The 82353-nt window shown below is 61.6% G+C and carries 94 protein-coding genes, 3 tRNA genes and 1 rRNA gene; 40 read left to right on the top strand and 58 right to left on the bottom strand.

Going from position 1 to position 82353, the window contains the following annotated elements; all coding sequences use genetic code 11:
• Positions 1-568: 568 nt before the first annotated feature.
• A complete protein-coding gene (gene tyrS / locus BMZ23_RS13115; RefSeq protein ID WP_093478275.1) occupies positions 569-1768 on the bottom strand; it encodes a tyrosine--tRNA ligase in 1200 nt (399 codons plus the stop codon).
• 250 nt (positions 1769-2018) lie between these two features.
• Between tyrS and BMZ23_RS13110 the strand changes: the two genes are divergently transcribed.
• Together BMZ23_RS13110 and BMZ23_RS13105 are read left to right on the top strand one after the other, a co-directional pair.
• Entirely contained in the window at positions 2019-3464 is a 1446-nt protein-coding gene (locus BMZ23_RS13110) for a peptidoglycan DD-metalloendopeptidase family protein (RefSeq protein ID WP_093478273.1), read from the top strand.
• Positions 3464-4576 (top strand): anhydro-N-acetylmuramic acid kinase, encoded by a 1113-nt coding sequence (locus BMZ23_RS13105; protein ID WP_093478270.1) that lies wholly within the window; start codon positions 3464-3466, stop codon positions 4574-4576. Before BMZ23_RS13110 ends, BMZ23_RS13105 begins: the two co-directional genes overlap by 1 nt.
• A gap of 6 nt (positions 4577-4582) precedes the next feature.
• On the opposite strand, the gene erpA is transcribed toward BMZ23_RS13105, so the two are convergent.
• The 3 genes from erpA to argC form a co-directional block, all read right to left on the bottom strand.
• On the bottom strand, positions 4583-4936 hold the full coding sequence (gene erpA / locus BMZ23_RS13100; protein ID WP_093478267.1) for an iron-sulfur cluster insertion protein ErpA: 354 nt from the start codon (positions 4934-4936) through the stop codon (positions 4583-4585).
• A gap of 85 nt (positions 4937-5021) precedes the next feature.
• The gene (locus BMZ23_RS13095) at positions 5022-5765 is read right to left on the bottom strand and encodes a DUF6776 family protein (RefSeq protein WP_093478264.1); all 744 of its coding nucleotides are present in this window, start codon (positions 5763-5765) and stop codon (positions 5022-5024) included.
• On the bottom strand, positions 5765-6799 hold the full coding sequence (argC, locus tag BMZ23_RS13090; RefSeq protein ID WP_093478261.1) for an N-acetyl-gamma-glutamyl-phosphate reductase: 1035 nt from the start codon (positions 6797-6799) through the stop codon (positions 5765-5767). The genes BMZ23_RS13095 and argC overlap by 1 nt, the downstream gene beginning before the upstream one ends.
• Before the next feature lie 134 nt (positions 6800-6933).
• Between argC and hemJ the strand changes: the two genes are divergently transcribed.
• A complete protein-coding gene (gene hemJ, locus BMZ23_RS13085; RefSeq protein WP_093478258.1) occupies positions 6934-7356 on the top strand; it encodes a protoporphyrinogen oxidase HemJ in 423 nt (140 codons plus the stop codon).
• 164 nt (positions 7357-7520) lie between these two features.
• Here the strand turns inward: hemJ and BMZ23_RS13080 are convergent, their stop codons facing one another.
• Entirely contained in the window at positions 7521-9002 is a 1482-nt protein-coding gene (locus tag BMZ23_RS13080; RefSeq protein ID WP_093478255.1) for an AAA family ATPase, read from the bottom strand.
• 81 nt (positions 9003-9083) lie between these two features.
• On the opposite strand from BMZ23_RS13080, the gene BMZ23_RS13075 reads away from it, so the two are divergent.
• Together BMZ23_RS13075 and coq7 are read left to right on the top strand one after the other, a co-directional pair.
• A complete protein-coding gene (locus BMZ23_RS13075) occupies positions 9084-9422 on the top strand; it encodes a histidine triad nucleotide-binding protein (RefSeq protein WP_093478252.1) in 339 nt (112 codons plus the stop codon).
• Between the two features lie 13 nt (positions 9423-9435).
• Positions 9436-10080, top strand: a complete 645-nt coding sequence (coq7, locus tag BMZ23_RS13070) for a 2-polyprenyl-3-methyl-6-methoxy-1,4-benzoquinone monooxygenase (protein ID WP_093478249.1) — start codon at positions 9436-9438, stop codon at positions 10078-10080.
• A 34-nt stretch (positions 10081-10114) separates the two neighbouring features.
• Here coq7 and BMZ23_RS13065 read toward each other — a convergent pair whose 3' ends face one another.
• A complete protein-coding gene (locus BMZ23_RS13065; RefSeq protein WP_093478246.1) occupies positions 10115-10537 on the bottom strand; it encodes an OsmC family protein in 423 nt (140 codons plus the stop codon).
• 213 nt (positions 10538-10750) lie between these two features.
• Between BMZ23_RS13065 and crp the strand changes: the two genes are divergently transcribed.
• The 7 genes from crp to BMZ23_RS13025 all read left to right on the top strand — a co-directional run bounded on the left by crp (position 10751) and on the right by BMZ23_RS13025 (position 16949).
• A complete protein-coding gene (crp, locus tag BMZ23_RS13055; RefSeq protein WP_093478241.1) occupies positions 10751-11395 on the top strand; it encodes a cAMP-activated global transcriptional regulator CRP in 645 nt (214 codons plus the stop codon).
• Between the two features lie 61 nt (positions 11396-11456).
• The gene (locus BMZ23_RS13050) at positions 11457-12809 is read left to right on the top strand and encodes an adenosylmethionine--8-amino-7-oxononanoate transaminase (protein ID WP_093478238.1); all 1353 of its coding nucleotides are present in this window, start codon (positions 11457-11459) and stop codon (positions 12807-12809) included.
• Positions 12810-12811: 2 nt separating this feature from the next.
• Positions 12812-13534 (top strand): 16S rRNA (uracil(1498)-N(3))-methyltransferase, encoded by a 723-nt coding sequence (locus BMZ23_RS13045; RefSeq protein ID WP_093478235.1) that lies wholly within the window; start codon positions 12812-12814, stop codon positions 13532-13534.
• Between the two features lie 29 nt (positions 13535-13563).
• On the top strand, positions 13564-14343 hold the full coding sequence (locus tag BMZ23_RS13040) for a sulfite exporter TauE/SafE family protein (RefSeq protein ID WP_177197288.1): 780 nt from the start codon (positions 13564-13566) through the stop codon (positions 14341-14343).
• 63 nt (positions 14344-14406) lie between these two features.
• Positions 14407-14646, top strand: a complete 240-nt coding sequence (locus BMZ23_RS13035; protein WP_093478232.1) for an exodeoxyribonuclease VII small subunit — start codon at positions 14407-14409, stop codon at positions 14644-14646.
• Positions 14643-15530, top strand: coding sequence for a (2E,6E)-farnesyl diphosphate synthase (gene ispA, locus BMZ23_RS13030; RefSeq protein WP_093478229.1), 888 nt, complete (start codon positions 14643-14645; stop codon positions 15528-15530). Before BMZ23_RS13035 ends, ispA begins: the two co-directional genes overlap by 4 nt.
• Positions 15531-15614: 84 nt before the next feature.
• Entirely contained in the window at positions 15615-16949 is a 1335-nt protein-coding gene (locus BMZ23_RS13025; protein ID WP_093478227.1) for a Na+/H+ antiporter NhaC family protein, read from the top strand.
• A 6-nt stretch (positions 16950-16955) separates the two neighbouring features.
• On the opposite strand, the gene BMZ23_RS13020 is transcribed toward BMZ23_RS13025, so the two are convergent.
• From BMZ23_RS13020 to BMZ23_RS12995, 6 genes are all read right to left on the bottom strand, one after another.
• Positions 16956-20084 carry an efflux RND transporter permease subunit gene (locus BMZ23_RS13020; protein ID WP_093478225.1) on the bottom strand — a complete coding sequence of 1043 codons (3129 nt, stop codon included), beginning with the start codon at positions 20082-20084 and terminating at the stop codon, positions 16956-16958.
• On the bottom strand, positions 20081-21526 hold the full coding sequence (locus tag BMZ23_RS13015) for an efflux RND transporter periplasmic adaptor subunit (RefSeq protein WP_093478222.1): 1446 nt from the start codon (positions 21524-21526) through the stop codon (positions 20081-20083). Before BMZ23_RS13015 ends, BMZ23_RS13020 begins: the two co-directional genes overlap by 4 nt.
• A 1-nt stretch (position 21527) precedes the next feature.
• Positions 21528-22769: a TolC family protein gene (locus tag BMZ23_RS13010; protein ID WP_093478219.1), complete on the bottom strand. Its 1242-nt coding sequence runs from the start codon at positions 22767-22769 to the stop codon at positions 21528-21530.
• A gap of 80 nt (positions 22770-22849) precedes the next feature.
• Positions 22850-23185, bottom strand: a complete 336-nt coding sequence (locus BMZ23_RS13005) for a hypothetical protein (protein WP_093478216.1) — start codon at positions 23183-23185, stop codon at positions 22850-22852.
• A 15-nt stretch (positions 23186-23200) separates the two neighbouring features.
• Entirely contained in the window at positions 23201-23506 is a 306-nt protein-coding gene (locus tag BMZ23_RS13000; protein ID WP_093478214.1) for a copper-binding protein, read from the bottom strand.
• A 16-nt stretch (positions 23507-23522) separates the two neighbouring features.
• On the bottom strand, positions 23523-24077 hold the full coding sequence (locus BMZ23_RS12995) for a cupredoxin domain-containing protein (RefSeq protein ID WP_245748226.1): 555 nt from the start codon (positions 24075-24077) through the stop codon (positions 23523-23525).
• A gap of 180 nt (positions 24078-24257) precedes the next feature.
• Between BMZ23_RS12995 and BMZ23_RS12990 the strand changes: the two genes are divergently transcribed.
• Together BMZ23_RS12990 and BMZ23_RS12985 are read left to right on the top strand one after the other, a co-directional pair.
• Positions 24258-24941 carry a heavy metal response regulator transcription factor gene (locus BMZ23_RS12990; protein ID WP_093478211.1) on the top strand — a complete coding sequence of 228 codons (684 nt, stop codon included), beginning with the start codon at positions 24258-24260 and terminating at the stop codon, positions 24939-24941.
• Positions 24938-26317: a heavy metal sensor histidine kinase gene (locus BMZ23_RS12985; protein WP_093478209.1), complete on the top strand. Its 1380-nt coding sequence runs from the start codon at positions 24938-24940 to the stop codon at positions 26315-26317. Before BMZ23_RS12990 ends, BMZ23_RS12985 begins: the two co-directional genes overlap by 4 nt.
• Positions 26318-26323: 6 nt before the next feature.
• Here BMZ23_RS12985 and BMZ23_RS12980 read toward each other — a convergent pair whose 3' ends face one another.
• Genes BMZ23_RS12980 through BMZ23_RS12965 form a run of 4 tightly spaced genes read right to left on the bottom strand, consistent with a single transcriptional unit; the run spans position 26324 to position 29889 of the window.
• A complete protein-coding gene (locus tag BMZ23_RS12980) occupies positions 26324-26959 on the bottom strand; it encodes a methyltransferase family protein (RefSeq protein WP_093478206.1) in 636 nt (211 codons plus the stop codon).
• A 1-nt stretch (position 26960) separates the two neighbouring features.
• Complete coding sequence (locus tag BMZ23_RS12975; protein ID WP_093478203.1) at positions 26961-27155, bottom strand: DUF2933 domain-containing protein; 195 nt, start codon at positions 27153-27155, stop codon at positions 26961-26963.
• A 38-nt stretch (positions 27156-27193) separates the two neighbouring features.
• The gene (locus BMZ23_RS12970; protein ID WP_093478200.1) at positions 27194-29482 is read right to left on the bottom strand and encodes a heavy metal translocating P-type ATPase; all 2289 of its coding nucleotides are present in this window, start codon (positions 29480-29482) and stop codon (positions 27194-27196) included.
• A gap of 50 nt (positions 29483-29532) precedes the next feature.
• Positions 29533-29889, bottom strand: coding sequence for a hypothetical protein (locus BMZ23_RS12965; protein ID WP_093478197.1), 357 nt, complete (start codon positions 29887-29889; stop codon positions 29533-29535).
• Between the two features lie 227 nt (positions 29890-30116).
• On the opposite strand from BMZ23_RS12965, the gene BMZ23_RS12960 reads away from it, so the two are divergent.
• The 5 genes from BMZ23_RS12960 (at position 30117) to BMZ23_RS12940 (ending at position 38180) form a co-directional block, all read left to right on the top strand.
• The gene (locus BMZ23_RS12960; RefSeq protein WP_093478194.1) at positions 30117-30308 is read left to right on the top strand and encodes a hypothetical protein; all 192 of its coding nucleotides are present in this window, start codon (positions 30117-30119) and stop codon (positions 30306-30308) included.
• Between the two features lie 146 nt (positions 30309-30454).
• Positions 30455-32353 (top strand): 1-deoxy-D-xylulose-5-phosphate synthase, encoded by a 1899-nt coding sequence (dxs, locus tag BMZ23_RS12955; protein ID WP_093478191.1) that lies wholly within the window; start codon positions 30455-30457, stop codon positions 32351-32353.
• Positions 32354-32441: 88 nt separating this feature from the next.
• The gene (locus BMZ23_RS12950; RefSeq protein ID WP_093478188.1) at positions 32442-33881 is read left to right on the top strand and encodes a Wadjet anti-phage system protein JetA family protein; all 1440 of its coding nucleotides are present in this window, start codon (positions 32442-32444) and stop codon (positions 33879-33881) included.
• Positions 33874-34545 carry a DUF4194 domain-containing protein gene (locus BMZ23_RS12945; protein ID WP_093478185.1) on the top strand — a complete coding sequence of 224 codons (672 nt, stop codon included), beginning with the start codon at positions 33874-33876 and terminating at the stop codon, positions 34543-34545. Before BMZ23_RS12950 ends, BMZ23_RS12945 begins: the two co-directional genes overlap by 8 nt.
• A complete protein-coding gene (locus BMZ23_RS12940; protein WP_093478183.1) occupies positions 34545-38180 on the top strand; it encodes an ATP-binding protein in 3636 nt (1211 codons plus the stop codon). The genes BMZ23_RS12945 and BMZ23_RS12940 overlap by 1 nt, the downstream gene beginning before the upstream one ends.
• Before the next feature lie 156 nt (positions 38181-38336).
• Here BMZ23_RS12940 and BMZ23_RS12935 read toward each other — a convergent pair whose 3' ends face one another.
• From BMZ23_RS12935 to BMZ23_RS12925, 3 genes are all read right to left on the bottom strand, one after another.
• Positions 38337-39107 (bottom strand): SDR family oxidoreductase, encoded by a 771-nt coding sequence (locus BMZ23_RS12935; protein ID WP_093478180.1) that lies wholly within the window; start codon positions 39105-39107, stop codon positions 38337-38339.
• Between the two features lie 159 nt (positions 39108-39266).
• A complete protein-coding gene (locus BMZ23_RS12930) occupies positions 39267-39605 on the bottom strand; it encodes a nucleotidyltransferase family protein (protein ID WP_093478177.1) in 339 nt (112 codons plus the stop codon).
• Positions 39605-40024, bottom strand: a complete 420-nt coding sequence (locus BMZ23_RS12925) for a nucleotidyltransferase substrate binding protein (RefSeq protein WP_093478174.1) — start codon at positions 40022-40024, stop codon at positions 39605-39607. The genes BMZ23_RS12930 and BMZ23_RS12925 overlap by 1 nt, the downstream gene beginning before the upstream one ends.
• Before the next feature lie 150 nt (positions 40025-40174).
• Between BMZ23_RS12925 and BMZ23_RS12920 the strand changes: the two genes are divergently transcribed.
• On the top strand, positions 40175-41587 hold the full coding sequence (locus BMZ23_RS12920; RefSeq protein ID WP_093478171.1) for a plasmid pRiA4b ORF-3 family protein: 1413 nt from the start codon (positions 40175-40177) through the stop codon (positions 41585-41587).
• A gap of 6 nt (positions 41588-41593) precedes the next feature.
• Here BMZ23_RS12920 and BMZ23_RS12915 read toward each other — a convergent pair whose 3' ends face one another.
• Complete coding sequence (locus BMZ23_RS12915; RefSeq protein WP_093478169.1) at positions 41594-42337, bottom strand: NYN domain-containing protein; 744 nt, start codon at positions 42335-42337, stop codon at positions 41594-41596.
• Between the two features lie 173 nt (positions 42338-42510).
• Between BMZ23_RS12915 and BMZ23_RS12910 the strand changes: the two genes are divergently transcribed.
• The 11 genes from BMZ23_RS12910 to BMZ23_RS12860 all read left to right on the top strand — a co-directional run bounded on the left by BMZ23_RS12910 (position 42511) and on the right by BMZ23_RS12860 (position 52516).
• Entirely contained in the window at positions 42511-44142 is a 1632-nt protein-coding gene (locus BMZ23_RS12910; protein ID WP_093478167.1) for a methyl-accepting chemotaxis protein, read from the top strand.
• 184 nt (positions 44143-44326) lie between these two features.
• The gene (locus BMZ23_RS12905) at positions 44327-44815 is read left to right on the top strand and encodes a Na+/H+ antiporter subunit E (RefSeq protein ID WP_093478165.1); all 489 of its coding nucleotides are present in this window, start codon (positions 44327-44329) and stop codon (positions 44813-44815) included.
• Complete coding sequence (locus tag BMZ23_RS12900; RefSeq protein WP_093478162.1) at positions 44809-45060, top strand: MrpF/PhaF family protein; 252 nt, start codon at positions 44809-44811, stop codon at positions 45058-45060. The genes BMZ23_RS12905 and BMZ23_RS12900 overlap by 7 nt, the downstream gene beginning before the upstream one ends.
• Positions 45053-45358, top strand: a complete 306-nt coding sequence (locus BMZ23_RS12895) for a cation:proton antiporter (RefSeq protein ID WP_093478159.1) — start codon at positions 45053-45055, stop codon at positions 45356-45358. The genes BMZ23_RS12900 and BMZ23_RS12895 overlap by 8 nt, the downstream gene beginning before the upstream one ends.
• Entirely contained in the window at positions 45348-46256 is a 909-nt protein-coding gene (locus tag BMZ23_RS12890) for a hydrogenase subunit MbhD domain-containing protein (RefSeq protein ID WP_093478156.1), read from the top strand. The genes BMZ23_RS12895 and BMZ23_RS12890 overlap by 11 nt, the downstream gene beginning before the upstream one ends.
• Positions 46253-46528 carry an NADH-quinone oxidoreductase subunit K gene (locus tag BMZ23_RS12885; RefSeq protein WP_093478153.1) on the top strand — a complete coding sequence of 92 codons (276 nt, stop codon included), beginning with the start codon at positions 46253-46255 and terminating at the stop codon, positions 46526-46528. The genes BMZ23_RS12890 and BMZ23_RS12885 overlap by 4 nt, the downstream gene beginning before the upstream one ends.
• A complete protein-coding gene (locus BMZ23_RS12880; protein WP_093478150.1) occupies positions 46525-47949 on the top strand; it encodes a complex I subunit 5 family protein in 1425 nt (474 codons plus the stop codon). Before BMZ23_RS12885 ends, BMZ23_RS12880 begins: the two co-directional genes overlap by 4 nt.
• A complete protein-coding gene (locus BMZ23_RS12875; RefSeq protein WP_093478147.1) occupies positions 47946-49457 on the top strand; it encodes a complex I subunit 5 family protein in 1512 nt (503 codons plus the stop codon). Before BMZ23_RS12880 ends, BMZ23_RS12875 begins: the two co-directional genes overlap by 4 nt.
• Positions 49454-51085 carry a complex I subunit 5 family protein gene (locus tag BMZ23_RS12870; RefSeq protein WP_093478144.1) on the top strand — a complete coding sequence of 544 codons (1632 nt, stop codon included), beginning with the start codon at positions 49454-49456 and terminating at the stop codon, positions 51083-51085. The genes BMZ23_RS12875 and BMZ23_RS12870 overlap by 4 nt, the downstream gene beginning before the upstream one ends.
• 57 nt (positions 51086-51142) lie before the next feature.
• Positions 51143-51997 (top strand): EamA family transporter, encoded by an 855-nt coding sequence (locus BMZ23_RS12865; protein WP_093478141.1) that lies wholly within the window; start codon positions 51143-51145, stop codon positions 51995-51997.
• Positions 51998-52054: 57 nt separating this feature from the next.
• On the top strand, positions 52055-52516 hold the full coding sequence (locus BMZ23_RS12860) for a hypothetical protein (RefSeq protein WP_093478138.1): 462 nt from the start codon (positions 52055-52057) through the stop codon (positions 52514-52516).
• 9 nt (positions 52517-52525) lie between these two features.
• Here the strand turns inward: BMZ23_RS12860 and BMZ23_RS12855 are convergent, their stop codons facing one another.
• Complete coding sequence (locus tag BMZ23_RS12855) at positions 52526-54550, bottom strand: Hpt domain-containing protein (RefSeq protein WP_093478135.1); 2025 nt, start codon at positions 54548-54550, stop codon at positions 52526-52528.
• A gap of 191 nt (positions 54551-54741) precedes the next feature.
• Here BMZ23_RS12855 and BMZ23_RS15305 point away from each other — a divergent pair, with 191 nt between their 5' ends.
• The 9 genes from BMZ23_RS15305 (at position 54742) to BMZ23_RS12810 (ending at position 63382) form a co-directional block, all read left to right on the top strand.
• Complete coding sequence (locus BMZ23_RS15305) at positions 54742-55509, top strand: methyl-accepting chemotaxis protein (RefSeq protein WP_093478132.1); 768 nt, start codon at positions 54742-54744, stop codon at positions 55507-55509.
• 15 nt (positions 55510-55524) lie between these two features.
• The gene (locus tag BMZ23_RS12845) at positions 55525-56019 is read left to right on the top strand and encodes a hypothetical protein (protein WP_093478129.1); all 495 of its coding nucleotides are present in this window, start codon (positions 55525-55527) and stop codon (positions 56017-56019) included.
• A 31-nt stretch (positions 56020-56050) separates the two neighbouring features.
• A complete protein-coding gene (locus BMZ23_RS12840) occupies positions 56051-56416 on the top strand; it encodes a response regulator (RefSeq protein ID WP_093478126.1) in 366 nt (121 codons plus the stop codon).
• 120 nt (positions 56417-56536) lie between these two features.
• Positions 56537-57391 carry a thioesterase family protein gene (locus BMZ23_RS12835; protein ID WP_093478123.1) on the top strand — a complete coding sequence of 285 codons (855 nt, stop codon included), beginning with the start codon at positions 56537-56539 and terminating at the stop codon, positions 57389-57391.
• 9 nt (positions 57392-57400) lie between these two features.
• Positions 57401-58594: a YbfB/YjiJ family MFS transporter gene (locus BMZ23_RS12830; RefSeq protein ID WP_093478120.1), complete on the top strand. Its 1194-nt coding sequence runs from the start codon at positions 57401-57403 to the stop codon at positions 58592-58594.
• Between the two features lie 5 nt (positions 58595-58599).
• Positions 58600-59196 (top strand): glutathione S-transferase family protein, encoded by a 597-nt coding sequence (locus tag BMZ23_RS12825; RefSeq protein WP_093478117.1) that lies wholly within the window; start codon positions 58600-58602, stop codon positions 59194-59196.
• A gap of 38 nt (positions 59197-59234) precedes the next feature.
• Positions 59235-59648 (top strand): RNA-binding domain-containing protein, encoded by a 414-nt coding sequence (locus BMZ23_RS12820; protein ID WP_177197286.1) that lies wholly within the window; start codon positions 59235-59237, stop codon positions 59646-59648.
• Positions 59649-60042: 394 nt separating this feature from the next.
• The gene (locus BMZ23_RS12815; RefSeq protein ID WP_093478111.1) at positions 60043-61704 is read left to right on the top strand and encodes an isovaleryl-CoA dehydrogenase; all 1662 of its coding nucleotides are present in this window, start codon (positions 60043-60045) and stop codon (positions 61702-61704) included.
• Positions 61705-61822: 118 nt separating this feature from the next.
• Positions 61823-63382: an acetolactate synthase large subunit gene (locus tag BMZ23_RS12810; protein ID WP_093478108.1), complete on the top strand. Its 1560-nt coding sequence runs from the start codon at positions 61823-61825 to the stop codon at positions 63380-63382.
• A gap of 50 nt (positions 63383-63432) precedes the next feature.
• Here BMZ23_RS12810 and bfr read toward each other — a convergent pair whose 3' ends face one another.
• From bfr to rrf, 37 genes are all read right to left on the bottom strand, one after another.
• Positions 63433-63906 carry a bacterioferritin gene (bfr, locus tag BMZ23_RS12805; RefSeq protein WP_093478105.1) on the bottom strand — a complete coding sequence of 158 codons (474 nt, stop codon included), beginning with the start codon at positions 63904-63906 and terminating at the stop codon, positions 63433-63435.
• Between the two features lie 132 nt (positions 63907-64038).
• Positions 64039-64422 (bottom strand): 50S ribosomal protein L17, encoded by a 384-nt coding sequence (gene rplQ / locus BMZ23_RS12800; RefSeq protein ID WP_093478102.1) that lies wholly within the window; start codon positions 64420-64422, stop codon positions 64039-64041.
• A gap of 25 nt (positions 64423-64447) precedes the next feature.
• A complete protein-coding gene (locus BMZ23_RS12795; protein ID WP_093478099.1) occupies positions 64448-65449 on the bottom strand; it encodes a DNA-directed RNA polymerase subunit alpha in 1002 nt (333 codons plus the stop codon).
• Between the two features lie 25 nt (positions 65450-65474).
• Positions 65475-66095 (bottom strand): 30S ribosomal protein S4, encoded by a 621-nt coding sequence (rpsD, locus tag BMZ23_RS12790; RefSeq protein WP_093478096.1) that lies wholly within the window; start codon positions 66093-66095, stop codon positions 65475-65477.
• A 15-nt stretch (positions 66096-66110) separates the two neighbouring features.
• Positions 66111-66500: a 30S ribosomal protein S11 gene (gene rpsK / locus BMZ23_RS12785; protein WP_083728622.1), complete on the bottom strand. Its 390-nt coding sequence runs from the start codon at positions 66498-66500 to the stop codon at positions 66111-66113.
• A gap of 18 nt (positions 66501-66518) precedes the next feature.
• Positions 66519-66875 carry a 30S ribosomal protein S13 gene (gene rpsM, locus BMZ23_RS12780; protein ID WP_093478093.1) on the bottom strand — a complete coding sequence of 119 codons (357 nt, stop codon included), beginning with the start codon at positions 66873-66875 and terminating at the stop codon, positions 66519-66521.
• A 165-nt stretch (positions 66876-67040) separates the two neighbouring features.
• Positions 67041-67157, bottom strand: a complete 117-nt coding sequence (gene rpmJ, locus BMZ23_RS12775) for a 50S ribosomal protein L36 (RefSeq protein ID WP_093478090.1) — start codon at positions 67155-67157, stop codon at positions 67041-67043.
• 27 nt (positions 67158-67184) lie between these two features.
• On the bottom strand, positions 67185-68516 hold the full coding sequence (secY, locus tag BMZ23_RS12770) for a preprotein translocase subunit SecY (RefSeq protein ID WP_093478087.1): 1332 nt from the start codon (positions 68514-68516) through the stop codon (positions 67185-67187).
• Entirely contained in the window at positions 68517-68951 is a 435-nt protein-coding gene (gene rplO, locus BMZ23_RS12765; protein ID WP_093478084.1) for a 50S ribosomal protein L15, read from the bottom strand.
• Positions 68952-68954: 3 nt separating this feature from the next.
• A complete protein-coding gene (rpmD, locus tag BMZ23_RS12760) occupies positions 68955-69137 on the bottom strand; it encodes a 50S ribosomal protein L30 (protein ID WP_093478081.1) in 183 nt (60 codons plus the stop codon).
• A gap of 6 nt (positions 69138-69143) precedes the next feature.
• Complete coding sequence (gene rpsE, locus BMZ23_RS12755; protein WP_093478078.1) at positions 69144-69647, bottom strand: 30S ribosomal protein S5; 504 nt, start codon at positions 69645-69647, stop codon at positions 69144-69146.
• Between the two features lie 11 nt (positions 69648-69658).
• Positions 69659-70009, bottom strand: a complete 351-nt coding sequence (gene rplR / locus BMZ23_RS12750; protein ID WP_093478075.1) for a 50S ribosomal protein L18 — start codon at positions 70007-70009, stop codon at positions 69659-69661.
• 11 nt (positions 70010-70020) lie between these two features.
• Positions 70021-70551, bottom strand: a complete 531-nt coding sequence (gene rplF / locus BMZ23_RS12745; RefSeq protein ID WP_093478072.1) for a 50S ribosomal protein L6 — start codon at positions 70549-70551, stop codon at positions 70021-70023.
• A gap of 12 nt (positions 70552-70563) precedes the next feature.
• A complete protein-coding gene (rpsH, locus tag BMZ23_RS12740) occupies positions 70564-70956 on the bottom strand; it encodes a 30S ribosomal protein S8 (protein ID WP_093478069.1) in 393 nt (130 codons plus the stop codon).
• Positions 70957-70993: 37 nt separating this feature from the next.
• Complete coding sequence (gene rpsN, locus BMZ23_RS12735) at positions 70994-71299, bottom strand: 30S ribosomal protein S14 (protein ID WP_093478066.1); 306 nt, start codon at positions 71297-71299, stop codon at positions 70994-70996.
• 11 nt (positions 71300-71310) lie between these two features.
• On the bottom strand, positions 71311-71850 hold the full coding sequence (rplE, locus tag BMZ23_RS12730; protein WP_093478278.1) for a 50S ribosomal protein L5: 540 nt from the start codon (positions 71848-71850) through the stop codon (positions 71311-71313).
• 17 nt (positions 71851-71867) lie between these two features.
• Positions 71868-72182: a 50S ribosomal protein L24 gene (rplX, locus tag BMZ23_RS12725; RefSeq protein ID WP_093478063.1), complete on the bottom strand. Its 315-nt coding sequence runs from the start codon at positions 72180-72182 to the stop codon at positions 71868-71870.
• 11 nt (positions 72183-72193) lie between these two features.
• On the bottom strand, positions 72194-72562 hold the full coding sequence (gene rplN, locus BMZ23_RS12720; RefSeq protein WP_093478060.1) for a 50S ribosomal protein L14: 369 nt from the start codon (positions 72560-72562) through the stop codon (positions 72194-72196).
• A gap of 40 nt (positions 72563-72602) precedes the next feature.
• Positions 72603-72866, bottom strand: coding sequence for a 30S ribosomal protein S17 (gene rpsQ, locus BMZ23_RS12715; protein ID WP_093478057.1), 264 nt, complete (start codon positions 72864-72866; stop codon positions 72603-72605).
• 2 nt (positions 72867-72868) lie between these two features.
• Entirely contained in the window at positions 72869-73060 is a 192-nt protein-coding gene (rpmC, locus tag BMZ23_RS12710; RefSeq protein WP_093478054.1) for a 50S ribosomal protein L29, read from the bottom strand.
• Complete coding sequence (gene rplP, locus BMZ23_RS12705; protein WP_093478051.1) at positions 73060-73473, bottom strand: 50S ribosomal protein L16; 414 nt, start codon at positions 73471-73473, stop codon at positions 73060-73062. The genes rpmC and rplP overlap by 1 nt, the downstream gene beginning before the upstream one ends.
• An 11-nt stretch (positions 73474-73484) precedes the next feature.
• Entirely contained in the window at positions 73485-74165 is a 681-nt protein-coding gene (gene rpsC / locus BMZ23_RS12700) for a 30S ribosomal protein S3 (RefSeq protein ID WP_093478048.1), read from the bottom strand.
• A gap of 11 nt (positions 74166-74176) precedes the next feature.
• Positions 74177-74509: a 50S ribosomal protein L22 gene (rplV, locus tag BMZ23_RS12695; protein WP_093478045.1), complete on the bottom strand. Its 333-nt coding sequence runs from the start codon at positions 74507-74509 to the stop codon at positions 74177-74179.
• 12 nt (positions 74510-74521) lie between these two features.
• Entirely contained in the window at positions 74522-74797 is a 276-nt protein-coding gene (gene rpsS / locus BMZ23_RS12690) for a 30S ribosomal protein S19 (protein ID WP_093478042.1), read from the bottom strand.
• Positions 74798-74814: 17 nt separating this feature from the next.
• Positions 74815-75639, bottom strand: coding sequence for a 50S ribosomal protein L2 (gene rplB, locus BMZ23_RS12685; protein ID WP_093478039.1), 825 nt, complete (start codon positions 75637-75639; stop codon positions 74815-74817).
• 11 nt (positions 75640-75650) lie between these two features.
• Positions 75651-75947, bottom strand: a complete 297-nt coding sequence (rplW, locus tag BMZ23_RS12680) for a 50S ribosomal protein L23 (protein ID WP_093478036.1) — start codon at positions 75945-75947, stop codon at positions 75651-75653.
• Positions 75944-76546, bottom strand: a complete 603-nt coding sequence (gene rplD, locus BMZ23_RS12675; RefSeq protein ID WP_093478033.1) for a 50S ribosomal protein L4 — start codon at positions 76544-76546, stop codon at positions 75944-75946. The genes rplW and rplD overlap by 4 nt, the downstream gene beginning before the upstream one ends.
• Before the next feature lie 12 nt (positions 76547-76558).
• Positions 76559-77197, bottom strand: coding sequence for a 50S ribosomal protein L3 (rplC, locus tag BMZ23_RS12670; protein ID WP_093478030.1), 639 nt, complete (start codon positions 77195-77197; stop codon positions 76559-76561).
• Between the two features lie 93 nt (positions 77198-77290).
• Positions 77291-77602: a 30S ribosomal protein S10 gene (rpsJ, locus tag BMZ23_RS12665; RefSeq protein ID WP_028614853.1), complete on the bottom strand. Its 312-nt coding sequence runs from the start codon at positions 77600-77602 to the stop codon at positions 77291-77293.
• Positions 77603-77755: 153 nt separating this feature from the next.
• Positions 77756-78952 (bottom strand): elongation factor Tu, encoded by a 1197-nt coding sequence (tuf, locus tag BMZ23_RS12660; RefSeq protein ID WP_093478027.1) that lies wholly within the window; start codon positions 78950-78952, stop codon positions 77756-77758.
• Positions 78953-79036: 84 nt separating this feature from the next.
• A tRNA-Thr gene (locus BMZ23_RS12655) sits at positions 79037-79112 on the bottom strand.
• Positions 79113-79133: 21 nt separating this feature from the next.
• Positions 79134-79207 (bottom strand) — tRNA-Gly (locus BMZ23_RS12650).
• A 23-nt stretch (positions 79208-79230) separates the two neighbouring features.
• Positions 79231-79315 (bottom strand) — tRNA-Tyr (locus BMZ23_RS12645).
• A gap of 148 nt (positions 79316-79463) precedes the next feature.
• Positions 79464-80144, bottom strand: a complete 681-nt coding sequence (locus BMZ23_RS12640; RefSeq protein ID WP_143069597.1) for a hypothetical protein — start codon at positions 80142-80144, stop codon at positions 79464-79466.
• The gene (locus BMZ23_RS12635; protein WP_093478021.1) at positions 80141-80884 is read right to left on the bottom strand and encodes a type III pantothenate kinase; all 744 of its coding nucleotides are present in this window, start codon (positions 80882-80884) and stop codon (positions 80141-80143) included. Before BMZ23_RS12635 ends, BMZ23_RS12640 begins: the two co-directional genes overlap by 4 nt.
• Positions 80868-81842, bottom strand: a complete 975-nt coding sequence (birA, locus tag BMZ23_RS12630) for a bifunctional biotin--[acetyl-CoA-carboxylase] ligase/biotin operon repressor BirA (RefSeq protein WP_093478018.1) — start codon at positions 81840-81842, stop codon at positions 80868-80870. The genes BMZ23_RS12635 and birA overlap by 17 nt, the downstream gene beginning before the upstream one ends.
• Before the next feature lie 294 nt (positions 81843-82136).
• Positions 82137-82252, bottom strand: a 5S ribosomal RNA gene (gene rrf, locus BMZ23_RS12625).
• Positions 82253-82353: the final 101 nt, after the last annotated feature.

The following is an 82353-nucleotide window of genomic DNA, read 5'->3' as shown; positions in this document are numbered from 1 at the left end:
ATGATCAAACTCTTCAGTTAAATACTGATCGGGTTTTGAGAAAACCCTAAACTTGGCTCAGTCGTACAAATAAACTCATGAATTCACAGAGTTACTTGTGTCGACTGACAATCTTGCGATCATCAATATACCCACAAGCACCCACACGAATTACTTGATTCCAGATTGTTAAAGAGCGATTCGGTTAGCGCTTTGGCTGAACCAGGCCGCGCATTTTACGCCAGCCTTACATCCTGTCAAGCGTTTATTTTCGAGAATCCGGTAACTTACACACCCTCGAAACCGCTTGTCCAACCCGCCTGGCTCAAGGCCTTTAGCGTGTCAGGGAGGCGCATTCTACAGCAGTTTTAACCGCTGTCAACACCTCGTTTTGCGCTTTGATCAACACCGCCGATCCAAGCACCTGGAGAGCATATCACCCTCCCCAGTGAGCGGCGCATTCTACACCACTCCGCTGATCCGTCAACTGCTTAAATCTAAAAAAGATTTGCAAGCCATTGATTCTAAAGCGCTTTAACAAGACGTCCCGATCAGCGAGAGGCGCATTATAGGCACCTCAAATTCTGCGTCAAGCGTTTTTCAGCCGAATCCGTGCAAACTTCTTCTTGCCTGCCTGGCATACATGCTCGCAGCCAAGCACAAAGACGAAGTCCTTACTGACAACCTGCCCATCCACCTTGACCGAACCCGCCTCAAGCAAATCACGCGCGGCAGCGGCATTCTTCGCCATGCCGGCCCGATTGAGTACCGCCGAAACCGGCAAATCAGCATCGGCCTGCAGTTCGACTTCAGGCAAATCATCAGGCAGCTCGCCATCCTGCAAACGGTTGCCAGCAGACTTGTGGGCACTGGCCGCCGCTTCCTCGCCATGGAAACGCGCCACCAGCTCTTCGGCGAGCTTGATCTTGATGTCACGCGGATTGGCGCCAGCCTCCACATCGGCACGGAACTGCTCAATCTCGTCCATGGCACGGAAAGACAGCAACTCGAAATAACGCCACATCAGACTGTCCGGCATGGACACTATCTTGTTATACATCTCGCCAGGGCGATCCTCGATACCAATATAGTTGCCCAGCGACTTGGACATCTTCTTCTCGCCATCCAGCCCCACCAGCAGCGGCATGGTAAGAATCACCTGTGGCTCCTGGCCATACTGGCGCTGCAACTCGCGTCCCATCAGCAGATTGAATTTCTGATCGGTACCGCCCAGCTCAACGTCCGCCTGCATGGCTACCGAGTCATAACCCTGCACCAGTGGATAAAGGAACTCATGGATGGCAATTGACTGGCCGCCTTTATAGCGCTTGTCAAAGTCATCACGCTCAAGCATGCGCGCTACCGTGTACTTGCCCGCCAGCTGAATCATGTCAGCCGACGTCATGCGGTCCATCCAGGTCGAGTTGAACAGCACCTCGGTTTTCGCCGGATCAAGAATTTTGAATACCTGCGCCTTGTAGGTTTCGGCATTCACCAGTACCTGTTCACGGGTCAGCGGCTGGCGCGTCACATTTTTGCCGGACGGATCGCCGATCATTCCGGTAAAATCGCCTATAAGGAACAGCACCTGATGCCCCAGCTCCTGGAACTGGCGTAGCTTGTTGATCAGCACGGTATGCCCGAGATGCAGATCCGGGGCGGTCGGGTCAAAGCCAGCCTTAATCCGCAGCGGCGTGCCACGCTCCAGCTTGGTCTTCAGCTCGCTCTCGACAAGGATTTCTTCCGCTCCGCGCCTGATCAGCGCCAACTGCTCTTCAACCGGCTTCATGACAGCTTGTACCTATTTCTGACTTGGGTAACCCGCGGCTTTCGAGAGCAAATTTGCCCTGCGCCAAGGAAAAAAGGGAACCAAACATACATCATTGACGTCGGATTACAAGTTTGTGCCCGGTGCCTGCGCAAAATGTGCACAGGCGCAAAAAACCGACGAGCAACCTGAATCAAGGGTTGCCCGCATCTGGTTTCGGTTATATTTTAACGAGTTAGTTCATTTATCAAAAAAACCTGAAGGAGCGCTTATGAGTCAGACACCGACAAAGATGCCTCGTTACCCGAAAAGTCATCTGGTAGCGGCAAGCGGCATAGCCGCAGCGCTGAGTTTCTTCTTGCTGGCAATCCCCAGCTCAGACGTTGAAGCCCACAAAACCTTCGTGCAACTAGATCTGCAGCAGGCCAGCCCGGCCGCTACCAGCTCAAGTCTGGAGCATGAATTGGATGCAGTTATTGGCGAAGTAGTCACATCTGCCGCGCTTGATTTACATCCAGCCCATAGTGACGAAACCCTGGATACGTACACTGCAGCTGGCGATAATGCTGACGCACTGACCACGTCAAATGAGTCTGAGGCCAGTACGCCGGCAGCAGAATGGATCAGTCTCACCGTTGCCAGTGGCAACACACTCTCTGTGTTGTTCAACCAGCTCGGCCTGTCTGCCAGCACCTTGCATGCCGTGATTAACAGCAGCAAGGAGGCGCGACGCTTTACGCGCCTGAATGTCGGACAAGTGCTTGAGTTCAAGCTGGATCCATCCGGCGATCTACTGGCGATCCGCACGCAGGTCAGCCAGCTTGAAAGCATTCGCCTTGATCGTCAGGCTGAGACCTACGCCTTCAGCAAGGATGTTATCGAACCGGAAGTGCAGACACGTTACGCCTACGGATCAATCAGCAGCTCCCTGTCTGCTGCAGGTGCCGAGGCGGGCATCAGCTATGGCATGGTGATCGAGCTGGCCAACATCTTTGGCTATGACATCGACTTTGCCCGGCAGATTCGTGAGGGCGACAGCTTCGAGCTTATGTTCGAGGAAAAACTGGTTGACGGACAACGCGTAGGCACCAACCCGATCATGGCTGCCCGCTTTACCAATCGCGGTAAAACCTATACGGCCATCCGCTACACCGATAAAAGCGGTGTGGCCAGCTATTACCGGGCTGACGGTGAAAGCATGCGAAAAGCCTTTATCCGCACGCCTGTCGAGTTCGCGCGCATCAGCTCGCGCTTCAATCCCAATCGCCGCCATCCGGTACTGAACAAGATCCGCGCCCATAACGGCGTCGACTATGCTGCGCCGACGGGCACGCCAATCATGGCTACGGGCGATGGAAGGGTAGTCCATGTAGGCCGCAAGGGCGGTTACGGCAATACCGTGGTCGTTTCGCATGGCCGTCAATATCAGACGCTGTACGCCCACATGAGTCGTTACGCAAAAGGTATCAGCAACGGCACTCAAGTGCGTCAGGGTCAAGTGATTGGGTATGTCGGCATGACCGGGTTGGCAACAGGGCCACACCTGCACTATGAATTTCTGGTCAATGGCAAGCATGTTGACCCGCTTGGCGTCAAACTACCTGCTTCCGATCCGATTCCGGCCAACGAAAAAACTGCCTTTATGGCTTTGAGCAATCGTCTGGTCGCCAGCATGGACTCCCAGCGCAGCACCCAACTGGCCATGCTTGACCAGTAATGCAACCTGCTGAACAGCTGCACATCGGCATAATGTCGGGGACCAGCCTCGACGGTATCGACATAGCGGTGTGCAGTTTCTCCGAGCCCCGACAGGTCCGCCTGCTCGGGGCTCTGTATATTCCGATGGATGCCCGCCTGCGCGAACAACTGCTAGCCCTGTGCAGTCCGGGTGATGATGAACTCCGGCGCAGCGCACTGGCAGGCATGGAATGGGCACGCTTAGTGGCAGACGGCATACGGCAGGTGTTGCAGCAGCTGGGCATCGATGGAAGCCGTGTTAGCAGCATTGGCAGCCACGGCCAGACCGTTCGACACCACCCGGATCTTGGCTTCAGCCTGCAAATCGGCGCACCTGCCCTGCTCGCCGAGCTGACCGGCATTGATGTGGTCAGCGACTTCCGTAGCCGCGACCTGGCGGCAGGCGGTCAAGGTGCTCCGTTGGTGCCGGCCTTTCATCAGTGGGCCTTGAGCGATCCTCTGCAGCCAATCTGCCTGGTGAATATAGGCGGCTTTGCCAACCTGACCTGTCTTCGTCCCGGCTTTGCGGTTGAGGGTTTTGATTGCGGCCCCGGCAATATATTGCTGGATGCGTGGATACAACAGCATCAGGGCATTCCGTTTGACCGGGACGGCCAGTGGGCCGCCAGCGGACACGTCAACCAGCCACTACTCAACAGCATGCTGGCGGATCCGTATTTTTCACTGAGCGGGCCACGCAGCACCGGGCGCGAATACTTCAACAGCTTATGGCTGCACCGCCAGCTTGCAGAACACGGTAGCGGCATCGCTGCTGTGGATGTTCAGGCCACGCTGCTGGAGCTTAGCGCTCGCACCATCGCAAACGCCGTGCATCAAACCGGCCTGCAACGGCAACCGGTGTACCTGTGTGGCGGCGGCACCCACAACCGTCGGCTACGCACCCGCTTGCAGGCACTTCTGCCAGAGGCATCGGTCAGTAGCAGCGCTGCACTGGGAATTGATCCAGACTGGATGGAAGCCATGGCGTTTGCCTGGCTGGCCTGGCGATTCAGCCAGCGACTGCCGGGCAATCTCCCCGAAGTCACGGGCGCACGGGGCAGCCGAATACTCGGGGCGCTCTATCCGGGCTAACGGGGCTTAAATCGAGAAAGAGGAACCGCAACCGCAGGTGGTCGACGCATTGGGGTTGCGAATAACAAAGCGGGAGCCTTCCAACCCCTCCTCGTAATCCACCTCGGAGCCGGCCAGGTATTGAAAGCTCATAGGGTCAACCAGCAAACGCACACCGTCACGCTCGACCACGGTATCGTCATCGGCCATCTCGTCATCAAAGGTGAAGCCGTACTGAAAACCTGAACAGCCTCCGCCAGTAACGAATACCCGCAGAGACAGCCGCTCGTTGCCTTCTTCCTCGATCAGTTCACGCACCTTACCTACGGCCTTGTCAGCGAAAAGCAGGGCGCTTGGCGTGAAGGTTTCAACAGTCGACATGCAGGATTCCTCAATAGCTTGTCCGGTCACATGGCATGTGCTGCCGGACGCGCATTATCTTTTTTCCGACTCTTTTGGTCAACTATTAGGGTGTTTCCGAGGATGTGCCTCCCGACTCGGCACTCGCTGGCGCTCGCCAGTCAAAACTGCGCTCAACCAGATGGCCCGTCTGGGTGCGCGCTCGCACCAGAACGCGCACAGGCTCAAAACCTTCCGGCATTCGCAGCTTTGCCTTACTGCCTTCGTCAGGCAATACCTGAAAATAACGAAACTCGAAAGCCCAGCCATCACCAGCCGCATCAACCTTGTCTGGTAGCTGAAGGGTTGCAGGCTTGCCGTTCTGCAGCCCCTCTACCAGCAACTGTACCTTGCCTGAAATGCTGTCATCTTCAGTGCCAACCCGACTGAGCATGATCCGGAAACGGAAACTGCCCGGCTCGACCCCGGATTGCTGCTCAAAAGCCTGTATTCGCAAGCCAGGCTTCACTGCATCCGGACGCAAGGCACTCTGGTAGCGTGCCAGCGTCTGCTGTTGATGGAACAACTGCTGCTCCAGATCCTGAACCATGTCACGCTGCTCATCCGCCGCCTGCTCAGCCAGCAGCAGCTCGATGCGCAGACGACGCAAACGCTGCTGCAACTGTTCAATTTCTTCAACCTGCAGACGGTTGTCCTGCACAAGCTGCTGTAACTGCTGACCCTGAAGCGCTTGCTGACGAGCGCTATAGATCCAACCTGCCGCCGTCAACAGCACCACCAGCAGCAACAGATAGCGGGTCTGGCGCCCTGACGCCCGACGCTCGCCTACCTTGCGGCGGGCACTGGTCATCAGGGCATCAACGCAGGAAAATCGAGGCCGGCAGTTTCCTCCAGGCCCAGCGCGATGTTCATGCACTGCACGGCTTGGCCGGAAGCTCCCTTGACCAGATTGTCAATCACCGAGAGCACCACCACCAGATCTCCGCCCTGCGGGCGGTGAACAGCAATGCGGCAGAGGTTGGCACCCTTGACGCTGCGGGTTTCCGGATGGCTGCCAGCCGGCAATACATCGACAAAGGGTTCATCGGCATAGCGCGCTTCGAACAGCGTCTGCAGGTCCACCGAATGATCGGCAACGGTCGCATACAGGGTCGCATGGATGCCGCGAATCATCGGCGTCAGGTGCGGCACAAAAGTCAGCCCCACCGCCTGCCCGGCAGCGCGCTGCAGGCCCTGGCGAATCTCCGGCAAGTGCCGGTGACCAGCCACCGCATAGGCCTTCATGCTTTCCGAGGCTTCGCAGAGCAGCGAGCCGACACTGGCGCCACGACCGGCGCCACTGACACCGGACTTGCAGTCGGCAATGATCCGCGACGGATCAGCCAGCCCCTGCTCCAGCAATGGCAACAAGCCCAGCTGGGTGGCGGTTGGATAGCAGCCGGGCACGGCAATCAACCGGGCGTTTCGAATTGCCTCACGATTGACCTCGGGCAGCCCGTAAACCGCCTGATCCAGCAACTGCGGAGCACCATGTGGCTGGCCGTACCAGCGCGCCCACTCCTCGGCATCCTGCAGCCGGAAATCAGCGGACAGGTCGATGATGCGGGTGCCGGTCGCCAGCAGCTCGGCGGCCATCGAATGGGCCACGCCATGCGGGGTAGCGAAGAACACCACATCGCAGGCGCCAAGCGCCTGCACATCCGGCACGCTGAAAGCCAGGTCGCGGTAGTGCCCGCGCAGGTTGGGATACATATCCGCCACCCGCACCCCCTCTTCCGAGCGGGAGGTGATCACCTCCACCCGAGCCTGCGGATGCCGCGCCAGCAGGCGGAGCAATTCGACACCGGTATAGCCGGTGCCACCTACGATGCCGATTTTGATCATGCAACCTTCCCGATCAGGATGAGCTGTCTGCAATCTGTTGATTGCGGTTAAACTGCTGCAGCCGGCAAGCCGGCGCCAATCGGGCTATATTGCCAGCCCAGCCCATCGACCTCCAGCATTCAACGGAGTTCAGCGTGTATCTGTGGATCAAGGCCTTTCATATCATTGCCGTGGTGACCTGGTTCGCCGCGCTGTTTTATCTGCCACGGCTGTTCGTCTATCACGCCATGAGTGAGGACAGGGTCAGTCAGGAGCGTTTCAAGATCATGGAGCGCAAACTCTACCGTGGCATCATGACGCCCTCGATGGTAGTCGCTGTCGGCCTGGGACTGTGGATGCTGCAGCAAATGCCGTTCTGGATGTCGCAGGGCTGGATGCACGCCAAGCTGACACTGGTGGTAGCGCTGATTGGCTATCACTTTGTCTGTGGCCACTACCTGCGCCTGTTCGCCAATGACCGCAACACCCGCGGCCATGTGTTCTATCGCTGGTTCAACGAGGCGCCGGTACTGGTGCTGATCGCCGTGGTCATTCTGGTAGTGGTCAAGCCGTTCTGAGACGCCAGGCTATCACCCCTTGAAGAACAGGTACCAGACACTGACCGAGACCAGCGCTAGCGCAATGATAAATAGCGTTGGCTTGTCGAAGCCGGGCGGGGTTTCCTGTGGATCGGACATCTGAATCTCCTGTGGTCGGTAATGCGCTGTGGATGACCCGTCGTTCAATCGGCCATGACCGCGCGACCAGCAGCCCAGTCACGCAAGGCCTGCAACCGCTCAGCCATAACCACTGAAAGTGGCGAGGTGCTGCTGATCGCCTCCTGCAGATGGGCATCGCTGACCGCCTGCTGGCGTGCCGAAGCACTGTAGATCGCCGAAACGACCGCCTGCTCGATTTCCGCACCGGCAAATCCGTGACAAGCCTGCGCCAGACCGGCCAGATCGAACTGAGACGGGTCCAGCTCACGCTGGCGCAGGTGAATGCGCAGGATTTCCTCTCGCACCCCTATGTCCGGCAAATCGACAAAGAACATCTCGTCAAGCCGGCCCTTGCGGATCAACTCCGGCGGCAACTGCTGCACCTCGTTGGCGGTCGCCACCAGGAATACCCTGCTTTTACGTTCGGCCATCCAGGTCAGCAGGGTACCAAGCAGACGGCGCGAAACACCAGTATCCGAGCCATCCTCAGCCAGCCCCTTTTCGATCTCGTCGATCCACAGCACGCAGGGCTGCATGGCATCCGCCAGCTCCAGCGCCTGACGCAGGTTCTTCTCGGTCTCGCCAATGTACTTGTTATACAGCGTGGCGAAATCCAGCCGCAGCAGAGGCAGCCCCCACAATCCGGCCACCGCCCGTGCCGCCAGACTCTTGCCGGAACCCTGCACGCCAGCCAGCAGCACGCCGCGCGGCGCATCGCGCAGGCCATCATCGAGGAAGGCCTGCTGGCGCTCGCCAAGCCAGCGCTTGAACTGCTGCAAGCCGCCAACATCGGCAAAGCGCGCAGTATCCTGCTCGAAACTCAGGGCGCCCTGCATGCCCAACAGCTCAAAACGCGCCTTGTTCAACTGCGGCAGATCGTCCTGGGTGATGGCGCCGTCATTCACGATCAGGTTGCGCGCCAGGCGCCGTGCCTCGGCATGACTGAGGCCCCGCAGGTTCTGCACCACCTGCTCCAGCGTACGGTTATCGGTGCGCACTTTCAGGCCGTTGTTGCGTGCGCTCCAGCGCGCCGCTTCCTCACGCACTATGTTGCGCAGCTGTTCGGTGGACGGCATGTTCAGCGTCAGGCGCGCCGCCAGCCGGCTCAATTCCGCCGGCAGCTTGAACTCGTGACTGAGCAGGATCAGCGTAGGCGCACGCTCAGCCTCGTCCATCGCCAGCATTTTCAGCAGACGTACCACTCTTGGCGAATCAAGAAAGGGGTGCAGATCGCAGAACACATAGAGCCCCGGCAGAGCATCGCGGCGCAATTGCGCCAACGCCTGTTCGGCAGCACACTCGGACGGATTCGCCGGCTCGGGATCATTGCCGAAGCCCAGCCGTGACATACCGTCGATCAGGTTCCAGGTATACCAGGTCAGGTTGCGGCGTACCGCCAGCATACCGACCGTTTCCAGCACCCGCTGCTCCTCCCAGCTTTCGATGACGATCAGCCGCGCCTGGGCGTCAAGCAGCACCCCAAGGTCATGCACATCGTTCTTCATCGCCAACCACTCCCTGCAAGATGCCAAATCCAGTCAGCAAGGTTACACTGCAGAACTTCGACAAGCGATGAGGTAACGTACGTGGATTGTCTGTTCTGCAAGATCGTCGAGGGCAAGATCCCGGCGAAGAAGCTCTATGAAGATGAACAGGTGGTGGCCTTCCATGACATCAACCCACAGGCCCCGGTGCATTTTTTGGTGATCCCGAAAAAACACATTGCGACACTGCAGGATGTCACCGAGGCCGACCGCGCGCTGCTTGGTCATATGCTGTTTATCGGCCAGCAGCTGGCCGTTGAACAGGGTTGCAACCAGGGTTTTCGTACCGTCTTCAACTGCAACGAACACGGCGGCCAGACGGTCTACCACATCCATTTGCACGTACTCGGCAAGCGCCAGCTGAGCTGGCCGCCGGGCTGAACCGGAGCACCCCATGACCTGCCGCCACTACAGCTTTATGGACCGCCTGCTGAGTCAGGCCGACCAGACCCTGCGCACCCTGATCCCCGGCGCGGCACAGGCGCAACGCCCGTCTCCCGCTGCGCACCTGCCGAATGTGCCGCTGGATGACGAGGAAAAACGCCATATCGCCGGGTTGATGCGCATCAACCACACCGGCGAGGTATGCGCTCAGGCGCTGTATCAGGGTCAGGCACTGACCGCCAGTCTGCCGGAAGTGCGTGAACAGATGGAGCAGGCCGCCGCCGAGGAAATCGATCATCTTGCCTGGTGCGAAGAGCGTCTGCGCGAACTGGACAGCCGTCCGAGCCTGCTCAACCCGTTGTTCTTCGCCATGTCCTACGGGATTGGCGCCACCGCTGGCGCGGTAAGCGATCGGGTCAGTCTCGGGTTTGTCGCCGCCACTGAACAGCTGGTGGAGCGCCATCTGGACGACCACCTGCAGCAACTGCCGCTGGAAGACATCAAGAGCCGGGCGATTCTGGAGCAGATGCGCGAGGACGAGATCGAGCATGGCAATCTGGCCCTTGAAGCCGGCGGCGCGGTCTTCCCGCAACCGGTGAAGGACGCCATGGTGCTGATGTCCAAGGTAATGACCAAGGCAGCCTACCGCCTGTGAGTCACGGCCGGCGCCAATGCGCCGGCCAGCACGTTCAGTCGATCTCGACGATCTGGTAGTCGTGGGTGATCTCCACCCCGGCACGCCCAAGCATGATCGAAGCCGAGCAGTACTTCTCCGCCGACAGATCCACCGCCCGCTTGACGTGGGCTTCCTTGAGCCCCTTGCCGGTGACCACGAAACGCAGGTGAATGCGGGTGAACACCTTGGGCTCGGTGTCGGCGCGCTCGGCCTCAAGCTCGGTACGCACATCACGAATGTCCTGGCGGGCCTTTTGCAGAATGCTCACCACATCATAACTGGCGCATCCGCCCAGACCGATCAGCACCGTTTCCATCGGCCGCACGCCCAGATTGCGTCCGCCCGCTTCCGGCGGCCCATCCATCACCAGGGTATGTCCACTGCCGGACTCGGCAAGGAACATGGCACCATCCACCCACTTGATCTGTGCTTTCACTGTCAGTCACCTTCGGCTGTCTGCTTCTCAAGGGCCAGAGCGATGCCGGCATCTTGGCTGCGGCTCAGGCCCCTCAACGGCTGCGCAGAATAGCACAGCCTGAAAACGCCTACTTTCTGGCCTTTGCCTGCAAAACGCCACATAATCGCCGGCAGGCTCAGAGCAGTGCCAACCGATAACAACCGGACTATAACGAAAACCAGGATCCTGCCAATGCTTTCTCCCCACCTGCCGCGCAATCTGCACAACCTCGACGCATTTCTGCGCCACTGCGAGGTGCGCAAGATTCCGGCACGCACGCCAATCATCCATGCCGGTGATCAATCGGACAGTCTCTACTACATCATCAAGGGATCGGTGACTATCCATCTGAGCGAAGAACAGGGTCGCGAGGTAATCATTGCCTACCTCAGCCGGGGTGATTTTTTTGGCGAAATGGGTCTGTTCGAACAAGGACGCAACCAGCCGGAACGCAGCGCCGGCGTCCGCAGCAAAACCGCCTGTGAAATTGCCGAGATCAGCTACACCCGCTTCCGCGAGCTGACCCAGCGCGACCCTGAGTTGATCTACGCCCTGTGGCGGCAAATGACCGAGCGCCTGCGCAATACCACCCGCAAGGTCAGCGACCTGGCCTTCCTCGATGTCACTGGCCGGGTTGCCCGCGCCCTGCTTGAGCTGTCGCGACAACCGGATGCCATGACCCACCCCGACGGCATGGTGGTTAAGATCACCCGTCAGGAAATTGCCCGTATGGTCGGCTGCTCGCGCGAAATGGTCGGTCGCGTGCTGCGTACGCTGGAAGAGCAGGACCTGATTGAGGTGCACGGTCAGCAGATGCTGGTTTTCGGCACCCGCTGAGTTGCCCGCCCGGTAGGCTCAGGTACAATCGCCGGACACTCATTTCCCGGACGAGGTATTCATGAGCCTTAACGACCAGTGGATGCAGCGTGACCTGGCCGTGCTCTGGCACCCCTGCACGCAGATGAAAGACCACGAACACATGCCGCTGATCCCGATCCAGCGCGGCGAAGGCGTGTGGCTGCATGACTTTGACGGCAATCGCTATCTGGACGCGGTCAGCTCCTGGTGGGTCAACATCTTCGGTCATGCCAACCCCTTCATCAATCAACGCGTCAAGGACCAGCTGGACAGCCTGGAGCATGTAATCCTCGGCGGCTTCAGCCATCAGCCGGTGATCGAGCTATCGGAAAAGCTGGTGGCCATGACCCCGGCACCACTGACGCGCTGCTTCTACGCCGATAACGGTTCATCCTGCATCGAAGTGGCGCTGAAGATGAGCTTCCATTACTGGCTGAACAGCGGCAAGCCGCAGAAAAAGCGCTTCGTCACCCTGAGCAACAGCTACCACGGCGAAACCCTGGCGGCACTGGCCGTCGGAGATGTCAGCCTGTACAAGGAAACCTACCAGCCGCTGCTGATGGAGGTGATTACCGTACCCTCCCCGGACTGCTACTACCGCGAGTCTGTACAGAGCTGGGAAGAACACAGCCGGGCAATGTTCGTGCACATGGAGCGCACCCTGGCCGAACACCATGAGGAAGTCGCCGCCGTCATCGTCGAGCCGCTGATCCAGTGCGCCGGCGGCATGCGCATGTACCACCCGGTTTACCTGAAACTGCTGCGCGAGGCCTGCGACCGCTACGACGTACACCTGATCCATGACGAGATCGCCGTCGGTTTTGGCCGCACCGGCACCCTGTTCGCCTGCGAACAGGCCGGCATTGCCCCGGACTTTCTGTGTCTGTCGAAGGCCCTGACTGGCGGCTACCTGCCGATGGCGGTGTGCATGACCAATGATCGCATCTATCAGGCCTTCTACGACGACTACGAAAGCATGCGTGCTTTCCTGCACTCGCACAGCTACACCGGCAACCCGCTGGCCTGTGCCGCCGCGCTGGCAACCCTGGAGCTGATCGAGAAGAACCAGGTGATCGAGGCCAACCGCGCACTGGCTGCACACATGGCCAAGGCCACCGCGCACTTCGCCGAGCACCCGCAGGTTGCCGAGGTCCGTCAGACCGGCATGGTGCTGGCGATCGAGATGGTCAAGGACAAGGCCACCCGCGAGCCCTATCCCTGGCAGGAACGCCGTGGCATCCGCGTCTACCAGCATGGCCTGAAGAATCAGGCGCTGCTGCGCCCGCTGGGCAGCGTGGTGTACTTCATGCCGCCCTATGTGATCACCCCGGAGCAGATCGACCATCTGGCCAGCGTGGCCTGGGAAGGCATCCAGCTGGCGACCCGGGACTGAGCATGCGTACCTCGCGTTTTTACTCGCCAGCGCCACTGGCCAGCGGCGAACGGGAACTGGATGGCGATCTGGCCCACTACATCGGCCGGGTACTGCGACTGGCGCCCGGCGCACCCATTCAGTTGTTCGATGGCAGCGGCCAGGAGTGGCCGGGCGAGCTGCTGGAGGCCGGCAAGCGCAGTGTGCGGGTGCGGCTGGAGGCACCGCTGGCAGGGCTGCCGGAATCACCGCTGCGGGTGCATCTGGGGCAGGTGATGTCGCGTGGCGAACGCATGGACTGGGCAATCCAGAAGGCCGTTGAGCTGGGCGTCAGCGAAATCACCCCGCTCAGCAGCGAACGTTGCGAGGTGCGCCTGCAGGGTGAGCGGGCCGACAAGCGCCAATCCCACTGGCAACAGATCGCCATCAGCGCCTGCGAGCAGTGCGGGCGCAGCCAGGTGCCGCTGGTACATGCCCCGCAGGCACTCGACAGCTGGCTGGACGGGCTACAGACCGACCTCAAGCTGGTCCTGCACCACCGCACCGAGCAGAGCCTTGCCAGCCTCGACCGCCCGGCCAGTCTGACCCTGCTGATCGGCCCGGAGGGCGGTCTCAGTCCTGCGGAAATCGCCCGTGCCGAAGCCAGCGGTTTCAAGGCGGCGCGCTTTGGCCCGCGGGTGTTGCGTACCGAAACCGCACCGGTGGTGGCGCTGAGTGTCTGCCAGCAGCTGTGGGGGGATTTTTGAACAGCCGGCGCTGTGCGGCAGGTCACTGAATGCCAATCGACCCCCTGCAACTGACACTGATCGCCCTTGGCGGCTTTGCCGGCGGCATGCTCAATGCGCTGGCCGGTGGTGGTACCTTCCTGTCGTTCCCGGCGCTGCTGGCAGCCGGGGTCAGCCCGGTCAGCGCCAATGCCACCAATGCGGTGGCGCTATGGCCGGCCAGTATCTCGAGCGCCTGGGCACTGCGCCGCGAACTGCGCCCGCTGCCCTGGCGCAATTACCTGCGCCCGCTGCTGCTGGCTGCCGCACTGGGTGGATTGCTCGGCGGGCTGCTGTTGCTGCTGACCACTGACCAGGCCTTCTACCGGCTGATCCCCTGGCTGTTGCTGCTGGCCACCCTGCTATTCACCTTGAGCCGGCCACTGGCCAACTGGCTGCAACATCACCGTCAGCCGCACAGCGCACCGCGACTGGGAGTGGCCGGCTGGTGCGGGCAGACCCTGGTGTCGGTGTATGGCGGCTTTTTCGGCGCCGGCATGGGCATTCTGATGATCGCCAGTCTGGCGATCAGCGGACGCACCCGACTGGTCGAGATCAGTGCCATCAAGAGCCTGCTGTCCTCGGTGATCTACAGTGTCGCGGCAATCACCTTTATGCTGGCCGGCGCGGTGCACTGGCCGGCACTGCTGGTGATGCTGGCCGGCACCCTGCCCGGCGGCTGGGCTGGCGGTCGACTGGCCCGGCGGCTGCCGGATGCCTGGTTGCGCGTACTTGTGATCGCGGTCGGCTGGAGTCTGACGCTGTATTACTTCGCCGACGTCTACCTTTGATTGACCCTGCCCGGCCCCTTGGGTAATGTTCAGCCGACTCCGACCCACTCCCCCGAGGTAACCATGACCCGCAAGAGCAAAGCGCCGGATTTTGAAAAGTCGCTGGCCGAACTGCAGGCCCTGGTGGAGCGGCTGGAGAGCGGCGAACTCAGCCTGGAGGACTCGCTGGGCGCCTTCGAGCAGGGCGTGGCCCTGACCCGCGACTGCCAGCAGGCGCTGAGTCAGGCCGAACAGAAGGTGCAGTTGCTGCTTGAGCGCAATGGCGAGCCGCTGGTCCAGCCCTTCGAGGGCGAGGCGCAATGAGCGACTTCGCCGGCTATCTGGGCGACTGCCAGCAGCGCATCAACACCTTTTTACTGGAACACCTGCAGCAGCGGCAGCCGCGCCTGCAACGCCTGTTCGAAGCCATGCGCTACAGCGTCACCATCGGCGGCAAGCGGGTTCGCCCGCTGCTCGCCTATGCCGCCTGCGAAGCGCTCGGCGGCAGCCGGCAACAGGCCGACGTGGCCGCCGCCGCGGTCGAACTGATTCATGCCTACTCGCTGATCCATGACGACCTGCCGGCGATGGACGATGACGACCTGCGGCGCGGCCAGCCGACCTGCCACCGCGCCTTTGACGAGGCCAGTGCGATCCTCGCCGGCGACGGCCTGCAGGCGCTGGCCTTCGACTGGCTGAGCCGCCTTGGCGACTACCCCGACAGCATCCGCCTGCAGATGATCCAACGTCTGGCCCAGGCCGCCGGCCCGCTGGGCATGGTTGGCGGTCAGGCGATTGATCTGGGCGCGGTGGGCGAGAAGATCGACCTGGACACCCTGGAAAACATGCACCGGCACAAGACCGGCGCACTGATCCGCGCCAGCGTGCAGCTCGGTGCACTGGCCAGCGGCCAGGCCTCCCCCGCGCAACTGCAGGCGCTCAGCGACTATGCCGAAGCCATCGGACTGGCCTTCCAGGTGCAGGACGACATCCTCGATATCGAAAGTGACACCAGCGTGCTCGGCAAACAGCAGGGCTCCGACCTGGCCCGCGACAAGCCGACCTACCCGGCCCTGCTCGGACTGGATGGTGCGCGCGACAAGGCCGTGCAATTACGCGACCAGGCCCTGCACAGCCTGGCCGGTTTCGATCTGCGCGCCGAACGCCTGCGCCAGCTGGCTGATTACATAGTACAACGGCGTTTCTAAGCCCTCCGAGCATCTACACTGCATAGAATCCGGCGACGCCAGCGCCGCCCTGTGCGGCTCCTCACCCGTTTTCAGGACCAACACGTGAATCATTCCGGCGATACCCAACCCACCGCCTCTGCCCTCGCCCTGCTGCCTCTGGGCCTGTTCCTCGCACTGTTTATTGGCAGCGGCCTGTATTACCAGCAGGCCGGCAGCGAGTTCGCCTTCTATCAGGTACCTGCGCCGGTGGCGATTCTGCCAGCCCTGCTACTGGCGGTATTGCTGGCGCGTGGCGCCCTGCAACAGCGTATCGACACCCTGGTACGCGGCTGCGCCGACCATACACTGGTGACCATGCTGCTGATATTCCTGCTGGCAGGCGCCTTTGCCAGCGTGGCCAAGGCCATCGGCGGCGTCGATGCCACGGTCAATCTGGGGCTGGACCTGATTCCACCCGCACTGGTATTGCCCGGCCTGTTCGTGATGACTGCCTTTATCGCCACCTCGATGGGCACCTCGATGGGCACCATTGCCGCCGTCGCGCCTATTGCCCTGGGCGTCAGCGAGGCTACCGGGCTGTCACCGGTACTCTGTACCGGCACTGTGGTTGGCGGCGCCATGTTCGGTGACAACCTGTCAATCATCTCCGACACCACCATTGCCGCCACCCGCACCCAGGGTTGCGAAATGCGTGACAAGTTCCGACTCAACCTGCTGATTGCCTTGCCCGCGGCACTGCTGACCCTTGGCTGGCTGACCTGGCAAGGCGCCGGCAGCCAGGCCGGGACCCCGGCCGACTATGACCTGTGGCTGGTGCTGCCCTACCTGACAGTACTGTTGCTGGCACTGTCAGGACTCAACGTGATGCTGGTACTGGCCTGCGGCATACTGCTGGCCGGCGGTATCGGCCTGTGGCGGGTCGAGGATTACCAGGTGGCCAACTGGGCCAAGGACATCTATGCCGGCTACGGCAGCATGCAGGAAATCTTTATCCTGTCACTACTGATCGGCGGACTGGCCGGGCTGATGAAAGCCGGTGGAGGGTTGCAGTGGATTGCCACCCAGATAGACCGTTTCAGCCGCCACAGCGACGACCCAGCCCGGCACAGGCGCAGCGGCGAGACCAGCATCGTCTCGGCGGTTGCCCTGAGCAACCTGTGCACCGCCAACAACACCGTGGCGATTCTGGTCAGCGGCGGACTGGCGCGCGACATTGCCAGCCGCTACGGGGTTGACCCGAAGCGCAGCGCCAGCCTGATGGACATCACCTCCTGCGTGGTGCAGGGGGTGATTCCCTGGGGCGCGCAACTGCTGCTGGCCGCCTCGCTGGCCGGACTGTCGCCACTGCAACTGGTCGGGGCCGTGACCTATTGCTGGCTGCTGGGTGTCGCCGCCGTGATCTCGCTGCTGCTCGGCCGACCCGGACGCACGGCCTGAGCCGCGTCAGCCACGCCGCAGCCGCCAGCGTTCCAGCAACCACCAGGCCGGCGGCAGCACCAGCATCGACAGCAAGGGCGCACTAAGCATGCCGCCGATCATAGGCGCGGCAATGCGACTCATGATCTCACTGCCACTGCCGCTGCCAAGCAGCACCGGCAGCAGGCCGATCACCAGCACCAGCACGGTCATCGCCTTGGGTCGCACACGCTGCAGGGCCCCCTCGTGGATCGCCGCGAGCAGCGCCGCTTCGGTCTGCTCGCCACGCGCCAGGCGCGCCTGCCAGGCATTGCGCAGGTACAGCAGCATGATCACCCCGAACTCGGCGGCGACTCCGGCCAGCGCGATAAAGCCGACCCCGGTGGCCACCGACTGGTTGTAGCCGAGCAGGTACAGAAACCACAGCCCGCCGGTCAGGGCGAACGGCAGAGTGGCCATGATCAACAGCGCCTCGCCAACCCGACCAAAGGTCAGGTAGAGCAGCACGAAAATAATCGCCAGAGTCGCCGGCACCACCAGCAGCAGGCGCTGGTTAGCCCGCTGCAGGAACTCGAACTGCCCCGAATAGCTCAGGCTCATGCCGGCATCCAGCACCACCCCGGCACTGACACGCTGCTGAAGTTCCTGCACCAGCGAGGCCATATCGCGCCCGCGGGCATCGATATAGACCCAACCGGAGGGCCGGGCATTCTCGCTGCGCAGCATTGGCGGGCCTTCGCTGACAGCGACGCGGGCGATACTGCCAAGGGTGATCTGTGCCCCTCCGGGAGTGAGGATCGGCAGCTCACGCAACGCCTGCGGCGAGTCGCGCCAGTCACGCGCATAGCGCAGGTTGATCGGATAGCGCGCCAGCCCCTCGACCGTTTCACCGATGTTCATGCCACCCACTGCACCGGCCACCAGCTCCTGCACATCGGCAATGTTCAGGCCGTAGCGGGCCGCCTGGAAGCGGTCGATATCCACATCCAGATAGCGCCCGCCGGTCAGCCGCTCGGCAATTGCCGAGGTCACCCCCGGCACCTCACGCGCCACCTCGGCAATCTGCGCGGTCAGCACATCGATGCGCTGCAGGTCGCTGCCGGACAGCTTGATGCCGATCGGACTCTTGACCCCGGTGGCCAGCATGTCGATGCGGTTGCGGATCGGCGGAATCCACAGGTTCGCCAGCCCCGGCACCTGAACCGCGCGGTCCAGCTCCTCCACCAGCTTCTCCGGAGTCATGCCCGGGCGCCACTGATCACGCGGCTTGAGACGGATACTGGTCTCGAACATTTCCAGCGGTGCCGGATCGGTGGCGGTGTCCGCGCGCCCGGCCTTGCCGAACACCCGCTCGACCTCGGGCACCGTCATGATCATCCGATCGGTCTGCTGCAACAGCTCCGCGGCGCGCTGCGCCGACAGCCCTGGCAGCGCGGTCGGCATATACAGCAGGTCGCCCTCATCCAGCGGCGGCAGAAACTCGCCACCAAGGCGCTGCAATGGCCACAGGCTGGTCAGGAACACCAGCAGCGCCACCACCAGGGTTGCTCGTGGCCAGCGCAGTACAGCATTCAGCCCAGGCCGGTAGACCCAGATCAGCAGCCGGTTCAGCGGGTTCTGCTGTTCGGCACGGATACGCCCGCGCACCGCATACAGCATCAGCACCGGAATCAGCGTCACCGACAGGCCGGCCGAGGCCGCCATGGCCCAGGTCTTGGTCCAGGCCAGCGGGGCGAACAGCCGGCCCTCCTGGGCCTGCAGGGTGAACACCGGAATAAACGACAGGGTGATGATCAGCAGGCTGAAAAACAGCGCCGGCCCCACCTCGCTGGCGGCATCCAGAATCAGCTGGCGATGTTCCGCCGCGTCCGGCTGGCGCCCTGGATGCAGCTCTTGCCAGGCCTCAAGCTTCTTGTGCGCATTCTCGATCATCACCACCGCCGCATCGACCATGGCGCCGATGGCAATGGCAATGCCGCCCAGTGACATGATGTTGGCGTTGATACCCTGTGCCTGCATGATGATAAAGGACACCAGCACACCCAGCGGCAGCGCGACTATCGCCACCAGTGACGAGCGCAGGTGCCAGAGAAAAGCCAGACATACCAGCGCCACCACGATGAACTCTTCGATCAGCTTGCGGCTGAGATTCTTGATGGCACTGTCGATCAGCTCGGCGCGGTCGTAGGTGACCAGCAGTTCCACCCCGTCCGGCAGGCTGACCGCCAGCTCATCAATCCGCTGGCGCACCCGTTCGATCGCCGCCCGCGCATCACCGCCGCTGCGCAATATCACCACGCCGCCGACCACCTCGCCCTGGCCATCCAGCTCGGCAATCCCGCGGCGCATTTCCGGCCCCAGACGAATCTGTGCCACATCACCCAGCAACACCGGGGTGCTGCCGTCCAGGCGCAGTGGAATCTGGCGAAAATCCTCCAGCCCCTGCAGGTAACCACTGGCACGCACCATGTACTCGGCACCGGCCAGCTCCAGCGCACTGCCACCGGCCTCCTGATTGGCACGACCGATAGCCGCCGCCACCTGTTGCTGGGTCACCCCCAGACTGGCCATGCGCAGCGGGTCGAGCACCACCTGGTACTGCTTGCGCATGCCGCCCACGGTGGCCACCTCGGCAATTTCCGGCAGCGCCTGCAGCTCGTACTTGAGGAACCAGTCCTGCAGGCTGCGCAGCTCGGCCAGGTCATGCCGGCCGCTGCGATCGACCAGCGCATACTGGAAGATCCAGCCGACCCCGGTGGCATCCGGGCCGAGCGCCGGACTGACCCCGGCCGGCAGGCGCCCCTGCACCTGATTCAGGTATTCCAGCACCCGCGAGCGCGCCCAGTACAGGTCGGTGCCGTCCTCGAACAGCACATACAGGTAGCTGTCGCCGTACATGGAAAAACCGCGCACCGTGCTGGCACCAGGCACCGACAGCATGGTGGTGGCCAGTGGATAGGTAATCTGGTTCTCCACCACCTGCGGCGCCTGACCGGGCCAGCTGGTGCGGATGATCACCTGGGTGTCGGACAGGTCGGGCAGCGCATCCACCGGCATCCGCAGCATCGACCAGACACCCCAGACCACGCAGAACAGCGTGGCCAGCAGCACCAGCAGACGGTTGCCCAGTGACCAGCGAATCAGCGCGGCAATCATGGCTGCACCTCACGCTTGCGGATACGTACCACCGGCAGACCATCAGGCAGCTGGCGCACCCAGACACGCACCGCATCACCTTCGGCGATATCGCTCAGGTCGACCCCTGGCGCCACCTCGAACTGCATGGTCATGCCGTCCATGCCGAGGCTCTCGAAGGGGCCGTGCTCAAGCATCAGGCCGTCCTCGTCGTGGTAGATCACCATGGCATCGGCGCTGTGCAGATCCGGATCGCCGTCCTCCGCCGCCCGTGCCAGCAGGCCGCGCAGGCTGGCCTCGGAATCAATCAGGAACTGCGCCGCCGATACCACCCGCTGGCCGGCCTGCAGACCCTCAAGGATCTCCACCCGGTCACCCGCCTCACGGCCAACCAGCACCTGCTGCGGGCGGAAGCGCCCATCCGCTTCGGCCAGCAGCACCAGATCACGCCGCCCGCCACGGATCAGCGCATCGGCAGGAATCAGCAACTGCGGCTGCTCGGCCTGCCGTTGCAGCGACACCTGGGCGCTCATGCCGGGGCGCAGCAGGCCCTGCGGATTCTCCAGCACGGCGCGCACCCGTACCGTACGCGCCTGACTGTCAGCCTGCGGCAGCAGCGCCTCGATACGCGCCTGCTGCGGCGCCAGTCCCGGCAACTGCACCTGCAGCAACTGCCCGGCCTCCAGCCAGTGCGCCTGCTGCTCGGGTACCGCCACCTCCAGCCAGACCTTCTCGATACTACCGATACGCGCCAGGGTGGCATCCGCCGACAGGCTCATGCCGGCACGCAACGGCCACTCCAGCAGCACCCCGGCCTGCGGACTGCGGATCTGCCAGTGCATCTGCACCCGTCCCTCGCGGCGCACGGCATTCAGCAGCTCCTCGGGCATCCCGCTCAGACGCAAACGCTGCCAGGCCGCTGCCTGCAGCTCGGCATCCCCCAGCCGGCGCAGCGCCAGGTACTCCTCCTGGGCCGCCACCCATTCCGGCACCATCAGCGTGGCCAGCAACTGACCGGGTTGCAGCAGGTCCTCGCTGGCCAGCGGCTCGACCCGCTCAACCCAGGCCCGCGCGCGGTTCTGCAGCAGCGTCTGATGGCGCTGGTCCCAGCCGAGCACGGCACTGGCCTGGAACGCCAGCGCCAGCCGGCCGGACTCGACACTGGCCACACGCAACCCGAGATTGCGGGTAATCGACGGATCGATACGCATGCTGCTGCCGTCATCACCGGGATCGGCATAGCGCGGCACCAGATCCATGTCCATAAACGGCGAACGTCCGGGGCCATCAAAATGCTGTTGCGGGTACATCGGGTCATACCAGTAGAGAATGCGCGGCTCGCTGACCTGCTGCAGCGGCGGACTCGGGTCGCCATGCCCGGCGTGCCCGGCATGCGGATCAGCGGCCAGCACCAGGGCCGGCAGCCAGCACAGACACAGGCTGACAATGCGTGACAGTTTCATTTCAGTGTTCCCCCCAACCCAGTTGCAGGCGCATCTGGCTGCTTGCCAGCTGCCCTTGCAGCTGCAGATGCTGCAGCTGCGTTTCCACCTGTGCCGAACGCGCCGCCAGCAGCGGCTCCAGGCCGGCGCGCCCGCTGCGGTAGTCGGCCAGTGCCAGCTCGGCGCGGCGGCTGGCCAGCGGCAGCAATTGCTCATCGCTGCGGCGCACTGCCAGTTGCAGTCGCCGGTACTCGCTCAGTTCGCCGTCCAGCTCGGCCAGCAACCGGTATTGCTGGCCGTCACGCTCCAGCTCCAGCGCTGCCAGCTCGGCCTGACGGGCACGGATGCGCGGCTGCTGGCGACTGCCGGTGAACAGCGGCAGCCCCAGATTGACCTGCACACTGAACATGTCGTCCAGCCCGGCACCACGCCGCTGGTAGGCCAGCTCCCAGCTCCAGTCCGGCCGCCGATCGGCCTCGGCCAGCCGTACCGCGGCCGCCCCTTGCTGCAGCAATGGCTGGTAGCGGGCCAGTTCCGGCTGCTGCTGCAGCCGCTCGCGTAGCTGCTGCTCGTCCACCGGCCACTGCGGCCAGTTGCCCAGGGTCTGCTGCAGCCCGGGGCTCTGCAACCAGCGCCGGCTGGCCGCCTGCAACGCCCCCTGCTCGGCCTGCAACTGCTCGATGCGCTGCTCCAGCTGGGCACGCTCGGTCTCCACCTGCGGTTGTTCAGCCAGACTGCCCTGGCCACTGCGCAGGCGTGCAGCCACCGCCGCCGCCAGCACCCGGTTTTGCTCAAGCAACTGCGGGAACAGCGCCAGTTGCTGCTCGACCACGCGCAGACGCAACCAGACCTCGGCCATCCCCAAGCGAACCTCGAGCCGCTGCACCGCCAGCTCGGCGGACATCCGCTGCCGGGTTGCCTGCGCCAGCTCACGCTGCGCCTCACGCCGCGCCCGGTTCGGCACCTCCTGCATCAGACCGAGCATCTGCATGCTCATGCCATCGGCATTCAGGCGGCCACGGTCATCGCCCTGCAACGGGATGTTTTGCAGGCCAAAACCAAGTTTCGGGTCGGGCAACTGACCAGCCGCCTCGGCGTCATGCCCCGCCGCCTGCTGCTGCAGCTGCCAGGCCTGCAGTGCCGGCGCCTCGCGTTCGGCCTGTTGCAAGGCCTGCTCCAGCGTCAGCGCCGACAACGGCGTCCACGGCAGCAGGGCCAGCACCAGCAGCACAGGCAACTGCGGGCGCGAAAGAAATGCATTCATTGGAATAAATCCCCTGGAGTTCGCGTGCACGGGCACGCCACAGACCCCACCATGGCGGAGCCATCAACCGCACTCAGGGGTCAGGCGCGGGGCGGGCGCCAGAGGGTATCGGGGGAGCTTTCGGGGGTAGCTGGCACTGGCAGGGCCAGCGGTGTACAGCAGGGCAGCGCGCCCAGCGGCAGGCTGGCCGACACCGGCAGCGCGGCACTCACATGACAGCCACCGCCCATCTGGCACAGCAGCTCGGCGGTGGCCTGCAACGGCTCATCCGCCGGCTCGCCATGCAGCGAGGCGCAATCGGCATGCGCCGCTTCCGGCTGCAGACAGGGATCGACCACAGCCAGTGCCGCTGCCAGCGTGGAGAACGCCAGCAACAGGGCACACAGCAGCAGATGCAATGCGGTCGAGGTTTTCATGGTCGGCAGTATAGCTCAGTCGGCGCGCTGCAGTTCACTGACCACATAGGCGCCGTCACGCTGCTCGGCGCGGAAGCGCACCAGATCGCCCACCGCCAGCCCCTCAAGGCTGGCCCCGTCGACCAGCGTGAAGCGCATGGTCATGGGCGCCATGCCAAGGTTCTCGATCGGCCCGTGACGCAGGGTAATGCGCTGGCTGTCAGCATCGATACGGCGGATTTCGCCTTCGCTGAGGGCCTGCCCGGCATCACCCGCCCACACAGTGCCGGCCGCCAACCAAAGTCCCAGCCCCCATGCGGCCAAACTTGATGTTTTAACCATTTACAGTCTCCTGTTGTCAGTGATGTGACGCTGGCCGAACCTGAACCTGACCACGCATGCCGGCCTGATAGTGTCCCGGCAAAAGGCAACCGAACTCGAAACGGCCAGCCCGATTGAATGTCCAGACCAGACTCTGCTGTTGACCCGGAGGAACATGCACCATCCAGGGCTCATCGTGCTCCATTCCCGGGAAAAGCTCCATCATTTGCGCATGTTCGGCAAGCTCTTGTGCAGTTCCCAGCACCAGTTCGTGCATTATCTTTCCTTCGTTGCGAATCAGCAGTCGCAGGGTTTCACCCTTCTCTACCTGCAGATGGCCCGGATGAAAACGCATCTGGTCATCCATGCGGATCAGCACCTCACGATCGACCTGACTATCTTCCGCAACCACACCCCAAAGGGTCTGTTCAGCCGGACCGGTCGGCAAACGTACCTCGATATCAGCCTGATGGGCCGACACGCCAGCCGCCATTGCCAACAGCACTGTTCCCATCATGCCGCTACGCAGCCCTCCGCGCATACGGCCAACCACCTGCATTGGCCGCAGCCTCGGGAACTGTTGCTTGTTCATGCTCACCAATAGCCTCCGGGCCTTTACTGTCCCTGCAGCCTACAGGCAAAACCTGACTCGCGGGTGAGTAGCGGATTACAGTCCTGTAAGGATCGCAAGCAATTGGCGACGCCAAGGCTATCCGCGCCTAGAATGGGGCTGTCGACCAACCTGCTTGAGAACGCTCTGGAACAGCCCTGAATGAAGATACTGATTGCCGAGGATGAAGCCAAAACCGGCGCCTACCTGCGCCAGGGCCTGCAGGAAGCCGGCTTCAACACCGATTTGGTCAACAATGGCACAGACGCCGTGCATACCGTCCTGCTCAACAGTTATGACCTGGTGGTTCTGGATGTCATGCTGCCGGGCCTGGACGGCTGGGAAGTACTCAAAGTCATTCGAGCCGCCGGACAAAACATACCGGTGTTGTTCCTGACCGCACGGGACAGTGTCGAAGACAGGGTCAAGGGACTTGAGCTGGGGGCCGATGATTATCTGGTAAAGCCATTTGCCTTTTCCGAGCTGCTGGCACGGATACGCTCCCTGTTGCGCCGCGGCAGCACCCCTCTGGTTCAGACCAGCCTGGTATTCGCCGACCTTGAAGTGGACCTGCTGAAACGCCGTGCGCGCAGGGGCGGCCGAAACATCGAACTGACCGCCAAGGAGTTCGCCCTGCTCGAACTGTTCCTGCGCAGGCCCGGCGAGATACTGTCAAAATCATTGATCGCATCACAGGTCTGGGACATGAATTTCGACAGTGACACCAATGTCATCGAGGTCGCTGTGCGACGGCTTCGGGCAAAAATCGACGATGACTTCGCGGTAAAGCTGATTCATACCGCCCGCGGCATGGGTTACATGCTCGATACCGGCGAACGCACATGAGTCGCAGCCTGTCGCTGACCGCGCGCATCTGTCTGGCCTTCATGCTGGTGGCAACCAGCGTTATTTCGCTGACGGCGTTGGGCTTCTTCCAGCTCAGCAAGCACCACTTTGAAGAGCTCGACGAAGCCATCCTCAACGAAAAACTGCATGCCATTCGAATCATGCTGCAAGTCTCGCCCCAGCCCCTGCAGGCAGAGCACCAGCAACAGCACCTGCAGGCCATGCTTGGCGCCCACGAATCCATGCGGGTTTTGATAACCCGTGATGACGGAGACATTCTGTTCGCTGAACCACAGGGCTTTCTGGCCGCTGCCAGCGACCCGCTGATCAGTACCCAGAGCCAGTGGTTCTGGCAGGAGGGCGAGCGTTTCTTCCAGGGACTCAGCGCGGAAATAGCCCTTGAGGATTCACCGCCATTGCGCGTATTGCTTGCCCTTGACGTCACCGCTCACACGCTTTTCTTCCGCAGCCTGATGTACTGGCTGTGGTTCGGCATGTTGCTGTGCCTGCTGACCAGCGCATTGCTCGGCTGGCTGGTCGCACGCAGCGGCCTGCAGCCATTGCGCGAGATCACCCAATCCATGACCGGGATGTCCGCCGCCTCCCTTGATGAGCGTATCGATACCCATGCGGTGCCGCGTGAGCTGCAGGCAATGGTGCATTCGTTCAATTCAATGCTCTGTCGGCTGCAGGACGCCTTCGCCAGAATTTCCAACTTCTCTGCGGATATCGCTCACGAAATGCGCACCCCGGTCAGCAATATGCTGACCCAGACCGAAGTGGTACTGATGCGCAAGCGCGACGCTGACACCTACGAAAACAACCTGCACTCCAATCTGGAAGAGCTGTCGCGCCTGTCACGCATGATTGACGACATGTTGTTTCTGGCCAAGTCGGAAAACGGCCAGACGCTGCTGAACCAGCAACCATTGGAGCTGGACGAGCTGGTATCCGGGCAGCTGGAGTACTACCGGATTCTCGCCGAGGAAAAGGGTATCGCCATCGAGGTCATCGGACAGGGGCATATCCACGGCGATGCACCCATGGTAGGCCGGGTAGTCAGCAACCTGTTGTCCAATGCCTTGCGCTACACGCCACCGGGGCAAACCGTGCAGATCCAGCTGCGCCAGCAGCCAGATAGTGTGGAGCTCTGTGTCAGCAATCCCGGAAAGGACATACAGCCCCTGCATCTGGATCGGCTATTTGACCGCTTCTACCGTGCCGACCCGGCCCGCCGAGAGGGAGATTCGGCCAACGCAGGTCTGGGGTTGGCAATCGCCGCGGCAATCGTCAAGGCACATGGCGGCAGTATCCACTGCACCTCGCAGGGCGGCATCACCCGTTTCTGCGTGCAGTTCCCTCGCCCATCCGCCTGAAACCGCTCAGCGTCGCAGTCGCGGTATGAAGCGCGGCGTGCGCAACGCATAAGCGCGCCAGGCATCAGCAAAACGGGCCTCCACCTCGCGCTCCTCACTGGCCGCAAGCCGGGCATACATCCACAACAGAACCGGAAACATCACCAGTGTAAGCAGCGTTGGCCATTGCAGCAGAAAGCCGAACATGATCAGCACAAAGCCGATGTATTGCGGATGCCGCACATGGGCATACAGACCTGTACAGGCCAGCTCTCCGGCCTGCTGGGCGGCATACAGCACCCGCCAGGCCTTGGCAATCAGATAGAACCCGGCGCCGATCAGTAACAGGCTCAACAGGTGGAAGGGGCCAAAGTGCGGCACCGCCTGCCAGCCGAACAGCATCTCAAGCAAATGCCCGCTGTCATGGGCAAACCAATCGATACCGGGATAGCGGGTTTGCAGCCAGCCGGCGAGGAAGTACAGGGTCAGGGGAAAGCCATACATCTCTGCAAACAGAGCCACCAGAAAGGCACTGAACGCACCAAAGGAACGCCAGTCGTGCCGGGTCCTCGGCTTGAAGAAACTGAAGGCAAAAAAGATGAAGATTGCCGAATTCAGTACCACCAGCCCCCACAGGCCATAGTCAGCAAATCCTGTGTGCATGTCAGTCTTCCCCCCGGCCACTGCGCCCATGCGAACCATGTCCCCGATGCATGAACAGATGCATTAACGGGCACAGCAACAAAATTATCCATGGCAAGCTTCCCAACAGATGTGCGCGATGCTCCTGCCAGAGAAAGAACAGCGCGATTAGCGCAAATCCGGCAAACACCAGCCAGTAACGCCGGCTGGCCGGCATTCTCCGATGCTGTCCGTCTTGCCGCGGTGGTAGGTGGTTCATGGCGCACCTCCCTGAGTGTGTCGCGCGAAGCGTCGTTTCAGCAGCAACGAGTTGCCGATCACCGACAGGGAGCTGGCGGTCATCGCCATCACGCCGATCATTGGATGCAGCAATCCAAGTGCGGCCATCGGGATGGCCGCCACGTTGTAAACACTCGCCCATATCAGGTTCTGCACTATTTTGGTGAAGGTGGCTCTGGATAGCTGCATGGCTTCCACAACCCCGGTCAGCTCACCGCGCACCAGCGTCACATCCGCCGCTTCGATCGCCACCTCGGCACCAGCGCCAATCGCAATGCCGACGTTTGCCTGTTTCAGTGCCGGCGCATCATTGATGCCATCGCCGACCATGGCGACATGATTGCCGTAACGTTGCTGCAGCTGGCGAATGGCATCCACCTTGCCCTGGGGCAGCACCTCTGCCTGCACTTCATCAATCCCCAGACTGTCAGCTACCGCTTGCGCGGCACGCTGGTTGTCTCCGGTGAGCATCACCACCCGCAAACCCATGCGCTGCATGCTGCGGATTGCCTCATGGGATTCGCTCTTGAGCGTATCGGCAACCGCCAGCAATCCCAGTGCAACGCCATCGGCAGCCACACAGACCACCGTACTGCCCAGGCTCTCCAGTTGTTGCAGTCGCCGGTCCAGTTGCTCGAGCCCGGCAACACCCAGCTCAGCAAGCAGGCGACGGTTGCCGAGCAGCACCCGCTGGCCGGCAACACGTCCTTCGACACCGCGTGCACCAACCGAGCGAAACTCGCTTACCGCACCGACCTCAAGCCCACGCTCACGGGCACCCTCGACAATCGCCCGGGCAATCGGGTGCTCCGAGGCGTTCTCCACGCTGGCCGCCAGGCGCAGCAACTGCGTCTCCGGGACGCCGTATGCAACCATATCCGTCAGCCGTGGTTCACCACGGGTTATGGTTCCGGTCTTGTCCAGTACCATCACACGGATGTCCTTGAACGTCTGTATGGCCTCGCCGGATCTGATCAGTATCCCGCGCTCGGCACCCAGACCGGAACCAACCATCAATGCTGTTGGCGTGGCCAAACCAAGCGCACAGGGACAGGCAATTACCAGCACCGCAACAGCCGCCAGCAGTGCCAGCACCGGCCCCTCTGCCTGGGGATTTACCCAGGGCAACCACTGCGCCCCCCACGACAAGACCGGGCGCAATGCCTCCGGGAACACCAGCCAGGCGACCATGCTGAACAGCGAAATCAGCACCACCAGCGGCACAAACCGCCCGGTCATGCGGTCAGCAAACTCCTGAATGGGAACCCGTGAGCCCTGGGCCTGATCAACCAGCCGAATGACCTGTGCCAGAAAGGTATCCCGACCAACCCGCAGGGCCCTGACCCGCAACCGTCCTTCCTTGTTGATGGTTGCACCCAGTACCTGATCACCCACCTGCTTGTAGACAGGTAATGATTCGCCGGTGGCCAGGGATTCATCAACGTGGCTTTCGCCGTCGATCACCTCGCCGTCGGTGGGAATCTTGTCCCCGGGACGGACCAGCATAATGTCGCCGGGCTGAAGGTCCTGCACGGCAACTTCCTGTTCAACACCGTCCCGCTCGACCCGTGCGGTTCTTGCCCCCAGCGTCAGCAAGCGCCGAATAGCCTGGGATGCCCGGCCCTTTGCCTTGGCCTCGAGATAACGCCCCAGCAGGTGGAAGGTCATGATGGTGGCGGCCATTTCCATAAAGGATGTCATCGGATAGATGAACCCCAGCAGGCCGATAAAATAGGGCGGCAAACTGCCCAGCGAAATCAGTACATCCATATTCAAAGTACGGTTGCGCAGCGCACGCCAGGACGCCCTGTGGGTCGCTGCACCCCCCGCCAGAAACACCACCGGGAAGGCCAATAGCGCAACCATCACCAGATAACCTGGCAGTGGCCGCCAGAACATCTGAGGAATCATCAGCAGCATGATCAGGCTGGCCGGTATCCCGGCTATCCAAAGCCGGCGTGCAGCTTCAGCAAGGTAGCGTCGATCAACCGCTAGATCCTCATCGACATGGCTGTCCTGGGTACTGGCTGCGCGTACTACGGCCACCTCGTAACCAGCATTTTCGATCGCCTGTCGCAACTGCTGGCGCTCGACGTCACCGTTACGCACACGCACCGAGACCAGATGACTGGCAATGTTGGTGCGCACCTCCAGCACCCCATCCAGCCGCTGCAGGCTCTGCCTGACCAGACCGGCACAATGGTCACTGCCCATGCCGGGCACTATCACCTCATACTCGGCAGCCCCATCAAGCATTGCCTGCATATCCACCTCCCTGGGTCATTCCCGGCGGCTGTACCGCCAAGCAGTGGCGATCAGTGGTGCGCCGCGTGATCGTCCTCGTCTGCCTCAACCTCAGCTGGCGCCTCAAGCGGCGCTGCAGCGCGCCTGCTCAGACAGTCAACCAATTGCAGGCGATGCAGGGCCGCCATCCGGTCATGCATCGCCAGCACCTCCTGCAGATCTGCCTGCGGCTGGGCCATGGCTGCCTGCATGCGTGCCTTCAACTGCTGCATTTCCTGCATCTCTGGATGCCCTGCTTCCATCATCATGCAGTCACCCGGCATACTGCCCATCATTGGCTTGCCGCCCATCATGCCCTGGGCATTTGCCAGGCCAACTGCCACAGCCAGCCCGACACCAAACACCATTGCAGCTTTGCGGTTGTTCATCTGTGCTCTCCTGTTTCACCCAGCCGAAAATCATCGACCTGTCACTGATAATGAAACTGCCGAGCTTTCACATGGCTTAGGCAACCATTACATCCCTGTCAGCTTGGCGCTGATAGTCAGCCAGGCTGGCTGCTGGGCCCCATTGCAAAGCTGTAATCCACCGGCAAGCCACCTGTCAGGGCGCGCACGGCATGATGGATCTGCACTTTCAACAAAGGAGAATCACCATGTGGAAAGCCACTGCCCTGAGCATCGCCGCCCTGTTAGTTTTCAGCATCAGTCAGGCCCACGCCGAAGATGGCAGCCTGCGCTACCGACTGATGGTTGAACGCATTGCACTGGATAACAGCAACCCCAACGGCCTCAACCCGCAATGGGCCAACCCAAGCCAGCTGCCTGAGCAGCGCGCCAAGGACTAACCATTCACAGGCTCTCGGACTGCGCAGCAGTTGGGCTGGCCGCCGGCTTGGGGTAAACTGCGTGCCTGTTTTTCTGCCGCATCCCGTGGCAGCGTCGCCCGCCACAGGCCTGCGGCCTGCTGCAGCGCACCCGAGAGCACCCGTTGATGCCCAGCACTTTCCACGACATGCCGCGTAGCCGGCCTAGCACCCCGCTGCTGGACCGGATTGACGACACCGCCCAGCTGCGCCAGCTGGACGAGGCGCAACTTGCCACCCTGGCCGACGAACTGCGCGCCTACCTGTTGTGGAGCGTCAGCCAGACCGGCGGGCATTTCGGTGCCGGACTCGGCGTGATCGAGCTGACCATTGCCCTGCACTACGTCTACCAGACCCCGCATGACCGCCTGCTGTGGGATGTCGGCCATCAGGCCTATCCGCACAAGATTCTCACCGGGCGCCGCGAGCAGATGCTCAGCCTGCGCCAGAAAAACGGCCTGGCGGCCTTCCCGCGGCGCAGCGAAAGCCCCTACGACACCTTCGGCGTCGGCCACTCCAGCACCTCGATCAGTGCCGGACTGGGCATGGCGATTGCCGCGCGGCTGCAGGGCAGTGACCGGCGCACGGTGGCGGTGATCGGCGATGGCGCCCTGACCGCCGGCATGGCCTTCGAGGCGCTCAACCATGCCGCCGATGTGGATGCCGACATGCTGGTGGTACTGAACGACAACGACATGTCGATTTCCGACAATGTCGGCGGGCTGTCCAACTACCTGACCAAGATCCTCTCCAGCAGCACCTACTCGCACCTGCGCGAGAACAGCAAAAAGGTCCTGTCGAAGATCCCCAGGGCCTGGGAACTGGCGCGGCGCACCGAGGAACATGCCAAGGGCATGCTGGTGCCCGGCACCCTGTTCGAGGAACTCGGCTGGAACTACATTGGCCCGATCGACGGCCATGACCTGCCGATGCTGGTCTCCACCCTGCGCAACATGCGCGAGCTGAAAGGCCCGCAATTCCTGCATGTGATCACCCGCAAGGGCAAGGGCTTTGCCCCGGCCGAGGCCGACCCGATCGGCTACCACGCGATCACCAAGATCGAGCCGAAGCCGGACCAGCTGCAGGCACCGAAAGCCGTGCGCCTGAAGTTCTCCAACGTGTTCGGCCAGTGGCTGTGCGACATGGCCGAGCATGACCCGCGGCTGCTCGGGATCACCCCGGCGATGCGCGAGGGCTCGGATCTGGTCGCCTTCAGCCAGCGCTTCCCGCAGCGCTACTTCGATGTGGCGATTGCCGAGCAGCACGCGGTGACCCTGGCCGCCGGCATGGCCTGCGAGGGCGCCAAGCCGGTGGTGGCGATCTACTCGACCTTCCTGCAACGCGCCTATGACCAGCTGATCCATGATGTCGACGTGCAGAACCTCGACGTGCTGTTCGCCATCGACCGCGCCGGTCTGGTCGGCGAGGACGGCCCGACGCATGCCGGCAGTTTCGACCTGAGCTACCTGCGCTGCCTGCCGAACATGCTGGTGATGACCCCGGCCGACGAGAACGAAACGCGCCAGATGCTCACCACCGGCTTCCTGCACAACGGCCCGGCAGCGGTGCGCTACCCGCGCGGCACCGGCCCCGGCACACCGATTGAACCGACGCTGGAACCCCTGCCAATTGGCAAGGGGCTGATCAGCCGTCAGGGTCAGCGGGTGGCGATCCTCTGCTTCGGCACGCTGCACGCCAACGCCCTCAAGGCCGCCGAGGCACTGGATGCGACGGTCGCCAACATGCGTTTCGTCAAGCCGCTGGATGGCGAACTGGTCGGGCAACTGGCGGCCAGCCACAGCCTGCTGGTGACCCTGGAAGAGAACGCGGTGATGGGCGGTGCCGGCAGCGCGGTGAACGAATGGCTGCAGGCCCAGGGCATCAACCTGCCGGTACTCAATCTGGGGCTGCCGGATCTGTATGTCGAGCACGCCAGGCCCGAGGAAATGCTCGCCGAGTGCGGTCTGGATGTGGCCGGCATCGAACGCGCTATCCGTGCCCGGCTGGCCAGTCTCGGCGACGCCTGAGCAGCCTCCGGTCAAGCACCAGCGGGGCGCCACAAGCCGGCTGAATGCGGCATAATGCGCGACTGATCCACTGCGCACCGGATGCCGCATGTTCTTCACCGACCAGCGACTGCACTTCTTTCGCCCGCTGACCAGCAAATACCGCGAACAGATCGTCGAATGCCTGCGCCTGCTGCACCAGCGGCTGTACAGCGCAAATGCCGACCACGGCGAATCACTGCAGCGCGAGCAACTGGTCGAACTGTTCTGCGAGGCGCTGGAACGCGCCCCGCTGCTGGACGATGACGAGCAGGACGGCAGCCGTTTCAAGAGCAACCGCGAACAGGCCGGCTGGGTGCTCAACAGCCTGCTCGAGCATGGCTGGCTGGAGCGTCAGGTCGACCAGGCCAGCTTCGCCTCGACCTACCCGTTCAGCCGCCTGGGCCGGCTGTTTACCCAGTCGCTGGTGGAAGCCGCCGGGCGCAACGCGCGCACCCGCCACCGCAATACCCGCAACACCCTGAACGCTCTGTCCGCGTTTGCCGAGCACGGCGAGGTCTACGACCTGCTGGATGCCCACGAGGCCTCGGAGCGCATCCTCGCCGACTTCAGCGACATCATTGCCGAGCTGGAGGAGCGCAAGCGCCAGCTGGTGCGCGAGGTCGAGGCGCAGCAGCTGGTGGAACAGGCCAGCGAGCAGTTCTTCGAGTTCATGGAGCGGCGCTTCCAGCCGGACCTGGCGATCCGCCTGTCGGCCGACAGCGTGGAAAAGCACCGCGAGCGCATCCTCAAGACCATCGAACGCATCCGCCGCAAGCCGCGTGAGTGGAAGGCACATGCCGAACGCGAACTGCGCCGGCTGTCGCCGGACCTGCTGGTGGATGCCAACAGCTCGCTGCTCTGGCAGCTGCTGGACACTATCGAACTGCGCCTGCGCAACGCTGCCGACATCATGCTGCCGACCCTGCGCCGCACCCTGCAGAGCTTCACCCAGCGCGCCGACATCCTGATCCGCCAGCTCAGCTACCTGCACAGCCAGAAGCACAACGACATACTTGCAGTCTGCCGCCAGCTCGGCGAGTTGCCGGAGGCCGAGCGCAGTGCGCGGCTGCTGGCCGCCGGCACGGCGATGGCCGGGGTGCGCGTGGCACTGCCCGACCCGGCGCAGATCCGCCTGCGCGAACGCCGCCAGCGCCCGCCGGTGCAGAGCCTGATGGCCGAACAGCAGCCGGCCGACCCGGCCACCCTGCGCGAGCTGGCGATCCAGCAGTTGCTCGACAAGGCCTTCAGCATCACCGCCAGCGAACTGCGCGGCTACCTGCAACGGGCGCTCGGCGAGGCGCGCCGGCTGGACAACCGCGACCTGCCGGTAAACAGCGCCGGCGACCTGCTGGCGCTCAGTCACCTGATCGAGCTGGCCAGCGCCGAACACGCCGCCCAGGGCCTGCGCCTGCGCATCGAACCGAGCGCCGAGCCAGTGCTTGGCGAAACCTATTTCAGCCGTCGCGACGGCTTTATCATCGAACTGGAACACGACGACCATGCGTGACGCACTGGAAGCCGCCCTGGCCAACCGTGGCCTGACCCCCGAGGACTTTTCCGAGCTGATGATCCGCCTGCTCGACCGTGGCGTGCTCAGCCGCGACCAGAGCAAGCGCGAGGCCGAGCTGTATGACCGCTACCTGCAGGTCGCCGACCTGGTCGAGGACTACCTGCAGGTATTGCGCATCCGCCTGCTGCACGAGCCGCGTTTCCACCTGCTGCGACTGTTCCCGCCGGGGGCCGAGGCGCCTGGTCTGGCGGATGCCGAGGATGGCGAATCGGCGGCCCTCCGCGAACGCCTTAACCAGCAGGAAGTAATGCTGATCCTGGTGCTGCGCGCCGAGTACGACAAGGCCCTGCGCGAGGGCGCGGTGGATGAACTGGGGCAGGTGATGCTGTCACTCGAAGCACTCAACCTGGCCCACCGCAACCTGCTTGGCCGCAGCCTGCCGGACCAGCACGGCGAGCGTCAGGCATTGCTGCGGCGCATGCGCCAGCTGCGGCTGATCCGCAACCCGGCCGACAGCGGCGCCGAGGCCGAGGCCTGGCTGACCGTTCGCCCGGGCATTCTCAGCCTGGTCACCGACACCGCCCTCAGCCAGCTGGCCGGTGGCCCGGACGACCACAGCCCGGACCCGGACAGCGATGCCGATGATGAGGAGCTGCGCTGATGTACCTGAAACGCTCGATCACCCTGAACTGGGGCAACCTGCCCAACGAAGAGCTGGAATACGGCCCGGTCAACCTGTTCTCCGGCGGCAACGGCTCGGGCAAGACCACCGCCGCCGACGCGCTGCAGACGCTGATGACCGCCGCCCACGACAACCTGTTCAACTACAATCCAGGGCAGGACGAAACCACCCAGCGCGGGCGCGGCGGCAAGCAGGTGCGCACCCTCGCCTCCTATGTTCTGGGCTGTGACGACGGCGCTTTTGCCCGGCCCTGGGACACCGACGGCTATATCGCCGGGGTGTTTCACCCGACCCAGGGCGAAACCGCCGAGGTCTTCACCGCAGTGATTGGCGTACGCGCCCACCTGGACGCCGCCGGCAGCAGCCGGCAGGCCCGCCAGGACGAGTTGCTGCTGATGCTGTTGCCCGGCGAGATGCTCAGCCTCAGTGACTTTATCCACCAGCAGACCGATGGCCGGCATGTGATTCCGGTGCCGCAACTGCCCAACCTGCTGCGCCAGCGCCTGGGCAAGGCGCAGGTCGAAGTCTACGACAAGAAAAGCCAGTATCTGGCGCGCCTGTACGGTGCCCTGCGCGGCAAGCGCGATGCCGTATCGATCCGCGAGGCCAAGCACGCCGCGCGCACCTTCGCCAACTTCATGGCCTACAAGCCGGTGCGCTCGATCGACCAGTTCGTTGCCGAGGAAGTGCTGGAAGCCCGTGACTTCGGCGATACCATCAAGCGCATCCGCGACCTGCTGCGCACCGTGCATGGCATGGAGCAGGAGGCGGCGCGGGTGCGCAGCGCGGTGGATATCCTGCAGCAGGCGCGCCAGCAGGCCGAGCACTACCAGCTCGACTGGCTGCAACGCACCGGCCTTGACTACCAGGCCGCCGCCCAGCGCTGGCAGCACAACCAGCAGGGCTACCTGAGCGCCAAGGAGCAACAGCAGCAGCTGCAGGCCGAGCTGCACGCGCTGCTCGATGACCAGCGCCTGACCGCCGAGCGCCAGCAGCAGGCGCACCAGGAACAGGTACGCCTGGAAGCCGTGCGTCAGGGCATCCCGGCACTGCAGGGCAAGGACCAGCTGCAGCAGCAGCGCAACCAGCTGAACCGCCAGCTGCAGGAAGCCATCGCACCGCTGCGTGCCCAGGCCGCCCAGCGCGACCGCAACCTGGAGGCGCTGCACGGCGTGCAGCAACTGCTGGCCCAGCACAGCCTGGCGGTCAACCTGCCGCAACTGGCCTCACGCGGCTGGCAGCAGGCACTGCGCACGGTACTGGCTGACCCGCAACAGCCGGTTTCCGAGCTCGACCAGTTGCTCAACCGTGACCTGCTCGACCTCAGCCCGCTGGAGGCCGGCCTGGACCGCATCCGCGCCCAGCAGCAGGCGCACAACCAGCTGGCCGAGCGCCTGCAGGCCAGCGACAGCCAGGGTGTCAGCCTGCGCCAGCACCTGGACCGGCAGATCCAGCAGAAGGCTGGCGAACTGGCCAGCTGCGAACGCCAGCTGCAGCAGATCGAACAGCGCATCCACACCCTGAACGCCAGCCGCGTCAGCTACCCGGCGCATGTCGAGGATGCCCTGCGGGCGATCCGCCAGCAGTGCCCGCAGGCCGACCCGCGGGTGCTCTGCGACCATATCGAGGTGCTCGATGCGGACTGGCAGATGGCGATCGAGGGCTATATCGGCGGCAGCCGCTTCGGCATTCTGGTCGAGCCGGAATTCGAGGCCGAGGCGATCCGTATCGTGCGCCAGCTTGGCGGCCGCGAACGCAACCGCGCGCGGGTGATCCAGGGCGACAAGGCGCGCCAGGATGCCGAACGCCAGAGCCTGCCGGAGGATTCGATCCTGCAGGTGATGCGCTTCAGTCATCGGGTCGCCGAAGCCTATGTACGCGCCTCCTACGGCAGCGTACTGAGGGTGGAAGATCCCGCCGCACTGCGCCACACCCGTCGCGGCATCACCCGCGACGGCATGGGTTCGGGCAACTATGCGCTGTTCCGCTGCGACCTCGACGACGGCCAGTTGGTATTCGGTGCCGCCGCACGCCAGCGCAACCTGCGCGCGCAGCAGGCCAGCCTGGAGCCGCTGCAACTGCAGCGCCACCAGCTGCGTCAGGAACAGGCGCTGCTGCGCCAGCTGGAACAGTTGCTCGGCCAGTTTGCCGCGCTCGACTATGCCGCCTGCGCCGGCCAGCTGCTGACCAGCCAGCGCCAGCTGCAGGATGTCGAGCGCCAGCTGGAACACCTCGAACTGGGCCAGTACCGCGATCTGGAACTGCAGCAACAGCAGGCCAGCCAGCGCTACCGCGAACTGGAACGCCACGCCAAGGAACTCGACCAGCAACAGGGCCGGCTGGAGGAAAAGCTCGCCGCCCTCGGCCAGCAGCTGCGCCAGTTCGCCGACCGCAGCGACGAACTGCTGGAGCACAAGGAAAATGCCGAACAGGCGCTGCTGGAAGCCGCCGCCGAACTACCCGGCCTGGACCCGCAGGCGCACCTGCAGCAGCTTGACGAGCAACTGGCCCAGGCCCACGGCAGCTTCGACTTCAGCGAGCAAAGCAGCAGCATGGGCGCCAGCCTGAACCGCCAGGCGGTGGAACTGGAGCGCGCCATCGCGCAGTACAACCAGCAGGCCCAGCCGGCCGACCAGCTGCTGCACGACAGCCCGGCCGAACTGCACAGCGCCGGCTTCTACCGGCATGTCGGCCAGCTGCGCCTGCAGCTAGACAACCTGCACAACCGCCTGCGCAACAACGTACTGCTGGCAAAGCAGGAACAGCTGGCAAGCCTGCGCGACAGCTTCAACAGCACCTTTGTCAGCGACCTCTGCCACGAGATCCACCAGGCCATCCACGATGGCCGGCGGGTGCTGGAAAACCTCAATAGCGAGCTGGAGCACCACCAATTCGGCGCCGACCGCGAGCGCTTCCAGTTCGAATGGAACTGGATACCGGAATTCCGCGAGTACTGGGACTTCTTCCGTGAAGTGATCGACATGCCGAATCTCGGCGACGGCGCCAGCCTGTTCGACGTCAGCCTCAGCCCACGCGCCGCCGACATCCGCGACCGTCTGCTGTCACTGCTGCTGGATGGCGACGAGCAACAGGCGCTGCGTGAACTGGAACGCATCAGCGACTACCGCCGCTACCGTCGTTACGACATCCTCAAGCATCCGCAGGGCAAGCCGCCAATCCGCCTCAGCGAATACGGCACCGGCTCCGGCGGCCAGCTGGAAACCCCGGCCTACATCATCCGCGCCGCCGCCGTCACCAGCGCCTTCCGCTTCAACGACGGCGACAGCCACCTGCGCATGGTGATTGTCGATGAGGCCTTTATGCACATGGACGAGACGCGCTCGCGCGAGGTGATCGGCTACCTCACCGAAACCCTCGGCCTGCAGCTGATCTTTATCATGCCGACCAGCAAGGCCGGCCCGTTCCTCGACCTGATCAGCAACCAGTTCGTGTTCAGCAAGGTGCCCAGCGCCCAGCCGATCGGCGAGCTGAACACCCGCGTACTGCTCGACCGCCAGCAACTCAACCGCGAACGGGTGGCCGAGCTGTGGGCCCAGCACCGCCGGGTCATCCGCCAGCAGGGGTTGCTGGACTTTATGCAGGATGTGGTGTGAGGGAGGCTCCGGGCAGACCAGTGCGCGGCTCGCCATACCCGGCAAGCAGTTCTGGACACGCCGTAAACCCGTCCCTGGGGGCTCGCCGCTAGCCATCCCTGGCTATCGACGGTCCAGAACCCCTTGCCGGGCATGGCGCAGAATCACGAATCCGGGTTAAAGGGTAAAACCGCCATCAATCGGGATCACCGCCCCGGTCATATAAGCACCTGCGGTGCTGGCCAGCATGATTGCCAGTGCCGACATCTCGTCCGGGCGGCCCCAGCGGCGCATTGGAATGTCGTGGCAATCGCGCGCCAGCGCCTCAGGGTCATGGTGAATGTGCCGGGTCATCTTGCTCGGGAAGCGCCCCGGAGCAATCACGTTGACGTTGATATGCTGATCCACCAACTCACGCGCCAGCTGCCGCGACAGCTGGTGCACCGCCGCCTTGCTCGGCCCGTAGGACCAGGCATCCTCGTTCATGGTGGTGATGCCCGCCACCGAACCGATATTGATCACCCGTGACGGGTTCTGGGCACTGGCACCCTGACGCAGCAACGGCAGCAACTGCTGGGTGGTGCTGAACACCGCCGTCACGTTCAGCTGCATGACCTTGGCCCAGCCCTCGGCGGGAAAACTTTCCAGCGGCGCGCCCCAGGCGGTGCCGGCATTGTTCACCAGAATGTCCAGCTGCCCGGTCAGCCCGGCCAGTTGCTGCGCCAGATCACGCGCGCCCGCCTCGTTCGACAGGTCCGCCGCCAGCGCCGTGCAATCGCCCCACTGGCGCAGTTCCTCGGCGGTCGCCTGCCCCTCGTCCAGCTTGCGACTGCAGATAAACACCCGCGCCCCGGCCTGTACAAAGCCCCGGGCAATCATCTTGCCGATGCCGCGACTGCCACCGGTGACCAGCGCGGTGCGCCCGGCCAGACTGAAATACTGCTGCATACGTCACTCCCGCAATCCCCAGGCGCCGGGCCCGATGCCCGCGCCAGCCTGCCCACACCCTAGCCGCCCGGCCGCCACAGGCCAAGCCGCAGCGGCATTCAATCAGGCAGCAGAATGGTTGGGCATAGGGGATGGCGAGCTAGCAACGCCAGCACTGGATCAGGGGTTGGCGGCGTGTTCCGTGGCACGCTGGTAGAAACACAGACCAACCCGGTCAATGTGCTCCCTGAGTTGCGGATTGTCGATATCGGCATAGCGCGACAGATCAACCATCCACGGCAACAACAAATCATCAATGCGGTTTTCCAGTGCCATCAAGTCTGACAGACTCAGTCCGTTATCCCTGATGCTCAAGTCAATATCCGAACCCGGCCGCCAGTTGCCCTTGGCCCGTGAACCATACAGCCAGACACTCTCAATCGCCGGCCACTGACTGAACAGGCCGCACAATGCCTGGATGGCGGATTCAGGCAAGCCAGTGTCCTGCAAATGGCTCATCACGACTGCTCTGCCCGTGCCTGCATGTCTGCGGCAAAGGCCTCGAACAGACTGAAATACAAGCCCAGCACCTGCTCGCAAATGGCATTGGCCACCGACTCGTTGTAGGTGTGCGCGGACTGGTTGCGACTCTTGATCATTTCCATCCAGCCTTCACCATCAGCCACCAGCCCTTGCTTGAAGGCCGTGCGAATTGCATCGCGGGAACCGGTGATGCTCGGGTTGCCCTGATACAGGAAGTAGTCCTTCATCAGATTCCAGGCCAGCTCAAAGACAAACTCGAACGCCTGAATCAGCCCCTGTTTTTCCAGATCGCTAAGCGGCCTGCTGTTGGCCAGCTGAACCGCCTCACGCAGGCGCGCAAGGGCCCGTTGATAATTGGCAAGGCGTTGCAGCCAACGCACATCCTGTTCTGACATGCTTGCTCCCGGGAACTGGTGAGTATGGCTCAGCAGTGTAACCGAGTTTTCCGCTGCAGCACGCCGCTGACTGATTGAGCGGCCGATTGAGCATCCCGCCAGCGAACAGTAAGCTGGCACCCACCGCCCACCTGTGACAGGCGCAAGCCAATGCCAGACACCCTGCAACTGCAAGTTACCCTCAAATACAGCACGCCGCGCATCTGGCGCAGGCTGCGTGTCAGCAGCGATGCCACGCTTGCGGAGCTGCACCATACCCTGCAACTGTGCATGGGCTGGAGCGATGCACACCTGCACTGTTTCCGGGGAAGTCAGGGACAGGTCTTTGGCGACCCCGAGCAGGACCCGGACGGCATGCTCGACTGGATTGACGAACACCAGGTCAGGCTGGGTGATGTGCTGGTCAGCGACAAGCATCGCCTGTACTACGACTATGACTTCGGGGATGGCTGGGAGCACGAGATCCGGCTGGAAAAGCGCTTGCCGGCCCTGGCCGACGAGCAATTGCCTCGCTGCCTGCACGCCGTCGGGTTTTGTCCGCCGGAAGATGTGGGTGGCATTCCGGGTTTTGCCGAGTTCCTGCATGCACTCAATGATCCGCAGCACCCGGAGCATGAGCACAGCTGCAGCTGGTGGGGCTCGACCGAGTTTCCACAAGGCAACCCGGCGGTTGATCAAATCAATACCCAGCTGGCCGCTCTTGGTGGCGTTGGACATCAGGTGCATCGGCGCAATGCCCAATCACTCGATGACTTCGCCGGATTGAGTCCGAATGCCGTGCATGCCCTGCTCTACCAGACCTTCGACTGCCCCGAGCTGTTGCAGTGGCAAGCCCCGAACACAGCTGAGCTGTGTCAGCAGGTGCCGTTGTTACGCATGCTGGCCAGCTTGCTGGACGCTCTGGGTGACCAGGGTGTGAAGCTGACTGCCAGAGGCAACCTGCCATTGGCCGTGGTCCGCGCCATGCTGACTGCCGGTGACCCACAGCAACTGAGCCGTTACCCTGAGGCCCTGACATCAATCCGCTCCGAGCTGGACTGCGTGCCGGTGCACTTCGCCCATGTGATGGCTGACCTGTGTGGTCTGGTGCAGGTACGCAAGGGCCGTCTGCTGGCTCGCAAACGGTTTGTTGCACTGGGCCGGAACAACCAGTGGGGCACGCTCTATCTGGAACTGCTGGAGTGCATCCTGAGGACCTTCAACTGGGCCTGGCTGGACCACTATGATGACTGCTACGGCATTCGTACCACTGCGCCCTTCATGTTTTGGCTGCTGCAATGCCATGCCGGCGACTGGCGTGAGGAAGGCGACTGGCTGGAAGACTGGTTGCGGGCCTTTCCAACGTTGCCGATGGAGGCCCGGGACCGGCCATACCAGTCAGCCCGGGAACAGGTCATCTACGCCATGGGCCACCGCCTGTTCAGCCTGTTCCAGTGGCTGGGCCTGGTTGAGCAGCAAGCCCACCCAAGCTCGCGAGACAAATTCGCAGTGGCGCCGCTATTCATGGTCCGCGCCACCCCGCTGCTGGGTCAGCTGGCGCGTTTCAACATCCCGCCAGGCTGAACCCCCTCAGCCCTTTTTCACCGGCCGCTGGTCCCTGATATAGGGCGTGCCGTGCTCGCGGCGCGAGAGGCTGAACAGGCCCATGCCCTCGACCAGTTCGCTGAGCTTGGTATAGCCGTAGTTGCGCGGGTCGAATTCCGGCATCTGCTTGGCGATCTGGCTGCCGACCGGGCCGAGGTTGGCCCAGCCGTCTTCGTCGGCGGCGGCTTCGATGGCCTGACGGAACAGGTGGCAGAGTTTGGCGTCCTGGCGCAGTTCCTGCGCGGTCTTGCGCTTGATTGCCGCCTCGCTGGCTTCGCGGCTGCTGAAAATCTCGGTGTAGATAAAACGGTCGCAGGCGGCGACGAAGGGTTTCGGGGTTTTCTGCTCGCCAAAGCCGTACACCTGCCTGCCGGATTCGCGCAGCCGCGAGGCCAGGCGGGTGAAGTCGCTGTCGCTGGAGACAATGCAGAAGCCGGCGAAGTCGCCGCTGTACAACAAATCCATGGCGTCGATGATCATCGCGCTGTCGGTGGCGTTCTTGCCGCTGGTGTAGGCGAACTGCTGGATCGGCTGGATCGAGTGCTCCAGCAGGGCGGCTTTCCATTTGCCCAGCGCCGGGGTGGTCCAGTCGCCGTAGATGCGCTTGACGCTGGCCACGCCGAACTTGGCCACCTCCGCCAGCAGGCCCTCGACAATCGCCGGGTTGGCGTTGTCCGCATCAATCAGTACCGCCAGTCCGCTGCTGCGCGGGTGTTCCTGTCCGTTCATGGCAAAGCTCCTGTCTGACCATGCCTGCATGCTGGCACGCTTTGCCGGTTATGCCCAGCCGGCGGGCGGGCCTCATGGGCACTGCTATCACTGTGATAGCAAGTATTTATGTACAAATATTTATTCTTGTATAAGATATGCAGACGCTGTACAACATCCATACAGGTATACCCATGAGCAGATCACTGAGTACCGCCCAACGCCTTGGCCTGGGCTTTGGCCTGATAGTTGCGCTGCTGCTGGCCATCACCCTGATCGGGATTCAGCGCGTCGGCATCATCGACAGCACCCTGACCTATGTCAGCGAGAACTCCACCAGCAAGCAGCGCCAAGCGATCAACTTCCGTGGCAGTGTGCATGACCGGGCGATAGTGCTGCGCGATGTGGTGCTGACTAACTCCGACGCCGAGCAGGCGGCGCTGCTGCGCGAGGCACAGCGGCTGGAGGACTTCTACCGGGAGTCGGCGCAGACCATGCGCCAGGTATTTGGCCGTGCCTACAACAGCCCCGAGGAGCAGCGCCTGCTGGATGCCATCAATGACATCGAGCAACAGGCCCTGCGTGCCACCGCCGAGCTGCTGCAACTGCAACAGCAAGAGGCCCGCCGCCAGCACCTGCGCAACCAGGTGGCGCCGGCCTACAGCGAGTGGCTTAAGCGCATCAACGCCTTTATCGACTACAAGGAAGCCGACATCGAGCGCGAGCTGGGCACTGTGCGCGCGGTGGCCGGGGGTTTCCGCAACAGCATGCTGGGTATCAGTCTGCTGGCGGTGCTGCTGAGTCTGGTTGCCAGTGTGCTGATCATTCGCCAGTTGCGCCGCACCCTGGGTGCCGAACCGCAGGAGGTCGCTGCACTGATGCGCCGGCTGGCGACCGGCGACCTTAGCCTGCCGGCTGGCGAGTTTCCGCGCAACAGTGTAATGGCGGCCGCTAGTGACATGCTGCAACGGCTGTCCGGCACCCTGGGCAAGGTCAACCATGCAGCAAGCGAACTGCGTGATGCCTCCAGTCAACTGGAAGCCACCGCCGGCAACAATATCCAGCAGGTCCGCCTGCAGACCCGCGAGTCCGAGCAGATCGCCACCGCCATCAACCAGATGGCCGCCACGGTCAACGAGGTGGCCGGCTATGCGGCGAATGCCGCGCAGGCCACCCGCAGCGCCGAGCAACTGGTGGCCGATGGCGACCAGCGCGTGCAGCAGACCGCCAGTGCCATCCAGCAACTGGCGCAGACCCTGGAAACCGCTGCCGAACGGGTCGATCAGGTGTATCGCAGCAGTACCGATATCGAGCGGATTACCGAGGTGATCAATGCGATTGCCGAGCAGACCAACCTGCTGGCACTCAACGCGGCCATCGAGGCGGCCCGGGCCGGCGAGCAGGGCCGTGGTTTTGCGGTGGTGGCCGACGAGGTGCGTTCGCTGGCGGCACGCACCCAGAGCTCCACCCGCGAGATTCAGGAAATGATCGGCAACCTGCAGAACGGTACCGGGGCTGCCGCCCAGATCATGCAGACCAGCCGCGAGCTGGCCGGCAACACCGTGTCCCAGGTACAGCAGGCGCAACAGGCACTGCTGCAGATCCGCAATGAGGTAACGGCGGTCAATGATTTGAATACCCAGATCGCCAGTGCCGCCGAGGAGCAGAGCGCCGTGGCCGAGGAAGTCAACCGCAACGTCACCCGTATCCACAACGCCACCCTGGAAACCTCGGCCGGCAGCGAGCAGGTCTCGGCGGCCAGTCAGCAACTCGGCGGCCTGGCTCGCCAGCTAAGGGCCGAGGTAGAGTTCTTCCGGGTCCAGTAACCGCTTTTTACCCAGCCGGGCCCGCCATCTGCGGGCCTTGTGCTTTTTAGTTTGCGCCTATCTGCCAGTGTCGCGTCGCTGCAAGATCCGGTGACGATATATACAGATTTTTTTCCCCGCGAATTTGAGTCATCCACCCGCCCCCACCTAGTATGTGAACAGGCATGCCTCAGGGGGACTGCGAATGGAGGACAGCTTGGTCACATACCGGCGGGACGGCCTTTACTGGCTGCTGGCATCAGTACTGCTGTGGTGGCTGCTGGCCGGACATGCCGGCTGGTACCTGGGGCTGCCGGCAGCACTGCTGGCCAGCGCCCTGGCAATCCGCCTGCATCTGCCCTGGCCGCGACTGCACTGGCGGCGTGCGCCGGGGTTGCTGCTGTTCTTTGCCTGGCAACTGTGGCGCGGCGGCTGGGATGTGGCGCGCCGGGCCGTGCATCCGCGCATGCCGCTGGACCCGGCCTGGGTCAAGCTGTCACTGGACTGCCGCAATCCGCAGGTTCAGCTGCTGTTGTCGGCACTGGTCGGGCTGTTGCCTGGCACACTGGCCAGCCATGTACACAAGGATTGCCTGCACCTGCATGTACTCGACCAACAACAACCGTGGCAGCCGGTGGTGCGCCAGCTGGAGCGCCATCTCGCAGCGCTGTTCGGGGAGTTACGCCGATGCTGATGCTCTGTGCACTGATTCTGCTGCTGAGCATTGCCGCCGGCCTGTGGCGGGTACTGCGCGGCCCGACCCGTGCTGACCGGCTGCTTGCCGTGCAATTGCTGGGGACCAGCGGCACGGCCATTCTGCTGGTGCTGGCCGAGGCCGCCGGCCAGCCCGCACTGCTGGATGTCGCCCTGCTGCTGGCACTGCTGGCGGCGGTGGTGTCAATTGCCCTGGTACAGCTGCTGAGGCGCCGTGATGCTTGATTGGCTGTGGTGGGGCAGTTGGCCGCTGATTGGCGCCGGCTTGCTGTTTTTCATTGCCGGCACCCTGGGGCTGCTGCGCTTTCCCGATATTTTCAGCCGCCTGCATGCGGTAACCAAGGCCGATACCCTGGGACTCGGGCTGCTGGCGCTGGGGCTGGCGCTACAGGCCCAGGAGCTGCATACCGCCCTGCGCCTGCTGTTGGTATGGCTGCTGGTCATGGCCTCCGGAGCCACTGCCTGCCAGCTGCTGGCGCGCCATCAGCGGCAACTTGACGGAGACCTGCCGGATGAGCGCTGACTGGTTGTTCGACGCGGCGCTGGTCGGTCTGTTGCTGATGCTGGCACTGGCGGCACTGCATGCGCCACGGCTGTATACCTCGGTGGTGCTGTTTATTGTCTTCGGCTTGCTGCTGGCGCTGGCCTGGGCCCGGCTTGGCGCGGTGGATCTGGCTCTGGCCGAAGCGGCCATCGGTGCCGGCCTGCTCGGGGCCATGCTGCTGGCGGCACTGGCGCGCAGCCGTCAACCAGCGCTGCGCAAACAGACACCGGCAAGCCTTGTCGGCGGCGCCCTGCTGGGCCTGCTGTTGCTAGCGCTGCTGGTGCCGGCAGTGCTGCCGTTGCAACAGGGCGACCAGCCCCTGCCGGCGGCGGTCAATGCGGCACTCGACAGCAGTGGTGTCAGCCATCCGGTCACGGCGGTACTGCTGAACTTTCGTGCCTGGGACACCCTGCTGGAGCTGGCGGTATTGCTGCTGGCGCTGCTTGGCGTGCGCCAGCTGCGCCCGGCGGCACTGGTAACCGCCCCTGGCTGGCCGTTGCTGGAGGCCTGGGCCCGGATGCTGGCACCCCTGGCTGTGCTGCTGGGCGGTTATCTGTTGTGGCGTGGCAGCCATGCCCCCGGCGGCGCCTTCCAGGCAGGCGCGCTGCTGGCGGCCGGAGCCCTGGTGCTGCGGCTGGCGGGTCTGTTGCCGCCGTTGCGCTGGCATTACTGGCCGCTGCGCCTGCTGGTGCTCGGCGGCCTGCTGCTGTTTCTTGGCGTGGCCACCGCCGGCGCCTGGCTTGGTGATGGCTGGCTGGTCTACCCGCCGGCTCAAGCCGGCCTGCTGATTCTGCTGATCGAGCTGGCCGCCACCCTGTCGATTGCCGCCAGCCTGATCCTGCTGGTGAGTGCCGACAGTCAGGAGCTGGACCCATGACCCAGACGGCACTCTACCTGATCGGCGGGCTGGCACTCTGGCTGATTGGCCTGCATGGCCTGATCGTGCAGCACTATGCCCTGCGCCGGATCATTGCCCTGAACATCATGGGCAGCGGCTGTTTTATGGTGATGGTGGCACTGGCCAGCCGGGTGCAGCCGCCGGACCCGGTGCTGCAGGCGCTGGTGGTTACCGGGCTGGTAGTGGCCGCCAGCGCCAGCGCCTTTGCCTTGCGGCTGGCCAGCAGTGGCAAGCCGGAGCAGGACGAATGAACGCGGCGCTGCTGGTGCTGGTGCTGCCGCTGTCCTGTGCGCTGTGGCTGTTGCTGCTGCAGCGGCGCGCAGCCTGGCTGGTGCTGCTGGTCAATGCGCTGACCCTGCTGGCGGCGCTGCAGGCACTGCGTTCGGTGCTGCAACAGGGTAGCCAGCATCTGCAGCTGGGCGGCTGGGACAGCCCGCTGGGTATCGGTTTCAGCCTGACGCCGCTGAGCGCGCTGCTGCTGGTGTTCAGTGCCCTGCTGCACCTGCTGGTCAGCGTGTATGCGGCGCGCAGCCGCCACAGCCAGACCCGTGACAGCGATTTCTGGCCGCTGTCATGTCTGTTGCAGGCCAGTCTGGCGGCATTGTGGCTGTCCACCGACCTGTTCAACTGGTATGTCACCCTGGAGCTGCTGGGACTGGTCGCGGTGGCGCTGATCATCATTGCCGGCCCCCGCGCGCATGCTGCCGCGCTGCGCTACCTGCTGCTGTCGCTGGCTGCCTCGCTGTGCTACCTGCTCGGTGTGGCGCTGATCTATGGCGAGTTCGGCGTGCTGGATATCGCACGGCTTGGCGAATACCCGTTCGACTCGCGCAGCAGCCGGGTTGCGCTCTGGCTGATGACCCTCGGGCTGATGCTGAAGGCCGCGTTGTGGCCGCTGCACCAGTGGCTGCCGGCGGCCCATGCCAGCGCACCGACCTCGGTCAGTGCACTGCTGTCGGCGCTGGTGGTCAAGGGCCCGCTGTTCATTCTGTGGATGCTCTGGAGCCGGCTGGCTCCGGCGGATGCGGCGCAGCAGGCCGGCCTGCTGTTTGCCCTGGCCGGGGTGGCGGCGCTGCTGGCCGGCGGCTGGGCAGCCATGCGCACGCCCTGGCTGAAAACCCTGGTGGCCTACTCTACGGTGGCCCAGCTCGGTTATGCCCTGCTGGCTCTCGGGCTGTTACTGCACTGGCAGGACCCGGGGCTGTCGGTGGCGCTCTGGTTGTTCGTGCTCGCGCACGGGCTGGCCAAGGTCAGCATGTTCCTGGCCGCTGGCGAAATGCAGGCGACCCTTGGCAGCCGTCGAGTGCTGGCGCTCAAGGGCGCGACCCAGACCATGCCGCTGGCGATGTTCGCCTTTACCCTGGCCGGCGCCAGCCTGATCGGTCTGCCGCCAAGTGGCGGCTTTCTGGCCAAGTGGGTGTTGCTGATGCCGTTGCTGGCAGAGCCGCAGCACTGGCCCTGGGCGCTGGCGGTACTGCTCGGCACGCTGGCCAGTGCCGCCTATGTGTTTCGCGTGGTGGTGCTGAGCTTCGACCGTGCCGAGCCAATCCCGGCGGACTTCAGCCCTGATCGCTTCGCCCAGTGGCTGGCGATGCTGCCGGCGCTTGTGGTGTGGGGGCTGGCCTTGATCGCTGAGCCGCTGTTGCGCTGGCTACAGGAGGTGCCCTGGTGAACTGGACCAGTCTGCTGCCACCGGCCATTGTGCTCAGCTCGCTGCTGCCGGGCCTGCTGATCTTCAGCCTGGCGGAGCATCAGGAGCGCCTGCGGGTCACGCTGAACCTGGCCGGGGTGACCATCAAGCTGCTGCTGGTCGGATTGATGCTCTGGGGCGTCAGCCAGGGCATGCAGTTCCGCTTCGAGCTGCCGCTGGTGCCCGGCGGCAGCCTGCTGCTGAGTGGCGATGCACTGGCGCTGCAATTTGTCAGCCTGTCCTCGCTGCTGTGGCTGACCACCACCCTGTATGCCATCGGCTACCTGCAACGTTCGCCGCTGCGTTCGCGTTTCTTCGGCTATTTCAGCCTGTGCGTGAGCGCCACTGTGGGGCTGGCGCTGGCCGGTAACCTGCTGACCTTCCTGCTGTTCTACGAACTGTTGACGCTGGCGACCTTCCCGCTGGTGGTGCACCGTGGCACGCCAGAGGCATTACGCGCCGGCCGCGTGTATCTGGCCTACACCCTCGGCGGCGGCAGCCTGCTGTTGTTCGGTGTGGCCCTGCTGCATGCGCTGGGGGGCAGCCCGGAGTTTGTCCCCGGCGGCTATCTGGCAGCACAGATGGGCACGCAACAACCCTTGCTGGCGGTGGCGCTGGTGCTGATGGTCGCCGGCCTGGGGGTCAAGGCTGCCCTGCTACCGTTGCATGGCTGGCTGCCGCAGGCAATGGTTGCACCGGCACCGGTCAGCGCCCTGTTGCACGCGGTGGCTGTGGTCAAGGCCGGCGCCTTCGGCATCATCCGCGTGGTCTACGACGTTTACGGCGTCGAGCAGGTTGAAGCGCTCGGTCTGCATCTGCCGTTGCTGGCATTGGCGGCGATGACCATCATCTATGGCTCGGTGCGCGCCCTGCAGCAGCAGGAGCTGAAAAAGCGCCTGGCCTTTTCCACCGTCAGCCAGGTGTCCTATATCACCCTCGGTGTTGCCCTGCTCGGCCCGCTGGCCGCCGTCGGCGCGCTGGTGCATCTGGTGCACCAGGGGCTGATGAAGGTCACCCTGTTCTACTGTGCCGGCAATTTTGCCGAGACGCTGGGCGTGCATCGCGTTCGCGAGATGGATGGCATTGGCCGGCGCATGCCACTCAGCATGGCCGCCTTTACCCTGGGTGCATTGGGCATGATCGGGGTGCCTCCGATCGCCGGTTTTATCAGCAAGTGGTATCTGGGACTGGGCGCGCTGGAAAGTGGCCATGACTGGGTGCTGCTGGTACTGGTCGGTTCCGGCTTGCTGAATGCCGCCTACTTCCTGCCACTGCTATGGCGTGGCTGGTTTGCCCGTGCACCCGGCCAGTGGCCTGACGAGCAACCGCTCGGCACTGGCCGGCCCGGACTCGGCGAGACGCACTGGATGCTGCTGTGGCCGACACTGCTAACTGCGGCACTGGCCCTGCTGGTCGGGATACTGGCCGGCAGCGGGCTTAGCCCGCTGGCCTGGAGTCAACTGATCGTCAACCGGGAGTTTGGCCTGTGAGCGCGCTGCTCTGGTTGCTGGTTCCGCTGGCGCCCTTGCTGCCCCTGCTGCTGTTGCGCCGCGCGGCGCTGGCGCGCTGGCATTGGCTGGGCTGCCTGCCGGCGGCCGTGCTGCTGTGGCTGCAGCCGGCGAGCCTGGAGCTGGCGCTGCTCTGGCCGGGCGCACGCTGGGGTTTGCTGGATGGCAGCGCCAGTGTCTGGCTGGGTTTCAGCGCGCTGCTCTGGGCAGTCGCCGGACGCTATGCCGCCGCCGACCTGGCACAGCTGCACAATCGGCGCTTCTGGTGGTTCTGGCAACTGGCACTGGCCGGCAACCTGCTGCTGGTAATCGCCGAGGATGTCATCAGCTTCTATGCCGGCTTTACCCTGATGAGCCTGAGTGCCTACGGCCTGGTGGTGCACAAGGGCACGCCCCAGGCCCGCCGTGCCGGACGACTCTATCTGCAGCTGGCAGTCCTCGGTGAGATGCTGGTGTATGCCGGCCTGCTGCTGCAACTGCATGCCGGCACCGGCAGTCTGTTGCTGGCCGACTGGCGCGACACGCCGCTGGCACCGGGTGCTGCGGCACTGTTGCTGATTGGCTTCGGCCTCAAGGCGGGTTTCTGGCCGCTACACCTGTGGTTGCCGCTAGCACATCCGGTGGCGCCGGCAGCGGCCAGCGCGGTGCTTTCCGGGGTGATGCTGAAGGCCGGCATTCTCGGGTTGTGGCGAATGCTGCCGAGTGCTGACCCGCTGCTGGCGGCACTGGCCCCGCTGCTGCTGGGCGTGGGGCTCTGCAGCGCCTTCTACGGCGTGCTGATGGGGCTGCGCCAGGCGGCGGCGAAATCCCTGCTGGCCTGGTCCTCGGTCAGCCAACTGGGCTGGCTGCTGGTGATCCTGGCACTGGGCTGGCAATCTCCGGCACTCAATACGCTTGGGGTGCCACTGCTGGCCTTGTATGCCACCCAGCATGCACTGGCCAAGGGCGCACTGTTCATGGCGGCCGGTCTGGCTACACACCAGCAACTGGGTCGGCTCGGTGTGGTGCTGGCAGCGCTGCCGGCACTGGCGCTGGCCGGGCTGCCACTGACCAGCGGCGCGGCCCTCAAGCAGTTGTTGAAACAACCCCTGCAGGACTGGTCGACCGGACTGTCGTGGCTGGCCAGCCTCGGCTCCCTGGGCACTGCCCTGCTGCTGTTGCGGCTGCTCTGGCTGTTGCAACACCAGGCCGGCAGCCAACACCACGCCGATATCCGCTGGCGACTGACCGCCCTGCTGTGTCTGGCTCCCCTGCTGCTGTGGCTGTGGCCACCGCTGCAACCGGCGCTGCTGGACAGCCTGCAGCCCTCCGCACTGCTGGCCCAGGGCTGGCCGCTGCTACTGGCCCTGCTGCTCGGCAGCCTGGCATTGCAGCAGGGCTGGCAGTGGCCGGCCGCCCTGCGTCCGCGGCGCCAGCCGGTGGTGCTGCGCCCCTCGTTATGGCTGAAACGCCAGTTGCAACGTCCGCCACTGCCGGCCCTGCAGCCTCGCGCCGCCAGCGCGCGCTGGCGGGCACTGGAGCGACGCTGGAACCAGTTGTGGCGCAGCTGGCCGGTCAGTCTGAGCGGTTGGCTGCTGCTGGGCCTGCTGCTGCTTGGCTGGTGGCTATGACCCGGCAGCGGTGACTGGCTATACTGCGCGCCCGTCCTCCATTGCGGAACAGCCCCGATGCCCAGCCTGATTGCCGTCACCCTGCTGTGGGCGCTGTCGTTCAGCCTGATCGGCGAGTATCTGGCCGGCCAGGTCGACAGCTATTTTGCGGTGCTGACCCGGGTCGTGCTGGCCGGCCTGCTGTTTCTGCCACTGCTGCGCCCGCAGCGGTTGCCTCAGGGGCTGATCGCCGGGCTGCTGCTGGTCGGTGCACTGCAGTTCGGCATCACCTACATCGCCCTGTACCAGTCATTTCTGTATATCAGCGTGCCCGAGGTGCTGCTGTTCACCATTTTCACCCCGCTCTACATCGCGCTGCTGGACAACGCCCTGCGCCGGCGTTTCAGCGCGGCACCCTTGCTGGCGGCGGCAGTGGCGGTGCTGGGGGCGGCGATCATTCGCTATGACGGCCTGAGCGAGAGTTTTTTCCGTGGTTTTCTGATCCTGCAGCTGGCCAACCTGACCTTTGCCGCCGGGCAGGTCGGCTACGCCCATCTGATGCGCCACTATCAGGTAGACCGGCGCCAGCAATGGCAAGGCTTCGGGCTGTTCTTTGTCGGTGCGCTGCTGGTGGTGCTGCCGGCCTGGTGGCTGCTGGGCAATCCGCAGCAACTGCCAGGCACGCCAGTGCACTGGCTGGTGCTTGGCTGGCTCGGGCTGGTCGCCTCGGGGCTGGGGTTCTTTTTCTGGAACCGGGGCGCCAGTCAGGTCGATGCCGGCACCCTGGCGGTAATGAACAATGCCCTGATCCCCGCCGGCCTGCTGGTCAACCTGCTGGTCTGGAACCGCGACGCCGACCTGCTGCGGCTGGCCATCGGCGGCGCGGTGATTGGCCTGTCACTGTGGCTGAATGCTCGCTGGCGCGGCCTGTAAGTCGATCTGCCGGCAACTTGCTATACTCGGCGACCCGATTCTGCTGGATGCCGGCCCATGCACCGCATTTACCTCGACACCGAATTCACCTCACTGACGCTTGAGCGCAAGCTGATTTCGCTGGCGCTGGTCAGCAGTACCGGTGATGAGTGCTATGTCGAGCTCAGTGAGGGCTGGACACTGGACGACTGCTCGGAGTTCGTCGTGGAAACCGTGCTGCCGCTACTGGATATCGAGCAGCAGGGACTGACGCGACGCGACGCGGCTGAACAGGTTCGGATCTTCCTGCTGGCCCAGGGTGAGGCGGTGATTGTTGGTGATGCCTTGCATTGGGACTGGCCCTTGCTCACCGCGCTGCTGGCTCCCAAGGGACTGCCGGACAATATCCGGGGGTGCCGCGAGGTCGACGACCCGCTTGGCCATCTGCCTCCCGAACACGTCCCCCATCACGCCCTGCTGGATGCCCGGCTGCTGCACGATCTGTGCGAGCAGCCGGATCAAGCGCCGGACAGCAACTGACGGGCAGGATCAGTCCAGCAGCGGCAGGCGTATTTCCAACCCGAAGGCCCGCACCGGCTGTCCGGCATCCGTGTGCTGCTGCCAGTACACCCGGATATCTCCACCCAGCGCCGCCAGACTGGCACGCACCGCATCCATACCGACCCCGCGCCCGGACAACATCGTCAAGGCTGCCGCCGTACTCAGCCCGCTGTGAAATATCAGCGCGGCCAGTTGCTCATCACTACAGGCCTGACCGGGCTCAAGTTCGCCACGGGCCTCGGCCTTGCGCCGCAACGCGTCAAGTGCCAGGCCACGCCCGTCATCCTGCAGACACAGGCGTATGCCGGCTGCATCGCAGTCGACATGAATCTGCAATCGCCCCTGTTCGGGCTTGCCCGCTGCCCGTCGCTGCGCTACCGGCTCAATGCCGTGATCCATGCTGTTGCGCAACAGGTGAGTCATGCAGTCAGCCAGGCTGGCGGCGCACTCGGTGCTGATACGCAGGCCCTGCAGGTGACCACTGAGACTGACCTGCGGCTGCGGTTTGCCCAGTTCGTCACAGATGTGCGGCAATCCCTGTAACTGCTGATCAAGCACCTGTTCCAGCAAGGGCATAGGCTGGCGCGCCAGCAACCTTTGCAGGCGCGCATCCGGCTGCCGGCGAGCCAGCTGCTGCAGTTGCTGCCACAGGTCATCGTCCAGCCAGTACCCCTCGGACCGGGCACTGTCGCTGCGGACAAAGCCGCGCAGACGCAACTCAAACAACCGGCGATAGTCCTGCAGGGCGGCCTCGGCCTGCTGCAAGGCGTCAGTCAGGCTGACAACGTCTTGCAGCGTTGTCCCTGTGCTATTGCGTGCATCCTGCAGACATTGCTCTGCCTCATGCAGACTGTCGGTAACCGCCAGCAGCCCAAGGGTGCGCGCATTGCCCTTCAGGGTGTGTAGCAGGCGATAAGTCGAATCTATCTGCAAGGCTTCACCCTTATCCAGTTGCGCCTGCAGAGACTCCACTCCGTTTTGCGCCTGTTGCAGGAAGCCCACGAAGCGAGGTTCACCGCATCCCAGTATCTCGCCCAGCAATTGCAGCTCGCGCTGCTGGCTGGCCGCTTGCTGCTGCAACTGGTGCAGCCGGGTTACATCACGCAACACCAGCAGCATGCGCTCGACCTGTCCGTCGCTATCAAGCAACGGCCGCCAGTGCAGCTCAAAGCGTTTTGACTGTCCGCCCAGCCGGGCCTGCAGATGATCCGGCAACAAATGGGCATTGCACTCGAACATCAGTGCATCCTGACCAATGCTGGCACTCAGTGCCGTTTCTATCTGCTGCAGACGATCATTGCCCATCTCACAATGCTCCAGCAGCACACTGCGCAGCGGCGCGCCGGCCAGTTCGCGACACTCCAGCAACTCACCCAGATGCACCGAATACTCGGAATGCAATGTCAGGTCCGGCATCAGCGTACAGATGCCCTGTCGCATATTCTGCAAGACAGCCTGGATATCCCTATTCTTGCGATCAAGCTCGAGGTTGTGCTGACGGGCCGTTTCCATCTGCAACTCATGCGCCAGCTCGACCAGCGCCGAGGCCCGCACAAAGCCCAGATATTGCCCCTGCCAGACCACCAGCACTCCTTCACCATTGGGGTGGCAATGGGCCGCCTGCAGGACCTGCTGCAACTCCGCATCGGCCTCGACAACAGGGCATTCGCTGATAAATTGTCCAAGCAGTCTGGGCTGCCCGCGATTGGCCAGCAGCGCCATGCCATAGCGTGAGTACACGTAGTTCTTCAGACTGCGCTCACATACCAGCCCCAGTGGACGCCCGTCATCATCCAGTACCGGAAAGAAATGCTCCTGCTGGTGCTCACGAAATACATCCAGCACGCGCAACATATCGGTATCGGCAGCCACCGGACGGATTACCTCCAGCCAGCGCAGGATGTGCGGATTGCCTGCCTCCCCGAGCAGCTGGCGTTGCATCTGCGGTGAGTAGAAACGCCGTTCGGGATCAGACGACAAGACTGGGGTGGCAAGGGCAAGGTTGGCAGACATGTGGAAATCTCCTTGGCAGGTCAGGGGAAAACCGGGGTGCTATCCGGTCGCCGGTATCTGCGCCAGACTAGCCGCCGCGCATTGCCGGCAGATGACAGCCATTTGATATCGTCGTATACCCGGCGTCATCAAACGGACACTATTCCGGTTCAGCATCAGCGGCATTCCGATCCGTTGTCTGGAGATGCCCGATGCTTACCGCCCTTTTGCTGATGCTGACCGCCGCCGTCGTTCTGCTGGTGCTCCAGCAGCTGACCCGTCAGCGCCAACTGCAGCGTGCCCGTCTGCAGACCCACGAACTGCAAACCGAGCGCCAGCAATTGATTGCTCGCGTGCAGCAGCTGACGTCGAGCCTGGAAGACTGCGAAAGCCGCCACCACAGTGCCTGTGAGCACTGGCAGACACAGCAGCAGCAACTGCACGAACAACTGCAGTTGTCGCAGCGCCAGCAGGCCGAACACAACGCACACTGGCTGGCCGAATGCGAACAACTTCAGGATGCTCTGCGCCAGGCACAATGTCGCGACCATGACTGGCAACAGATCGTCAGCGAGATCGAGCAACTGGGCGACATCGTCAGCAGTTTCGAGCGCTGGAACCAGCGCCTGGACGATCTGATGCAACACAATGCAGACATGCAGAAAGAGAGTCAGGCGTTTGGTGCACTGATCAAACAGACCTCGCTGCTGGCCCTGAATGCCAGCATCGAAGCGGCCCGTGCCGGTGAGCACGGACGCGGGTTTGCGATTGTTGCCGACGAGGTGCGCGAGCTGGCCGGGCGCTCGGAGATCCTGATTGGCGGCTATTCGCGGATGCTGCTGAAAAACGCCACCATCACCACAACAACCTTTCAGGACATCCAGGCCTCGAGCCGCATGATCCATACCGGACTGCAGGATTTGCGGTTGCGGCTGGCGCAGTTGCAGCCCCGGCACAGCGCTGTGGCGCTGGCTGCCTGAGTGGAGAAACAGCCTATGAGCCAACGTCCTCACCAGCGTCTCAACCAGTTGCTGCAGCAGAGTCTGGATGAACAGGGCAAGGCGACACTTCTGGAGCCGGCACAACTGCTTCATGCCAGCCGCGAGCCCTGCAGCCTGACCCTGCTGACGTTAAGCAGCTACCGCTTCCACGGGCACTTCTGCCTGCTTGGCGACGAAGGAGCCGACCGGCAGGAACAGCTGTACGAGCAGGCCAACATGCTCTGTGGCAGCCTGAAGCGGCTGCTCGGCCAACAACTTGCCGGCCTTGGCATGTCCACCCCTAACCGTCTGCCGGCCGGCTGCCTGGAATACCTGCTGGAACAACATGAAACGGTCGCTGTGGCACGCACACGCAGCAATGGCGGCCAGGAATTGCTGGCCGGTCTGCTGCTGCCATTCGATATCCAGCTGACCTTGCCGCCAGCGTCCGCCGGCAGCGCATTTGCCAGCGAAACAGCCACTGCCAGTGGCGAGCTGGAACTGTTCTGAATCCCGTTACCCATTGCAAAGGAGTACCACCATGGCCCGCGTGCTGATAGTCGATGATTCCAGCCTGATCCGTCAGGAAGTCAGCCAGTTCCTCAGCCAGCAGGGACTGCAGACACTGACCGCAGCAGACGGCAATGAAGGTCTGCAGCAACTACGCAGCCAGCGCGATATCGGACTGGTCATCTGTGATGTGAACATGCCGGGGCTGGATGGCCTGAGCATGGCCGAAAAGACCCGCAACGAACTTGGCTGCCACACCCCGATCATCATGCTGACCACCGAAAACTGCCCGAAGATGAAGGCGCGCGGCAAGGCGGCAGGCGTGCGCGGTTGGATCGTCAAGCCGTTCAACGGCCCGGCAACCATAGGGGCGATCCGCAGCCTGCTCGGACAGTGAACCTGTCGTTCGATGCCTGATCATTCCTCCTGCCAATGAAAGCCGGCAGCCCTTGCGCGCTGCCGGCAGACTGGCCATCCTTGGCAAATTCACAGCAATTACCCCAAGGACTATCTCCGCATGAGCGCCGGCCAGCTGTTCGAAACCCTTATTACGCCCCGCTTTACCGACCTGGATACCTGGCGACACATAAACAACACGCGGCTCTACCACATCCATCAGGAAGCGCGTATGCGAACGCAGATGGAACTGTTTGGCCGCGATGCCTGGTTCTCTGACGACGTACGCCTGCGTCCACTGCGCTGCCTGACCGACTACCGACTGGTCAGCTGGTACGACAGCGACTTGCTGGCCCGGGTCCAGATTCTCGATTGTGACTCCCAGGGTTTTCGCGTGATCAGCCGCCTGTACCAGAACGATGAGCTGGTCGGCGAGCAACAGTGTCTGATGGCGGCCTTTGAACAGCACCACCGGGTACCCCTGCCGCAGCAAACCCTGGAACGCCTGCAAGGCGTTGCCCTTGGCGCGGCTGACCCCTTGCCTGGAGATGCCTACCGCAAGCTGTTCAGTCACCCCGGTGGTTTCCCGGTCCACCAGCAACTGACGCCTCGCTATGGCGATATGGATGTCGACAGCCAGCGCAGTGAAGCCGCACTGGCACGCTGGATGGAGCAGGCACGTTTCGGCGGTATCCGCCAGCTGGAAATGGGAGGCCTCGGCGTGCTGGTGGCTGCCACTGACATGAGTTACGAGCATTACCGCCCAGGCTTTCATGCGGTTGAACTGGTTTCCGGCATCAGTCGCATCGGCAACAGCTCCTTTATCTTCACCGGTGGCTGTCTGGACAAGGGGGAGCTTCAGGCCTCGGCCAACACCGTGATGGTCGTCATTGACCCGGCCACCGACCGCCCGGTACCGATACCCCCGGCGCTGCGCGAACAATTGCAGGCCTGGCTGATTCCCGGTCTGGACTGAGCCGCCCTGATGCTTATCCCCCGCGCCTCCTTGCCAGCCTTGCTGTGCGGGTTGATGGCTACGCTCACGGGCGTCGGTGTGGCGCGTTTTGCCTATGCCGCACTACTACCGGGTCTGGTTGAGCATGGCTGGTTCAACAGCCAGCAAGCGGCCTGGCTGGGTGCTGCCAACCTTTTCGGCTACCTGCTCGGTGCACTCAGCGCCAACCGCCTGGCCAGCCGGTTTGGCAACCCGGCACTGCTGGCAATGGGTTATCTGCTGTGTGCCGGCAGCTTTCTGTTATGCGTTTGGCCTGCCGGCTTCCTCTGGTTCTCCGGCTGGCGACTGCTGGCCGGCGTAGGCGGTGCCTGGCTGATGGTCGTTGGCCCGTCACTGGCATTTGCCTGCGTTCCTGTGGCGCAACGCCCCACGCTGGCCGCCTGGGTATTTACCGGCATTGGCCTTGGCACACTGCTGTCAGCCACCTTGGTGCCAGCACTGCTGGCCTGGCCACCAGGCCTGAGCTGGCTGCTGCTGGGCTTGTTGTGCAGTCTTGCTGCCGTACTGGGATTGCTCGGCGTGCGTCGCCTGCGCCCCCTGTTGACGCCACCTTCTGGCGCTTACCCGTCACACAGCACGCACAGCCTGCCAGCCGGCCGGCTGGCACTGCTGGTGGTTGCTGCCTATGCACTGGATGCACTGGCCTTTGTGCCGCACACTGTATTCTGGGTCGATTACCTGGCTCGTGAGCTGGAACTGGGGCAGGTGCGCGCCTCGGGGCAATGGGCGCTGTTTGGGCTGGGCGCATTTTGCGGCCCCTTCCTGGTAGCCTGGCTGGTACGTCACCTGGGGTGGCAGCAGAGTCTGTTGCTGGCACTGGCGCTGAAGGCACTGGCAGTGACACTGGCGCTTCTGGCCGCCGACCCGCTAGCGCGCTCGCTCTCTTCGTTTCTGGTGGGCGCGCTGGTCCCCGGCGTAGTCGCACTGACCTCCGGACGCCTGGCTGAACTGGGCGGGCCCGACGCTCACCGACAACTCTGGGGACGGGCCACCGCGGCCTTTGCCGCGGCCCAGGCCCTTTCCGGCTACCTGATGTCACTGCTGTTCATTCTTGGCGGCAGTTATCGCCCGCTGTTTCTGCTCGGCGGTCTGCTGCTGGCCAGTGGCTTTGCCCTGCTGCTGTTCGGCAGTCGTCACCTGCAGCCTTCCCGTTATCCGGAGTAATGCCCATGCAACTGTTCCTGAATGCCACCTCTCCCTACGCCCGTGTCGTGCGTGTTGCTGCCGAAGAACTGGGTATGATGCAACAGATCGAGCTGTGCTGGACCGACCCCTGGTCCGACCCCCAGGCATTGCTGCATATCAACCCGGCCGCCCGGATACCGGCATTACTACTGGAGGACGGCCGCAGTATCAGTGAGTCCCTGCTTATTGCCTGCTACCTGAACAGCCTGGATCCCGGGTCGCGCCTGCTACCAGCAGCACAACTGGTCGATTGTCTGCATCTGGCCGGTCTGGGGCAGGGCTTGATGGATGCCAGCTTTGCCACAGTGATCGCACGCAAGCATCATGGTGGCGAGTCTGACCAGACCCTGCTCGGTAGCCGCCGTCTGCGCGCCATCGAACGGCTGCTGAAGCAGTTGCAGACGGACTGGCTCCCCAGCGGTTCAACACCCCATCTTGGCGACCTGGTGATTGCGGTAGCGCTTGACTACCTGGCCTTTCGCATGCCGGAATGCAACTGGCAGCAGCGTTACCCTTCGCTGGCCAGCCGGCATGCACTGCTGGCGCAGCGAAACAGCTTCAGCGGCAGCGCCTTTGTCTGAGCGAATCTTTGGGCAGCCAACGTGAGGAGTATCAGCACATGTGTAGCCAGCGCCCGCAATGGCTTCCCGAGCGGGAAAGCATGCGGGTCGAATTCAAAAGCGACCGAGCTCTGTTGTCTGATCGTGATATCGCTGCCGCTCTGGCATGTCTGGCAAATGCCGAGGGTGGCGAACTCTGGCTGGGGCTGGAGGACGATGCCCGGATTGGCGGCCTGCATCCGTTACGCGGGCCCCTTGCCGATCTGCTTGAACGCCTCTGCGGCTGTACCCATCCGCCACTGAGGGTCAGCGGCCAACTGCTTCGTCTGGGACAGCAGAGTGTCCTGAAATTTCGGGTAGATGCGGCCTATCGCCCCGTATATCTGCTAAACGGCCAGCTTCTGCGCCGACGCCTCAAACATGACGGCACCCCCGAATGTGTTTCCCTGAATGGAAACAATCACCACCGCTGAGCCTGCCGGGCTTTGCTGCCCGGATTGAACTGACAACATCACGGCAGCAGGCGGCAGCGCAGCAGACTTGCCCCCGGTTCGCTCCGAACCAAACCAGATCACTGCCAGAAATGCCAATACGACCAGCAGCACGGCTATAAACCAGCGAATGTCAGGGGTTGGTGGTTGCTGTTGCATACAAGACTCCCGAGTTTGTGACCGGTCACTGAAATTCCACACGACAGCAGTTGATTGCGGCGCCATCCGGTCAATTGCCGCCTCGTCGCTATGCCCTGCTGCCAGCCGGGTCATTATGTGCAGCCCAGGCTTCTACTGGCCAGCAGCTTTGGCAAAGATACTTGCACGAAGTAAAGAATCCTGATTCACTTCTTGAAAAATCCTGCCGGAGCCTGCCATGCCGTTATCCGTTGATCTGCTCGAAAATACCCATGAAGTGAACAACCAGCCCGCCCTGCTGGAGAACTTCAACCTGTTTGAGACGGATACCGCCCTGTGCCAGTCGGTACAGCGGGAAGGGGGTGAATGGGCCATGCCAGCGCTGCACGAAGCCGGTGCGCTGGCTGGCAGCGCCGAGAGTATCGCGCTCGGATTTGCAGCCAACGACAATCCGCCAAGCCTGCGCACCCACGACCGTTATGGCCGTCGTATTGACGAGGTACGCTTCCATCCGGCCTACCATCAGTTGATGGCTCGCGCCATTGATCAGGGCCTGCATGCCAGCCCCTGGACAGACCCACGCCCAGGCGCCCATGTGGCCCGCGCCGCCGGCTATTACCTGCACACCCAGGTGGAGGCTGCGCATGGCTGCCCGATCACCATGACCTTCGCGGCCATCGCGGCCCTGCGTCACCAGCCAGACCTCTACCAGCACTGGGCGCCGGGCGTACTGTCACGTGAATATGACCCGAGGAACATCCCGGCGCACCAGAAACACGGCCTGACCATAGGTATGGCCATGACTGAAAAGCAGGGCGGGTCGGATGTGCGCAGCAACAGCACCTGGGCCGAGCCGGTTGATCAGAGCGGACCAGGCAAGGCCTATCGTCTGATTGGCCACAAATGGTTTGTGTCCGCGCCCATGTGCGATGCCTTTCTGGTGCTGGCACAGGCACCCGGCGGGCTTTCCTGTTTTTTGCTGCCGCGCTGGCGGCCTGATGGCAGCAAGAACCCGCTGCAACTCCAGCAACTGAAACTGAAAATGGGCAACGTCGCCAACGCCTCCAGCGAAACCGAGCTGCGCGGTGCCCTGGCCTGGATGGTCGGCGAGGAAGGCAAAGGCGTACGCACCATACTCGATATGGTGTCGATGACCCGCTACGACTGCATGATCGGCTCTTCGGCCGGGATGCGTCAGGCGCTGATTCAGGCCATCCATCATTGCAGTCAACGCCGTGCCTTCGGAGCCCGCTTGACGGATCAGCCGCTGATGCAGAACCTGCTGGCCGATCTGGCACTGGAAAGTGAGGCGGCGATGACCATGACCCTGCGCCTGTCACGCGCCATGGACAACCAGCACGATCAACACGAGCGGCTTCTTGCACGTATTCTCACACCCGTTGGCAAATACTGGATCTGCAAGCGCACGCCACAACATGCCTATGAAGCGATGGAATGTATCGGCGGCAGCGGGGTAATGGAGGACTGCATCATGCCACGGCTGTTCCGTGAATCCCCGGTAAATGCCATATGGGAAGGCAGCGGCAACATCCAGTGCCTTGATGTATTGCGAGTGGCCCAGCGAGACCCGGAGTCGCTTCAGGCAATGTTTGGAGAACTCAATCTTGCTGCTGGTGGCAACCGGCATCTGGACCAGGCCATAAAGCAGCTTCAGCAGGAGCTGCGTGACACCACGGCGATCGAATACCGTGCCCGCACTCTGGTCGACCAGATGGCCTTGGCACTTCAGGCCTCATTGCTGGTTCGGCATGCGCCGGCGGCTGTTGCTGACGCCTTCTGCGGATCACGCCTGGCGCAACGCGGCCTGCACAACTATGGCGCCCTGCCGCACGGCAGTCATTGCCGTGAGATCATTCAGCGCGCCTGGCCGCACGACTGAGCACAGTGAATGTAACCTGCATGACACTGCACAGCCGCCGCGATGGGTATATTCTCTGTCAGAAGTCTGTCGGGCCTGAACACAGGCCCTTCACCTACAAGTACAAAGAGGACATCCAATGAACGGCGCACAAGCCCTGCTGCACACTCTCCAGACCAGCGGTGTGGACATCTGCTTTGCCAATCCCGGCACATCGGAAATGCATCTGGTTCAAGCCATCGGCCAATCTGACGGGATGCGTGCAGTGCTCTGCCTGTTTGAAGGTGTGGTCTCCGGCGCCGCTGATGGCTATGCGCGCATGGCCGACAAGCCGGCTGCCACCCTGCTGCACTTGGGTTCAGGCTTCTCCAACAGCATGGCCAACCAGCACAACGCACGCCGCGCCGGTGTGCCCATGGTTAACATCGTCGGCGACCACGCCACCTACCACCTGCAATACGATGCGCCGCTGACCAGCGACCTGCTGGGCCATGTACATCTGTCCTCGGCGTGGACTGGTGTTGCGCAAAGTGCCGATCACCTGAGCCAACTGGGTGCCGAGGCAGTCAGCATGAGTTATGCCAATGGGGGGCAGATCACCACCGTGATTGCCCCAGCCGACTGCTCATGGGATCCCGCTGGCGAACCGGCCAAAGCGATGGCAGCACCACCCGCCGAACCGGTGGAAGAGGCACTGCTGGAGCAGGCCGTCCAGTTGCTGGGGAACCGCAAGCGTACCGGCTTGTTGCTTGGTGGCAAGGCGCTTCGCAGCGAAGCGCTCGAGTTGCTGGGCAGGATTGCTGCTGCCACCGGTGCCACCCTGCTCTGCGAAACCTTCCCTGCCCGCCTGCAGCGTGGCGTTGGGCGCGTGCCTGTGCAACGCATCCCGTATTTTGCTGAACAGGCACTAACCTTTCTGCAGTCCTACGAGCAATTGATCCTGGTCGACAGCAAGGCACCTGTCGCTTTCTTCGCCTATCCCGGGAAGGCCAGCTGGCTGGCATCCGAAAGCTGCCAGATGATGACCCTCAGCAAACACGGGCAAGCACTGCTACCCGCACTGAATGCACTGGCAGACAGGCTGCAGGCACCCGCTGAGCCCGCCCAACGCCAGACACCGATGAGCCTGCCGCTGAAACAGGGGCCACTCAGTGTCGATGCAATAGGGCGCAGCTTGGCCGCATTACTTCCCGATCAGGCGATTGTTTCGGACGAGGGCAACACATCGGGGCTGGGTATCTATGCCCACTGCATGGGAGCAGCCGCGCATGACTGGCTGACCCTGACCGGTGGCGCGATCGGCCAGGGGCTGCCGCTGGCACTGGGTGCATCACTCGCCTGCCCCGAGCGCAAGGTACTGGCATTACAGGCCGATGGCAGCGCGATGTACACCACCCAGGCGCTGTGGAGCATGGTCCGCGAGCAGACGGATATTACCGTAGTGCTACTTAACAACAGCAGTTACGCGATTCTCAATGTTGAACTGGCACGAGTGGGTGCCGGCACCCCGAATGACAAAACCCTGTCAATGCTGGACCTGTCGAACCCGGTAATCGACTGGACCAGTATCGCTCGCGGCATGGGCATGCAGGCAGATCGGGCAAACACCTGCGAAGAGTTTCACAGCCTGCTGCAAGAGGCCATGGCGCAACGCGGCCCGCGCCTGATCGAAGCGATGATTCCGACGCCACGGGCCTGATCAACCGATGAAAAAAAACCCGCGCTCTCAGGTGCGGGTTTTTCTACGTCTCAGACTTGATGCATCTGCGACTGCAGGTAATTGGCCAGACCGATACGACGGATCAGCCCAAGCTGCTGCTCCAGCCAATGGGCATGGTCTTCCTCGGTATCCTTCAATTGCGCGAGGATCATGTCACGACTGACAAAGTCAGCATGACGTTCACACAACGCAATTCCCTTGCTCAGCGCATCTCGCACTTGATATTCAAGTTGCAGATCAATTTCCAGCATCTGCTCAACGCTGTTACCGAAAATAAAGGGGTGTGGTGCCATGTCCGGCACACCACCGAGGAACAGAATGCGTTGCAACAACGCATCGGCGTGCTGGGTTTCCTCTTCCATCTCGTGGTTGATCCGCTCATAAAGTTTGCCCAAACCCCATTCTTGATAATAACGGGAATGCACAAAATACTGGTCTCGGGCAGTCAACTCACCTTTGAGCAACTGTTTGAGATAATCAACAACTTCCGGATGACCTTTCATTCGAATTACCTTGCACGACAACGGGATGACCCCGTCATGTTCCTCTGACAATGGCAGCTGGTCAACCACAGTCAGCGGATCAGCAGGCACAAAAAAACCGGGAAAACCCGGTTTTTTTGCAGCGCAATTGACTCACTCTTCGCCAGCAGCAGCCAGCTCAGGACGATCAACCAGCTCGACGTAGGCCATAGGGGCCGCGTCGCCAGTACGGAAACCGCACTTAAGAATACGCACATAGCCACCCGGACGGTTGGCGTAGCGCTTGCCCAGATCGTTGAACAGCTTGCCAACCGCTTCCTTGCTACGGGTACGGTCGAAAGCCAGACGACGGTTGGCAACGGTGTCTTCCTTGGCCAGGGTGATCAGCGGCTCGGCAACGCGGCGCAGTTCCTTGGCTTTCGGAAGGGTTGTCTTGATCAGTTCGTTCTCGAACAGTGACACCGCCATGTTCTGGAACATGGCCTTACGGTGCGAGCTGGTCCGATTCAGGTGACGACCACTTTTACGATGACGCATCTCTCAAATCCTCGGGTTAAGACGATCAGGCCAGGACCTTGTCGTCTTTCTTCAAACTAGCAGGCGGCCAGTTGTCCAGACGCATACCCAGTGACAGACCACGAGAAGCCAGAACATCCTTGATCTCGGTCAGGGATTTCTTGCCCAGGTTCGGGGTCTTCAGCAGCTCCACTTCGGTACGCTGGATCAGATCGCCAATGTAATAGATGTTTTCAGCCTTGAGACAGTTGGCCGAACGTACAGTCAGTTCCAGATCGTCAACCGGACGCAGCAGGATGGGGTCGATCTCGTCTTCATGCTGCTCAACCACCGGCTCGCTGTCCCCTTTGAGGTCAACGAAGGCAGCCAGCTGCTGCTGCAGGATAGTCGCAGCACGACGGATAGCCTCTTCAGGATCCAGCGTACCGTTGGTTTCCAGATCGATAACCAGCTTGTCCAGGTTGGTGCGCTGTTCAACACGTGCACTCTGAACTTCATAAGAAACACGACGGACCGGCGTGAAGGTGGCATCGAGCTGCAAACGACCGATCGAACGGGTTTCATCCTCATCCGAGTGACGTGCATCAGCAGGCACATAACCACGACCACGGGCAACGGTCAGCTTCATGTTCAGCGCGCCGTTATCGGCCAGCGTGGCAATCAGATGATCCGGATTGACGATTTCAACGTCATGATCCAGCTGGATATCAGCAGCAGTGACAGTACCAGGACCTTGCTTGGACAAGGTCAAGGTAACTTGATCACGGCCGTGCATCTTGATCGCCAGACCTTTCAGGTTCAGCAGAATCTCGATGACATCTTCCTGAACGCCCTCGATGGCGCTGTACTCATGCAGAACGCCGTCGATTTCCGCCTCAACCACGGCACAGCCGGGCATGGACGAGAGCAGAATGCGCCGCAGCGCATTGCCCAGGGTATGGCCGAAACCACGCTCCAGCGGCTCAAGAGTGATCTTGGCACGGGTGGGCGAGGTTTCCTGTACGTCAATGTGACGCGGAGTTAGAAACTCGGTAACCGAACTCTGCATGGGGCACCTTTTAACTGTCTAACGCTTACTTGGAGTAGAGCTCGACGATCAGGTTTTCATTGATGTCGGCGGACAGGTCGCTGCGGCTCGGCAGGCTCTTGAAGACGCCTTCCTTCTTCGCGGCATCAACCTCGATCCACTCTACCTGACCGCGCTGGGCTGCCAGTTCGAGGGCGCTGTTAACACGCAGCTGATTCTTCGACTTCTCGCGAACAGCAACCACGTCACCCGGAGCAACCAGGTAGGAGGCGATGTTCACAGTCTTGCCGTTAACACTGATGGCCTTGTGGGAAACCAGCTGGCGTGCTTCTGCACGAGTGGCACCAAAGCCCATACGATAGACAACGTTGTCCAGACGACGCTCAAGCAGTTGCAGCAGGTTCTCGCCGGTAGCACCCTTCAGACGGGCAGCTTCCTTGTAGTAGTTGCTGAACTGACGCTCGAGCACGCCATAGATACGACGCACCTTTTGCTTTTCACGCAACTGGGTGCCGTACTCGGACAGACGACCACGGCGCTGGCCGTGAACGCCCGGAGGGGTTTCCAGATTGCACTTGGATTCGAGAGCACGCGCACCGCTTTTCAGGAACAGATCTGTACCTTCGCGGCGAGACAGCTTGCACTTGGGACCAATATAACGAGCCATTTCCGTCTCTCCTGATTAAACGCGACGCTTTTTCGGCGGGCGACAGCCGTTGTGCGGGATAGGGGTTACGTCGGTGATGCTGCTGATCTTGTAGCCACAGGAATTCAGCGCACGCACGGCGGATTCGCGACCCGGGCCTGGGCCCTTCACGCACACGTCGAGGTTCTTCAGACCATACTCAAGGGCCGCCTGACCAGCACGCTCTGCAGCCACCTGGGCAGCGAACGGGGTGCTCTTGCGCGAACCACGGAAGCCCGAACCACCGGAAGTGGCCCAGCTCAGTGCGTTACCCTGACGATCGGTAATGGTAATGATGGTGTTATTGAACGACGCATGGATGTGGGCTACCCCGTCAACCACCGTCTTCTTGACTTTTTTACGGACACGAGCTGCTGGCTTTGCCATATCTCTATTCCTCAGCGATTACTTGCGGATCGGCTTGCGCGGACCCTTACGGGTACGGGCATTGGTCTTGGTGCGCTGACCGTGGACCGGCAGGCCCTTACGGTGACGCAGACCACGGTAGCAACCCAGATCCATGAGACGCTTGATGCTCATGCTGATCGAACGACGCAGATCACCTTCAACGGTGCTCTTGGCAACTTCGTTACGCAGCAGATCAACCTGCTCCTCGCTGAGGTCCTTGATTTTTGCATCCGGGGCAATGCCGGTTGCGGCACAGATACTCTGCGCCTTGGTCTGACCGATACCATAGATATAGGTCAGAGAGATAACAGTGTGCTTGTTATCCGGGATGTTGACGCCTGCAATACGGGCCATCCAAATTTACTCCGTCTGACAGCTACCTGACTCACCCAAACAAAGGGTGTTCGAAAAAGGGTGCAGTAGGGTAGCGCTAACTTGAACAAAAATCAACCGCCCAACCAGAACTCTGGTCGGGCAGTCGGTTATCCTGAGACGTAGCCTTCAATCAATCGCCTGGAATTAACCCTGGCGCTGCTTGTGACGGGGCTCAGCACTGCAGATCACCCGCACGCTGCCATTACGGCGAATGACCTTGCAGTTACGGCAAAGCGGCTTTACAGAGGCTGCAACTTTCATCAGTAACTCCTGAATCCCGGAGGGTTATCAGCGCAGCAAACCGCCGCTACCGTAGCCCTTCAGGTTCGATTTCTTCATAAGGGATTCGTACTGCTGTGAAACGAGGTGCGATTGTACTTGGGCCATGAAGTCCATGACAACCACAACAACGATCAGCAGCGAAGTCCCGCCAAGGTAGAACGGCACATTAGCCGACACCACCAGAAACTGCGGCAACAGACAAACCGCAGTCATATACAGAGAGCCGAACAGGGTCAGACGGGTCAGCACACCATCGATGTAGCGTGCGGACTGCTCACCTGGGCGTATACCCGGAATGAAAGCGCCCGACTTCTTGAGGTTCTCTGCAACTTCCTTGGGGTTGAACATCAGAGCAGTGTAGAAGAAGCAGAAGAAAATGATCCCCGCACTGAACAACAGAATATTCAACGGCTGACCTGGTGCAATAGCCTGCGAAATCGACACCAGCCAACCCATACTTTCACTCTGGCCGAACCAGGTGCCCAGCGAGGCCGGGAACAGCAGGATACTGCTGGCAAAGATCGCAGGAATAACACCCGCCATATTCACCTTCAATGGTAGATGGCTGGTCTGCGCAGCAAACACCTTGCGGCCTTGCTGACGCTTGGCATAGTTCACCGTAATGCGGCGTTGACCACGCTCGATAAACACCACGAAGGCAACCAGCGCAATCGCCAGGATGGCAATTGCAATCAGCGCGAAGATATTGATATCGCCCTGACGTGAAGCTTCGAACGACTGACCGATGGCACTCGGCAGACCCGCAACGATACCGGCGAAGATCAGCATGGAGATACCGTTGCCGACACCACGCTCGGTAATCTGCTCACCCAGCCACATCATGAACATCGCACCAGACACAAAGGTGGTTACTGCGATGAAATAGAAACCGAAGCCGGTATTGAACGCTACGCCCTGACTGGCAAGGCCAACCGACATACCGATTGCCTGAATGAACGCCAACACCAGCGTCAGATAACGCGTGTACTGACTGATCTTCCGACGACCGGACTCGCCTTCCTTTTTCAGCTGTTCGAGCGACGGGGTAACCGCCGTCATCAGCTGCATGATAATAGAGGCCGAGATGTACGGCATGATGCCCAGAGCGAAGATACTCATCCGCTCCAGCGCACCACCCGAGAACATATTGAACAGACTGAGAATGGTGCCCTCATTTTGTCTGAACAGATCAGCCAAACGATCGGGGTTGATACCGGGCACCGGAATATGTGCACCGATACGGTAAACCACGATCGCCAGGAACAGGAAGCGCAGGCGCCCCCAGAGTTCACCCAGGCCACTGGTATTCAGTCCGGAGAGAGCGCCTTGCTTAGCCATTTAGTCCTCGATTTTGCCGCCAGCTGCTTCAATCGCTGCACGCGCACCCTTGGTGACCATCAGGCCCTTCAGGTTCAGTGCCTTGGTAATGTCTCCGGAGAGAACAATCTTGGCACGCACGTACTTGTTGCTGATGATGTTGGCATCCTTCAGCGCTTGCAGATCAACAACATCAACCGCCAGCTTGTTCAGCTCGCTGGTACGAATCTCGGCAGTCACCATAGCAATACGCGAGGTGAAGCCGAACTTCGGCAGACGACGGTGCAGAGGCTGCTGGCCGCCCTCGAAGCCCGGAGCGACGGTGCCGCCTGAACGCGAGGTCAAACCCTTGTGGCCGCGACCGGCAGTCTTGCCCAGGCCGCTGCCGATACCGCGACCGACCCGATGCTTTTCGCGACGGGCGCCCGGTGCGGAACGCAGATCATTCAGTTTCATGTCTTAACCCTCTACCCGAACCATGTAGTAGACCTTGTTGATCATCCCACGGACAGCCGGAGTATCTTCGACTTCAACGGTGTGACCGATGCGGCGCAGACCCAGACCCTGAACACAGAGCTTGTGGTTGGGCAGGCGACCGACAACGCTCTTGGTCAGCGTCACTTTGATTTTTGCGTTAGCCATCTCGGATTACCCCTGGATGTCTTCAACAGTCTTGCCGCGCTTGGCCGCTACAGACTCGGGAGACTGCATCGACTTCAGGCCCTTGTAGGTAGCCTGAACGACGTTGACCGGATTGGTGGAACCGTAGCACTTGGCCAGAACGTTATGCACACCGGCCGCTTCCAGCACGGCACGCATCGCACCACCAGCAATGACACCGGTACCTTCCGAGGCAGGCTGCATGAACACCTTGGAGGCGCCATGCGCTGCACGGACCGGATACTGCAGAGTGGTGCCGTTCAGATCCACCTGAATCATGTTACGGCGGGCAGCTTCCATCGCCTTCTGGATCGCAGCAGGCACTTCACGTGCCTTGCCACGACCAAAGCCGACGCGGCCCTTGCCATCGCCTACTACGGTGAGAGCGGTAAAGGCAAAGATACGTCCGCCCTTCACTACCTTGGCAACGCGGTTAACCTGTACCAGCTTCTCGATGTAACCTTCGTCGCGCTTCTGATCGAAATTAGCCATAGCTTCTACCCTTAGAATTCCAGCCCGCCTTCACGAGCGGCGTCGGCCAGCGCCTTGACGCGGCCATGATACTTGAAGCCGGAACGGTCGAAGGCGACCTGAGTCACACCGGCGGCCTTGGCACGCTCGGCAACCAGCTGGCCAACCTGCTTGGCTGCTTCAATGTTGCCGGTCTTGCCACTACGCAGACTCTCATCCAGGGTCGACGCACTGGCCAGCACCTTGGAACCATCAGCGGAGATCACTTGCGCGTACATGTGCTGCGAAGAACGGTACACGCACAGACGTACGGCTTCCAGCTCACGCATTTTCAGACGCGAACGGCGAGCGCGACGGAGACGAATAACTTTTTTATCGCTCATTTTGCTATGCCCTACTTCTTCTTGGCTTCTTTACGACGCACGATCTCGTCGGAGTAGCGAACACCCTTGCCCTTGTAAGGCTCTGGGCGGCGGAATTCACGAATCTCCGCGGCTACCTGACCGATCAATTGCTTGTCGATGCCCTTGAGGATGATGTCAGTCTGGCTGGGGGTTTCACAGACGATCCCCTCAGGCAGCTGGTAGTCGATCGAGTGCGAGAACCCCAGAGCCAGCGACAGAACCTGACCTTTGGCCTGGGCCTTGTAGCCCACACCGACCAGTTGCAGCTTGCGCTCGAAGCCTTGGGTGACACCAATGACCATATTATTGACCAGCGCACGGGTGGTACCGGCCATGGCCATATTCGGGCTGCCCGGGCGGGCGGCGAAGTTAAGCTCGCCATCCTGCTGGACAACTTCTACGGACGGATGCAGGTTCAGCTCGAGAGTACCCTTGGCACCCTTTACCGAAATGGCCTGACCATCCAGTTTTACTTCTACTCCCTGCGGCAGCTTGACAGGGCTTTTAGCGACGCGAGACATCGTAACCCCCTATCAGAATACTGTGCAGAGAACTTCGCCGCCGATACCGGCAGCGCGCGCAGCGCGGTCAGTCATCACACCTTTGTTGGTGGAGACAATGGAGACACCGAGACCGCCCTTGACGCGGGGCAGCTCGTTGACCGGCTTGTACTGGCGCAGACCGGGACGGCTTACGCGCTTCAGGTCTTCAATTACCGGCTTGCCTTCGAAATACTTCAGCTCGATGGACAGTACCGGCTTGGCGTCAGCTGACACCTGGAAATCGGCTACGTAGCCTTCGTCCTTCAGCACCTTGGCGACAGCCACCTTCAGCTTTGCCGAAGGCATGCTGACACTGGACTTTTCAGCCATCTGGGCATTACGGATGCGAGTCAGCATGTCTGCCAACGGGTCCTGCATACTCATGGGCTCTTGCTCCTGAAAATGAGTAGTGGTGGTCTAGTTACCAGCTGGCCTTGACCAGACCGGGAACATCGCCGCGCATCGCTGCTTCACGCAGCTTGATACGGCTCAGACCGAACTTGCGATATACACCGTGCGGACGGCCGGTGATGCGGCAGCGGTTACGCTGGCGCACCGGGCTTGCATCGCGCGGCAGTTTTTGCAGCGCTACCTGGGCAGCCCAACGGTCCTCGGCAGAGGCGTTGATATTGCCGATGGTAGCCTTGAGTTCTGCACGCTTGGCGGCGTACTTGGCAACCAGACGAGTGCGCTTGGCCTCGCGGTTCTTCATACTGATTTTTGCCATGTCCTGACCCCTTAGTTACGGAACGGGAATTTGAACGCACGCAGGAGCGCACGACCTTCGTCGTCGTTCCGCGCAGTGGTAGTCAGGGTAATGTCCAGACCACGCAGAGCATCGATACGATCGTAATCGATTTCCGGGAAAATGATCTGTTCCTTGACGCCCATGCTGTAGTTACCGCGACCGTCGAACGACTTGGCGTTCAGACCACGGAAGTCACGCACACGCGGCAGGGAAATCGCCAGCAGACGGTCGAGAAACTCGTACATCTGCTCACGACGCAGGGTCACCTTGACACCGATCGGCCAGCCGTCACGAATCTTGAAGCCGGCAATCGATTTGCGCGCATAGGTTACCACACCCTTGCGGCCAGTGATCTTTTCCAGATCGGCCAGGGCATTTTCGATGACTTTCTTGTCACCGACCGCTTCACCAAGGCCCATGTTCAGGGTGATCTTGGTGATTTTCGGCACTTCCATCACATTCTTCAGGCCGAGATCTTCCTTCAGCTTGGGAACGAGGTTAGTGCGGTAATGTTCTTTCAATCTCGCCATGGTAAGCACCTAGATTCTCAAGCGTCGACGGCTTTTTGGGTCGACTTGAAAATACGCACCTTCTTCCCGTCTTCTACCTTGAAGCCGATACGATCGGCCTTGCTGGTTTCGGGGTTGAAGATAGCCACGTTGGAGACGTGGATCGGCGCCTCCTTTTCAACAATGCCGCCCTGACGACCAGCCATTGGATTTGGCTTGGTGTGGCGCTTGACAATGTTGACACCGGCGATCAGCAGGCGCTGATCAGCGAGGACCTTGAGGACCTTGCCGCGCTTGCCTTTGTCCTTGCCGGCGATGACGATTACGTCGTCGTCTTTTTTGATCTTCTGCATGACCGGGCTCCTTACAGCACTTCGGGCGCGAGAGAAACGATCTTCATGAACTTGTCACCGCGAAGTTCACGAGTCACTGGCCCAAAGATGCGGGTACCGATCGGCTCCTGCTTGTTGTTCAGCAGTACCGCGGCATTACCATCGAAGCGGATCAGCGAGCCATCAGGGCGACGAACGCCGTGACGGGTACGCACGATAACCGCATTGAGCACCTGGCCTTTCTTTACCTTACCGCGCGGAATCGCTTCCTTGACGGTAACTTTAATGATGTCGCCAATGCCAGCGTAGCGGCGGTGAGAACCGCCCAGAACCTTGATGCACATGACACGACGTGCACCACTGTTGTCTGCCACATCCAGCATGGATTGAGTCTGAATCATAAATTTCTCCGACCCTTGAATAATCCGCTAAGCGCGGGGCTTAAACCTGAACCGCGCGCTCGTCGACCTGCACCAGGGTCCAGCTCTTGGTCTTGGCCAAGGGACGGGTTTCCCGGATTGTTACCAGATCGCCGATACGGCATTCGTTGTTTTCATCATGTGCGTGCAGCTTGGTGGAGCGCTTTACGTACTTACCGTACAGCGGGTGCTTCACCTGACGCTCGACGAGCACAGTGATGGTCTTTTCCATCTTGTCACTGACCACGCGGCCAGTAACGGTACGTACTGTAGTGTTCTCGGCCATGATCAGTTACCACCTTTCTGATTGAGCACGGTCTTGACCCGGGCAATGTCACGCTTGACCTGCTTGAGCAGGTGGCTTTGACCCAGCTGACCGGTTGCCTTCTGCATACGCAGATTGAACTGATCACGCAGCAGGGTAAGCAGCTGCTCGTTCAGTTGCTCGGCATTTTTTTCACGAAGTTCTGTCGCTTTCATCACATCACCGTCCGCTTGACAAAGGTGGTAGCGAGCGGCAGCTTGGCAGCGGCCAGGGCAAACGCTTCACGCGCCAGCTCTTCGGAAACACCTTCAATTTCATACAGGACCTTGCCCGGCTGGATCTGGGCTACCCAGTACTCCACGCCACCCTTACCTTTACCCATACGTACTTCCAGGGGCTTTTTGGTAATCGGCTTGTCCGGAAAAACACGAATCCAGATCTTGCCGCCACGCTTTACGTGACGGGTCAGGGCACGACGTGCCGCTTCGATCTGACGTGCGGTCAGACGACCACGACCAACAGCTTTAAGCGCATACTCGCCAAAGCTGACCTTACTGCCGCGATGCGCCAGACCACGGTTGTGGCCGGTCATTTGCTTGCGGAACTTCGTACGCTTCGGTTGCAACATGTGCGTACCCCTTACTTAGCAGCTTTTTTCTTGGGAGCGGCAGCCTTGGTCTCTTCGGGCATACCACCAATGATTTCGCCCTTGAAGATCCATACCTTTACGCCAATCACACCGTAGGTGGTGTGGGCTTCGGCTGTCGAGTAGTCAATGTCTGCACGCAGAGTGTGCAGCGGCACGCGGCCTTCACGGTACCATTCGGTCCGGGCAATCTCGGCACCGCCAAGACGACCACTAACCTGGATCTTGATACCCTTGGCGCCGGTACGAATGGCGTTCTGTACCGCGCGCTTCATGGCGCGACGGAACATCACGCGACGCTCCAGCTGCTGGGCTACGCTCTGGGCAACCAGTGCAGCATCGATATCCGGCTTGCGGATTTCTTCGATGTTGATGTGTACCGGAACGCCCATCTGCTGGGTCAGTTCCTGACGCAGCTTTTCTACGTCCTCACCCTTCTTGCCAATCACGATACCCGGACGGGCGGTGTGGATGGTAATGCGGGCTGTCTGGGCCGGACGCTGAATATCAACGCGACTGACAGAGGCAGCTTTCAGTTTGTCCTGAATGTACGCACGTACTTTCAGGTCAGTGTTCAGATAGTCGGCATAGGTGCGACCATCTGCATACCACACCGAAGTGTGGTCTTTGACGATACCCAGGCGAATGCCTGTCGGATGTACTTTCTGACCCATGTGATCGACTCCTACTTGTCAGCAACCTTGACCGTGATATGGCAAGACCGCTTTACGATGCGATCAGCACGGCCTTTGGCACGCGGCATGATGCGCTTCAGGGAGCGACCTTCGTTTACAAACACGGTGGAGACCTTCAGATCATCCACGTCAGCACCATCATTGTGTTCGGCGTTGGCGATTGCCGACTCCAGAACCTTCTTGATGATGCTGGCGGCTTTCTTGTTGCTGAAAGCCAACAGGCTGAGGGCTTCGTCGACCTTTTTCCCACGGATCTGGTCGGCAACCAGACGCGCCTTCTGGGCAGAGAGTCGGGCGCCCTTGAGAGTAGCGGCTACTTCCATCTTTCTAACCCCTTAGCGCTTGGCTTTCTTGTCTGCCGCGTGACCACGATAGGTACGGGTGGCAGAGAATTCGCCCAGTTTGTGACCGACCATATCTTCAGTGATGATCACCGGGACATGCTGGCGGCCGTTATGTACAGCAATGGTCAGACCAACCATTTGCGGCAGGATCATGGAACGGCGCGACCAGGTTTTAACCGGCTTGCGATCGTTCTTCTCTACTGCCACTTCGACCTTCTTCAACAGGTGAAGATCGATAAAAGGACCTTTCTTCAGAGAACGCGGCACTGTCGTATCCCCTCTAATTACTTGCTGCGACGACGGACAATCATCTTGTCAGTGCGCTTGTTGGACCGAGTCTTGGCACCCTTGGTCGGGAAGCCCCACGGCGACACCGGATGACGACCACCAGAAGTACGACCTTCACCACCACCATGCGGGTGGTCAACCGGGTTCATGGCAACACCACGAACGGTCGGACGCACACCACGCCAGCGTTTGGCGCCAGCCTTGCCGAGGGAGCGCAGGCTGTGCTCACCGTTGGACACTTCGCCCAGGGTGGCACGGCACTCGCCCAGCACTTTGCGCATCTCGCCGGAGCGCAGACGCACGGTGACATAGGCACCCTCACGGGCAACCAACTGAACAGACGCACCGGCACTGCGCGCAATCTGGGCACCTTTGCCAGGCTTCAGCTCGATACCATGGATAGTGCTACCGACCGGAATGTTGCGCAGTGGCAAACAGTTACCCGGCTTGATCGGCGCCTCAGCACCCGAGGTCAGCTGATCGCCAGCCTTCACGCCCTTGGGAGCAATGATGTAGCGGCGCTCGCCATCGGCATACTTCAGCAGAGCAATATGAGCGGTACGGTTCGGATCGTATTCGATACGCTCAACGACGGCAGGAATGCCATCTTTGTTGCGTCGAAAATCGACCAGACGGTAATGCTGCTTGTGGCCGCCCCCGCGGTGACGGGTAGTAATGCGACCGTTGTTGTTACGACCACCGGACTTACCTTGCTTCTCGAGCAGGGGCGCATAGGGAGCACCCTTGTGCAGGTCGGGAGTAACGACCTTGACGACGAAGCGGCGACCAGCGGAAGTAGGCTTACACTTAACAATTGCCATGATGTATCCCCTTATTCAGCGCTGGCGAAGTCGATGTCCTGACCCGGCTCAAGGCAGACATAGGCCTTTTTCCAGTCATTACGCTTGCCCAGGCCGCGCATGGTGCGCTTGGTCTTGCCCTTCACATTGAGGGTAGACACAGCCTTGACCTTGACCTTGAACAGCTGTTCAACGGCCTTCTTGATCTCCAGCTTGTTGGCGGAGGTGTCGACCTTGAAGACGATCTGGTTCTTGGCATCAGCCAGAACGGTGGCCTTCTCGGATACGTGCGGGCCCAGCAGGACCTTGTAAATACGCTCCTGGTTCATCCCAGCATCTCCTCGAACTTCTTGACTGCGCCAACAGTCATCAGCACCTTGTCGTAGGCAATCAGGCTGACCGGATCGGAACCATTGACGTCACGTACATCGACGTGCGGCAGGTTGCGCGCGGCCAGATACAGATTCTCGTCGACGCTGTCGCTAACAATCAGCACGTTGTTCAGGTTCAGTTCGTTCAGCTTGCTGATCAGACCTTTGGTCTTGGGAGCGTCGACACTGAAGTTCTCGACTACCACCAGACGCTCCTGACGCACCAGCTCGGAAAGAATCGAGCGCAGGGCACCGCGATACATCTTGCGGTTCAGCTTCTGTTCGAAATCACGCGGACGGGCTGCAAAAGTGGTACCGCCGCCGCGCCAGATCGGGCTACGGATGGTACCGGCACGTGCACGACCGGAACCTTTCTGACGCCAGGGCTTCTTGCCGCCACCAGACACATCAGAACGGGTTTTTTGCTGCTTGGTGCCCTGACGACCGCCAGCCATATAGGCGACGACTGCCTGGTGAACCAGAGTTTCGTTAAATTCGGTGGCAAAGGTCTGATCGGAAACTTCGATCGCGCTCGCACCTGCTACATTCAGATTCATCGAGACTCCCCCTTAACCCTTGGCCTTGACTGCCGGGCGAACGATGACGTCGCTACCGGTTGCGCCAGGTACTGCGCCCTTGACGAGCAGCAGGTTGCGTTCGGCGTCTACGCGAACGATTTCCAGAGTCTGCACGGTGACTTGCTCGTCACCCATGTGACCGGCCATCTTCTTGCCTTTGAAAACGCGACCGGGAGTCTGGCACTGGCCGATGGAGCCCGGCACACGGTGCGAAACCGAGTTGCCGTGAGTGGCGTCCTGACCGCGGAAGTTCCAGCGCTTGATGGTACCGGCGAAGCCCTTACCCTTGGATTGGCCGGTAACGTCTACTTTCTGGCCCGCTTCGAACATGCCGACGGTGACTTCTGCACCAGCCTCGAACTCCTGACCTTCTTCAAGGCGGAATTCACACACGCGACGACCGGCAGCCTGGCTGGCCTTGGCAAAATGCCCGGCCATCGGCTTGGTCACGCGGGTGGCGCGGCGCTCACCTACGGTAATCTGAATGGCTTGATAGCCATCATTTTCCAGGCTCTTAACCTGGGTGACACGGTTCGGCTCTACTTCAATCACCGTAACCGGAATGGAAACACCATCTTCAGTGAAAACGCGGGTCATACCGCATTTCCGGCCGACTACACCAATAGTCATGTTGTAAACCTCATGAGTGCACGGGGCTATTTACCCGCTATGGCCGCCCATTGCAGGGCGTTACACGACTGATAGCCCCCGTCGTGTGGGGCTTCAGCCGAGGCTGATCTGGACCTCAACACCTGCTGCCAGGTCCAGCTTCATCAGCGCATCAACAGTCTTGTCGGTGGGCTGAACGATATCCAGCACCCGCTTGTGGGTACGGATTTCGTACTGATCCCGCGCATCTTTGTTGACGTGCGGAGAAACCAGAACGGTAAAACGCTCTTTTCGTGTCGGAAGAGGTATCGGACCACGCACCTGAGCCCCAGTACGCTTCGCGGTATCCACGATTTCCTGGGTAGATTGATCAATCAGGCGATGGTCAAAAGCCTTCAACCGAATACGGATCTGTTGGTTCTGCATTTGACCAGAAACTCCAAATAACGGTTCTTCGGTCCTGCACGCAAAGCGGGCAGGCCCATCCAAGGGAGGCGCAATTCTACTGATGCGACCTGCAGCTGTCAACTGAAATGCAAAAGCCCCCGCAAGCGGGGGCTTTTGCTTCAGCTCAGATCATTACTCGATGATCTTGGCTACGACGCCGGCACCAACGGTACGACCACCTTCGCGGATCGCGAAGCGCAGGCCGTCTTCCATGGCGATCGGAGCGATCAGGGTCACAACCAGCTTGACGTTGTCACCCGGCATTACCATTTCCACGCCTTCCGGCAGTTCGCAGGAACCGGTCACGTCAGTAGTACGGAAGTAGAACTGCGGACGGTAGCCCTTGAAGAACGGGGTGTGGCGGCCGCCTTCGTCCTTGCCCAGTACGTAGACTTCGGCTTCGAACTTGGTGTGCGGGTTGATGGTGCCCGGCTTGGCCAGTACCTGACCACGCTCGACGTCTTCACGCTTGGTGCCACGCAGCAGCACACCAACGTTCTCACCGGCACGACCTTCGTCGAGCAGCTTGCGGAACATTTCAACACCAGTACAGGTAGTCTTGGTGGTCGGACGAATACCGACGATCTCGACTTCTTCCTGGATGCGAACGATACCGCGCTCAACACGGCCAGTTACTACGGTGCCACGACCGGAGATCGAGAACACGTCTTCGATCGGCATCAGGAACGGCTTGTCGATAGCACGCTCGGGCTCTGGGATGTAGGCATCCAGAGTCTCGACCAGCTTCTTCACTGCAGTGGTACCCATTTCGTTGTCGTCCTGGCCGTTCAGGGCCATCAGCGCGGAGCCGATAACGATCGGGGTGTCGTCGCCAGGGAAGTCGTAGGTGCTGAGCAGATCACGCACTTCCATTTCAACCAGTTCCAGCAGCTCTTCGTCATCTACCATGTCGGCCTTGTTCAGGAACACGACAATGTAGGGAACGCCTACCTGACGAGACAGCAGGATGTGCTCGCGAGTCTGCGGCATCGGGCCATCAGCCGCGGAACAGACCAGGATAGCGCCATCCATCTGGGCAGCACCGGTGATCATGTTCTTCACGTAGTCAGCGTGACCAGGGCAGTCAACGTGCGCGTAGTGACGAGTCGGTGAATCGTACTCAACGTGCGAGGTGTTGATGGTGATACCGCGAGCCTTTTCTTCCGGCGCGTTATCGATCTGGTCGAATGCGCGAGCAGCACCGCTACCGAATACTTCGGCACATACGCGGGTCAGAGCGGCAGTCAGGGTGGTCTTGCCATGGTCAACGTGACCAATGGTGCCCACGTTAAGGTGCGGTTTGCTGCGTTCGAACTTCTCTTTAGCCATCGAGAGATCCCCTCTTCGTGAGTGCAATGCGCGATTCACGCGACCATTAAATAAAAGGCAGATATTCGCATATCTGCCTTTATCTGGAGCTCATGAGCGGATTTGAACCGCTGACCTCACCCTTACCAAGGGTGTGCTCTACCAGCTGAGCTACATGAGCTTACACTGTTGCAGTGCCGACTGGAGCGGGTAGCGGGAATCGAACCCGCACCATCAGCTTGGAAGGCTGAGGTTCTACCATTGAACTATACCCGCCAAGCAACCGGCATTTGCGAATCTGGTGGAGGGGGAAGGATTCGAACCTTCGAAGGCTAAGCCGTCAGATTTACAGTCTGATCCCTTTGACCGCTCGGGAACCCCTCCGTAAGAGGGCGCCATTTTCTTCAGTTGCGGTCAGCCTGTCAACACCTTTTTCAATAAAAACCGCAAGTTGAACCTTTATTCTGCCGTACTGGATAAGTCGCAATCCATGGAATCATTCCTGCAGGCCAGCAGACTTGTACGACCGGCCTCAACGCGTCACACAGGGGCGAAATTGATGCTGCAACCCTGGAAAGCTCGAACGCAAGCGGGATAACATCGACTGATCAACCAGACGCCTTGATTTGGGCGCAACTTCCAGCCATATAAGGCTCTGCCGCTCACCCGTCTTTTCCACAAAAACCACTACACGCTCAGCACGCAACCGGGCCTCTTCTGCCCTGGCGGACTCAATGCTGTCGTATATGCCAAGCGCGACACGACCTGCGTGGACACCTTCACGCACCACAAAGGCACGCTGCTCAAGCCTGCCCAGACTTCGAACAATCTGCTCTGCAGTTTGCCCCGGGCGCGCCTCGACCAACAGCAAATATCGCTCCATCGCATCCATGGGCACCGGTTCCAGCTGGCTGTCAACTCCAGACGCCAATAACCTCTGGCGCAACTGATTTGCCCTGATGCTCTCCTGAAACGGGCCAAGCCTCATACACAACCAGATTTCAGCACCAGCCTCGCTATCCGTTAATCCGCCTTCAGCCTGACCCGACCCTGTTGGCGATGGCGATGGCGATGGCGATGGCGACCCAGAATGAACTTCCAACCCAGCGTCAACGGCAAGACTATTAATTCTGTGCTGTATCTGCTGCCAGCTCCACAATCCATACATGAAATTCAGCAGCAGCAGAAAAAGGAATACCGAGCGCATAATCAACGGCCTACCGGGCAGGCCAGTGCCAGGCCATCGAAAACAAGATCAGGTGCCAGTACCACCTGCTTATCAAGCATCGAGGCAATCAATGGCGCATCACCACCGGTCAATACAACAACAGCCTGCTCACCAAGTATCTTTCTCGCATTCAGAATCTGTGCATTGACAAAACCAAGCACCATGAGATCACACCCGTGCTCAACGGCCTCGCCCGTGGAGCCCCCTGGCGTCTCTAAATTTACCCGAGCATCCAGATCACTGTAACGTATAAGCCTTGTATGCTGTTTCAATGAGGACCTTAGCAAGCGCCGCCCAGGCGCGATAAAACCGCCAAGGTGCTGGCCACAACTACGGACATAATCAACTGTTATTGCTGTACCCAAATCCATGACAAGGGTGGCCATGCCAGTCTTGTTATAAGCAGCTACAAGCGCGAGCCAACGATCCATGCCCAACTGGCGATAATCTTTATATCCATTACTGACACCTGCAAGCACCCTCGCAGATCCCGCCAGAGCAGGCTTTATATGAAGCCAGCTGGCTAGCTGATCCAGCAGCCTCCGAGTCTCATCCTCAGACCTGACGCTTACCAGCCGGCATGCATGAATATCCCGCTCCTGAGCCCCGAGAAGACATTGGAGGTCAACCAGATCAGGTGACATATCCCGATCGCGAACACGGCCGCCCGAGTCTATCAGGCGCCATTTAATAAGCGTGTTGCCGCAATCAAGCTCGAGCAGCATCTAAGGCCCTTAGCGAGACTTCCCCGCCGTTCAATTCCAGGATCCGACCTTCCACTTCAAGCATCAATTGCCCCTCGCCGTTAACACCCCGGCATACGCCAGTGACCACTTGATCACCACTGATGATATTAACCTCACGACCCATGCAGAGATCGTACTCCGCCCACTCCTGGAGAAATGCTTCAAAGCCCTCACGCGCAAAGACATCCAAGCTATCAATCAATGCCTCAAGCAGGAGCGCAACCAGCTTGTTTCGATCTAATATTGCGCCTCGGTCGACCTGGTATAAAGAGACCCACGGCTGATCAATGGCGCTGGAGTTGTCCATCAGTACATTGATACCAACACCAACAATGGCCGTACAATCAGAAAGCAAATCGCCACTCAACTCGACAAGTATGCCCGCCAGTTTTTTTCCGCTGTGCAACAGATCATTTGGCCATTTGATCCCTATTCCCGTATAGCCTGCAGATCGCAGAGCCCGCACTGCAGCAATGCCAACGACCAGGCTGAGCCCTCCAAGTCGTGCTGCACCCATCTCAAATGGCATGCCTAGGGACAGATATATATTCTGAGCAAAAGGGCTTACCCAGTTACGCCCACGACGGCCACGTCCAGCCAGCTGCTCTTCTGCAACACATGCCAGGATTACCGGTGCCTGGTGTGACTGACGCATTATATGGGCATTCGTCGAGTCTACCCCCTCCAGCACAGTTACCTTTATCTTCGGCTGCAAGCTTGGTGGAAACGCTTGATAAATACGACCCTCATCTAGCAACGAAGCACCTTGAGGTATCCTGTAACCACGCCCCTTCACCCTGTCGAGCGGATAGCCCGCCAGTTCGATTTTTTTTAATGCCTTCCACACAGCAGCGCGGGACACACCCAAATGTGCGCCCAGTGTCTCACCAGAATGGAAGTGCCCGTCAGACATGAGCGTGATCAGTTCTTTCAGCATCAGCAGAATTCAGCCTGAGATAAAGCACCAGATCATACTCCTGCCAGGACGGTGCCGACAGGTGTGCTGAAGGTAAAAACCCCCGAGCTGTATCCAGATCGGGGGTTTTGTTTGAAGCTTGACGATGACCTACATTGACCCGGCCCATCGCGGCCATCGCTCTGCGGGCAGCCTGCGGCTGTCCACCGTTGCTCCAGGCGCAGTTGTCAGATGGGCGGGTGGCAGTGACAACAAGTATGGTCGCGCGCAAAGTAAAAACCCCGATCTGTTACCAGATCGGGGTTTTTGTTTGGTGCTTGACGATGACCTACTCTCACATGGGGAGACCCCACACTACCATCGGCGATGCGTCGTTTCACTTCTGAGTTCGGGATGGGATCAGGTGGTTCCAACGCTCTATGGTCGTCAAGCAATTCTTTAGCGGTGTCGTGTGGGCCTATGCTTTCACGCCATCGCGAATTGGGTCAGTGATGAAGTACGGCTTCGGTGGTTTGCAATCTCATGCAGTTCC

The organism is Halopseudomonas yangmingensis (assembly GCF_900114825.1).
In the GTDB taxonomy this organism is placed as follows: Bacteria; Pseudomonadota; Gammaproteobacteria; order Pseudomonadales; family Pseudomonadaceae; genus Halopseudomonas; species Halopseudomonas yangmingensis.
Note: the sequence above shows the minus strand (reverse complement) of the source record. Positions and strands in the feature narration are given on the sequence as shown.

Coding starts and splice junctions, on each gene's coding strand:
- tyrS (WP_093478275.1), bottom strand. CDS start 1,768: ATGAAGCCGGTTGAAGAGCAGTTGGCGCTGATCAGGCGCGGAGCGGAA.
- BMZ23_RS13110 (WP_093478273.1), top strand. CDS start 2,019: ATGAGTCAGACACCGACAAAGATGCCTCGTTACCCGAAAAGTCATCTG.
- BMZ23_RS13105 (WP_093478270.1), top strand. CDS start 3,464: ATGCAACCTGCTGAACAGCTGCACATCGGCATAATGTCGGGGACCAGC.
- erpA (WP_093478267.1), bottom strand. CDS start 4,936: ATGTCGACTGTTGAAACCTTCACGCCAAGCGCCCTGCTTTTCGCTGAC.
- BMZ23_RS13095 (WP_093478264.1), bottom strand. CDS start 5,765: ATGACCAGTGCCCGCCGCAAGGTAGGCGAGCGTCGGGCGTCAGGGCGC.
- argC (WP_093478261.1), bottom strand. CDS start 6,799: ATGATCAAAATCGGCATCGTAGGTGGCACCGGCTATACCGGTGTCGAA.
- BMZ23_RS13080 (WP_093478255.1), bottom strand. CDS start 9,002: ATGAAGAACGATGTGCATGACCTTGGGGTGCTGCTTGACGCCCAGGCG.
- coq7 (WP_093478249.1), top strand. CDS start 9,436: ATGACCTGCCGCCACTACAGCTTTATGGACCGCCTGCTGAGTCAGGCC.
- crp (WP_093478241.1), top strand. CDS start 10,751: ATGCTTTCTCCCCACCTGCCGCGCAATCTGCACAACCTCGACGCATTT.
- BMZ23_RS13050 (WP_093478238.1), top strand. CDS start 11,457: ATGAGCCTTAACGACCAGTGGATGCAGCGTGACCTGGCCGTGCTCTGG.
- BMZ23_RS13045 (WP_093478235.1), top strand. CDS start 12,812: ATGCGTACCTCGCGTTTTTACTCGCCAGCGCCACTGGCCAGCGGCGAA.
- BMZ23_RS13040 (WP_177197288.1), top strand. CDS start 13,564: ATGCCAATCGACCCCCTGCAACTGACACTGATCGCCCTTGGCGGCTTT.
- BMZ23_RS13035 (WP_093478232.1), top strand. CDS start 14,407: ATGACCCGCAAGAGCAAAGCGCCGGATTTTGAAAAGTCGCTGGCCGAA.
- ispA (WP_093478229.1), top strand. CDS start 14,643: ATGAGCGACTTCGCCGGCTATCTGGGCGACTGCCAGCAGCGCATCAAC.
- BMZ23_RS13020 (WP_093478225.1), bottom strand. CDS start 20,084: ATGATTGCCGCGCTGATTCGCTGGTCACTGGGCAACCGTCTGCTGGTG.
- BMZ23_RS13015 (WP_093478222.1), bottom strand. CDS start 21,526: ATGAAACTGTCACGCATTGTCAGCCTGTGTCTGTGCTGGCTGCCGGCC.
- BMZ23_RS13010 (WP_093478219.1), bottom strand. CDS start 22,769: ATGAATGCATTTCTTTCGCGCCCGCAGTTGCCTGTGCTGCTGGTGCTG.
- BMZ23_RS13005 (WP_093478216.1), bottom strand. CDS start 23,185: ATGAAAACCTCGACCGCATTGCATCTGCTGCTGTGTGCCCTGTTGCTG.
- BMZ23_RS13000 (WP_093478214.1), bottom strand. CDS start 23,506: ATGGTTAAAACATCAAGTTTGGCCGCATGGGGGCTGGGACTTTGGTTG.
- BMZ23_RS12995 (WP_245748226.1), bottom strand. CDS start 24,077: ATGAACAAGCAACAGTTCCCGAGGCTGCGGCCAATGCAGGTGGTTGGC.
- BMZ23_RS12990 (WP_093478211.1), top strand. CDS start 24,258: ATGAAGATACTGATTGCCGAGGATGAAGCCAAAACCGGCGCCTACCTG.
- BMZ23_RS12985 (WP_093478209.1), top strand. CDS start 24,938: ATGAGTCGCAGCCTGTCGCTGACCGCGCGCATCTGTCTGGCCTTCATG.
- BMZ23_RS12980 (WP_093478206.1), bottom strand. CDS start 26,959: ATGCACACAGGATTTGCTGACTATGGCCTGTGGGGGCTGGTGGTACTG.
- BMZ23_RS12975 (WP_093478203.1), bottom strand. CDS start 27,155: ATGCCGGCCAGCCGGCGTTACTGGCTGGTGTTTGCCGGATTTGCGCTA.
- BMZ23_RS12970 (WP_093478200.1), bottom strand. CDS start 29,482: ATGCAGGCAATGCTTGATGGGGCTGCCGAGTATGAGGTGATAGTGCCC.
- BMZ23_RS12965 (WP_093478197.1), bottom strand. CDS start 29,889: ATGAACAACCGCAAAGCTGCAATGGTGTTTGGTGTCGGGCTGGCTGTG.
- BMZ23_RS12960 (WP_093478194.1), top strand. CDS start 30,117: ATGTGGAAAGCCACTGCCCTGAGCATCGCCGCCCTGTTAGTTTTCAGC.
- dxs (WP_093478191.1), top strand. CDS start 30,455: ATGCCCAGCACTTTCCACGACATGCCGCGTAGCCGGCCTAGCACCCCG.
- BMZ23_RS12950 (WP_093478188.1), top strand. CDS start 32,442: ATGTTCTTCACCGACCAGCGACTGCACTTCTTTCGCCCGCTGACCAGC.
- BMZ23_RS12945 (WP_093478185.1), top strand. CDS start 33,874: ATGCGTGACGCACTGGAAGCCGCCCTGGCCAACCGTGGCCTGACCCCC.
- BMZ23_RS12940 (WP_093478183.1), top strand. CDS start 34,545: ATGTACCTGAAACGCTCGATCACCCTGAACTGGGGCAACCTGCCCAAC.
- BMZ23_RS12935 (WP_093478180.1), bottom strand. CDS start 39,107: ATGCAGCAGTATTTCAGTCTGGCCGGGCGCACCGCGCTGGTCACCGGT.
- BMZ23_RS12930 (WP_093478177.1), bottom strand. CDS start 39,605: ATGAGCCATTTGCAGGACACTGGCTTGCCTGAATCCGCCATCCAGGCA.
- BMZ23_RS12925 (WP_093478174.1), bottom strand. CDS start 40,024: ATGTCAGAACAGGATGTGCGTTGGCTGCAACGCCTTGCCAATTATCAA.
- BMZ23_RS12920 (WP_093478171.1), top strand. CDS start 40,175: ATGCCAGACACCCTGCAACTGCAAGTTACCCTCAAATACAGCACGCCG.
- BMZ23_RS12915 (WP_093478169.1), bottom strand. CDS start 42,337: ATGAACGGACAGGAACACCCGCGCAGCAGCGGACTGGCGGTACTGATT.
- BMZ23_RS12910 (WP_093478167.1), top strand. CDS start 42,511: ATGAGCAGATCACTGAGTACCGCCCAACGCCTTGGCCTGGGCTTTGGC.
- BMZ23_RS12905 (WP_093478165.1), top strand. CDS start 44,327: ATGGAGGACAGCTTGGTCACATACCGGCGGGACGGCCTTTACTGGCTG.
- BMZ23_RS12900 (WP_093478162.1), top strand. CDS start 44,809: ATGCTGATGCTCTGTGCACTGATTCTGCTGCTGAGCATTGCCGCCGGC.
- BMZ23_RS12895 (WP_093478159.1), top strand. CDS start 45,053: ATGCTTGATTGGCTGTGGTGGGGCAGTTGGCCGCTGATTGGCGCCGGC.
- BMZ23_RS12890 (WP_093478156.1), top strand. CDS start 45,348: ATGAGCGCTGACTGGTTGTTCGACGCGGCGCTGGTCGGTCTGTTGCTG.
- BMZ23_RS12885 (WP_093478153.1), top strand. CDS start 46,253: ATGACCCAGACGGCACTCTACCTGATCGGCGGGCTGGCACTCTGGCTG.
- BMZ23_RS12880 (WP_093478150.1), top strand. CDS start 46,525: ATGAACGCGGCGCTGCTGGTGCTGGTGCTGCCGCTGTCCTGTGCGCTG.
- BMZ23_RS12865 (WP_093478141.1), top strand. CDS start 51,143: ATGCCCAGCCTGATTGCCGTCACCCTGCTGTGGGCGCTGTCGTTCAGC.
- BMZ23_RS12860 (WP_093478138.1), top strand. CDS start 52,055: ATGCACCGCATTTACCTCGACACCGAATTCACCTCACTGACGCTTGAG.
- BMZ23_RS12855 (WP_093478135.1), bottom strand. CDS start 54,550: ATGTCTGCCAACCTTGCCCTTGCCACCCCAGTCTTGTCGTCTGATCCC.
- BMZ23_RS15305 (WP_093478132.1), top strand. CDS start 54,742: ATGCTTACCGCCCTTTTGCTGATGCTGACCGCCGCCGTCGTTCTGCTG.
- BMZ23_RS12845 (WP_093478129.1), top strand. CDS start 55,525: ATGAGCCAACGTCCTCACCAGCGTCTCAACCAGTTGCTGCAGCAGAGT.
- BMZ23_RS12840 (WP_093478126.1), top strand. CDS start 56,051: ATGGCCCGCGTGCTGATAGTCGATGATTCCAGCCTGATCCGTCAGGAA.
- BMZ23_RS12835 (WP_093478123.1), top strand. CDS start 56,537: ATGAGCGCCGGCCAGCTGTTCGAAACCCTTATTACGCCCCGCTTTACC.
- BMZ23_RS12830 (WP_093478120.1), top strand. CDS start 57,401: ATGCTTATCCCCCGCGCCTCCTTGCCAGCCTTGCTGTGCGGGTTGATG.
- BMZ23_RS12825 (WP_093478117.1), top strand. CDS start 58,600: ATGCAACTGTTCCTGAATGCCACCTCTCCCTACGCCCGTGTCGTGCGT.
- BMZ23_RS12820 (WP_177197286.1), top strand. CDS start 59,235: ATGTGTAGCCAGCGCCCGCAATGGCTTCCCGAGCGGGAAAGCATGCGG.
- BMZ23_RS12815 (WP_093478111.1), top strand. CDS start 60,043: ATGCCGTTATCCGTTGATCTGCTCGAAAATACCCATGAAGTGAACAAC.
- BMZ23_RS12810 (WP_093478108.1), top strand. CDS start 61,823: ATGAACGGCGCACAAGCCCTGCTGCACACTCTCCAGACCAGCGGTGTG.
- bfr (WP_093478105.1), bottom strand. CDS start 63,906: ATGAAAGGTCATCCGGAAGTTGTTGATTATCTCAAACAGTTGCTCAAA.
- rplQ (WP_093478102.1), bottom strand. CDS start 64,422: ATGCGTCATCGTAAAAGTGGTCGTCACCTGAATCGGACCAGCTCGCAC.
- BMZ23_RS12795 (WP_093478099.1), bottom strand. CDS start 65,449: ATGCAGAGTTCGGTTACCGAGTTTCTAACTCCGCGTCACATTGACGTA.
- rpsD (WP_093478096.1), bottom strand. CDS start 66,095: ATGGCTCGTTATATTGGTCCCAAGTGCAAGCTGTCTCGCCGCGAAGGT.
- rpsK (WP_083728622.1), bottom strand. CDS start 66,500: ATGGCAAAGCCAGCAGCTCGTGTCCGTAAAAAAGTCAAGAAGACGGTG.
- rpsM (WP_093478093.1), bottom strand. CDS start 66,875: ATGGCCCGTATTGCAGGCGTCAACATCCCGGATAACAAGCACACTGTT.
- rpmJ (WP_093478090.1), bottom strand. CDS start 67,157: ATGAAAGTTGCAGCCTCTGTAAAGCCGCTTTGCCGTAACTGCAAGGTC.
- secY (WP_093478087.1), bottom strand. CDS start 68,516: ATGGCTAAGCAAGGCGCTCTCTCCGGACTGAATACCAGTGGCCTGGGT.
- rplO (WP_093478084.1), bottom strand. CDS start 68,951: ATGAAACTGAATGATCTGCGTTCCGCACCGGGCGCCCGTCGCGAAAAG.
- rpmD (WP_093478081.1), bottom strand. CDS start 69,137: ATGGCTAACGCAAAAATCAAAGTGACGCTGACCAAGAGCGTTGTCGGT.
- rpsE (WP_093478078.1), bottom strand. CDS start 69,647: ATGGCTAATTTCGATCAGAAGCGCGACGAAGGTTACATCGAGAAGCTG.
- rplR (WP_093478075.1), bottom strand. CDS start 70,009: ATGAGCGATAAAAAAGTTATTCGTCTCCGTCGCGCTCGCCGTTCGCGT.
- rplF (WP_093478072.1), bottom strand. CDS start 70,551: ATGTCTCGCGTCGCTAAAAGCCCTGTCAAGCTGCCGCAGGGAGTAGAA.
- rpsH (WP_093478069.1), bottom strand. CDS start 70,956: ATGAGTATGCAGGACCCGTTGGCAGACATGCTGACTCGCATCCGTAAT.
- rpsN (WP_093478066.1), bottom strand. CDS start 71,299: ATGGCAAAAATCAGTATGAAGAACCGCGAGGCCAAGCGCACTCGTCTG.
- rplE (WP_093478278.1), bottom strand. CDS start 71,850: ATGGCGAGATTGAAAGAACATTACCGCACTAACCTCGTTCCCAAGCTG.
- rplX (WP_093478063.1), bottom strand. CDS start 72,182: ATGCAGAAGATCAAAAAAGACGACGACGTAATCGTCATCGCCGGCAAG.
- rplN (WP_093478060.1), bottom strand. CDS start 72,562: ATGATTCAGACTCAATCCATGCTGGATGTGGCAGACAACAGTGGTGCA.
- rpsQ (WP_093478057.1), bottom strand. CDS start 72,866: ATGGCCGAGAACACTACAGTACGTACCGTTACTGGCCGCGTGGTCAGT.
- rpmC (WP_093478054.1), bottom strand. CDS start 73,060: ATGAAAGCGACAGAACTTCGTGAAAAAAATGCCGAGCAACTGAACGAG.
- rplP (WP_093478051.1), bottom strand. CDS start 73,473: ATGTTGCAACCGAAGCGTACGAAGTTCCGCAAGCAAATGACCGGCCAC.
- rpsC (WP_093478048.1), bottom strand. CDS start 74,165: ATGGGTCAGAAAGTACATCCGACAGGCATTCGCCTGGGTATCGTCAAA.
- rplV (WP_093478045.1), bottom strand. CDS start 74,509: ATGGAAGTAGCCGCTACTCTCAAGGGCGCCCGACTCTCTGCCCAGAAG.
- rplB (WP_093478039.1), bottom strand. CDS start 75,639: ATGGCAATTGTTAAGTGTAAGCCTACTTCCGCTGGTCGCCGCTTCGTC.
- rplW (WP_093478036.1), bottom strand. CDS start 75,947: ATGAACCAGGAGCGTATTTACAAGGTCCTGCTGGGCCCGCACGTATCC.
- rplD (WP_093478033.1), bottom strand. CDS start 76,546: ATGAATCTGAATGTAGCAGGTGCGAGCGCGATCGAAGTTTCCGATCAG.
- rplC (WP_093478030.1), bottom strand. CDS start 77,197: ATGACTATTGGTGTAGTCGGCCGGAAATGCGGTATGACCCGCGTTTTC.
- rpsJ (WP_028614853.1), bottom strand. CDS start 77,602: ATGCAGAACCAACAGATCCGTATTCGGTTGAAGGCTTTTGACCATCGC.
- tuf (WP_093478027.1), bottom strand. CDS start 78,952: ATGGCTAAAGAGAAGTTCGAACGCAGCAAACCGCACCTTAACGTGGGC.
- BMZ23_RS12635 (WP_093478021.1), bottom strand. CDS start 80,884: ATGCTGCTCGAGCTTGATTGCGGCAACACGCTTATTAAATGGCGCCTG.
- birA (WP_093478018.1), bottom strand. CDS start 81,842: ATGCTGAAAGAACTGATCACGCTCATGTCTGACGGGCACTTCCATTCT.